This window comes from Cellulosimicrobium sp. So1_17, from assembly GCF_055181235.1.
The window spans coordinates 1314015-1429357 of record NZ_CM143702.1; the positions used below are offsets into that span (position 1 = coordinate 1314015).

General features: G+C 72.0%; 102 protein-coding genes, 4 tRNA genes, 1 other RNA gene and 4 pseudogenes (2 of these 111 cut by a window edge). 43 read left to right on the top strand and 68 right to left on the bottom strand.

Annotation, left to right across the window (positions count from 1 at the left end; genetic code table 11):
• A protein-coding gene (locus ACZCLJ_RS05865) for a CbiQ family ECF transporter T component (RefSeq protein ID WP_463105768.1) crosses the window boundary here: on the top strand, positions 1-296 show its final stretch. 313 nt of this gene lie to the left of the window's left edge; only the last 296 of its 609 coding nucleotides appear in the window; the start codon falls outside the window, past its left edge; it ends in the stop codon at positions 294-296.
• Between the two features lie 100 nt (positions 297-396).
• Here the strand turns inward: ACZCLJ_RS05865 and ACZCLJ_RS05870 are convergent, their stop codons facing one another.
• From ACZCLJ_RS05870 to ACZCLJ_RS05880, 3 genes are read right to left on the bottom strand one after another with little or no spacing between them, the layout of a single operon-like run.
• Positions 397-1701: an MFS transporter gene (locus ACZCLJ_RS05870; protein WP_463105769.1), complete on the bottom strand. Its 1305-nt coding sequence runs from the start codon at positions 1699-1701 to the stop codon at positions 397-399.
• The gene (locus tag ACZCLJ_RS05875; protein WP_463105770.1) at positions 1698-2330 is read right to left on the bottom strand and encodes an ArsR/SmtB family transcription factor; all 633 of its coding nucleotides are present in this window, start codon (positions 2328-2330) and stop codon (positions 1698-1700) included. Before ACZCLJ_RS05875 ends, ACZCLJ_RS05870 begins: the two co-directional genes overlap by 4 nt.
• Positions 2331-2374: 44 nt before the next feature.
• The gene (locus ACZCLJ_RS05880; RefSeq protein ID WP_463105771.1) at positions 2375-3166 is read right to left on the bottom strand and encodes a phosphatase PAP2 family protein; all 792 of its coding nucleotides are present in this window, start codon (positions 3164-3166) and stop codon (positions 2375-2377) included.
• Positions 3167-3390: 224 nt separating this feature from the next.
• Between ACZCLJ_RS05880 and ACZCLJ_RS05885 the strand changes: the two genes are divergently transcribed.
• The 7 genes from ACZCLJ_RS05885 to ACZCLJ_RS05915 all read left to right on the top strand — a co-directional run bounded on the left by ACZCLJ_RS05885 (position 3391) and on the right by ACZCLJ_RS05915 (position 8085).
• Positions 3391-3540 carry a hypothetical protein gene (locus ACZCLJ_RS05885; RefSeq protein WP_251153873.1) on the top strand — a complete coding sequence of 50 codons (150 nt, stop codon included), beginning with the start codon at positions 3391-3393 and terminating at the stop codon, positions 3538-3540.
• A gap of 177 nt (positions 3541-3717) precedes the next feature.
• Positions 3718-4419 (top strand): oligoribonuclease, encoded by a 702-nt coding sequence (gene orn, locus ACZCLJ_RS05890; protein ID WP_463105772.1) that lies wholly within the window; start codon positions 3718-3720, stop codon positions 4417-4419.
• An 85-nt stretch (positions 4420-4504) separates the two neighbouring features.
• Positions 4505-4580, top strand: a tRNA-His gene (locus tag ACZCLJ_RS05895).
• Between the two features lie 312 nt (positions 4581-4892).
• Entirely contained in the window at positions 4893-5714 is an 822-nt protein-coding gene (locus ACZCLJ_RS05900; RefSeq protein ID WP_251153871.1) for an ABC transporter ATP-binding protein, read from the top strand.
• A complete protein-coding gene (locus tag ACZCLJ_RS05905; RefSeq protein WP_251153870.1) occupies positions 5711-6352 on the top strand; it encodes an ABC transporter permease in 642 nt (213 codons plus the stop codon). The genes ACZCLJ_RS05900 and ACZCLJ_RS05905 overlap by 4 nt, the downstream gene beginning before the upstream one ends.
• Positions 6349-7080 carry an ABC transporter permease gene (locus ACZCLJ_RS05910; RefSeq protein WP_463105773.1) on the top strand — a complete coding sequence of 244 codons (732 nt, stop codon included), beginning with the start codon at positions 6349-6351 and terminating at the stop codon, positions 7078-7080. Before ACZCLJ_RS05905 ends, ACZCLJ_RS05910 begins: the two co-directional genes overlap by 4 nt.
• Before the next feature lie 81 nt (positions 7081-7161).
• On the top strand, positions 7162-8085 hold the full coding sequence (locus ACZCLJ_RS05915; RefSeq protein ID WP_463105774.1) for an ABC transporter substrate-binding protein: 924 nt from the start codon (positions 7162-7164) through the stop codon (positions 8083-8085).
• 601 nt (positions 8086-8686) lie between these two features.
• Here ACZCLJ_RS05915 and ACZCLJ_RS05920 read toward each other — a convergent pair.
• From ACZCLJ_RS05920 to ACZCLJ_RS05960, 9 genes are all read right to left on the bottom strand, one after another.
• Positions 8687-9610 (bottom strand): ATP-grasp domain-containing protein, encoded by a 924-nt coding sequence (locus ACZCLJ_RS05920; protein ID WP_463105775.1) that lies wholly within the window; start codon positions 9608-9610, stop codon positions 8687-8689.
• Positions 9611-9666: 56 nt separating this feature from the next.
• Entirely contained in the window at positions 9667-11244 is a 1578-nt protein-coding gene (locus ACZCLJ_RS05925) for a dihydrolipoyl dehydrogenase family protein (protein ID WP_463105776.1), read from the bottom strand.
• Positions 11245-11376: 132 nt separating this feature from the next.
• Entirely contained in the window at positions 11377-13023 is a 1647-nt protein-coding gene (locus ACZCLJ_RS05930) for a solute symporter family protein (RefSeq protein ID WP_251153865.1), read from the bottom strand.
• A complete protein-coding gene (locus ACZCLJ_RS05935; protein WP_251153864.1) occupies positions 13020-13370 on the bottom strand; it encodes a DUF485 domain-containing protein in 351 nt (116 codons plus the stop codon). Before ACZCLJ_RS05935 ends, ACZCLJ_RS05930 begins: the two co-directional genes overlap by 4 nt.
• Positions 13371-13547: 177 nt before the next feature.
• Complete coding sequence (gene trmB, locus ACZCLJ_RS05940) at positions 13548-14315, bottom strand: tRNA (guanosine(46)-N7)-methyltransferase TrmB (RefSeq protein WP_463105777.1); 768 nt, start codon at positions 14313-14315, stop codon at positions 13548-13550.
• 85 nt (positions 14316-14400) lie between these two features.
• A complete protein-coding gene (locus ACZCLJ_RS05945) occupies positions 14401-18210 on the bottom strand; it encodes a metallophosphoesterase family protein (protein ID WP_463105778.1) in 3810 nt (1269 codons plus the stop codon).
• Positions 18211-18522: 312 nt separating this feature from the next.
• Positions 18523-18598 (bottom strand) — tRNA-Lys (locus ACZCLJ_RS05950).
• 58 nt (positions 18599-18656) lie between these two features.
• Positions 18657-18732, bottom strand: a tRNA-Lys gene (locus ACZCLJ_RS05955).
• Positions 18733-18847: 115 nt separating this feature from the next.
• Entirely contained in the window at positions 18848-19144 is a 297-nt protein-coding gene (locus ACZCLJ_RS05960) for a GroES family chaperonin (protein WP_454044601.1), read from the bottom strand.
• Between the two features lie 120 nt (positions 19145-19264).
• On the opposite strand from ACZCLJ_RS05960, the gene bcp reads away from it, so the two are divergent.
• The 3 genes from bcp to ACZCLJ_RS05975 all read left to right on the top strand — a co-directional run bounded on the left by bcp (position 19265) and on the right by ACZCLJ_RS05975 (position 23403).
• Entirely contained in the window at positions 19265-19759 is a 495-nt protein-coding gene (gene bcp, locus ACZCLJ_RS05965; RefSeq protein WP_251153861.1) for a thioredoxin-dependent thiol peroxidase, read from the top strand.
• Positions 19760-19858: 99 nt separating this feature from the next.
• Positions 19859-19940 (top strand) — tRNA-Leu (locus ACZCLJ_RS05970).
• Positions 19941-20253: 313 nt separating this feature from the next.
• On the top strand, positions 20254-23403 hold the full coding sequence (locus ACZCLJ_RS05975) for a glycosyl hydrolase (RefSeq protein WP_463105779.1): 3150 nt from the start codon (positions 20254-20256) through the stop codon (positions 23401-23403).
• Positions 23404-23484: 81 nt separating this feature from the next.
• Here the strand turns inward: ACZCLJ_RS05975 and trxA are convergent, their stop codons facing one another.
• Positions 23485-23868, bottom strand: coding sequence for a thioredoxin (gene trxA / locus ACZCLJ_RS05980; protein ID WP_251153343.1), 384 nt, complete (start codon positions 23866-23868; stop codon positions 23485-23487).
• Between the two features lie 111 nt (positions 23869-23979).
• On the opposite strand from trxA, the gene ACZCLJ_RS05985 reads away from it, so the two are divergent.
• From ACZCLJ_RS05985 to ACZCLJ_RS06005, 5 genes are all read left to right on the top strand, one after another.
• Positions 23980-25458 (top strand): MFS transporter, encoded by a 1479-nt coding sequence (locus ACZCLJ_RS05985; protein WP_463105780.1) that lies wholly within the window; start codon positions 23980-23982, stop codon positions 25456-25458.
• Positions 25455-27122 carry a pyridoxal phosphate-dependent decarboxylase family protein gene (locus ACZCLJ_RS05990; protein ID WP_463105781.1) on the top strand — a complete coding sequence of 556 codons (1668 nt, stop codon included), beginning with the start codon at positions 25455-25457 and terminating at the stop codon, positions 27120-27122. Before ACZCLJ_RS05985 ends, ACZCLJ_RS05990 begins: the two co-directional genes overlap by 4 nt.
• A 46-nt stretch (positions 27123-27168) precedes the next feature.
• Positions 27169-27738, top strand: coding sequence for an NUDIX hydrolase family protein (locus ACZCLJ_RS05995; RefSeq protein ID WP_251153340.1), 570 nt, complete (start codon positions 27169-27171; stop codon positions 27736-27738).
• Positions 27735-28418: a Pr6Pr family membrane protein gene (locus tag ACZCLJ_RS06000; RefSeq protein ID WP_463105782.1), complete on the top strand. Its 684-nt coding sequence runs from the start codon at positions 27735-27737 to the stop codon at positions 28416-28418. The genes ACZCLJ_RS05995 and ACZCLJ_RS06000 overlap by 4 nt, the downstream gene beginning before the upstream one ends.
• 151 nt (positions 28419-28569) lie before the next feature.
• Entirely contained in the window at positions 28570-29109 is a 540-nt protein-coding gene (locus ACZCLJ_RS06005; RefSeq protein WP_463105783.1) for a flavodoxin domain-containing protein, read from the top strand.
• A gap of 37 nt (positions 29110-29146) precedes the next feature.
• Here the strand turns inward: ACZCLJ_RS06005 and ACZCLJ_RS06010 are convergent, their stop codons facing one another.
• The gene (locus tag ACZCLJ_RS06010; protein WP_251153337.1) at positions 29147-30781 is read right to left on the bottom strand and encodes an ABC-F family ATP-binding cassette domain-containing protein; all 1635 of its coding nucleotides are present in this window, start codon (positions 30779-30781) and stop codon (positions 29147-29149) included.
• A 154-nt stretch (positions 30782-30935) separates the two neighbouring features.
• Here ACZCLJ_RS06010 and ACZCLJ_RS06015 point away from each other — a divergent pair, with 154 nt between their 5' ends.
• The gene (locus tag ACZCLJ_RS06015) at positions 30936-31406 is read left to right on the top strand and encodes a DUF3054 domain-containing protein (protein WP_463105784.1); all 471 of its coding nucleotides are present in this window, start codon (positions 30936-30938) and stop codon (positions 31404-31406) included.
• Between the two features lie 58 nt (positions 31407-31464).
• Here ACZCLJ_RS06015 and ACZCLJ_RS06020 read toward each other — a convergent pair whose 3' ends face one another.
• The 6 genes from ACZCLJ_RS06020 to clpS all read right to left on the bottom strand — a co-directional run bounded on the left by ACZCLJ_RS06020 (position 31465) and on the right by clpS (position 35720).
• A complete protein-coding gene (locus ACZCLJ_RS06020) occupies positions 31465-32157 on the bottom strand; it encodes a non-canonical purine NTP pyrophosphatase (RefSeq protein WP_463105785.1) in 693 nt (230 codons plus the stop codon).
• Entirely contained in the window at positions 32154-32918 is a 765-nt protein-coding gene (gene rph, locus ACZCLJ_RS06025; protein ID WP_463105786.1) for a ribonuclease PH, read from the bottom strand. The genes ACZCLJ_RS06020 and rph overlap by 4 nt, the downstream gene beginning before the upstream one ends.
• A 38-nt stretch (positions 32919-32956) precedes the next feature.
• The gene (locus ACZCLJ_RS06030) at positions 32957-33787 is read right to left on the bottom strand and encodes an MBL fold metallo-hydrolase (RefSeq protein WP_463105787.1); all 831 of its coding nucleotides are present in this window, start codon (positions 33785-33787) and stop codon (positions 32957-32959) included.
• Positions 33787-34590 (bottom strand): glutamate racemase, encoded by an 804-nt coding sequence (gene murI / locus ACZCLJ_RS06035; protein ID WP_463105788.1) that lies wholly within the window; start codon positions 34588-34590, stop codon positions 33787-33789. Before murI ends, ACZCLJ_RS06030 begins: the two co-directional genes overlap by 1 nt.
• Positions 34591-34677: 87 nt before the next feature.
• A complete protein-coding gene (locus tag ACZCLJ_RS06040; RefSeq protein WP_463105789.1) occupies positions 34678-35388 on the bottom strand; it encodes a DUF2017 family protein in 711 nt (236 codons plus the stop codon).
• A complete protein-coding gene (clpS, locus tag ACZCLJ_RS06045; RefSeq protein ID WP_463105790.1) occupies positions 35385-35720 on the bottom strand; it encodes an ATP-dependent Clp protease adapter ClpS in 336 nt (111 codons plus the stop codon). The genes ACZCLJ_RS06040 and clpS overlap by 4 nt, the downstream gene beginning before the upstream one ends.
• A 64-nt stretch (positions 35721-35784) precedes the next feature.
• Between clpS and ACZCLJ_RS06050 the strand changes: the two genes are divergently transcribed.
• The gene (locus ACZCLJ_RS06050) at positions 35785-37215 is read left to right on the top strand and encodes a nicotinate phosphoribosyltransferase (RefSeq protein WP_463105791.1); all 1431 of its coding nucleotides are present in this window, start codon (positions 35785-35787) and stop codon (positions 37213-37215) included.
• On the opposite strand, the gene ACZCLJ_RS06055 is transcribed toward ACZCLJ_RS06050, so the two are convergent.
• The 9 genes from ACZCLJ_RS06055 to ACZCLJ_RS06095 all read right to left on the bottom strand — a co-directional run bounded on the left by ACZCLJ_RS06055 (position 37216) and on the right by ACZCLJ_RS06095 (position 47110).
• A complete protein-coding gene (locus tag ACZCLJ_RS06055) occupies positions 37216-39069 on the bottom strand; it encodes a DEAD/DEAH box helicase (protein ID WP_463105792.1) in 1854 nt (617 codons plus the stop codon).
• Positions 39066-39401, bottom strand: a complete 336-nt coding sequence (locus ACZCLJ_RS06060; protein ID WP_251153330.1) for a DUF3039 domain-containing protein — start codon at positions 39399-39401, stop codon at positions 39066-39068. Before ACZCLJ_RS06060 ends, ACZCLJ_RS06055 begins: the two co-directional genes overlap by 4 nt.
• Before the next feature lie 162 nt (positions 39402-39563).
• The gene (gene nagB, locus ACZCLJ_RS06065) at positions 39564-40346 is read right to left on the bottom strand and encodes a glucosamine-6-phosphate deaminase (protein ID WP_463105793.1); all 783 of its coding nucleotides are present in this window, start codon (positions 40344-40346) and stop codon (positions 39564-39566) included.
• Positions 40346-41383, bottom strand: coding sequence for an ROK family protein (locus tag ACZCLJ_RS06070; protein ID WP_463105794.1), 1038 nt, complete (start codon positions 41381-41383; stop codon positions 40346-40348). Before ACZCLJ_RS06070 ends, nagB begins: the two co-directional genes overlap by 1 nt.
• Position 41384: 1 nt before the next feature.
• Positions 41385-42299 carry a carbohydrate ABC transporter permease gene (locus ACZCLJ_RS06075; protein WP_463105795.1) on the bottom strand — a complete coding sequence of 305 codons (915 nt, stop codon included), beginning with the start codon at positions 42297-42299 and terminating at the stop codon, positions 41385-41387.
• Positions 42296-43261, bottom strand: a complete 966-nt coding sequence (locus ACZCLJ_RS06080) for a carbohydrate ABC transporter permease (protein ID WP_463105796.1) — start codon at positions 43259-43261, stop codon at positions 42296-42298. Before ACZCLJ_RS06080 ends, ACZCLJ_RS06075 begins: the two co-directional genes overlap by 4 nt.
• Positions 43262-43352: 91 nt before the next feature.
• The gene (locus ACZCLJ_RS06085) at positions 43353-44684 is read right to left on the bottom strand and encodes an extracellular solute-binding protein (RefSeq protein ID WP_463105797.1); all 1332 of its coding nucleotides are present in this window, start codon (positions 44682-44684) and stop codon (positions 43353-43355) included.
• Between the two features lie 202 nt (positions 44685-44886).
• Complete coding sequence (locus ACZCLJ_RS06090; RefSeq protein ID WP_463105798.1) at positions 44887-46047, bottom strand: ROK family protein; 1161 nt, start codon at positions 46045-46047, stop codon at positions 44887-44889.
• A 145-nt stretch (positions 46048-46192) separates the two neighbouring features.
• Positions 46193-47110 carry a PfkB family carbohydrate kinase gene (locus tag ACZCLJ_RS06095; RefSeq protein ID WP_463105799.1) on the bottom strand — a complete coding sequence of 306 codons (918 nt, stop codon included), beginning with the start codon at positions 47108-47110 and terminating at the stop codon, positions 46193-46195.
• Between the two features lie 115 nt (positions 47111-47225).
• Here ACZCLJ_RS06095 and ACZCLJ_RS06100 point away from each other — a divergent pair, with 115 nt between their 5' ends.
• The 3 genes from ACZCLJ_RS06100 (at position 47226) to ACZCLJ_RS06110 (ending at position 49339) form a co-directional block, all read left to right on the top strand.
• Entirely contained in the window at positions 47226-48236 is a 1011-nt protein-coding gene (locus ACZCLJ_RS06100) for a DUF4349 domain-containing protein (protein WP_463105800.1), read from the top strand.
• Positions 48229-48582, top strand: a complete 354-nt coding sequence (locus ACZCLJ_RS06105; RefSeq protein WP_463105801.1) for a hypothetical protein — start codon at positions 48229-48231, stop codon at positions 48580-48582. Before ACZCLJ_RS06100 ends, ACZCLJ_RS06105 begins: the two co-directional genes overlap by 8 nt.
• A gap of 307 nt (positions 48583-48889) precedes the next feature.
• A complete protein-coding gene (locus ACZCLJ_RS06110; protein ID WP_463105802.1) occupies positions 48890-49339 on the top strand; it encodes a nuclear transport factor 2 family protein in 450 nt (149 codons plus the stop codon).
• A 56-nt stretch (positions 49340-49395) separates the two neighbouring features.
• Here ACZCLJ_RS06110 and ssrA read toward each other — a convergent pair.
• From ssrA to ACZCLJ_RS06190, 16 genes and pseudogenes are all read right to left on the bottom strand, one after another.
• Positions 49396-49762: a transfer-messenger RNA gene (ssrA, locus tag ACZCLJ_RS06115) on the bottom strand.
• Positions 49763-49913: 151 nt separating this feature from the next.
• A complete protein-coding gene (locus ACZCLJ_RS06120; protein WP_251153319.1) occupies positions 49914-50327 on the bottom strand; it encodes a hypothetical protein in 414 nt (137 codons plus the stop codon).
• A gap of 91 nt (positions 50328-50418) precedes the next feature.
• Positions 50419-50889 (bottom strand): SsrA-binding protein SmpB, encoded by a 471-nt coding sequence (smpB, locus tag ACZCLJ_RS06125; RefSeq protein ID WP_251153318.1) that lies wholly within the window; start codon positions 50887-50889, stop codon positions 50419-50421.
• Positions 50890-51054: 165 nt separating this feature from the next.
• Entirely contained in the window at positions 51055-52530 is a 1476-nt protein-coding gene (locus ACZCLJ_RS06130; protein ID WP_463105803.1) for a peptidoglycan DD-metalloendopeptidase family protein, read from the bottom strand.
• A gap of 1 nt (position 52531) precedes the next feature.
• Complete coding sequence (gene ftsX, locus ACZCLJ_RS06135; RefSeq protein ID WP_251153316.1) at positions 52532-53443, bottom strand: permease-like cell division protein FtsX; 912 nt, start codon at positions 53441-53443, stop codon at positions 52532-52534.
• 218 nt (positions 53444-53661) lie between these two features.
• Positions 53662-54342, bottom strand: a pseudogene (gene ftsE / locus ACZCLJ_RS06140) (cell division ATP-binding protein FtsE); the annotation flags it as partial.
• A gap of 150 nt (positions 54343-54492) precedes the next feature.
• On the bottom strand, positions 54493-55617 hold the full coding sequence (gene prfB / locus ACZCLJ_RS06145; RefSeq protein WP_251153314.1) for a peptide chain release factor 2: 1125 nt from the start codon (positions 55615-55617) through the stop codon (positions 54493-54495).
• A gap of 95 nt (positions 55618-55712) precedes the next feature.
• Positions 55713-56939, bottom strand: coding sequence for a hypothetical protein (locus tag ACZCLJ_RS06150; RefSeq protein ID WP_463105804.1), 1227 nt, complete (start codon positions 56937-56939; stop codon positions 55713-55715).
• Positions 56940-57084: 145 nt separating this feature from the next.
• On the bottom strand, positions 57085-57771 hold the full coding sequence (locus ACZCLJ_RS06155; RefSeq protein ID WP_463105805.1) for a hypothetical protein: 687 nt from the start codon (positions 57769-57771) through the stop codon (positions 57085-57087).
• Between the two features lie 141 nt (positions 57772-57912).
• Positions 57913-58401: a pilus assembly protein TadG-related protein gene (locus ACZCLJ_RS06160; protein WP_463105806.1), complete on the bottom strand. Its 489-nt coding sequence runs from the start codon at positions 58399-58401 to the stop codon at positions 57913-57915.
• Between the two features lie 59 nt (positions 58402-58460).
• Positions 58461-59033: a pilus assembly protein gene (locus ACZCLJ_RS06165; RefSeq protein ID WP_463105807.1), complete on the bottom strand. Its 573-nt coding sequence runs from the start codon at positions 59031-59033 to the stop codon at positions 58461-58463.
• Positions 59030-59377: a TadE/TadG family type IV pilus assembly protein gene (locus tag ACZCLJ_RS06170; RefSeq protein ID WP_463105808.1), complete on the bottom strand. Its 348-nt coding sequence runs from the start codon at positions 59375-59377 to the stop codon at positions 59030-59032. Before ACZCLJ_RS06170 ends, ACZCLJ_RS06165 begins: the two co-directional genes overlap by 4 nt.
• Before the next feature lie 50 nt (positions 59378-59427).
• On the bottom strand, positions 59428-59646 hold the full coding sequence (locus ACZCLJ_RS06175; protein ID WP_251153309.1) for a hypothetical protein: 219 nt from the start codon (positions 59644-59646) through the stop codon (positions 59428-59430).
• A 116-nt stretch (positions 59647-59762) separates the two neighbouring features.
• The gene (locus ACZCLJ_RS06180; protein ID WP_463105809.1) at positions 59763-60704 is read right to left on the bottom strand and encodes a type II secretion system F family protein; all 942 of its coding nucleotides are present in this window, start codon (positions 60702-60704) and stop codon (positions 59763-59765) included.
• Positions 60701-61560 (bottom strand): annotated as a pseudogene (locus ACZCLJ_RS06185) (type II secretion system F family protein). The gene ACZCLJ_RS06180 and the pseudogene ACZCLJ_RS06185 overlap by 4 nt, the downstream one beginning before the upstream one ends.
• 1 nt (position 61561) lies before the next feature.
• Positions 61562-61870, bottom strand: a complete 309-nt coding sequence (locus ACZCLJ_RS06190; protein WP_463105810.1) for a hypothetical protein — start codon at positions 61868-61870, stop codon at positions 61562-61564.
• A 111-nt stretch (positions 61871-61981) separates the two neighbouring features.
• On the opposite strand from ACZCLJ_RS06190, the gene ACZCLJ_RS06195 reads away from it, so the two are divergent.
• Positions 61982-63364, top strand: a complete 1383-nt coding sequence (locus tag ACZCLJ_RS06195; protein WP_463105811.1) for a recombinase family protein — start codon at positions 61982-61984, stop codon at positions 63362-63364.
• A gap of 451 nt (positions 63365-63815) precedes the next feature.
• Positions 63816-64190: a hypothetical protein gene (locus ACZCLJ_RS06200; RefSeq protein ID WP_463105812.1), complete on the top strand. Its 375-nt coding sequence runs from the start codon at positions 63816-63818 to the stop codon at positions 64188-64190.
• Positions 64191-64811: 621 nt separating this feature from the next.
• Here the strand turns inward: ACZCLJ_RS06200 and ACZCLJ_RS06205 are convergent.
• Both ACZCLJ_RS06205 and ACZCLJ_RS06210 read right to left on the bottom strand, forming a co-directional pair.
• Positions 64812-65633 (bottom strand): hypothetical protein, encoded by an 822-nt coding sequence (locus ACZCLJ_RS06205; protein ID WP_463105813.1) that lies wholly within the window; start codon positions 65631-65633, stop codon positions 64812-64814.
• Positions 65634-66083: 450 nt separating this feature from the next.
• Positions 66084-66218, bottom strand: a pseudogene (locus ACZCLJ_RS06210) (ATPase, T2SS/T4P/T4SS family); the annotation flags it as partial.
• A gap of 181 nt (positions 66219-66399) precedes the next feature.
• On the opposite strand from ACZCLJ_RS06210, the gene ACZCLJ_RS06215 reads away from it, so the two are divergent.
• The 5 genes and pseudogenes from ACZCLJ_RS06215 (at position 66400) to ACZCLJ_RS06235 (ending at position 76441) form a co-directional block, all read left to right on the top strand.
• Positions 66400-67725: a hypothetical protein gene (locus ACZCLJ_RS06215; protein ID WP_463105814.1), complete on the top strand. Its 1326-nt coding sequence runs from the start codon at positions 66400-66402 to the stop codon at positions 67723-67725.
• Complete coding sequence (locus ACZCLJ_RS06220) at positions 67722-69218, top strand: hypothetical protein (RefSeq protein ID WP_463105815.1); 1497 nt, start codon at positions 67722-67724, stop codon at positions 69216-69218. Before ACZCLJ_RS06215 ends, ACZCLJ_RS06220 begins: the two co-directional genes overlap by 4 nt.
• Before the next feature lie 312 nt (positions 69219-69530).
• Complete coding sequence (locus ACZCLJ_RS06225; RefSeq protein WP_463105816.1) at positions 69531-69782, top strand: hypothetical protein; 252 nt, start codon at positions 69531-69533, stop codon at positions 69780-69782.
• Between the two features lie 153 nt (positions 69783-69935).
• Positions 69936-74966 (top strand): NACHT domain-containing protein, encoded by a 5031-nt coding sequence (locus ACZCLJ_RS06230; RefSeq protein WP_463105817.1) that lies wholly within the window; start codon positions 69936-69938, stop codon positions 74964-74966.
• Between the two features lie 327 nt (positions 74967-75293).
• Positions 75294-76441: pseudogene (locus ACZCLJ_RS06235) on the top strand (IS3 family transposase).
• A gap of 314 nt (positions 76442-76755) precedes the next feature.
• On the opposite strand, the gene ACZCLJ_RS06240 reads toward ACZCLJ_RS06235, so the two are convergent.
• The 6 genes from ACZCLJ_RS06240 to ACZCLJ_RS06265 form a co-directional block, all read right to left on the bottom strand.
• Positions 76756-77550, bottom strand: coding sequence for a GAF domain-containing protein (locus ACZCLJ_RS06240; RefSeq protein ID WP_463105818.1), 795 nt, complete (start codon positions 77548-77550; stop codon positions 76756-76758).
• Positions 77551-77656: 106 nt separating this feature from the next.
• Entirely contained in the window at positions 77657-78010 is a 354-nt protein-coding gene (locus ACZCLJ_RS06245; protein ID WP_463105819.1) for a hypothetical protein, read from the bottom strand.
• A 54-nt stretch (positions 78011-78064) separates the two neighbouring features.
• Entirely contained in the window at positions 78065-78472 is a 408-nt protein-coding gene (locus ACZCLJ_RS06250; RefSeq protein WP_463105820.1) for a hypothetical protein, read from the bottom strand.
• The gene (locus ACZCLJ_RS06255) at positions 78472-78753 is read right to left on the bottom strand and encodes a hypothetical protein (protein WP_463105821.1); all 282 of its coding nucleotides are present in this window, start codon (positions 78751-78753) and stop codon (positions 78472-78474) included. The genes ACZCLJ_RS06250 and ACZCLJ_RS06255 overlap by 1 nt, the downstream gene beginning before the upstream one ends.
• Before the next feature lie 51 nt (positions 78754-78804).
• Complete coding sequence (locus tag ACZCLJ_RS06260) at positions 78805-79218, bottom strand: hypothetical protein (protein ID WP_463105822.1); 414 nt, start codon at positions 79216-79218, stop codon at positions 78805-78807.
• Between the two features lie 31 nt (positions 79219-79249).
• Positions 79250-79795 carry a hypothetical protein gene (locus ACZCLJ_RS06265; protein WP_463105823.1) on the bottom strand — a complete coding sequence of 182 codons (546 nt, stop codon included), beginning with the start codon at positions 79793-79795 and terminating at the stop codon, positions 79250-79252.
• A gap of 358 nt (positions 79796-80153) precedes the next feature.
• On the opposite strand from ACZCLJ_RS06265, the gene ACZCLJ_RS06270 reads away from it, so the two are divergent.
• Positions 80154-81383: a pyridoxal phosphate-dependent aminotransferase gene (locus ACZCLJ_RS06270; protein ID WP_463105824.1), complete on the top strand. Its 1230-nt coding sequence runs from the start codon at positions 80154-80156 to the stop codon at positions 81381-81383.
• 55 nt (positions 81384-81438) lie between these two features.
• On the opposite strand, the gene ACZCLJ_RS06275 is transcribed toward ACZCLJ_RS06270, so the two are convergent.
• From ACZCLJ_RS06275 to ACZCLJ_RS06285, 3 genes are all read right to left on the bottom strand, one after another.
• A complete protein-coding gene (locus ACZCLJ_RS06275; protein ID WP_463105825.1) occupies positions 81439-82758 on the bottom strand; it encodes an LCP family protein in 1320 nt (439 codons plus the stop codon).
• A 133-nt stretch (positions 82759-82891) separates the two neighbouring features.
• Positions 82892-85180 carry an esterase-like activity of phytase family protein gene (locus ACZCLJ_RS06280; protein ID WP_463105826.1) on the bottom strand — a complete coding sequence of 763 codons (2289 nt, stop codon included), beginning with the start codon at positions 85178-85180 and terminating at the stop codon, positions 82892-82894.
• Positions 85181-85266: 86 nt separating this feature from the next.
• A complete protein-coding gene (locus ACZCLJ_RS06285) occupies positions 85267-86502 on the bottom strand; it encodes a multidrug effflux MFS transporter (RefSeq protein ID WP_463105827.1) in 1236 nt (411 codons plus the stop codon).
• A gap of 125 nt (positions 86503-86627) precedes the next feature.
• On the opposite strand from ACZCLJ_RS06285, the gene ACZCLJ_RS06290 reads away from it, so the two are divergent.
• The gene (locus ACZCLJ_RS06290; RefSeq protein ID WP_463105828.1) at positions 86628-87392 is read left to right on the top strand and encodes an SOS response-associated peptidase; all 765 of its coding nucleotides are present in this window, start codon (positions 86628-86630) and stop codon (positions 87390-87392) included.
• 3 nt (positions 87393-87395) lie between these two features.
• Here ACZCLJ_RS06290 and ACZCLJ_RS06295 read toward each other — a convergent pair whose 3' ends face one another.
• Both ACZCLJ_RS06295 and ACZCLJ_RS06300 read right to left on the bottom strand, forming a co-directional pair.
• Positions 87396-88493, bottom strand: a complete 1098-nt coding sequence (locus ACZCLJ_RS06295; protein WP_463105829.1) for an adenylate/guanylate cyclase domain-containing protein — start codon at positions 88491-88493, stop codon at positions 87396-87398.
• A gap of 64 nt (positions 88494-88557) precedes the next feature.
• A complete protein-coding gene (locus ACZCLJ_RS06300; RefSeq protein WP_463105830.1) occupies positions 88558-89538 on the bottom strand; it encodes a biotin--[acetyl-CoA-carboxylase] ligase in 981 nt (326 codons plus the stop codon).
• Positions 89539-89750: 212 nt separating this feature from the next.
• Between ACZCLJ_RS06300 and ACZCLJ_RS06305 the strand changes: the two genes are divergently transcribed.
• The 6 genes from ACZCLJ_RS06305 to ACZCLJ_RS06330 are packed head-to-tail and all read left to right on the top strand — an operon-like array spanning position 89751 to position 95626.
• Positions 89751-91352: an acyl-CoA carboxylase subunit beta gene (locus ACZCLJ_RS06305; protein ID WP_251153369.1), complete on the top strand. Its 1602-nt coding sequence runs from the start codon at positions 89751-89753 to the stop codon at positions 91350-91352.
• A gap of 49 nt (positions 91353-91401) precedes the next feature.
• The gene (locus tag ACZCLJ_RS06310; protein ID WP_251153293.1) at positions 91402-91947 is read left to right on the top strand and encodes a hypothetical protein; all 546 of its coding nucleotides are present in this window, start codon (positions 91402-91404) and stop codon (positions 91945-91947) included.
• Positions 91944-92198 carry an acyl-CoA carboxylase epsilon subunit gene (locus ACZCLJ_RS06315; RefSeq protein ID WP_463105831.1) on the top strand — a complete coding sequence of 85 codons (255 nt, stop codon included), beginning with the start codon at positions 91944-91946 and terminating at the stop codon, positions 92196-92198. Before ACZCLJ_RS06310 ends, ACZCLJ_RS06315 begins: the two co-directional genes overlap by 4 nt.
• Entirely contained in the window at positions 92195-92920 is a 726-nt protein-coding gene (locus ACZCLJ_RS06320) for a hypothetical protein (RefSeq protein ID WP_463105832.1), read from the top strand. The genes ACZCLJ_RS06315 and ACZCLJ_RS06320 overlap by 4 nt, the downstream gene beginning before the upstream one ends.
• Before the next feature lie 42 nt (positions 92921-92962).
• Positions 92963-94702, top strand: a complete 1740-nt coding sequence (locus ACZCLJ_RS06325; RefSeq protein WP_463105833.1) for a DUF885 domain-containing protein — start codon at positions 92963-92965, stop codon at positions 94700-94702.
• 3 nt (positions 94703-94705) lie between these two features.
• Positions 94706-95626 (top strand): AEC family transporter, encoded by a 921-nt coding sequence (locus ACZCLJ_RS06330; RefSeq protein ID WP_463105834.1) that lies wholly within the window; start codon positions 94706-94708, stop codon positions 95624-95626.
• 77 nt (positions 95627-95703) lie between these two features.
• Here ACZCLJ_RS06330 and ACZCLJ_RS06335 read toward each other — a convergent pair whose 3' ends face one another.
• Complete coding sequence (locus ACZCLJ_RS06335) at positions 95704-95898, bottom strand: hypothetical protein (RefSeq protein WP_463105835.1); 195 nt, start codon at positions 95896-95898, stop codon at positions 95704-95706.
• Positions 95899-96290: 392 nt separating this feature from the next.
• Here ACZCLJ_RS06335 and ACZCLJ_RS06340 point away from each other — a divergent pair, with 392 nt between their 5' ends.
• The 3 genes from ACZCLJ_RS06340 (at position 96291) to ACZCLJ_RS06350 (ending at position 100284) form a co-directional block, all read left to right on the top strand.
• Positions 96291-97409, top strand: coding sequence for a hypothetical protein (locus ACZCLJ_RS06340; RefSeq protein WP_463105836.1), 1119 nt, complete (start codon positions 96291-96293; stop codon positions 97407-97409).
• Positions 97410-97625: 216 nt separating this feature from the next.
• A complete protein-coding gene (locus ACZCLJ_RS06345; protein WP_463105837.1) occupies positions 97626-98297 on the top strand; it encodes a Maf family protein in 672 nt (223 codons plus the stop codon).
• A gap of 181 nt (positions 98298-98478) precedes the next feature.
• Positions 98479-100284, top strand: a complete 1806-nt coding sequence (locus ACZCLJ_RS06350; protein WP_463105838.1) for an acetyl/propionyl/methylcrotonyl-CoA carboxylase subunit alpha — start codon at positions 98479-98481, stop codon at positions 100282-100284.
• A 20-nt stretch (positions 100285-100304) separates the two neighbouring features.
• On the opposite strand, the gene ACZCLJ_RS06355 is transcribed toward ACZCLJ_RS06350, so the two are convergent.
• Both ACZCLJ_RS06355 and ACZCLJ_RS06360 read right to left on the bottom strand, forming a co-directional pair.
• Positions 100305-101678, bottom strand: a complete 1374-nt coding sequence (locus tag ACZCLJ_RS06355; RefSeq protein WP_463105839.1) for an MFS transporter — start codon at positions 101676-101678, stop codon at positions 100305-100307.
• A 121-nt stretch (positions 101679-101799) separates the two neighbouring features.
• Entirely contained in the window at positions 101800-103014 is a 1215-nt protein-coding gene (locus ACZCLJ_RS06360; protein ID WP_463106363.1) for an MFS transporter, read from the bottom strand.
• Positions 103015-103168: 154 nt separating this feature from the next.
• Here ACZCLJ_RS06360 and ACZCLJ_RS06365 point away from each other — a divergent pair, with 154 nt between their 5' ends.
• Both ACZCLJ_RS06365 and ACZCLJ_RS06370 read left to right on the top strand, forming a co-directional pair.
• Complete coding sequence (locus ACZCLJ_RS06365; RefSeq protein WP_251153366.1) at positions 103169-103705, top strand: NUDIX hydrolase; 537 nt, start codon at positions 103169-103171, stop codon at positions 103703-103705.
• Positions 103706-103817: 112 nt separating this feature from the next.
• A complete protein-coding gene (locus tag ACZCLJ_RS06370) occupies positions 103818-104162 on the top strand; it encodes an Imm10 family immunity protein (RefSeq protein WP_463105840.1) in 345 nt (114 codons plus the stop codon).
• 71 nt (positions 104163-104233) lie between these two features.
• Here ACZCLJ_RS06370 and ACZCLJ_RS06375 read toward each other — a convergent pair whose 3' ends face one another.
• The 6 genes from ACZCLJ_RS06375 to ACZCLJ_RS06400 all read right to left on the bottom strand — a co-directional run bounded on the left by ACZCLJ_RS06375 (position 104234) and on the right by ACZCLJ_RS06400 (position 111300).
• A complete protein-coding gene (locus ACZCLJ_RS06375; protein WP_463105841.1) occupies positions 104234-104665 on the bottom strand; it encodes a barstar family protein in 432 nt (143 codons plus the stop codon).
• 109 nt (positions 104666-104774) lie between these two features.
• Entirely contained in the window at positions 104775-105842 is a 1068-nt protein-coding gene (locus ACZCLJ_RS06380) for a TIGR03842 family LLM class F420-dependent oxidoreductase (protein WP_463105842.1), read from the bottom strand.
• 59 nt (positions 105843-105901) lie between these two features.
• Complete coding sequence (hydA, locus tag ACZCLJ_RS06385) at positions 105902-107338, bottom strand: dihydropyrimidinase (protein ID WP_251153283.1); 1437 nt, start codon at positions 107336-107338, stop codon at positions 105902-105904.
• Positions 107339-107420: 82 nt separating this feature from the next.
• Complete coding sequence (locus ACZCLJ_RS06390; RefSeq protein WP_251153282.1) at positions 107421-108257, bottom strand: nitrilase-related carbon-nitrogen hydrolase; 837 nt, start codon at positions 108255-108257, stop codon at positions 107421-107423.
• Complete coding sequence (locus ACZCLJ_RS06395) at positions 108254-109675, bottom strand: aminotransferase class III-fold pyridoxal phosphate-dependent enzyme (protein WP_463105843.1); 1422 nt, start codon at positions 109673-109675, stop codon at positions 108254-108256. Before ACZCLJ_RS06395 ends, ACZCLJ_RS06390 begins: the two co-directional genes overlap by 4 nt.
• A 59-nt stretch (positions 109676-109734) precedes the next feature.
• Entirely contained in the window at positions 109735-111300 is a 1566-nt protein-coding gene (locus ACZCLJ_RS06400; protein WP_463106364.1) for a CoA-acylating methylmalonate-semialdehyde dehydrogenase, read from the bottom strand.
• Positions 111301-111538: 238 nt separating this feature from the next.
• Here ACZCLJ_RS06400 and ACZCLJ_RS06405 point away from each other — a divergent pair, with 238 nt between their 5' ends.
• Positions 111539-113746: an endonuclease/exonuclease/phosphatase family protein gene (locus tag ACZCLJ_RS06405; RefSeq protein ID WP_463105844.1), complete on the top strand. Its 2208-nt coding sequence runs from the start codon at positions 111539-111541 to the stop codon at positions 113744-113746.
• Between the two features lie 58 nt (positions 113747-113804).
• Positions 113805-114278 (top strand): hypothetical protein, encoded by a 474-nt coding sequence (locus ACZCLJ_RS06410; RefSeq protein ID WP_463105845.1) that lies wholly within the window; start codon positions 113805-113807, stop codon positions 114276-114278.
• Positions 114279-114318: 40 nt separating this feature from the next.
• Here ACZCLJ_RS06410 and ACZCLJ_RS06415 read toward each other — a convergent pair whose 3' ends face one another.
• A protein-coding gene (locus tag ACZCLJ_RS06415) for an NAD(P)H-quinone dehydrogenase (protein WP_463105846.1) crosses the window boundary here: on the bottom strand, positions 114319-115343 show its 3' portion. Its footprint extends 427 nt past the window's final position; 1025 of the gene's 1452 nt are visible here — the last part of the coding sequence; its start codon lies off the right edge, out of view; the stop codon is at positions 114319-114321.

The window sequence follows — 115343 nt, forward strand, 5'->3', positions numbered from 1 at the left end:
TGGCCGGTCTCGTGCTCGTCACGACACGCTCGTCCGACGTGCTCGCGGCGATCGAGCGCGGCCTGAGGCCGCTCGGTCGGGCGGGCCTCGACGTCGCGCGCGTCGCCCTCGTCCTCTCGCTGGCCGTGCGCGCCGTCCCCGTGGTCGCCGCGCTCGCGGGGCGCGTGGGGGACGCGTGCCGCGCGCGGGGACGCGAGCACGACGTCCGCGCGTATGCCGTCCCGCTCGTCGTCGCCTCGCTGCGCCACGCCGACGCGACGGGGGACGCGCTGCGCGCCCGGGGCCTCGACGACTGAGATGAGCGAGGTAGTACCGCAGTACGCCGAGGTAGTACCGCTGTCGTCGACCGGGGTACTACCTCGCGCCACCGAGGTACTACCTCGCGCTACCGGGGTACTACCTCGCGGAGGCGGGGTCCTTCCTCGGCGGGATGGCGCGGCCGCGGAGCGCGAGGACGGCGGCGGCGAGGATGGTGACGACCGTGACGACGAGCATCGCGCGGTAGTCGACCATCCCGACGAGCGCCGCACCGAGCACCGTCATCGCGAGCTGCGGGACGTTGAGGAGCATGTTCGTCGCCGCGGACACGCGCCCTTGCAGCCCGGCGGGCGTGCGCAGCTGCCGCTCCGTGACGAAGCCGACGATCGCCCACGTCACGCCCAGCCCGACGGCGCCGAGGCCGACCATGATCGCGACGAGGTGCGACCCGAGCGCCGGGACGACGCCGAGGCCCAGCACGACGAGCGCGACCGCCACGAGCCGCTGCGCACCCCAGCGGGCGACGAGCCGTGCCGCGGTGAGCCCGGCGACGATCGCCGTCACGGCCTGCACCGACGAGATCGGTCCCAGGAGCTCGGGCGGGAGACCGAGCCCGTCCTCGATGATCGCGAAGCTCACCGCGTTGAGTAGCCCGACGGCCGCGAAAGCGACGACCAGGGCGACGGTCAGTGCGCCCAGCGGAGGCGTGCGCACGAGGTGCCGGAAGCCCGCGGTGGCCTCCGCGAGCAACGGCTCGCGGTCCGCCGCCGCGGTCGGCGGCGTCTCGACGAGCGTGATCCGCCCGACGACGAGCGCGGCCACCCCGAACGCCCCCGACGCGGCGAGGACGAGCGGGACCGGACCTGCGAGCGCGTAGGCCCCGGCGCCGACGACGGGCATGAGGAGCCGGAACACCTGGTCGATCGTCGTGAGCCGGCCGTTGGCGGGCGCGAGCGCGTCGTCGGGCAGCATGTCGCGGATCAGCCCCGACTGCGCCGCGGCCGTGGCGAAGCCCACGCCCGAGTACACGACGGTGACGGCGAAGACGAGCCACACCTGGCCCGGCCCGCGCACCGCGAGGAGCAGCAGGAGCGTCAGCGCGCCCACGAGGTACGACACGACGAGCATCCGCCGCCGCGACACGCGGTCCGCGACCTGGCCGAGGACGGGCGAGACGAGGGCGGGCAGCCCGAGGGCGGCGAACACGAGCCCGGCGGCACCGTTCGACCCGGTGAGGTCCTTGACCCAGACGGCGAGGATGATCGCGAGGACCGAGTCGGCGAAGTTCGTGAACGCCCAGCCGACGGTGAGGAGCCGGAACGGGCGCGAACGCAAGGCGGTCCGCGCGTCGACGGCGCCGGCCCGGGCGGACGTGCCAGGAGTGCGCGCGGGACCGGCGTCGGCGGTGGGTGCCGACGGCGCCCCTGCGCCCTCGCCGCTCATCGGGCGTCTCCCGCGACGGGGGGCGTGCCGTCGCGGCCCACCGGGACGTCCGCGTTGACGACGCCGAGCAGGCGCGCCGGCCGCGACCCGGCAGGCCGCAGCGACGGGTCGTCCCACCGCCCGGCGAACCGGTCGGTCAGCGCCTCGACCTCGCGTGCGAGGTCGGCGAGCTCGTCGCGCGTGGCCCAGAACGACGCCGTGGTGAGCGTCGAGGCGAGGAGCCACTCCGGCGCCTCGGAACCGGCGCGCGCCAGCCAGTCGCGCACACGGCCGGCCTCCTGGTCGAGGAGCAGCGCGGCCACGGCTCCGGCCGCCGGAAGGGATCCCGGGACGTCCGGGTCGAAGCGGGTCCGGCGGCCCTGACCGACGGCGCGCCACGGCTTCTCCTTGCCGCGCCGCTCGGCTGCCTCCACGAAGCCGTACTTGGCGAGCATCCGCAGGTGGAACGAGCAGCTGGCGACCGACTCCCCCGTCGCCTCGGCACACCGCGTGGCGGTGACCTCGCCCTCGTCGTCGAGAAGGGACAGGATGCGCAGCCGGAGGGGGTGCGCAAGGGCACGCATGCGCTCCGGGTCGGACGTGACGAGGGGTTCACGGCCGGGCTGCGGCGCGGATGGGCTCAGGCTCATACGAGGGACGCTACAACGCTAAAGAACCCTTGCGCAAGACTTCTTTAGCGTTCTCCGGTCGTCGTCCCCGGAGCACTCCCGCGCGCGGCGGAGGCGTCGTGCAGCCGGCTCACGACCACGACGACACCGAGCACGGCCACGGCGAGCGAGATCCCGGCCAGCACGTCGGTGAGGAAGTGGTACCCGAGGTAGAGCCGGCTCCCCGCGACCGCCCCCACCACGACGACCGACGCCAGGGCCCACCCGGCGAGCAGCCGCCCCCTGTGGTGCCGGTGCCACACGAGGTAGCCGCCCACGAGGACGAGCGTCGCCGCACCGATCGTGTGACCCGAGGGGAAGGAGAAGGACCGCTCGACCCCCGCGACGACCATCGACTCGCCCGGAGGGCGCGGACGCGCGATCAACGCCTTGAGCACCGTCGACATGAGCGTGGCCAGCACCATCGCGCCCGCGAGCAGTCCGGGCTCCCACCAGGTCCCGGAGCGTCGCGCCCACACCACGCAGCCGACGGCGACCAGGAGAGGCAGCACGAACGGCCCGAAGAGGTCCGTCACGACCGTGAGCACCGACGTCACCGCCGGGGTCCGGTGCGCGACCAGCCACTCGAGGAGGGGATCGTCGAGCTGCCACAGGTCGTCGCGGTCGCGCACGGCGTCCAGCAGCGCGACGAACCCGAGCACACCGAGCACGACGAGCGCGACCCCGGGCCACACGAGGGCCAGCACCTGGGACGCCGGCCGTCGCTCCTCGCCCTGCGGAGCACGCTCGCGGCCCGCACCCTCCGACGGTCTCCCGCTCCCGCCGACCACCTCGCCCCGCTCCTCCACGCCGCTCATCCCCGGACGCTACGCAGTGCCGCACGTCCTCGCAGGTCGGACCGGTGCGCGTGCCGACGGTCGCCCGGCCGCCGCGGCGTCGACGCCCTGCGCGTAAATCAGGTGCGCCCTCCGTGCCGCGCGTGGTTCTGTGGTCACACACCGCGGTGACGTCCGTCCGGTCCGTACCGGGCGGTGGAGGGTCCGGCCAGGCCCAGCATTCCGACGTCACGAGAGCACGCACCATGCATCCCCTCATCACGTTCGACGTGGCGGCCCTCAGCCGCCGCGAGCAGCTGCAGGAGCAGACCCTGCGCCGTGAGCAGCTGCGCCGCACGACCACCCGCGTCCCGGCACGCACCCGGCAGGCCCGCCTGCCGCGGCGCACCGCGTGACACGTACCGACCGCGCACCGCACGAGGACCCTCCTCGACGGATCGCGGCTCACCCCGAAGGCCCCGGCCATCCGGACCCGTCACGGTCCGCGCAGCCGGGGCCTTCGTCGTCCCCGGGCGCGGTGCGGACCGCGCACCGGGACTCCCTCCGGGTCTCCCGCGACTAGGCTGTCGGGCGTGAGTCCCGTGAACGCCAACGAACGCATCGTCTGGATCGACTGCGAGATGACCGGACTCGACCTGGGCGCGGACGCCCTCGTCGAGGTCGCCGCCGTGGTCACCGACTCCGAGCTCACCGTGCTCGGCGAGGGCGTGGACGTCCTCGTCCGACCGCCCGCAGAGGCGATCGAGCAGATGGGCGACTTCGTGCGTCAGATGCACACGACGTCGGGCCTGCTCGACGAGCTCGAGACCGGGCTCACGCTCGCGGAGGCGGAGCAGCTCGTCCTCGACTACGTCCGCACCTGGGTCCCCGAGCCGGGCAAGGCACCGCTCGCCGGCAACTCCGTGGGCACCGACAAGGGGTTCCTCGACCGCGACATGCCCGCTCTCATGAGCCACCTGCACTACCGGATCATCGACGTGTCCTCCGTCAAGGAGCTCTCCCGCCGCTGGTACCCGCGGGCCTACTTCGCGTCGCCGGAGAAGAACGGCGGCCACCGGGCGCTCGCCGACATCCTCGAGAGCATCGACGAGCTCCGCTACTACCGCGAGGCCGTCTTCGTCCCCCAGCCGGGACCGGACTCGGCGACCGCCCGGCAGATCGCCGCGCGGGTCAAGGCGTCCTCCGTCGCCCGACCCGTCGCTCCGATCCCCGAGGAGCCCGCCGTGGCCACCGTCACAGACCCCGGGACGACCGACGACGCCACGCGGTCCTGAACCCCCTCGCGGACCTAGTACACTTTTCGACGGCCGGTGCTCACGCCCCGGTCGGTGGTCCGCCCCTCCGGGTGGGTCGCACATGGTGGGTATAGCTCAGCTGGTAGAGCACCTGGTTGTGGTCCAGGGGGTCGCGGGTTCAAGTCCCGTTACTCACCCCAGCGCGCAGGGCCCCTCGTTCGCGAGGGGCCCTGCTGCCGTCTCCGGACCGTCACGGCTCCATGCCTCGGCACCCGGGCCACGACGCACCAGGCCCGCGCACTCTCTGCCCAGGACACGCCAGGCCGACAACGCCGGGCCGGCCTCACCGGCTCGACGACGCCATCGGGACGGACCGGTGCGAACGCGACGAACCGCCGAAAGTCATACGGTCGGGTAACGATCCGCGCCGCGCCCCGCGACCGGCTCGCGCACGCCCGCCGACTGTGATCGGCTGGGACGCCGGAACCACCGAGGCTCGGAGGAAGTGCCCCGTGATCGAATTCCGCTCGGTCAGCAAGACCTACCCGGACGGCACCGCCGCGGTCGACGACTTCAGCCTCGTCGTGCCACCGCACCGTACGACGGTGCTCGTCGGGTCGTCGGGCAGCGGCAAGACCACGCTGCTGCGCATGATCAACCGGATGGTCGACCCGACGGCCGGCGTCATCGAGATCGACGGCGAGCCCATAGCGGACAAGGACCCGGTCCGGCTGCGCCGCGGCATCGGCTACGTCCTGCAGAACGGGGGGCTGCTGCCGCACCACACGGTCATGGACAACGTGACGACCGTCCTGCGGCTCGAGAAGACCCCGAAGCGGGTCGCGCGCGACCGCGCGCTCGAGCTCCTCGACACCGTGGGGCTCGACAGGACGCTCGCCGAGCGGTACCCGAGCCAGCTCTCGGGCGGGCAGCAGCAACGCGTCGGCGTCGCACGCGCCCTGGCCGCCGACCCCAACATCCTCCTCATGGACGAGCCCTTCGGCGCCGTCGACCCGATCGTCCGCGCCGAGCTGCAGACCGAGACCCTGCGGCTGCAGCAGGAGCTGCAGAAGACGATCGTGTTCGTCACGCACGACGTCGACGAGGCGTTCCTGCTCGGCGACCAGGTCGTCATCCTCGAGAAGAGCGCGAAGATCGCCCAGGTCGGCTCGCCGAGCGAGATCCTGGAGAACCCCGCGACCGAGTTCGTCGCGAGCTTCATCGGCGTCGAGCGCGGGGCCCGTGCCCTGCACACGAAGCGCACCGCGCGCGGCACGGTCCTCGTGGACACGAACGGCCGCACCCAGGGGGTCCTCGTCGAGGACGGCGCATGACCTGGGTCGCCGACAACCTCGACCTCATCGGACGCCTCACGGTCGAGCACCTGCGCCAGAGCGCCGTCCCCATCCTGCTCGGGTTCCTCGTGTCGATCCCCGCCGGCTGGTTCGCCTACCGGTTCCGGCTCACGCGCGGCCTCGTGCTCACGCTCGTCGGGCTCCTCTACACGATCCCCTCGCTCGCGCTCTTCGCGCTCCTGCCGCCGATCCTCGGCATCAGCTTCCTGTCCGAGGTCAACCTGATCGTCGCGCTGACGATCTACGCGGTGGCCATCATGACGCGCTTCGTCGCGGACGCCCTCGACTCGGTGGACCCGGTCGTGCGGCAGGCCGCCGTGGCCGTCGGGTACGGGCCCTGGCGCCGGTTCTGGCAGGTCGACCTCCCCCTCGCGGGACCCGTCGTGCTCGCCGGGCTGCGTGTCACCGCGGTCTCGACCATCTCCCTCGCCACGGTCGGCATCCTCATCGGGATCGACAACCTCGGCTACCTGTTCACGAACGGCTACCAGCGGCAGATCGTCGCCGAGATCCTCGCCGGCGTGGTCGCGGTGGTCGTCATCGCCCTGCTCGTGGACTGGCTGCTCGTGCTGCTCGGCCGGCTGGTGCTCCCCTGGACCCGGGCGGTGCGCGCATGAACCTCTTCGCCGAAGCCGTCGCCTGGATCTTCTCGCCCGCCCGGGCGGAGGGCGCGCTGCCGCTCTCCGAGGCGATCTGGACCCACCTCGCCTTCACGTTCGTCTCCGTCGTGATCGCCGCCGTCGTCGCCATCCCCGCGGGCTGGCTCATCGGCCACACCGGTCGGGGGCGGGAGATCGCCGTCGCCCTCTCGGGAGCGGCGCGCGCCGTGCCGTCGTTCGGGCTCGTGCTGCTGCTGGTGCTCGTCCTCGGCGTCACGCACAAGGTCGGCGCCTCGATCACGGCGTTCGTGCTCCTCGCCGTCCCGCCGATCCTCGCGGGCGCGTACGCCGGCGTCGAGGCGGTCGAGCGCCGCGTGGTCGACGGCGCGCGCTCCGTGGGCATGACGCCCTGGCAGGTGCTGCACAAGGTGGAGGCGCCCCTCGGCCTGCCCCTGCTCATCGGCGGGCTGCGTTCCGCGACGCTCCAGGTCGTCGCGACCGTGACCCTCGCCGGGTACGTCGGCAACTGGGGCCTCGGGTTCTACATCATCCAGGGCATCCAGATCCGCGACTTCGCGCAGATCCTCGGCGCCGCGCTGCTCGTCGTCGTCCTCGCGCTCGTGCTCGACGCCGTCTTCGCGCTCCTTCAGCGCTTCGTCGTCCCGCGCGGCGTGGCCGCCGGTCGCGCGACCGAGAGCCCGGGCCGCCGTCGACGGCGCACCGCCACCGCCCCGAACCCCGGCTGACCCCACCGGGCACCAAGCCCCCTCCATCGCACCGCAACCCAGACCGCCACCGGGACCCCACCTCAGAAAGGGACTCCACCCATGCGCACCTCACGCCGCACCCTCGCCCTCCTCGCCGGCGCCGCGACCGCAGCCCTCGCGCTCGGCGCCTGCAGCAGCTCCGACCCGCTCGACGAGGACACCGGCGACGGAGGCGGCTCCGCCGGCTCCGCCGGCTCCGACACGATCGTCATCGGCTCCCAGGCCTACTACTCGAACGAGATCATCGCCGAGATCTACGCCCAGGCGCTCGAGGCCGAGGGCTTCGAGGTCGAGCGCAACTTCAGCATCGGCCAGCGCGACGCGTACATGCCGGCTCTGGAGGACGGCGAGGTCACGCTGTTCCCCGAGTACACGGGCAACCTCCTGCAGTTCTTCGACCCGGAGACGACGGCGACCTCGCCCGAGGACGTCTACGCGGAGCTCCAGGAGGCGCTGCCCGAGGGCCTGACGGTCCTCGACCAGTCCGAGGCCAGCGACCAGGACTCGTACAACGTCACGGAGGACTTCGCGTCGCAGTACGACGTGAGCAGCCTCGCCGACCTTTCTGCCCTCGACGTCGACCTCACCCTCGGTGGCCCCGCCGAGCTCGAGCAGCGCCCGTACGGACCCACGGGCCTGCAGGACGTCTACGGCGTCGACGTCTCGTTCGTCGCGACGGGTGACACGACGGTCCAGGACCTCGTCGCGGGCACCGTCAACGTCGCCAACGTCTTCAGCGCCGACCCGCGCATCCAGACCGAGGGCCTCGTCACCCTCGACGACCCGGAGGGTCTGTTCCTCGCGTCGAACGTCGTCCCGCTCGTGAGCACGGACGTCGCCGACGAGATCGCGGACGTCATCAACCCCGTGAGCGCCGCCCTCACGCCGGATGGACTCGTCGACCTCAACGTCCAGTCGACCGTCGACCAGCGCTCGACCGAGGACATCGCCGCCGACTGGCTCGCGGAGAACGACCTGGCCTGAGCCCGTCCCCGGTCGTCCCGGCTCACCCCGGGGCGACCGGCCGGGTCTCGGGTCACGCGCTCGTGGTCGCCCTGGGACGGCCGGCCGGGTCACGCGCTCGTGGTCGCCCTGGGACGGCCGGCCGGGTCGCGGGTCACGCGCTCGTGGTCGCCCTGCGACGGCCGGCCGGGTCGCGGGTCACGCGCTCGTGGTCGCCCTGCGACGGCCGGGGCGGGTCACGTGCTCGGGCTGCCGCGCCGTCACCCTGGTCCGTCGGCTCGCGTTCTAGGAGCGCGGCTCTGACGCCCTTCGCACGTCACCCGCCCCGACCTTCGTGAGGTCGCCTCGCGCCGAGCAGCCGACGCGCGCGACGCCGACCGAGGTGTCAGCGAACGGCCCGACCGCCCGTAGCCCGACGAGACCCGGCCGCCGAGGTCGATGAGTGGCGACGGTCGTGACGTCGTGCGCGTGCGGTGAGACGACGGACGAGGTGGGGGCGGGGGCCGACGACGACGGGTCGTGGCGGGTCTGGCGGGAGCGGCCCGAGGGACGAGGGCCGCGGATGGTAGACCCGTCGTCGTCGGCCCCCGACCCCGCCGGCTCCAGCTCGGAAGCGATCGGCTCAGCGGCGGACGCGGGCCGCGATCGCGTCGGCGAAGCGGTCGAGGGCGCCGGGGGCGAGCGCCATGAAGAGCGACGGCTCCGTGAGCTCGAGCTCGATGACGACCGGCCCGCCGTCGTTGCCGTTCACGAGGTCGACGCGCGCGTAGAGGAAGGACGACGCGTCGCCGTCGGCGACCGCGTCCGCGGCGACTGCGAGGGCGTTCTGCGCGACGGCGACCTGCTCGTCGGTCGCGGTGAACGGGCTCATCTCCTCCTGCTGGTACAGCCCGCGCGTCGGGCGGTGCGGCCCGGTGAGGAGCGCGTTCTTGCGCACGGCGTGCGACAGCTCGCCGTCGACGAAGACCAGGCCGGTCTCCCCCGCGGTGTCGACGCTCGTCACGTAGGGCTGCACCATGACCTCGCGCCCGGAGACGAGGAGGTTCTTCGCGTGCTGGATGGCGAGGCCGCGCGAGTGCGCCTCGCCCGACTGGTAGCGCCCGGTGTCCTTGGCGCCCGCGCTGACCACGGGCTTGATGACGAAGTCGCCCTGGGCGGGGAGCCGTGTGTGGATCGCGCGCGACGAGAGGTTGCGCGCCGGGTCGAGCCAGAGCGTCGGGATGACGGGGACCCCCGCCTCCTCGAGCCCGCGCAGGTAGCCCTTGTCGGTGTTCCAGCGCAGCACGCGCTCGGTGTTGAGGATGCGCGGGACGCGCGCGGCCCAGGCGACGAACTCGTCGCGGCGGGCGGAGTAGTCCCAGGTGGAGCGCACGACGACCGCGTCGAAGGCGTCCCAGTCGACGTCCGGGTCGTCCCAGACCGCGGGTGCCGCGTCGACGCCTCGGGTGCCGAGCGCTCGGACGAGCGGGGCGTCGTCGGCGTCGAGGTCGGGCAGGACGGAGCACGTCGCGAGGGCGACGCGGGGGGCGGAGGTCTCGGTCGTCACGGGTCGAGACTAGGTGACGCGGCGCGGGCGCGGGGAGCGGGGCGCCGAGGGGCGCGTCACAACCCGTACTCCTCGAGGAACCGGAGCCAGACCTCGCTCACCGTCGGGTAGGACGGCACGGCGTGCCACAGGCGGCCCAGGGGCACCTCGCCGACGACCGCGATCGTGGCGGCGTGCAGCATCTCGGCGGCGTCGGGACCGACGAAGGTCGCCCCGACGATCACGTCCCGGGACGTGTCGACGACGATCTGGGCGGTGCCGGCGTAGTCCGTCGCCCGGACCGAGGCACCGGCGACGTTCGCGAGGTCGTACCGGACGACGCGCACGTCGAGGCCGGCGTCGCGCGCGGAGCTCTCGGTGTGCCCGACGGCGGCCACCTCGGGCCGCGTGAACACGACCTGCGGCGACGCGACGTGGTCCGCGGTCGCCGCGTAGCGCGACCAGGGGGCCGGTGCGTCGCCGGCGACCGGCGGCGCGTCCCCGGAGGTCGGGGCGTCCGCCGTGCCGGCGTCGCCGAAGCGCGCGGCGATCACGTCGCCCGCGACCCGCCCCTGGTACTTCCCCTGGTGCGTCGTCGCGACCCGACCGGTCACGTCGCCCGCGGCGTACAGCCAGCCGCCCTCGACGCCCTGGACGAGCATCGAGTCGTCGACCTCGAGCGCCCGCCCCGGCCGCAGGCCGAGCACGTCGACGCCGAGGTCCTGCGTGCGCGGCGCGCGTCCGGTCGCCACGAGCACGCGGGCTGCTTCCACGGGGGTCAGGTCCGGGCCTTCGCCCCCCTGGGGGCCGGTGGCCTCCAGCACGAGGCGCGCCCCGCCGTCGGGCAGGGGTTCGACGGCGCTCGCTCCCACCCCGAGCCGCACGTCGACGCCGGCGGCGCGCAGCGACGCGGCGACGGCCTCCCCCGCGAACGGCTCGGTCCGCCCGAGCAGCCCGCCACGCGAGAGCACGGTGACGCGCGCACCGAGGTCCGTGAGCGCGAAGGCCATCTCGCACGCGACCACGCCGCCGCCGACGATCGCGACGGAACCGGGCACGTCCTCGACGGCAGTCACCTCGCGGCTGGTCCAGGGGCTCACCTCGGCGAGCCCGGGCACGTCCGGCAGGACGGGCACGCTGCCCGTCGCCGCGACGACCGCGTACCGGGCGGTGAGGAGGCGGGACGGAGGAAGGTCGTCGACGTCGGCGTCCCGGTCCTCCGCAACGACCTCGACCTGGCGCTCCCCCACGACGCGCCCGAGCCCGCGCACGAGCGAGATGCCGGCACCCTCGACCCAGCCGACCTGGCCCTCGTCGTCCCAGTCCGACACCATCGAGTCGCGCCAGGCGAGCACCGCGGCGACGTCGAGGTCCCCTGGCGCGGCGACGCCCGGGACGCCCGCCGCCTCGGCGCGCACCGCGCCCGGCCGCAGCAGCGTCTTCGACGGGATGCACGCCCAGTAGGAGCACTCGCCGCCGACGAGCTCCGCCTCGACGAGCGCGACGGAGAGTCCCGTGCGGCCGGCGCGGTCGGCGACGTTCTCGCCGACGGGCCCGCCCCCGATCACGATGACGTCGTAGGTGTCGGTCGGAGCGGTCCCGGTGGTCGGCGTCGCGGTCGTGGGGATGTCGGTCGTGGGGATGTCGGTCGTCATGCGTCCATCCTCACGTCAGCGCCGCTGATCCGCTCCCCGGCACCGCCGTGGCACGCCGAACCCCGGGCTGCGCGCCGCTCACGACCTGGAACGGCGCACGACCCGGGGTTCGGCAGGCGGGGTGCCCGACGGTCAGTGGACCGTCGCCTTCTCGGCGCCGGCGCCCGTGAGGGAGCGGACCTCCATCTCGGCGAACTTCTCCGGGTGCGGCTTCTCCTTGCTCAGGTACGTCCCGACGATCCCGAGGAGGAACGCGAGCGGGATCGACACGATGCCCGGGTTGCTCAGCGGGAAGATCGCGAAGTCGACGTCGGTGTTCTTGATCATCGACAGGCTCGCGCCCGTCACCGGGTCGACCTTGCCCGACACGACGGGTGAGAGCGCGATGAGGACGATGCACGAGATCAGCCCGCCGTACATGCTCCACAGCGCGCCCGACGTGTTGAACCGCTTCCAGAACAGCGAGTACAGGATCGTCGGGAGGTTCGCGCTCGCCGCGACGGCGAACGCCAGCGCGACGAGGAACGCCACGTTCTGGCCCTGCGCGAAGATGCCACCGAGGATCGCGAGGATCCCGATGACGACGACCGTGATGCGCGCGACCCGCACCTCGCCGTCGGGCTTGACCTCGCCCCGCTTGATGACGTTCGCGTAGATGTCGTGCGCGAAGCTCGCCGCGGCCGTGATCGTCAGGCCCGCGACGACCGCGAGGATCGTCGCGAACGCGACGGCCGAGATGAACCCGAGCAGGATCTCGCCACCGAGCGCGAACGCGAGCAGCGGTGCCGCGGAGTTCACACCTCCCGGTGCGGCGGCGATGGTCTCCGGCCCGACGAGCGCGGCCGCGCCGTACCCGAGGACGAGCGTGAACAGGTAGAAGATGCCGATGAGCCAGATCGCCCACACGACGGACCGGCGCGCCTCCTTGGCGGACGGCACCGTGTAGAACCGCATGAGGACGTGCGGCAGGCCCGCTGTCCCGAGCACGAGAGCGAGGGCGAGCGAGAGGAAGTCGAGCTTCGTGGTGCCGCTCGCGCCGTACTGCTTGCCCGGCTCGATGAGCGCCTCGCCGCCGGGGCCGGCCATGTCGATCGCGCCCTGGAACAGGTCCGAGAGGTTGAACCCGAACTTGGCGAGCACCCAGAACGTCATGACCGCGGCGCCCGCGATGAGCAGCACCGCCTTGATGATCTGCACCCACGTGGTGCCCTTCATCCCGCCGACGAGCACGTAGAGGATCATCAGCGCACCGACGACCGCGACGACGACGCTCTGGCCCACGGTCGAGTCGACGCCGAGCAGGAGCGCGACGAGCCCGCCCGCCCCGGCCATCTGGGCGAGCAGGTAGAAGAACACGACGGCGAGCGTCGCGATCGCGGCCGCCATGCGGACCGGTCGCTGCTTGAGGCGGAACGACAGCACGTCGGCCATCGTGAACTTGCCGGTGTTGCGCAGGAGCTCGGCGACGAGCAGCAGCGCGACGAGCCACGCGACGAGGAAGCCGATCGAGTAGAGGAACCCGTCGTAGCCGTTGATCGCGATGGCGCCGCAGATGCCGAGGAAGCTCGCGGCGGACAGGTAGTCGCCGGCGATCGCGGTGCCGTTCTGCGGTCCGGTGAAGTTGCGCCCGCCGGCGTAGTAGTCGGCCGCGGACTTGTTCTGGCGGGACGCGCGCAGCACGATCACGAGCGTCACGGCGACGAAGACGGCGAAGATGGCGACGTTGACGACGGGGTTGCCGACGTCGGTGGCCTCGGCGGCCAGGAGGTGGTGGTTCACAGCTCGTCCTCCTCGATCTCGCGGCGCAGCTCGTCGGCCGCGGCGTCGAAGCGTCGGTTCGCCCAGCGGGCGTAGATCATCGTGATCGCGAAGGTGGACACGAACTGCCCCAGCCCGAAGAGCAGGCCGACCGTGATGTTCCCGGCGACGCGGATGCTCATGAAGTCGTGCGCGTAGCTCGCGAGCAGCACGTAGACGAAGTACCAGACGAGGAACAGAGCGGTCATCGGGAACACGAAGTTCCGGAAGCGTCTGCGCAGGTCCTGGAACTCCGGCGAGCGTTGCACGCGCTGGTAGTCCGTCTCCTCGGCGGGCACCTGTCCGGGTGCGGCCGGTACGTCGGTCATGACGCCTCCGTTGGCTCATGGAGAGCACGACGTGCCGCCGGGTGCTCGACGCCCACGCGACACCGCGTGCTCGGGGCGACGTTCTCGCCCCGAGCACAATGTGCCGTAGATCACTTTGGTCCGCAAGGACCTCTTGCGGCCGGTCCGGTCACCGGATGCCGCACCCGCCCCGCACGGTCAGCGACGCACGTACTCGAGGTCGGTGATGACCCGCCCGACGGCGGTGCCCTTGCGCTCGAAACCCGTGAGCACCCGACCCTCGAAGCGCGGGGCGATGCCGCCCGGGCCGTGGGCGTTGCCGAGGCCGGGTGCGGCGTCGAGCACCTCGACCATCTGGTCCGCGTACCCGTCCCAGTCCGTCGCGAGGCGCAGGACCCCGCCCGGCGCACCGTCGTCCGGCGCGCGCAGCACGCGCTCGACGAGCGTCGCGAACGACGGCGTGACGAGCCGGCGCTTGTGGTGGCGCGACTTGTGCCAGGGGTCGGGGAAGAAGACCCACAGCTCGTCGACGCTGCCCGCGGGCAGCGTCGTGGCGAGGACCTCGACGGCGTTCACCTGGAGGAGCCGCAGGTTCGTCAGGTCGCGCTGCGCCGCGCGCAGGACCGTCTGGGCGAGCCCGGGCGTGTAGACCTCGACCGCGAGGAAGTCCGTCGACGGGTCGGCCGCGGCAGCCGCCACGACGGCCTCGCCCTGGCCCGAGCCGATCTCCACGACGAGGCGGGCCGAGCGCCCGAAGAGCACCACGGGGTCGAGCACGAACGACGGGTCGACCGACGTGCGCGCGACGTCACGCGGTGCCTCGACGAGGTAGCGGTCGCGGTGCTCGTCCCATGCTCGCTGCTGGCGAGTGCCGAGGCGTCCGCTGCGTCGCACGAACGACACCGGCTGGGTGCGGTAGCGAGGGCTCTCCGTCGCGGGGGTCGTCGTGGGGGTCGGTTCGGGCACCGCACCAGGGTACGCGCGCGCCTCGGCCCCTGGACCGGTCCAGTCCGGTCCGGTCCAGGGGCCTGGGCTCACGTCTCGCGGGGCGTCAGCCGCAGGTCACCGCGTCGTGCTCGACGTCCGCGGCGAACGAGCGACCGTCGCCGGTCGCGGTCACCTGGACCGTGCCCGCCTCGACCGAGCCGGAGCGGACGGCGAACGACTGGTACGCCGAGCGCCCGGGCTGGACGTCGGTCACGGTGCGCGAGCCGAACGGCGTCGCGAGCGTGACGTCCATCGGCACGGTGTCGTCGTTCGTCGCCCGGACGGCGACGTACGCCGTCCCGGCGAGGCACTGGGCGCGCGCCGTCGTGCTGACGACGAGTCCCTCGGGCGCGGGCGCCGTCGTGAACGACCGCACCGGCGAGACCGTGGTGCCGCCGCCGGCGCTCGTGGCCGTGACGGACCACGCGTACCGGGTGCCTGCCTCGAGCCCGTCCCACGTCACGGTCGCGACCTCGCCCGACGGCACGGTCGCGGAGCCGATCTCCTCGGCCTCGCCGAACAGCGACACGGCGTCCGTCGACAGGGTCGTCGTGCGGCTCGTGAGGTCGACGGGGACCGTGAAGTCGTCCTCACGGCCGTCGTACCGCTGCTCGTCGTCGTACTCGGTGGCGCCGAAGTCCGACAGCCACGGCGAGTACGTGTCGACGATCATCTCCGAGCGGTCGACGTCGAACTGCAGCAGGCGCAGGAAGCTCGCGCCGAGCCGCAGGCCCTGGTCCGGCGTGTAACCACCCACCTCCGTCAGGCCCGCCTCCTCGGCCGTGACCTCGTAGAACTGGTAGTCGGCGAGGAGCTCGACGACGCCGCTGCCCGAGCCGGTGTCCTGGCGCACGTTGATGCCGACGCCGTGCCGGTGACCGGCGAGCACGAGGAACACGTTCTCGTTCGGCTCGACGACCTTGGCGTGCACGAGGCGGCCGTCCGGCGTCGAGATCTCCGAGCCGCGACCGTCGGGGTTCGGGCTCGGCACGAGGTAGTCGTGCGTGAGGACGATCGCGTTGCGGTCGGCGAACTGCTCGAGCACGCCGTCGGCCCAGGCCGCCTCCTCGTCGGTCACGCCGTACGACAGGTACACGGCGACGAAGTCGAGGCCGCCCGCCGTGAAGAGGTCGTAGTGGTTCTGGTTGTCGCCCTCGCGCCACGGCCCGCCGTAGGACGCGTCCTCCCAGCCCTCGGACAGCGCCGCGTAGCGCTCGGGCCCGTAGAACTCGTTGAACAGCGCTCCCGGGCCGTTGTCCTGACCCGTGAGGTTGTCGTGGTTGCCCGCGAGGACGCCGTTGGGGATGTTCGCGTCGTCGAGGAGCCGCTGCGCGGACGACGAGAACTCGAACTCGCCGCGGACCTGCGCCGCCATGGCCTCGTCGGCCGGCACCCGCGTGTAGTTCTCGTTGACGTCACCGGTGTGGCCCACGTAGGCGATGTCCCGCTCCTCGGCGTTGTCCACGACCCACTGCACGAGGTCCGTGTAGGTCTTCGCCCACACGGCGCGCTCCTCGGGCGTCTCCTGCTCGACGGCGCCCTCCGACAGGTACTGCGTGTCGGTGAAGTGGACCATCGAGAAGTCGTAGGAGTCGCGCGGGGCGAAGTCGGTCTCGTCGCGCGAGCCGCCCGCGGCGATGTCGTCGGCGAACGGGTCGGTGCCGGTGACGAGCACGTGCACGGTCCCGTCGTGGGCGTGTCGCGCGCCGAGGACCGCGGTCAGCTCCGTCGTGCCCTCGACCGCACCGCGCGCGGACCCGAGCGGGGCCCACGCGGTGCCGTCCCACACGTGGAGCGTCGCGAGGCGCTGCGGGTCGACCACGCCCTCCCAGCGCACGACCTGACCCGTCGCGTCCCCCTCGGCAGGGATCTCGAACCGCTGGTAGGCGACGTCACGGCTCTTCGCGGAGTCGAGCGTCGCGTCGTCGCCGGGGACGAGCGCGTCGACCGGTGCGGACTGCTCGCCCTCGACGTGCAGCGTAGTGGGGAGCGACGTCGTCTCGCCCTGGGCCGCCAGCACCGGGGCGCTGGTCTCGGCGCGCGAGAAGGTGGCCGTGACGTCGCCGCCGCCGGGGACGGCGACGCGCGCGCCCAGCTCGACCGAGCCCTCGACGCCGGTCGTCCCGTCCGCGGGCGTCAGGTCGGCGGGGACGTCCGGGATGCCGAGGCTGGTGAACGCGATCTCGTGCGTGCTCTCGTTGCCCAGCACGTCCGTCGCCGTGACGACGAGCGCGTGCTCGCCCGGAGCGAGCCCCGGACCGACGAGGGCGCCCGGCTCGACGGCCTCGCCGTCGAGCGTGACGTGCGGGCCGTCGAGCACGCCCGACGCGTCGGTCAGCTCGACCGCGAGCGTCGACGCCGTCGAGAGCTCCGCGCCCGTCGCCGGGGTGCTCGACGCGACCGCCGGGCCGGTGTTGTCGGTCGTGACCGTACGGGACGCCGTGGCGCCCGCGGCCGTCGCCGACGTGATGACGTGCTCGCCGTCCGCGAGCGTCGCGGTGTCGAGGTCGGCACGCAGGCCCGGGGCCGGGGCGTCCTCGTCGCGGACGACGTCGAAGACGAGGTCGACCTCGCGCGGCTTCGTCGTGCTCGTGCCGCAGTCGCCGTCGCCCAGCGAGTACGACGGGGCGATGCCGACCGGCGTCGCGGTGCCGTGGCTCGGCTCGAGCGCGATGCCCGAGATCGCGAAGTCGTCGCGGTTGTCGCCGCACGCCGTCGGGAACGTGCCCGTGACGAACCGGACCGTGTTGCGGCCGGGCACGAGGTTCGCGTTCGGCACGTCGAGGCGCACCGTCTCGCTCACGTAGTCGCGGTCGACGAGGTCGATGCGCTGGCCGTTGACGAGCAGGTGGTTGGTGTAGCGCGCCTCGATCGAGTTCGACCCGACCGTGAACGCGAAGACGGAGGACCCGGCGCCGAGCGTCTCGGTCGTCGCGAGCGCCGTGCCGTCGACGGCGATGCCGGTGGGCGCGTCACCGCCCTCGGGAGGCGACGCGAGGACGGTCTGCAGGCCGTCGAGCAGCGCGCCGTCGGCGGGCGTGACCGCCGGCGCGCCGGGGGCGGAGTTGTTCACGGTGACCGCGCTCGTCGCGGTGAGGCCCGCGGCGGTCGTCGCCGTGAGCGTGTGGGCGCCGTTCTCGAGCGTCGTGGTGTCGAGCTCGGCGACGAGTCCCGTGGTGGCCGCCGGGTCCTGCGCGAGGTCGAAGGTCAGGTCGGCGCTCTGGACGCGCGCGGTGTTCGTGCCGCACGACCCGTCGCCGAACGCGTAGGAGAAGCTGTTGGCCGAGCCGTCGGCGGCCTCGCCGAGGAGCTCGAGCGACACCTCGGTGACGTCGTAGTCGTCGTAGTTCGTGCCGCACGACGTCTCGACCGTCCCGACGACGAACCGGACGTCGTTGACGCCCTGGACCAGCAGGTCCGTCGGGACGTCGAGCGCCACGCGCTCCGACACCATGTCGCGGTCGAGGTCGATGCGCGCGCCGTTGACGAGCACGTGGTTGCCGTAGCGCCGTTCGATCGAGTTGCTGCCGACGTCGAACAGCAGGCGGGCGGTCGCGGGGGTCGGCGTCGCGACGAGGGGCGTGCCGTCGACCGCGAGCTCGGCGACGGCGTCGCCGGCCATCACCGGCTGGGCCTCGACGGGCACTGTGCCGTCGAGGTAGGTCCCCCTCGTGGGGTGCAGGACCGGCGTCCCGCTGGGCTCCTCCGGGCCGGCGGCCGCGCGGGCGGCGCCGGCGGACGAGGTGGTGGCCGAGCCCGGCGCCGCGGTGGCGGCCGCGGGGACGAGCACCCCCGCGGCCAGGGTCGCTCCCAGCGCGGCGGCGAGCGCGCGTCGTCTTCTCCGGGTCCGGGGCGTGTGCACGAGAGCGTGCATCGGGTGTCCTTTCGTCGTCGACAGGCGAAGGGCACGGCCCGACCGGTGTCCGGAGCGTCCGTCCCCGCACCGGACCCTTCCGGGCAGGGGTGAACTCTCGGACGAGGGCGGACGAACGGGTGGAGAACGACCGGCGAACGGTCCCGCGCCGAAGGGCTGCAGCACGGCGGGCGGCGGGCGGCGGGCGGCGCTCGGGACCGTGGGCGCCGTCGCGCGGGCCGGCCTCCGTCCACCGGGAACGACGCAGGCCGCCGGGAACGACGCAGGCCGCCCACCCGGGGGTGGACGGCCTGCGAGCGGCGGCTGCCGCGGTGGTGCGCCATCAGGGACTCGAACCCCGAACCCGCTGATTAAGAGTCAGCTGCTCTGCCAATTGAGCTAATGGCGCATGCGGGAAGGACACGAGCAGCAGCCCGGGATCCCGGGCGTCGGCCAGTATCGAAGAGTGGTGCGCCATCAGGGACTCGAACCCCGAACCCGCTGATTAAGAGTCAGCTGCTCTGCCAATTGAGCTAATGGCGCGCGAGAGAAAACACTAGCAGCAGCCGGACCAGGGGTGGAAATCGACCCGGGTGCCCGACCTGTGACGTCGGTGACACGGGCCGACCCGGGCCCGTCCCCCCGAGAGGTCGCCCCGCTAGAGGTACAGACCTGTCGAGCCGCCCTCCTCGACCTCCTGGGACACCGCGTGGACGTCGCGTTCGCGCAGGAGCACGAGGTCCTTGCCGCCCAGCTCGACCTCGGCGCGCTCGTCCGGGTCGAACAGCACGCGGTCCCCCACCGCGACCTGGCGCACGTGCTCGCCCACGGCGACCACGACGGCCCACGCGAGCCGCTTCGGCCCCACCGCGGTCGCCGGGATGACGAGGCCGGCCGAGCTCTGCCGCTCGCTCGCGTCGACCTCGGGGTCCACGAGGAGTCGGTCGTGCAGCATGCGGACGGGGAGGTCGGCGGGGCGCGAGGTGGGGGCGGACGTCGTCTTGCTCACAGCCACAACGCTACCCGGGTCACCTACCCTCGGAAGGACACCCGAGTCCCGGACCGAAGGAGATCCATGTCCACCACGTCTGCCCAGTCCCAGCGCCTCGCCGTCGGCGACACCGCCCCCGACTTCAGCCTCCCCGCCGCCGACGGGTCCACCGTCACGCTCTCGGACCTGCGCGGGAAGCACGTCGTCGTGTACTTCTACCCCGCCGCCGGCACGCCCGGCTGCACGACCGAGGCGTGCGACTTCCGCGACAACCTCGCGTCCCTGCAGGGCGCGGGGTACTCCGTCGTCGGCGTCTCCCCCGACCCGGTCGACAAGATCGCGGCGTTCGTCGAGGCCGAGCACCTGACGTTCCCGCTCGTGTCCGACGTGGACAAGACCGTCCTCGAGGCGTACGGCGCGTGGGGCGAGAAGTCGCTCTACGGCAAGACCGTGGTCGGCGTGATCCGCTCGACCGTCGTCGTGGACCCGGAGGGCACCGTCGAGCTCGCGCAGTACAACGTCAAGGCGACGGGCCACGTCGCCAAGCTGCGCCGCGACCTGGGCATCGACCCGAGGTAGTGGGGCACGCGCCGAGCGGTGCACCCGCGGCCGGGCGATGCACGAGGTCGTGCACCCGGCGGCCGTCGGTGCATCGCTCGGCCGTAGACTGACCACCGCGCGCGAGTGGCGTAACTGGCAGCCGCGCCAGGTTTAGGTCCTGGTGTCCTCGGACGTGCGGGTTCGAGTCCCGCCTCGCGCACCCTGCTCCCCCGGACGACCGGTCGGGAACCATCCCCCGCTTGCGCGCGCACCGCACCCTCGTACCGTGGATGTGGGAGCGCTCCCAGGCGGGCGTCCCGGCCCGGCGACGACGCCGGGTGACGAGCGCGGGACGACGAGGTGCCGCGCGTGACCCTCCGAGGTGAGACGTCGTGACCCACGACAGAGCACGAACGACCCCGTCCGAACCCTCCCGCCCCGATCCGACCGGACCGGACCCCGCCGGACGCTCGCGTCCGAGGACCCGCCACGGCCGGTCCGGACGGCGGCTGACCGCGGCGCTGCTCGCCTCCGTGCTCGCTGCGGGCGGGCTCACGGTGACGCAGGCGACGACGGCCGCCGCCGACACCGTCCCGGTCGGCTCGGGCAGCTACACGACGGACCCCGTCGGGCCGACGCCCGAGGGCTGCGCGGCGGTCGAGGCCGACCCCCGCGCGTTCGTCACCGACGACGCCCCGAGCACTCCCCTGCCGACCAACGACTGGTGGACCTCGCTCGCGTACAAGCGGCTCGACTGCGCGTGGAGCGCCCCGCTGCACGCCCACCCGGCGTCTTACCAGCCCGGTCCGCAGGGCCTCGGCATCTCCTACACGACGACGCCCGCGATCTCGGGCTCGGGTGCCGGTGTCTCGGAGTACCACTACCCGTACGTCGAGGACCTGCGCGCCGGGGTCTCGGGCCTCGCGGCGCCGCACGTCGCGGTGGACGACTGGACCGACTGGACCGTCTCCCCGCTCTGGGACGACGGCACCCGCACCCTGCGCGCGACGATCGGCCACGGGCTGCCCTTCGCCTGGTTCGAGGCCACGGGCGGTGACGCCGTCCTCACCGCGAGCGCCGCGCCGGAGGTGTGGCTGTCCGACGGCGCCCGCCTCGGCCTGAGCGTGAACGGCCACGACTACGTGGCCTTCGCACCGCCCGGGGCGTCGTGGACCCGCTCGGGGACGACGTTCTCGGCACCGCTCGGCGGAGACGGCTTCTTCTCGGTCGCCGTGCTGCCCGACGGCGACCCCTCCGCGCGCGCCGACCTCGCCGACACCTACGCGGCCGCCGCGTACGCGCCGGTGACCGGTACGACGGCGGACTACGCGTACGACGAGGCGACGGCGCGCGTCACGACGACGTACGCGCTCGAGACGACGCCGTGGCCCGGCACCCCCGAGGCGTCCGGCACGGTCGCGGCGCTCTACCCGCACCAGGCGGCGCACCTGGCCGGGACGTCGCCGTCGACGGAGCCGCTCGACGCGACGTACACGTCGGCGCGCGGCGACCTGACCGTCCTCGCGGGCGTCGACGCGTTCACGACGCAGGACGCGTTCCGTGGTGTGCTGCCCGAGGTCCCCGCGGTCGCGACGTCGTCCGGCGCGGACCGCGCGCAGCTCGAGGCGTACCTCGACCAGGTCGCGGGCGACCCGCTAGGGCAGCTCGGAGGAGACACGTACTGGACGGGCAAGGCGCTCGGGCGCGCGACGCGCGTGGTCGAGATCGCCGACCAGCTCGGCCGGACGGGACAGCGCGACGCCGCGCTCGACGCGGTGCGCGACGTCCTCACGGACTGGTTCACCGCGACGCCCGGCAAGACCGAGCGCGTCTTCGCGTACGACGACGCGTGGGGCACGCTCATCGGCTACCCGGCGTCGTACGGGTCGGACAAGGAGCTCAACGACCACCACTTCCACTACGGCTACTACGTCGCCGCGGCCGCGACGCTCGCACGCTTCGACCCGCAGTGGGCGCAGGAGTACGGCGGCATGGTGGACCTCCTGGTGCGCGACGCGAACGGCTACGACCGGGACGAGACGCTCTTCCCTTACCTGCGCGACTTCGACGTCTACGCGGGCCACGACTGGGCGTCGGGCCACGGCGCGTTCGCGGCGGGCAACAACCAGGAGTCGTCGTCGGAGGGCATGAACTTCGCCGGGGCCCTGATCCAGTGGGGCGAGGCGACGGGCGACCGCGAGGTCCGCGACGCCGGCGTCTACCTCTACACGACGCAGGCCGCCGCGATCCAGCAGTACTGGCTCGACGCCGACGGCACCACCTTCCCGGAGGGCTTCGACCACGAGACGGTCGGCATGGTCTGGGGCGACGGCGGCGCGTACGCGACGTGGTTCAGCGCCGAGGCCGAGATGATCCAGGGCATCAACACGCTCCCGATCACCGGATCGCACCTGTACCTGGGCTACGCGCCCGAGCGCGTGCGCGAGCTGTACGCCCACCTCGAGACGGTGAACGGTGGCCCGCCGACGGTCTGGCAGGACATCCTGTGGAACTTCCTCGCGCTCGGGGACGGGGACGCCGCGCTGGCGAAGGTCCGCGCCGGCTACCCGACGCCCGAGGAGGGCGAGTCGCGCGCCCACACGTTCCACTGGGTAGCGAACCTCGCTCGTCTCGGCACCGTGGACACGGCCGTCACGGCGGACCACCCGCTCGCCGCGACCTTCGTGCGCGACGGCGCACGCACGTACGTCGCGTCGAACGTCTCCGCCCAGGACCTCACGGTGACGTTCTCGGACGGCACGACGCTCGACGTCGCGGCCGGCACCACGGGGACGACCGGCGCGAGCACGTGGAGCGGCGGGGGCGCCGTCGGCGGGCCGGACCCCGACCCGGACCCCGACCCCGATCCGGATCCCGATCCCGATCCCGATCCGGACCCCGACCCGGGCGAGCTCGCGTCGACGCTGCACGTCTCCGCCGACGGCGCGCTCACGACGTCGCCCGGTGCGGCGGGCACGGTCCAGCTCGCCTCCGCAGGGGGCGAGACCCGGGACGGCACGCCGTACGAGCCCACCACGTTCGTCGCGACGGACGTGACGGCATCGTACGACGGCGGGTCCACCGCGTTCTCCCTGCCCGTCGACGCCGGGACGGCAGTCGGTCTGGCGGTCCAGGCGCGCGTGAGCTACGACCTCACGGGCGACGGCACGTGGGACCGCACGGAGACGTACGCGTACTTCGCGACGGACCCGGTCCCCGGACCGGAGACGTACTCGAGCGCGGGCCGTCAGGTCCGGACCAGCGGGGCCGCCCTCGGCGACCTCGACGGCGGCTCGATACGGCTCGAGGTGTGGAGCGTGCTCGGCACGGGCCGCCCGACGCTCGCCACCGGGCCGACGGCGACGCTCACCGTCCCCCTCGAGGCGGCAGCGACCGAGCCGACGGCCCTGAGGGTGACGACGACCAGCCAGACCCGGTGCGTGGGAGGAAGGGCCTACGTCGCGGTCCGGGCGACCAACGGGGACACCGTGCCCGTCGACGTCGTGCTCGAGACGCCGTACGGCTCACGGACGGTGGCGGGCGTCCAGCCCGGCGGGTCCGCGTACCAGGCGTTCGCGGTGCGTACGGTCCACGTCGACGCGGGCACGGCGCGCGCCGCGGCGAGCGGAGACGGTCGGACCTCCTCGTCGGACGTCTCGTTCGCCGCGCTCGACTGCGCCTGACGGGGCCGACCCCGGAGCGCAGAAGAGGCTCCGTCCGACCGATCGGTCGGGCGGAGCCTCGGCGTCCGGGTGCTCGGAGGGTCAGGCGCCCTGCGCCGACGTCCCGTCGCCCGCGGCGGCGATCTGCTTGCGCACGTCCTCCATGTCGAGGCCCTTCACGGCGTCGACGACCTGCTTGAGCGCCGGCGCGGGGAGCGCGCCGGGCTGCGAGAAGACGAGGATGCCCTCGCGGAACGCCATGAGCGTCGGGATGGACGTGATGTTGGCGGCCGCGGCGAGCGCGCGCTCGGCCTCGGTGTCGATCTTGCCGTGCACGACGTCGGGGTTCTCCTCCGACGACGCCTCGAACACGGGCGCGAACATCTTGCACGGTCCGCACCAGTCCGCCCAGAAGTCGACCAGGACGATGTCGTTGTCCGTGATCGTCTGCTCGAAGGTCGACTCGGTGAGGGTCTGCGTGGCCATGGCTGTCCTCCAGGAGGTCTCGGGGTCCAGAGGGTGCAGCAACCGCACGGACGTGGGTATTCCCCGGCGCCGCGCCACCTGGTCCGTCGCGGCACCCCCTACGCTGACGCTGTGACGAACGCCACCACGCCTCCCGCTCCGCGCGACGTCGCCGCCGGGAGCCCGTCCCGCCGGACGATCGCCGGATACGCCGCCGGGTCGGTCGGCACCGGCGGGTTCGGGACGCTGCCAGGTCTCGTGCTGCTCGTGTACCTGACGGACGCCCTGGCCGTGCCGGCCGCCGTCGCCGGGCTGATCGTCACCGGGGCGAAGGTGTGGGACGTCGTCGTCGACCCCTTCATCGGGTACGGCTCGGACCGCGACCTCGCGCGGACGGGCTCGCGCCGGCGGTTCATGACGATCGGCGCACTGACGCTCCCGGTGCTCTTCGCGCTGACGTTCGCGGTCCCGGCGTCCGCGGGCCCCACGGCCGCCGCGCTCTGGGTCCTCGTGGCGTTCCTCCTGTCGGCGACCGCGTTCAGCCTGTTCCAGATCCCGTACATCGCGCTGCCCGCCGAGCTCGGGCTGTCGTACGACGGGCGCACGCGGCTGCTCGCGTGGCGCGTCGCGGCGCTCGCGCTCGCGATCCTGCTGTTCGGTGCGGGCGGCCCGATCCTGCGCGGCGACGGCGAGTCCCTCTCGGGCTACCTCCTCATGGGTGTGGTCGCGGGAGTCGTCATCGGGGCGGGCATGCTCGTCGCCTCCCGGACGGCACCCCGCACGGCACCTCGCACGGCTCCTCGCACGGCGGGGTCCGGCGCTCCCTCCTCCTCGACGTCGACCGCAGGCCGCGCCGGCACCGAGGTCGGCACGCAGGCCCGGCCCCTGACGGCCCGGGCCGCCTGGCTCGTCGCGGTGCGGGAGGCGGCCGGCGCGCTGCGCCGGTCCCGCCCGTTCCGCACGCTCCTGGCCACGTTCTTCCTCCAGGCCGTCGCGACAGGGCTCATGCTCGCCGGCGCGGCGTACGTCGCGCGCTACGTCCTGCGCGACGAGGCCGCGGTGAGCCTGCTGTTCGCGGCCCTCATCGCCCCCGCGCTCGCGTGCATGCCGCTGTGGACGCGCCTCGCGCGCCGCGACGGCAAGGAGCGCGCGTTCGTCGTCGCCACCGTCCTGTTCGCGGTCGCCACGCTCGGCATGGTGCCGCTCGCGTGGGCCCCGGGGCCGTGGGTGTACGTCCCGACAGCCGTCGCGGGCATCGCGTACGCGGGGATGCAGGCCCTGCCGCTCGCGATGCTGCCCGACGTCATCGACCACGACGCGCGGGAGCAGCAGGGTGCCGGGAGGGGCGGGACGTTCAGCGGCGTCTGGACGGCCGGCGAGACGACGGGGATGGCGCTCGGCCCGGCCGTGCTGTCCTCCGTCCTGGCCCTGACCGGCTACGTCTCGACCCGGGCGGGCGAGACGGTCGCCCAGCCGACCGCGGCCGTCGACGGCATCGCGCTGTCGTTCTCGCTCGTCCCGGCCGTCCTGGTGCTGGTGAGCCTCGTCCCGCTCCTGCGGTACGGTCTGCGCCAGGGGGACATCGACGACCGCACCGGAGCTGCCGCGTGACCACCCTGCCGAGCGACGACCCGACCGACCCGCGCCCTCGACGCGCCGACGCGACGGACGTCCCCGTCCGGACCGACGGCATCCTCGAGCGTCTAGCCGCGCTGCGCGCGGCGGACGCCCCGACGCACGGGGGCCGGGTCCTGTCCTACGTCTACGACCCCGGCCTGGCGGAGCTCGACGAGCTCGCGGCCGCCGCCGCACGGGCGGTGCAGCCCGTCAACGGGCTCGACCCGACGACGTTCACGTCGGTCGCGGTCATGGAGCGTGAGCTCGTCGGGTTCGCCCGGCGCATGCTCCACGGACCCGACGACGGTCCGGGAACGGTCGTGGGCTCCGTGACGTCCGGAGGCACGGAGAGCTGCCTCCTCGCGGTGAAGATCGCGCGCGACGCGTTCGCCGCCGAGCACCCGGGCGTGCGCCCGCGCATCGTCGTCCCCACGAGCGTCCACGCCGCGTTCCGCAAGGCGGCGCACTACCTCGACGTGGGGCTCACCGCCCTGCCCGTCGACCCGGCGACGGGCAGGGCGGACGTCGCCCGGACCCTCGCGGAGCTGCGCTCCGGCCCGGACGGCGGGCCGGGCGACGTCGCGCTCGTGGCCGTCTCCGCGCCGTCGTACCCGCACGGCGTCGTGGACCCCGTGGCCGAGATCGCGCGCGCGGCCCACGATCTCGGGGTGCCGGTGCACGTCGACGCGTGCGTGGGCGGCTGGGTCCTGCCGTTCTGGGAGGCCGCCGGCGGCGACACCCTGCCCACGTTCGACTTCGCCGTCCCCGGGGTCACGAGCATCTCCGCGGACGTCCACAAGTACGGCTACGCGCCCAAGGGCGCGTCGGTCCTGCTCGTGCGCGGCCGTGACCGGCAGCGGCGGCAGTTCTTCGCGACGACCGCGTGGCCGGGCTACCCGGTGGTCAACGCGACGATGTCGGGCTCGCGGTCGGCCGCCCCGCTCGCCGCGGCGTGGGCCGTCAGCCAGGCGCTGGGCACCGAGGGCTACACCGCGCTCACGGCCCGCTGCGTCCGCGCGACGCGGGCGCTCACGGCCGCGGTGGGCGAGATCGACGGGCTGCGGGTGGTCGGGACCCCGAGCGGCCCGCTGATCGCCGTCGCGGCCGACGACGCCGTCCGCCCCGACCGGCGCGTCGACCCGCACGTCTGGGCGGACGCCGTCCGCACGCGCGGCTGGGTGCTGCAGCCGCAGCCCGGCCTCGTGCAGGACGACGGCACCCGCCTCCCGCACACCACGCACCTCACGGTCACCCCCGTCACGGAGTCCGTGGTGGACGACCTGGTCGACGCGCTGCGCGCGGGGGCCGACGCGGTGCGCGGCGTCGCCCGGCCCGCGGCCGACGTCGTGCTCGGTGGCATCGCCGCCGGCCTCGGCACCTCGCCCGAGGACGCGGTCGAGCACCTGGCGGCGGCGGGGGCCGACGAGATCTGGGCCGTCCTGCGCGCCGCGCTGCTCGACGGCCCGGGTCCCGGCGAGACCGGCTCCGCCGGGCACGACGTCGACGGGCCGGAGGCCGCCGGGCGGGGAGATCTCGCGCTGCCCGGGAGCCTCGCCCCGCTGCTCGCCGTCATGGAGGCGCTGCCCGGACCGGTCGCGGAACGGCTGCTCGTCGAGCTCGTCGCACGCTTCAGCGAGCCCGTCGTACCGGGCTGTTGACGCCGACGGACTCGCTCCGACCCGCCGCGCGGGGTAGAACAGTCGCGTGACCGACACCGCCGACTTCCCGCCCGACGACTTCTCGAACGACAACCCGCAGCCTGCGGGGTGGCTGACGCCCGAGGAGATCGCCGTCGTGCGCTCGCAGCTCCCTCTCGTCTACGTCGACGCGGTCCCGGTGCGCGTCGACGACTCGGGGGACGTCGTCGCGGTCGGGCTGCTGCTGCGCGTCGCCCCCGACGGGATGATGACGCGGGCCCTCGTGTCGGGCCGCGTCATGTTCCACGAGCGCATCCGCGACGCGCTGCTGCGGCACATCGAGAAGGACCTCGGGCCGGTCGCCCTCCCCCAGGTCCCGGCCTCGCCGCAGCCGTTCACCGTCGCCGAGTACTTCCCGACGCCCGGCATCACGTCGTACCACGACCCACGCCAGCACGCGGTCTCGCTCGCGTACGTCGTGCCGGTGTCCGGCGACTGCCGCCCGCAGCAGAACGCGCTCGAGCTCGCCTGGCTCACGCCCGAGCAGGCGTGCAGCGACGAGGTCCAGCTCGAGATGCGCGGGGGCCAGGGGGTGCTGCTCCGGCAGGCGATGGCCCACGTGGGCCGCCTCCCGTGACCCACGCCGCCGGGCCGGTCGGTCGCGACGTCGCGCCGCCCGGTCGTCGGTCCGGCACGGGTGTCGCGCGCAGCCTGCACGCGCTCGTCGCGCTCGTCGCGCTCACCGGCGTCGCGATGGAGCTGGTCATCGCGCTCACCGGCGGGGCGGGGACCGCGCCGAGCCACGCGGAGCGCATCGTCCGGCTCTTCAGCTACTTCACGATCCAGTCCAACCTCCTCGTCGGCGTCGTGTCGCTGCTCCTCGCGCTCGACCCGCGCCGCGACGGCCGCGTCTTCCGCGTCGCGCGGCTCGACGCCCTGCTGTGCATCGCCGTGACGGGGATCGTCTACACCACGGTGCTGCGCGGCCTGCAGGACCTGTCCGCCGCCGGCCAGGTGTCCAACCTGCTGCTCCACCTGCTCTCTCCGCTCCTGGCGGTGGCGGCATGGGGGCTGGTGGGACCGCGGCCGGGCGTCACCTCCGAGACGGTCTGGTGGTCCGTCGCGTACCCGCTGGCGTGGATCGCGTACACCTTCGTGCGCGGCGCGGTCGTGGGCTGGTACCCGTACCCGTTCCTCGACGTGGGCCGGCTCGGCTACGGGCCCGCCCTCGTGAACACCGCGGTGGTCGCCGCGGTCTTCCTCGGCCTCGCGTGGCTCGTGAAGGTCGTGGACTCGCGCCTGCGTCCCGCGCCCTGACAGCCGTTCCGCGCGTGGGCCGGTCGCGACGGACGGGCTCGGGACCGAGGTCCCGGCCGGACGTGACCGGCGCCCCTGCCGCGCCCCGCACCGGCGCACGAGCATAGGAGGAGGGCGCCCGTACGTCGGGCACCGGGACGAGGGAGCGGTCATGGACGCGGTCGTGGTGTACGAGTCGATGTACGGCAACAGCGAGCGGGTCGCCCGCGCCGTGGCGCAGGGTCTCGGGGAACGGGTCCGCGTCCTGGTCCTCGACGTCGACGACGCGGCCGCCGCGCCCGACGTGCTGCCCGAGGCCGACCTGCTCGTCGCGGGCGGTCCGACGCACGCGTTCGGCATGACGCGTCCGGCGACCCGTGCGGACGCCGTCCAGCGCGCGACCGGGGACGTCTCGCGCCGCACCCGCGGTCTGCGCGAGTGGGTCGAGTCGATACCGCGCACGGCCGACGCGCGCCTCGCCGCGACGTTCGACACGCGCGTCACCAAGGTCAAGCCGCTCCCGGGCTCGGCGGCACGCGGGGCCGCCAAGGTGCTGCGGCGCGCCGGCTACCGCCTGCTCACGGCCCCGGCGTCGTTCTACGTCGGCGACGTCGAGGGCCCGCTGGACGAGGGCGAGCTCGAGCGAGCCCGCACGTGGGGACGCGCCCTCGCCGACGCCCTGGTCCCGGCCACGGTACCGCCCCGCGTCTGAGCGTCTGCTCCCCGAGGGGTGTCGCGCGGCTCGTCGGTCAGCCCGCGAGCTCGAGCCGGGGCCAGTCCTCGAAGTCCTCGCGCATGCGTCGGTCGTGCGTCGCGACGACGACGGCCGCGGGCGTCACGCGCAGCGCCTGCGTGAGCTCGTCGACGAGGTCGATCGACAGGTGGTTGGTCGGCTCGTCGAGGACCAGCACGTGCGGCGCGGCGAGCAGGGCGCGCGCGAGGTCGAAGCGGCGACGCTGGCCGGCGGACAGCTCGCGCAGCGGCCGGTCGAGGTCCTCCTCGGTGAGCAGACCCAGGAACGCGACGGGCACGAGGTGCTCGGTGTCGAGGCGCCCGGCGTCGAGCAGCTCGAGCGCCTCCCGGCCGTACTCGTCGAAGCCCGTGCGTTCCTCCGCCCCGGCCGGCAGATCGGGGCCCTCCTGCGCGACGACGCCGAGCCGCACGCCGTCGACCGCAGACCGCGCGCCCCGGTCGAGAGCGACGCGGCCCGCGAGCGCCGCGAGGAACGTCGACTTCCCGCTGCCGTTGGGTCCGGTGACGAGGAGCCGCCCCGACGGCGGGATCGCGACCCGTGTGCCCGGCAGGTCGAGGCGAGGACCGTCGTCGGCCCCGACGCGCGGGCTGCGCAGCTCCAGCACGGGGTCGGCGGGGTTCCAGCCCGGGGACATCGCGGGCAGCTCGGGGAACGCGAGCTGCAGCGGTGGCACCGGGACCTCGACCGACTCGGCCTCGAGCCTCTGGATCATCCGGTCCGCGGCCTTGACGTGGATGCGGGCGCGCGTGGCGCGGCGGTGCTTCTGGCTGCCCTTGGGCGGACGCCACTCGTCGGAGAGCCCCTCGTACGACGCGTCGAGCACCTCGGCGAGCTTCTCCGCGCGCTTGCGCTCGGCGCGGTAGCGCTGGCGCCAGCGGTGCAGGGCCTGGTTCTTCGCGAACCGGTACGAGAGGTAGCCGGGCTGGCCGTAGAGGACCGGCTTGCCGTCCATCGACGGGTCGAGGTCGAGGATCTCGGTCGCGACGTCGTCGAGGAGCTGCCGGTCGTGCGTGACCATGACCACCCCGCCGCGCCACGCGACGAGCTCGCCCGTGAGGAAGTCGATCCCGCTCGTGTCCAGGTGGTTCGTCGGCTCGTCGAGGAGCAGGAGCTCGGCGCGCTCGGCGAGTCGGCACGCGAGCCGCACCCGGTAGCGCTCACCGACGGACAGCGTCGCGAGCTCGCGGTCGCGGTCGCGGCACGCGGCCAGGCGGGACAGCGCGACGTCGACGCGACGATCCGCGTCCCACACCGCGAGGTGCTCCGCACGGGCGAGGATCGCGGTGAGCTCCGCGAGGTCCCCGGTGTCGTGGTCGAACTCCCGTGCGGCGGCGTCGAGCGCCGCGGCGACGGCACGCAGCTCCGCGAGCGTCGCGTGCACCAGGTCGCCGACGGTCTGTCCCGGGGCCACGGCGAGCTCCTGCTCGACGACGGCCAGGTCGCCCGCGCGTCGCACCTCGCCCCTGCTCGGCACGAGGTCGCCCGACAGGACGTGGAGCAGCGTCGACTTCCCCGTCCCGTTCTCCCCCACCACGCCCAGCCGGGTCCCCTCCGCGACGCGCACGCTCACGCCGTCGAGCACGGGACGACCCGGGTAGGAGAAGGCGAGGTCGTCGGCGGCGAGGTGCACGGCTCAACCCTAGGCGGCGCGGGCCCCGACGCCCGCATCCCCCGGGACACGACGGGGTCGTACCGGTCACGAGGTCGACCCGGGCGTCGTGAGGTCGATCTCCTGAAGGTCGATCTCGCGCCCGACGGGTCGATCTCGCGGGTACGGTCGACCCATGAGCACGCCGACCGACCGCCCACCCGGTCTCGCGGAGTCGTCGTCCGTGCCTGGCGCGGCCCGACCCCGCGCCGGTCTCGTCGTCCTCGCCGCGCTGGCCGATGTCGCGTGCGTGCTCGCGCTCGCGTCCGGCGGTCTCGCGGCGCACACTCCCGGCGAGGGAGCCGTGCGGCTGCTGTACGTCGCGTGGCCCTTCGCGGCGGGGGCGCTGGTCGGGTGGCTCGTCACGCGGGCGTGGCGCAGGCCGTGGCGGCTGGTGCCCACCGGCGTCGTCGTCTGGGCCTGCGCGTGGGCCCTCGGGGTGCTGCTGCGCGTGCTCACGGGCCAGGGCGTGGCGCCGGCGTTCCAGCTCGTGTCGCTCAGCGTGCTCGGCGTGACGATGCTGGGCTGGCGCGGCGTCGTCGCGCTCGTCGACGTCCTGCGCCCCGCGGACCGACGTCGCCGCGAACGCGAGCTCTCCGGGCGCTGACGCTCCCGGGCCGGGACACCACCTCGTGCGACTGCGGTACCAGCGCGCGACCGGTGTGCTACCTCGGCGCGAGGGCGGCGACGATCTCCGGGGCGAGCGCACGGAACGCGGTGCCGCGGTGGCTGATCGCGTTCTTCTCGGTCGGGCTCAGCTCGGCGGCCGAGCGGCGCGCCGAGCCCGCGCCGGACGACGGGGCGCCCGGCTGGTCGGTCGGCTCGAGGATCGGGTCGTACCCGAACCCGTTCTCGCCCCGCGGCGCGTCGAGGAGTACGCCGCGCATCTCCCCCGTGCGCACGACCTCGTAACCGTCCGGCGTGACGAGCGCCGCCGCGCACACGAACCCCGCACCGCGGTGCTCGGGGCGCACGTCGCGCAGCTGCGCGAGCAGGAGCTCGAGGTTCGCGACGTCGTCGCCGTGCCGCCCCGCCCACCGGGCGCTGAAGATGCCTGGCGCGCCGCCCAGGACGTCGACGGCGAGACCCGAGTCGTCCGCGACGGCCGGCAGGCCCGTGGCCGCCGCGAGCGCGCGCGCCTTGACGAGAGCGTTCTCGGCGAACGTCACGCCGTCCTCGACGGGCTCGGGCGCGCCGACGTCGCCGGCGCTGACGACGTGCTCGGGCGCGAGCGCGAGCCCCGGGTGCGCGTCGAGCTCGGCCGCGAGGATCGCGCGCAGCTCGGCGAGCTTGCCCCGGTTGTGCGTCGCGAGGACGAGGCGCGCGCCGTCGGGCACCTGGACGGTCGACCCGCTCACGCGCCCGCCTCGAGCGCCGCGCGCTGGATCGCGGTGAGCTGCGCGGTCCCGGCGACCGCGAGGTCGAGGAGCGCGTCGAGCTCGGCGCGGTCGAACGGCGCGTGCTCGGCCGTCCCCTGCACCTCGACGAAGGTCCCTGCGCCCGTGGTGACGACGTTCATGTCCGTCTCGGCACGCACGTCCTCGACGTACGGGAGGTCGAGCATCGGCACGCCGTCGACGATCCCGACGCTCACGGCGGCCACCGAGTCCGTGAGGACGGCCTTGCCCCCGGACTTCACGTGCCCGTGGCGCTGGCCCCACGCGACCGCGTCGGCGAGCGCGACGTAGGCGCCGGTGATCGCGGCGGTGCGTGTCCCGCCGTCGGCCTGGAGCACGTCGCAGTCGAGGACGATCGTGTTCTCGCCGAGCGCGGAGACGTCGATGACCGCGCGCAGCGAGCGGCCGATCAGCCGCGAGATCTCGTGCGTGCGGCCGCCGATCTTGCCCTTGACAGACTCGCGCTGGCTCCGCTCGTTCGTCGCGCGCGGCAGCATCGCGTACTCGGCCGTGACCCAGCCCTCGCCCGAGCCCTTGCGCCAGCGCGGGACGCCCTCGGTGAACGACGCGGCGCACAGCACGCGCGTGCGCCCGAACTCGACGAGGACGCTGCCCTCGGCCTGGTCGAGCCAGTTCCGCGTGATGGTGACGGGACGGAGCTGGTCAGGCGCGCGGCCGTCGACGCGCAGCACGGAGCCGCCGGAGGTCTGGGGGGAGGTCATGCGCCCACCCTACCGACCGGACCCCGTCCGCTGAGCGGCTAGAGGAGGAACTCGGCGCCCGTCGTCGCGACGTCGACCGGACCGGCGTAGACCTCGCGCGCCTCGTCGCGAGAACGGTCGGGGTCGTTCCAGGCCGGGAGGTGCGTGAGCACGAGCCTGCGTGCGCCCGCCGCGGTCGCGACCTCCCCCGCCCGCCTCCCGGTGAGGTGGATGCCCCGCTCGACGGCGTCGTCGCGACCTTCGTGGAACGCCGCCTCGGACAGCAGCAGGTCGGCGTCGCGCGCGAGCTCGACGACACCGTCGCACGCGTCGGTGTCACCCGTGTACGCGAGCACGGCCCGCTCCCCGGGCCGGAGCGTCGACGGTCCCGTGACGCGCACGCCGTACGCCTCGACGGGGTGGAACACGCGGAACGGCTCGAGCGTCAGCGGTCCCACGGTGACCGCGGTCCCGGGCTCCCAGGTCCGCACGTCGAGCTCGTGGGCGAGCCCGTCGCCGGGCTCCGCCCCGTAGGCGGCGTCGAGGCGCGCCACCGTGTCCGACGGCCCGAGCACGGGCAGCCGCGACGGCACCCCCGTCCGGGCGGAGCCCCGTGCCGGGTGGTACCGCAGGTACACGTACAGGCCGCACACGTCGACGAAGTGGTCGGGGTGCAGGTGCGAGAGCGCGACGGCGTCGAGGTCGAGCGGGTCGACGAACCGCTGCAGCGCGCCCAGCGAGCCGTTCCCGAGGTCGAGCACGACGCTCCAGTCGCGCTCCTCGTGACCCGCGGCAGCGGCCTCGGCGGCCGGCACCTGGACCAGGTACGACGACGCGGGCGAGGCCGGGCCCGCGAACGACCCGGAGCAGCCGACCGTGACGAGGCGCATCAGGCGGCCTCCACGGTGAGGACCTCGGGCCCGAGGAACCGGCGCGCGAGGTGCTCGAACGGCTCGGCGCTGCCCGTCGCCAGGAAGCGGTGCAGCGGCGGCCCGGCGTCGCGCGAGCGCTCGAGGTCGTGCGCGACGAGCGTGCGGTAGACGTCCTTCGCGGTCTCCTCGGCGCTCGACACGAGCGTGACGTCCTCCCCCATGACGTAGGAGATCGCGCCCGTGAGGAGCGGGTAGTGCGTGCAGCCGAGGACCAGCGTGTCCACCCCGGCCGCCTTGACCGGGTCGAGGTACTCGTGCGCGACCGCCATCACCTCGGGGCCCGACGTCACGCCCTCCTCGATGAGCGGGACGAACGCGGGGCACGCCCGCGTCGTGATCTGCAGCCCCGGCGCGACGGCGAACGCGTCGTCGTACGCCTTGGAGTCGACCGTCGCCTTGGTGCCGATGACCCCGATGTGCCCCGAGCGCGTGGCGAGCACCGCCCGGCGTGCCGCGGGCAGGACGACCTCGACCACGGGGATGCCGCGCCGCACGGTGTACCGCTCCCGGGCGTCGGGCAGCACGACCGCCGACGCCGAGTTGCACGCGATGACGAGCATCTTCACGCCGTCGTCGACGAGCCGGTCCATGACGGCGAGCGCCATCGCGCGCACCGCCGCGAGGGGCTTCGGGCCGTACGGGCCGTTGGCGGTGTCCCCCATGTAGAGGAGCGACTCGTTCGGCAGCTGGTCGAGGATCGAGCGGGCCACCGTGAGCCCGCCCACGCCCGAGTCGAAGATGCCGATGGGAGCGTCGTTCACGCGCCCGAGCCTAGTGCGACCGGCGCCGGACGACCCCCCGTGCGCGCGCCGTCGGGCTGTGGCAGCGCCCACAGCCCGACGCGGCCGTCAGTCCCCGTCGCGTCCGCGCCGCGCCCTCAGGTCGGCGAGCATACCGTCGACGAGCGACTCCTGCAGCAGGCCCGTGAGGAGGAACACGCTCACGAGGAACCGTCGCGCCGCGAGCCCGTCGACGTCGGAGGCGTCGTCCGGGCCGTCGTCGCCCTCCGCGTCGAGCTCGTCGTACAGGCCCTCGACCTGCTCGTCGGTCCGCAGGTCGAGGCGCTCGGCGAGCACGAGGCGCACGTCCGTCAGGGCGCCCGCGACCCGCTTGGCGGTGTCGCGCGGCACGACGAAGGGCGCGGCGTGCGCCGGCTCCCCGTCCACGAGCATCTGGCCGAGCAGCACGAGCCGGCCGATCTTCTCCCCCGCCAGGTCGTCCTGCGTGAACCGGCGGAACTCGGCCGCGACCGCGGCGTCGTCGGACGCCGCCGGGAGCAGACGGCGCACCGCCGGGTCGAGCGGCGCCCTGCGGTCGGACCGCGGCGTGCCGGACCCGGTCGCGCGGGGGGCGGGACCCGTCCACCCGGGCGGCGCCCAGGCCTCGCCGTCCTCGGACCCGTCCCCCGCGCCCCCGAGGTCCCGGGCCCCGGGCGCGTCGACCGGCGCGTGCTCCTGCAGCATCTGCGCGACGTCGCCCGCGAGCTGCGCCAGCACGATGCGCTCGGACGGCTCGAGCTCGGCGACGTACCCCAGCTCGTCGGTGCGGAACGGCCTCATGCCTCGTCGCTCCGCTGCATCGTGGCCCAGAGACCGAAGCCGTGCATGGCCTGCACGTCCACCTCCATGCGCTCGCGCGTCCCGGTCGAGACGGCCGCGCGGCCCTCGTGGTGCACCTGGAGCATGAGCTCGTTCGCCCGCGACGTGGGGTACCCGAAGTACGACTCGAACACGTAGGCGACGTAGCTCATGAGGTTCACCGGGTCGTTCCACACGAGGGTCACCCACGGGCTGTCGGCGGCCACGTCGAGGTCGGTGCGGGTCGCCTCGTCGGGGACCGCGACGGAGGCCCGGGGCGCGGCGGCGCGGGTGAAGATCGGGGGGAGGTTCACCCCACCACTGTATTCGCGGGCCCGTCACCGCCCGTGACGGGGTCGTCTGCCCTACGGTGTCCGCATGAGCCTGAACGACCGGGGCACCGCCGCCCTCCGGGCCGCCCTCGCGCCCGGACTCGACGCCGCCCTCGGCGCGACCGCACCCGTGGGCAACGGCCCCAGCACGTCGACCGCCCTCCTCACGGACCGCTACGAGCTGACGATGCTCCAGGCGGCGCTCGCCGACGGCACCGCGCACCGCCACTGCCTGTTCGAGGTGTTCACCCGGCGCCTCCCGGCCGGACGGCGCTACGGGGTGCTCGCGGGGACGGGTCGTGTGCTCGAGGCGCTCGCCGCGTTCCGCTTCTCGCCGCACGAGCTCGACTGGCTGCATGCGCACTCCGTCGTGGACGACCGCACGCTCGACTACCTCGCGGGCTACCGCTTCACGGGCTCGATCAACGGGTATGCCGAGGGCGAGGTGTTCTTCCCCCACTCCCCGGTGATGGTCGTGGAGGGCACGTTCGCCGAGGCGGTCGTGCTCGAGACCCTCGTGCTGTCGATCCTCAACTACGACTCCGCGATCGCGTCCGCCGCGTCCCGCATGACGAGCGCGGCCGTCGACCGCCCGTGCCTCGAGATGGGTGCGCGCCGCGCCAACGAGCAGGCGGCGGTCGCCGCGGCACGCGCCGCCGTGGTCGCGGGCTTCGCCGGGACGTCCAACCTCGAGGCGGGGCGCCGCTACGGCCTGGAGACCATCGGCACCGCGGCCCACGCCTTCACGCTCCTGCACGACGACGAGGAGTCGGCCTTCGCGTCCCAGGTCGCCTCCCTGGGACCCGGGACCACGCTGCTCGTCGACACCTACGACGTGCACCGCGGCGTCGCGAACGCCGTCCGCGCCGCGGGGACCGGGCTCGGGGCGGTGCGGCTCGACTCGGGCGACCTCGGCGTCCTCGCCGTCGAGGTCCGCCGACAGCTCGACTCGCTCGGCGCATGCGACACGAGGATCACGGTGACGTCCGACCTCGACGAGTACGCGATCGCGGCGCTGGCGGCGGCACCGGTCGACTCGTACGGCGTCGGCACGTCGCTCGTCACCGGCTCCGGGGCGCCGACGTGCGGCATGGTCTACAAGCTCGTCGCCCGCGAGGACGCGTCGGGCGTGCTGCAGCCGGTCGCCAAGGCCTCGACGGCCAAGACGAGCACCGGCGGCCGGAAGGTCGCCGCCCGCCGCTACGGGGACGACGGTCGCGCCGTCGAGGAGCTCGTGGTCACGGGCGCCGACCTCGCCGTCCGGGACTGGGACCCGGACGCCGAGGAGGGCGACGTGCGCCCCCTGCACGTCCCGCTCGTGGTCGACGGCGCCGTGGACTCGCGCTGGGTCGGGTCGTACGGCGTGCAGAACGCGGCGGACCGGCACCGCGAGTCGCGCGCCGAGCTGCCCCGCGGCGCACGCCGGCTCTCGGCGGGCGACCCGGCGATCCCCACGGTCGTCCGCACGCTCGACTGACTACTTCTTGCCGACGAACCAGCCCCGGACGAGGCTGACGCGCGCGTCGAGCTGCTCCACGGTCGCGAGCGGGACCTCCGGGCCGCCGCAGCGACGGCGCAGCTCGTTGTGCACCGTCCCGTGGGGCTGCCCGCTGCGCCGCGCCCACGCGGACACCAGCTGCTGGAGCTCCTTGCGCAGGTCGGCCGCCCGCCGGTGCTCCAGCTCGGAGCGCGCGCGCTCGGCCGCGACACCGTTCTTGGACCGTGCGCTGATCTGGTCGGCCTGCCGCTGACGCAGGAGGCTCGTCACCTGGTCCGCGTCGAGCAGCCCCGGCAGGCCGAGGAAGTCGAGCTCCTCGTCCGAGCCGACGTCCGCGCCCGTGCCGAACTCGCCGCCGTCGAACAGGACGCGGTCGAACGACGCCTGGGCCTCGAGCGCCTCGAAGCTGCCCTGGACGAGCTCCCCCGAGGCCTTGTCCTCCCGGTTGGCCGCGGCGAGCTCCGCCGCCTCCGGGTCGAACCCCTCGCCCTGCTCCTCCGCCGTGAGCGGGCGGTCGAGCGCGTGGTCCCGCTCGACCTCGAGCCCGTTCGCGAGCTCGAGCAGCGGCGCGACGCTCGGGAGGAACACCGACGCCGTCTCGCCCCGCCGCCGCGCGCGCACGAAGCGCCCGACGGCCTGCGCGAAGAACAGCGGCGTCGAGGTCGAGGTCGCGTACACGCCCACGGCCAGGCGCGGGACGTCCACTCCCTCGGACACCATCCGCACCGCGACCATCCAGCGCTGGTCGCCGTCGGAGAACTCCTCGATGCGCCCGCTCGCGCCCTCGTCGTCGGAGAGCACGACCGTCGGCGACTTCCCCGTGAGCCGCGCGAGGTGGCCCGCGTAGGCGCGCGCGTCCGTCTGGTCCGTCGCGATGACGAGACCCCCCGCGTCCGGGATCGCGCGCCGGACCTCGGAGAGGCGCTTGTCCGCCGCCGCGAGGACGGACGGGATCCACTCGCCGTTCGGGTCGAGCGCCGTGCGCCACGCCTGCCCGGTCATGTCCTTCGTGAGCGGCTCCCCGAGGCGTGCGCTCACCTCGTCGCCCGCCTTCGTGCGCCAGCGCATCTGGCCGGAGTACGTGAGGAAGAGCACCGGCCGCACGACGTGGTCGCGCAGCGCCTCGCCGTACCCGTACGTGTAGTCGGCCTTCGAGCGGCGGATCCCGTCGGGGCCGCGCTCGTACTCGACGAACGGGATCGCGGCCGTGTCGGACCGGAACGGAGTACCCGTGAGGCTCAGGCGCCGCGTGGCGTCCTCGAACGCCTCGCGCACCGCCTCGCCCCAGGACAGGGCGTCCCCGCCGTGGTGGACCTCGTCGAGGATGACGAGCGTGCGCTCGGCGGTCGTGCGCGCGGCGTGCAGCGCGGGCTTCGCCGCGACCTGCGCGTACGTCAGCGCGACGCCGTCGTAGTGCGACCCGTGCCGCCCCTGGCTGTTGCGGAAGTTGGGGTCGATGCGGATGCCGACGCGCGCGGCGGCGTCGGCCCACTGGTGCTTGAGGTGCTCCGTCGGGGCGACGACCGTGACGCGACGCACGACGCCCTGCTCGAGGAGCTCCGTCGCGACGCGCAGCGCGAACGTCGTCTTGCCGGCGCCGGGCGTGGCGACGGCGAGGAAGTCACGCGGCGCGCGGCCGCGGTAGAGCTCGAGGGCCTCCGCCTGCCACGCGCGCAGCCTGGACGCCGAGCCCCACGGGGCGCGACGCGGGAACGCCGGGGAGAGGTGCGAGGCCGCCGCGGACGACGGGCTCTGCGGTGCGGCCGGAGGGGCGCCGGAGGTGGCGCGAGGAGAGTTAGGGGAGGTGGACGACGAGTGGGGCGTGCCGCTCACTTGCCGGAGTCACCCTCGCCGTCCTGCGGCTCCCGCAGACCGTCGTAGATCTCCTTGCACGTGGGGCACACGGGGAACTTGTTCGGGTCGCGGCCCGGTACCCAGACCTTGCCGCAGAGCGCGATCACCGGCTTGCCGGACATCGCCGACTCCATGATCTTCTCCTTGCGCACGTAGTGCGCGAAGCGCTCGTGGTCGCCCGGCTCGGCCTGCTCGTGGGTCTCCTCGCGCTCGAGGACGCCTGTCGACGTGCCCGTGGTCGGCTCGGTCGCAGGGCTCCGGAACGGGTCCTCGGGACCGCCGGGGGGCGTGCTCGCGCGGAGTTCGGTCATGGCCAGCAGTCTACGTCGCCGCGCCGACAGCGCGTCCGCCGGTCCCGGGCGCAGATGAGCCCGCCGGCACCGGTCAGGGGCGTGACCGGCGCCGGCGGGCGGCCAGCGGGAGGACTGGCGCTCGCGGCCCGGGTACGCCGGGGCGCGTGCGCTCGTGCATGCTCAGAGCCCCTGCCACTCCGGCTTCGAGGCGTAGGTCTGGCGGTAGTAGTCCGCGAGCTGCAGGCGCGAGGCCGCGGCGTCGTCCACGAGCACGGTCGCGTGCGGGTGCATCTGCATGATCGTCGCGGGCCACAGGGCGCTGATCGGGCCCTCCACGAGCTGGTGCACGGCCTCGGCCTTGCCCTTGCCCGTCGCGAGCAGCACGAGGTGCCGGGCGGACATGATCGTCGCCAGACCCTGCGTCAGGCAGTGTCGCGGCACCCGGTCCACGTCGTCGCCGAAGAACCGCGCGTTGTCCTCGCGCGTCTGGGCCGTGAGCGTCTTGATCCGCGTGCGCGACGCCAGCGAGGACCCCGGCTCGTTGAACGCGATGTGCCCGTCGGTGCCGATCCCCAGGATCTGCAGGTCCACCCCGCCGGCGTCGGAGATCGCGGCCTCGTACGCGGCGCACGCCGCGGGCAGGTCCTCGGCGTTCCCGTCCGGCCCCTGCACGGCCCCGGGGGCGAGGTCCACGCGGGACGCGATCTCCGTCTCGATGACGTTGCGGTACCGCTCCGGGTGCTCGGCGGGCAGGCCGACGTACTCGTCGAGCATGAAGGCCCGTGCCTGCGCGAACGACAACCCCTCCTGCTCGTGCCGACGCGCCAGCTCGTCGTACACCTTCAGCGGGCTGGACCCCGTGGCGAGACCCAGCACGGCGTCGGGCCGCGCGCGCACGAGCGCGTCGACCGCGTCGGCGGCCAGCTCGGCGAGCCTCGTGGCGGGAGCGATCACGACTTCCATCAGGACACCTCTCGACGGCCGACGAGGGCGGCACCCACGGCGGCGACGGGGACGTCGTCGGGCGCGAGGGACACACGGTCCGCGAGCCGCAACGACGACAGGAACGGGGACGAGCGCGACTGGTCCTCGAGGGCGGCGCGGACGGCGTCGAGCAGCGGCTCGCCGAGCGCGGAGACCCCGCCTCCCAGGACGACGTGGCGCACGTCGACGGTCAGCTCGAGGATGCGCACGGCGCTCGCGACCGCGGACGCGAACTCCGCCTTGATGCGCACCGCCTCCGCGTCGCCCGCCGCCGCGGCCTCGAACAGCTCGGCCGGCGCGGGACGCCCGTGGCGCGACGGCCAGCGCGCGCTGAGCGCGGAGCCCGAGGCGTACACCTCGACGCAGCCCCGCTGACCGCACGCGCACACCGGACCCCGTGGGTCGATCGGGATGTGCCCGATCTCCCCCGCGGCCCCGCTCACACCGCGGCGGAGCTCGCCGCCCAGGACGATGCCTGCGGCGAGCCCGGTGCCGAGCGCGAGGAACGCGAGGTCGCCCCCGTCCGGACCCCGGAGGTGCGAGGCCCCGAGGGCCGCGACGTTGAGGTCGTTGTCCGTGCGCACGGGCGTCCCGCCCAGCTCGTCGGACAGCGCGCGCGACAACGGGAAGCGGACACCCTCGATGCCGAGGTTGACCGCATGGGTCACGGACCCGTCGTCGGGGTCCACGAGGCCCGGTACCCCCACGCCGACGCCGTCGAGCACGGCCAGGTCGACCCCGGCCCTGCTCGCGACCTCGCGCACGGCGCGCGCGGCGCTGGCCACGACGCCCTGCGGGCCCCGGACCGTGGGGACCCGCACGGCCTCGTGCGCGACGCCGTCGGGCCCGAGGACGGTCGCGAGCACCTTCGTCCCGCCGATGTCGAGCCCCGCCGTCCACCCGGGCCCGGGGCGCTCCAGGGTCTCGGTCGCAGGTCTCGGCCGTGGCGTCGCGCCGAGGGCGCTCGGGGCGGCCGCCTCGCCGGAGAGCGAGGCGGCCGTGGTCAGGTCGCTCACGTCAGCCCTTCACCGCGCCCGAGACCAGGCCGCCGGTCATCCGGCCCTGGACGATGAGGAAGAAGATGATGACGGGGACCGCGATGAGCGTCGACGCCGCCATCACCTCGCCCCAGTTGACCCCCTGGCTGACGCTCGAGTTGAGGAACCCGCGCAGCCAGAGCGGGAGCGTCTGCGCCTGGTTGGACGGCAGCGCGACGAGAGCGACCGTGAACTCGTTCCAGGCCTGCAGGAACGCGTACACGCCGGCGGCGACGAGGCCGGGGGCGAGGAGCGGGAAGGTGATGCGGATGAACGCCCCCGTCCTGCTCAGGCCGTCGACCATCGCCGCCTCCTCGAGCTCGGCCGGCACTCCGGCGACGAACCCGCGCAGCATCCACACCGTGAAGGGCACGACGGCGGCCGTGTAGAGCACGGTGAGCCCGACCGCCGAGTTGAGCAGGTTCGCGCTCGACAGCATGCGGTACTGCGCGATGAACAGGCCCTCGGCCGGCAACATCTGGATGAAGAGCATCGCGATGATGAACGACTTGCGCCCGCGGAACCGGAAGCGGCTGATCGCGAGCGCCGCGAGGAACGCGAAGACCAGCACGAACAGCACCGTCGAGAGCGTGACGACCACGCTCATGCGCAGGGCGTTGAGGAACGAGTCCCCGTCGAGCACGCGCGCGTAGTTGAAGATCCCTGCGTCGGCGCTGAAGAACGTGGGGGTGCGCGACTGCACCTGCGTCCGCGGCAGGAGCGAGGTGTTGATCATCCAGTAGACGGGGAAGACCCACAGCAGCGCGACGGCGACGGCGAGGACCCCCGCCCCCACCTTGCCCGGGCGGAACGTGCGGGCGGGACGGCCCGAGGCGCCACCGGGCGCCCGGTGGCGGACGGGTGCGGCGTCGGTCGAGGTCGTGACGGCACTCATGCCTCGTCCTCCTTCAGCAGGCTGCGGACATAGGGCCAGCTCAGCGCGATGGTGAGCGCTAGCACGAAGATGGACACGGCGGCCGCGCTCGCGAAGTCCTGACGCCCGACGCCGAGCTCGTAGATGTAGTTCCCGAGCAGGTTGGTCTCGGAGATGGGTGCGCCGCCGTCCTGCAGGAGACGGATCTGGGCGAACACGCGCAGGTCCCAGATGATCTGGAGCAGCAGCACGATCGCCAGCACCGGACGGATCATCGGGACGACGATGTGCCAGAACTTGCCCCAGCCGCTCGCGCCGTCGAGCGACGCGGCCTCCATGACCTCGTCGGAGACCTGCGTCAGCGCGGCGTAGACCGACAGCGCGACGAACGGCACCGACATCCAGACGATGACGAGGGTGGCCACGAAGAAGAACGTCAGCGGCTGCGCGAGCCACTCGTACCCCTGGAACTGGTCGAGCCCGAGCTGGACGAGGAGCCAGTTGACGACGCCCGAGCGGTAGTTGAACAGCCACTTGAAGACGGTCACCGCGGCGACCATGGGCATGGCCCAGGCGAGGAGCATCGCGACCTGCAGGAGGATGCGCGGCACGCTCCCGGCGGCCTTCATGAGGAGGGCGATCAGCGTGCCGAGCACGACCGTCAGCGCGGCGTTGACGAGGCAGAAGAGGATCGAGCGGAAGACGACGGCCCACATCGTGCTGTCCGTGAAGATGCGCGCGTAGTTGTCGAGGCCGACGAACGTCGGCGGCTGCCCGAACTGCTGGGCGAGCCCGTACTCCTGCAACGAGGTGATGACCTGCCAGTAGACGGGGTACCCCATGCCGAGCAGGATCACGAGGAGCGCTGGGACGAGGAGGGCGTAGGGGGCCCGGGGCCGGCGGCGGGTCCGCCGGGGTGCCGGCCCCGCGCCGTCGCCGAGGGGCGCGACCGCTGCGACGGGCGGTGAGACGGTGGTGTTCATGCGGGGGCTCCTCCCGGCCCGCGCCGGTCCGGACAGGTTTCGTCCGGACCGGCGCAGGTGCAGGATTCTCGAGGTCCGATCAGGCCTGGCGTCAGCCGTTGTTGAGCATCGGCGTGATCTTCTCGTCGTACTCCGCCGCGAGCTCCGTGACGTCCCCGCCCTCGGCGATGGCCTGGAACAGCTCCTCGTACACGAGGGCGCCCTCGACGGCGGCCCAGCCCGGGGCGGGCGGGGTGAGCTTGGAGTCGGCGGCGGTCGCGATCATCGTCGAGGCGAACTTGTCGTCGCCGAGCGCCGAGACGTACTCGCTGTTGGCCGGCCCGAGGCCGTTCTCGCCGAGCATGCTCTGGTACGTCGAGGAGAAGATGATCCGCAGCAGGTTCTCGGAGAGCTCGGGGTGCTCGGACTTCGCCGAGACCGCGATGTTCGATCCACCGGCGAAGACGGGTGCCACGCCACCGTCGACGCCCGGGAGCGCGAAGATGTCGTACTTGGCCTCGTCGACCATGCCGTCGCGGACCTCCTCGCCGTCGTCGTTCGTGGTGAGGTCACCGATCGACCAGCGAGCCCAGCCCGGAGCCATGATCGTCGCGGCCTCGGGGGCCTCGCCCTCCGGGCCGTCGTTGAGGAACTCCCAGTACGCGACGTCCTTGGCGGTCGCCGGGACGTTGGAGGCGCCCTCGAAGATCTCCTGCCACTGCTCGAGGCCCTTGATCGTGTTCGGGTCGCTCAGCGTGGACGTCCACTGGCCGTCCTCCTCGACGGCGAGCTCGCCGTCGTTCGCGAAGACCCAGGAGATGCCGTTGCGCCAGTCCTGGCCGCCCATCGCGAAGCCGGACTGGGCGTCCGTGCGCAGCGACTTGACCGAGTCGGTGAACTCGGCGAGCGTCTCGGGGACCGCGAGGCCCGCGGCGCTCCAGACGTCGCTGCGGTAGAACATGTAGCGCGAGCCGAAGTAGTACGGGAGCGCGAAGTTCTGGTCGCCGACCTTGCCCGCCTCGACGAACGACGGCAGCAGGTTGTCGCCGCCGAGCTCCTCGTACAGGGGCGTGAGGTCGTGGAACGCGCCGACCGTGCTGAAGGTCGAGGACTGCGTGTTGCCGATCTCGGTGACGTCGGGCGTGTTCGCCGCGTCGGGCAGGGCCGTGGTGAGCGACGTGACGAGGTCCGGCCACTCCTTCTGCTCGATGGTGAGGGTCGAGCCCGGGTTCTCGGTCTCGAACGTCTCGACGAGGTAGTCGCGGAGCTCCTGGGGCGTGTCGGGTCCCGCGAGCCAGAGCGTGATGTCACCGGGCTCGGGAGTCGCGTCCCCGCTGCTGGTGGCGTCGTCGCCCGTGGTGCCGCCGGAGCTGCAGGCGGTCAGCGCGAGCGCCAGGGTGATCGTCGACGCCACGGACGTGGCGACGAGGCGGTTCCTCTTCACTGGGTGCTTCCTCTCGGTGCTTGTGCGGTGTCGTCGATGACGGCGCACGAGATGTGGCAGGGGTCCTGCGTTATTCAGGGTGTGCGGTGCCCCGCGTCCGGAGGGTGCAGCACTGGGGTCTCCGGGGCGCCGGGCGAGCGGGGGGACGGGTCTCGTGGTCGACCCGCCCCGGTCGGGCAGGAAGGTCAGGTGGGCGTGGCGCTCACGAGACCCCCAGCTGTCCGGACAGGACGAGGACGGCGGCCCCTGCGAGGACGACGTCTTCGTCGAGCGTGGCCATCCGCACCTGGAGCCCGCTGCCGATGACGGGCATCGTGCGGCCACGGATGGTCTCGAGCGCGGCCTCCCGCAACGGTCCGTCGAGCAGGTCCGCCGGACCGCTGATCAGGACCTCCGCGAGGTTCAGCGCGCTGACGACAGGCGCGAGGGCGATGCCCAGCGTCCTGCCGACCGACGCCAGGGCGGCGTCGGACGTCTCGGTGTCGAGCCCGTCGACCGCACGCCGCAGCGCCGGGACGGACAGGACGGTCTCCAGGCACCCGCGGCGGCCGCAGGCGCACAGGTCGCCGTCGTCGACGACGGTCACGTGGCCCAGCTCGCCGGCCGCGTCGCCGTGACCACGCACGCGCGCGCCGTCGACCATGATGCCGGCGCCCACGCCCTCGCCCACGGTGAGGACGAGCAGGCCGTCCCCCGCGGCGCCGCCGAACGTGAACTCGCCGAGCGCGGCGATGTTCGCGTCGTTCGCGACGTGCACGGCGAGGCCGAGCTGCTCCGTGAGCTGTGCCGCGAGCGGCACGTCGTACCAGCGACGGTTCGGCGCCTCGACGACGCGGCCGACGGCGTCGACCACCCCCGGGGAGCCGATGCCCACGCCGATCACGGGCTGGGTGGCCGACGCGATGAGCCCGCGGCAGAAGCGCGTCAGCAGGTCCACGAGCTCGGAACCGGTCCGGCCGTCGACGGCGAGGCTCTGCCGCACCACGAAGTCGCCGGTGAGGGTGAGGACGGCGCCGCGCAGGACCTCGTCGTCGGTGAGGTCGACCGAGACGATCTGATAGGCGCTCGTCCGCATCCCGACGAGGATCGCCGGCTTGCCGACCCGCTGGCCGGGCCGCACGCCGAGCTCCTCGACGAGCCCCTCGGCGATGAGCACGGAGACGAGGTCGGAGATCGTGACGCGGGTCAGCGACGTCGCCCGGGCGAGGTCGGCGCGCGAGGTGGGGCCCTCGTGGAAGAGGTGCTGCAGCACGAGGGAGCGGTTGTGGGCCCGAGCGTGCTCGGGGAGCACCTTGGAGGTGGGCCTGAGCCCGGAGCTCAGCCTCCTCCGCGGTGCGCCGGTCCCGGTGACTGCCGTTGTCATGTTTGTTAGTAGACCGCCTTTACTAAGTGCGTGTCAACCCGCTCGAGGCTCCGTGACCGAACCGTTGTCGAGCGGCAACGCGGGCGACACGTCGCGATCCGGAGGCGGACGAGCCGGCCGCTTTCCGGGGGCTCAGGTCCTCCGGTCAGCCGACGGCCCCCGCCTCGATCCAGCCGCGCGCGCCCGGATGCTCGACCGAGCGCGTCGCGACGACGACCGCTCGCGCGAGCGCGGCGGCGAAGGGCTCGCCCGCGCAGAGCGCGGCCGCGAACGCCCCGTGGACGACGTCGCCCGCCCCCAGCGTGTCGACGACGCGGCGCGGCGACGGCACGGCGGTCTGCGACCGGCGCCCGTCGTGCAGCACCTCGACCGGCCGCCCACCGCGCGTCCGCGCGACGAAGCGCGGTCCGCGCCGTGCGACGTCCGTCAGGATCGCGTCCGACCCCCGCCCCGACGCGTCCTCGTCGTCGACCGGCACGCCGGGGACGCGGAAGTCCGCCGACAGGACGACGGCGTCGCAGAGCGCGAGCAGCTCCGGCGCGTCCGGCTTCCAGGAGCCGCCGTCGAGCACGACGACGCACCCGGCCTCCCGGGCGCGCCGCGCCAGCGCGAGCGCGAGCGGGGCGAGGTGACCGTCGAGCAGCAGGACGTCTCCCGGTCCTACCGGACCGAGCAGGGCGTCGACGTCGTCCACGCCGCCCGGCGGCACGAGGTCGCCGAGCGTCGTGGCGTTGGTGCTCACCACGGCGCGCTCCCCCGACCCCGCCGTGACGAGGACGGTGGAGAGCGCGGGCTGCACCGCGTCCCGGCGCCGCGCCGGGACCGCGTCGACGAGCTCGACGCCGGCCGCGACGACGTCGGCGCGGACCGCGTCCGCCACCGGACCGGTACCGACCGCAGCGACCAGACGGGCAGGCACCCCGAGGGCGACCGCCGTCGCCGCCGCGTTGGCGGCCGGCCCCCCGAACGTCGCGTCGAGAGAGTGGGCCACGACCTTCTCGTCGGGACCGGGCAGGTGGTCGACGACCTGGACCACGTCGAGCGTCAGGAGTCCGCAGCACACGAGCACCCACCCATCCTGCCGTCGTGTGGCGGTCAGGTCACGACCAGTTCACAACACGGTCACGATGTCCGGTCGCGTGTCCGGTTCGCACGCTTGGCCCCCTACGCTCGCAAGCATGCGTCTCAGCACCCGTCGGCTCCCCGCCCTCGCCGTCGCACTCGTCCTCGGCGGGGCTCTCCTCGCGGGGTGCTCCGGCGGCTCAGCCGACTCCGAGTCCGGAGCGGCGCCCGTCTCGGCCGAGGACCGCGCGGTGGAGGGCGACGGCGGCGGCGAGGCCGCCCAGGGGGGCGCCGACGACGCCGTGTCGGGCATCGCGGCGGGCGACGAGGCCGCCCAGGCGGAGGCCGCGCGGGAGATCGTCACGACCGGGTGGGTCACGGTCGTGACCGCGGACCCGGTCGCGGGCGCGGCGGAGGTCGCGGACCTCGCGGAGAGCGCCGGCGGGCGGGTCGAGACCCGCAACCAGTCGGGTGACGCCGAAGACGGGACCGCGCACGCCGAGCTGACGATCCGGGTCCCCGCCGACCGGACCACGGCCACGCTCGACGCGCTCGAGCAGATCGGCGAGGTGGACGACCTGTCGGTCGAGGCGGTCGACGTCACCGGCACCGCGCGCGACCTCGACGCCCGGGTCGAGGCGCTCACCACGTCCGTGGACCGTCTGCGCGACCTCATGGGCTCGGCCGGCAGCACGGAGGACCTGCTCGCCGCCGAGCAGGAGCTCACCACCCGGCAGGCGGAGCTCGAGTCCCTCCAGTCGCAGCGGGCGGCGCTCACCGACCAGGTCGCGATGTCGACCGTGACCGTCTCGCTCGTCCAGGTAGCACCCGTCGAGCAGCTCTCCCCCGGCGGCTTCCTCGGCGGGCTGGAGAACGGCTGGAACGCCCTGCTCGCGACCCTCAACGGCCTCGTCGTGGTCGTCGGGGCGCTGCTGCCGTGGCTCGTGGTGGGCGGAGCCGTCGCGCTCGTCGTGCGGTGGGTGCTGCGTCGCCGTCGGCGCGCCGGCGCGGGCGGGACGCCGCCCTCGGCGGGCGACCCGGCGGAGCCCGACGGCGGACCCGGCGCAGCGCCCGGCGAGGGCGCCGGGGTCGGCGCCGAGCCGCTCGTCGGGGCGACGCGTGACTGACGGCCCCACGGACCCGGCCGGTCCCCGCGGCGAGGTGGGGCGGCTCTGGGACGGGGACCCGGACGCTCCGGACGGCCACGCCGTCGGCTACCTGGTGACGCGCGAGTGCACCCACTGGGACACCATCGGTCCGCACGCGTTTCCGCGTCACGTGAACCCCGAGCCGCGCCTGCAGTGGCGGGCCCACTTCGACGACCCGGTGCGCGACGACGTGTACTGCGACGACCCGGACGCCCCGTGCGTCGGGCGCCAGGACGACACCCTGACGATCTCGGGCGACGTCCTGCACGTCCGATGGCTCAAGGGCGCCGACGCGGAGACCGCCTGGGCGAACCACGGCTGGTGATCCCACCGGTCGGGCAGTCGTCGCCCCTCCTCCAGACCGCCGGTGGGCGGATACTGAGGTGGGCGCAGACCGAGCCCGGCGCGGCGCGACACCCACAGCGGGACGGGAGGGGGTCCACATGTCCAGGCACCGTCGTGGGCCGTCGCGACCGGACACCGTCACCGTGGACCTCGTCGGCGGACCGGATCCTGAGCCCGGTATCGCACCGCACGACGGTGGAGCTCGTCCTGGCTCGCGGACCGGACGGACGGCGACGGTGGCCGCGCTCGTCGGACTCGCGCTGGGGTGCGTAGGCACGGTCGTGGTGGTGCGTCTCACCGAACCGTCCCCGCCCGCCGTCGTCGAGGGAGCAGTGGTCGAGGAGCTGCGACGCATCCAGGATCAGCGGCTCGCCGCTCTCGTCGACGCCGACGCCGACGTCCTCGAGCGGCTCCACGCACCCGGTTTCGAGCTGGTCCCCCCGACGGGCGACGTGCTGTCCCGGGACTCCTATCTGGACGACGTCATCGCCGGCGTGTGGGACTTCACGACCTTCGAGGCCACCGGTCCTGTGGACGTCAGGGTCCGCGGCGACTCCGCGCAGGTCCGCCACCGGTCGTCGACCACGATCACGATCGCCGACACGGGGACGTTCGGTACGCCGACGCTCAGCACCGTCCTCTACGAGATGCACGACGGGTCATGGGTCGCCGTGCGGGAGCACACGGCCCCGCTGGGCGACCTGGAGCCCGAGACGCCGGACCCCGGGATCCCGTGAGCCAGGGGTGTGACGACGGACGGCCCGCACCGAGAGGTGCGGGCCGTCCGTCGCAGGGGTGGAGGTGCGGGGAATCGAACCCCGGTCCGGTGACGCCGATCGAGGACTTCTCCGGGCGCAGTCTGCTGCAGATTTTCTCGGCCCCCGCACTCACGCAGACAAGGTGCGGACGGGCTCAGTCACCAAGGTGTCCCCGCAGCCCCGGTGACGAGGACTGCGAGCAGTGGCTCTCTAGATGACGCCAGGATCCGAGTCGAGAGCTAGCTCGGGCTGACGGACTTCAGGACTCGCTCAGGCGGCGAGTGCGAAGTCGGTGCGCTTGTTATCGGCACCTGTAGTTTGCAGACATCGTTTACGAGATAAGCCTGCATCCTCGGCCCGCTTCTCCTCGAAGCACGACCACCGTCGAAACCGATCACCCCCTGTGCAGTTGTCAACCACTGCCCCTGCCCGGGACGAGCCCGTGCGCGGTGCAGCAGGTACAGCCTACGGGATCAACACCGGCGGCCGCCCGCGTATTTCCGTCCGGCCCGTCGCTCCCCGGGGTGCGTGGGGGCGGTGGTCCGCTCGACGCCTACTTCTTGCGGCTCAGGACGTCCGCGAGGAGGCCGCCGGCGATGCCGAGCAGGAACACGTCCTTCGCGAGCCCGATGCCCTGGTCGCTCGGACGGATCCCGTCCTCACGCGTCATGCCGGGAGTCTTGAGGTACATGCCCACGAGGCCGGCGGCGAAGGCGCCGAGCGCGGGTGCGACGAGCGCCGTCGGGACGAACGGCGTGACGAGCGCGGTACCGAGCGCGATCTCGGCGGTCGACAGCGTCTTGGCGAACTGCTTCGGCTCGATCTCACCGAGGAACGGGTACGTCCCCGCGGCCATGCCGTGATAGCCCTGCGCCGCCTCGTCGTCGGCGTCGCGCTTGCTCAGCCCGGAGTTGAGGATGAACGCCCCTGCCGCGAGACGCGGGATGTACTGGCGCAGCTTGACCATGGGTCCTCCTGTCGACGTGACCTGTCGCCGCCCGTTGCCGGCGACCGGTCTCGACCGTACGACGCCGCGAGCGTGCCCACCAGCCCCGGCGTCAGCGCATCTCGCGCTGACGCATCGCGCGCAGCGCCTCGCGGTTGTCCTGCTTCTCCCGCAGCGCCTGGCGCTTGTCGTACTCCTTCTTGCCGCGCGCGAGCGCGATCTCGACCTTGGCGCGGCCGTCGAGGAAGTAGAGCTGGAGCGGGACCACCGTGTGGCCCTTCTCGCGGGTCTTCGCCTCGAGCCGCAGGATCTCCTCCTTGTGCAGGAGGAGCTTGCGCTTGCGTCGCGGCGCGTGGTTGTTCCACGTGCCCTCGGTGTACTCGGGGATGTGCACGTTCTCGAGCCACGCCTCGCCCCGGTCGACGTCGACGTATCCGTCGACGAGCGACGCCCGCCCCATGCGCAGCGCCTTGACCTCGGTGCCGCTCAGGACGATCCCCGCCTCGAGCACGTCCTCGATGACGTAGTCGTGCCGTGCCTTGCGGTTGCTGGCGACGACCTTGCGGCCGTTGTCCTTCGCCATGTCGTCCTACCGTCCTCGTGGGTCTGATGATGCTCGTCGAGCCAGCGCGTGCGCGCGAGCCCGCGGGGTGCGCGACGCCCGCTGCGCCGGGTTCCCCGGTGCGCGCCGGCTCGTCAGGCTACGGGTGTGCGACGCCGCCCGGTACCGATTATCCCGCAGGTGCGGCTACAGCCGGCTCATCGGGTCGACGGTGTTCCCGTCGACGTAGACCTCGAAGTGGAGGTGGCACGCGCTCGAGGTCCCGGTGTTGCCCGAGTACCCGACGATCGTGCCCTTGTCGACCCACTGCCCGGACGAGACCGCGAACCGTGAGAGGTGGTTGTAGCTCGTCATGACGCTCTGCCCACCCATGATGCCGTGGTTGACGAGGACCTGGTTGCCCAGGCCGCCGTAGCGCCGGGCGAAGAGCACCGTGCCGGACGCCGACGCGATGATCGGGGTGCCGCAGTAGGCCCGGAAGTCCGTCCCGGCGTGCAGGCGCCAGATCCCGAGCGTCGGGTGCAGGCGCATGCCGTAGCCCGACGTGATGTGCGGGACGGCCGTCGGGTAGGACAGCCCGCTCGACGTCGGGGGCGGCGGGGCCGGCGCGACGCTGCCGCCTCCTCCGCCGCCACCGCCACCTCCACCTCCACCGCCCTGGTTCTGCTGGTTCTGCTGCTCCTGCCGGCGTCGCTCCTCCTCCTGGCGACGACGCTCGGCTTCCTCGGCGATCCGGCGGTCCCGCTCCGCCTGCTCGGCGATGATGCCCTTGAGCTCGCTCTGCAGCGCCGCCTGGTCCTTCTCGTTCTGCTCGACCTGCGCGAGGGCGGCCGCCTTGCGGTCCTCGATCGTCGCCTTCTTGGCCTGCTGCTCGACGATGAGCTGCTCGACCTCGGCCTTGCGGTCGGCGGCGGCCTTGCGCGCGGCCTCTGCCTCGACCACGTTCTGGTCGGCCTGCGCCTTGAGGTCGGTGATCGTCTCCCGGACGGCCTCGAGCCGGGCCTCGCGGTTGCGCCCGACCGCCTCGGCCTCCTGGAGGTCCTGGAGGGTCCGGGACTGGCTGCGGGCCGCGGTCGACGAGGCGGCGTACTCCTCGATGAACTCCTCGGTGCTCTCGGCCCCGGTGACGATGCCGAGGCTCGACACGTCGCCCTGGCCCCGGTACGCACTGCGCGCCATCTCGGCGATGCTCGACCGCGCGTCGGCGACCTGCGTCGCGCTCTGCGCGATCTCCTGCGCGATCGACGCCTCCTGGGCGAGCGCGTCCTCGAGGCGCTGCGCGAGCAGCTCCGCCTCGCGCTGCGTGCGCTCGACCTCGGCCTGGGCCGCCTCGAGCTCCGCCTGGGCGACGGGCAGCCGCGCCTCGATCTCCTGGAGGTCGAGCACGGCCTGCTGCAGCTCGGCGTCGGTGCCCTCGAGCTCCGCCGCGAGCTGCTCGCGGTTGCCGAGGATCTCCTGCTGCCGCCGCTCGGCCGCCGCTCTCCGGTCGTCGATGTCGTCGGCGCTCGCACCCGTGACGACACCGGTGACGAGGACCACCGTGGCGAGGACCGCGGCGAGGACGCGGCGCGGCGAACGGAGGCCACGTGGCGAGCGGGTGGTCCGTGCCGGGCGGGCGGCGCGGCCCGCAGCGCCGTGTGCGGGCTTGTTCGTCGGGGTCATCTCACACCCTCGTGTGCCGGTTGAGCGTGACGACCGAGGAGATGGCCGCCAGCAGGAACGCGATGCCGACGAGGACCGGCGCGATCGCCAGGACGTCCGACTCGTCGACGTAGGCCACCCACGTGACGGACTGCGAGAGCCAGTCGGTCACGAGGTACTTCACCCCCACCCACAGCCCCCCGACGGCGAGCAGCGCGCCCACGACGGCCGCGATCGCCCCCTCGAGCAGGAACGGGAGCTGGATGAAGAGGTTGGACGCGCCGACGAGGCGCATGATGCCCGTCTCGCGCCGTCGACTGAGCGCGGAGAGCCGGATCGTCGTCGTGATGAGCAGGACCGCGGCGAGCAGCATGACCGCCGCGAGACCGGCCGAGAGCAGCGACGCCCGGTTGAGCGCGAGGAACAGCGAGTCGAAGATGCGACGCTGGTCCTCGACCACCTCGACGCCCGGCCGCCCGGTGACGACGTCGTTGACGACCTCGTAGTTCTCGGGGTTGGTCAGCTTGAGCCGGAACGAGGCCTGCATGTCCTCGACCGTGAGCTCCGTGCCGAGGTAGCCGTCGGGATAGCGCTCGGTGAACGCCTCGAACGCGTCGTCCTTGGACTCGAAGTACACGGTCTGGATCTCGTCGCCGAGCTCGGACTCGAACACGTCCTCGAGAGCCGCGATCTGCTCAGGTGAGGCCTCGCCGGCGGCGCACGTCGGCTCCGGCGAGCCGACGGGGCAGAGGAAGACGGAGACCTCGACCTTGTCGTACCAGTCGTCCTTCAGCTTGTCGATCTGCGTCTGCAGCAGCATGGACGCACCGACGAACGTCAGGGACACGAAGGTCACGAGCACGACCGACACCGTCATGGACAGGTTGCGGCGCAGGCCCTGGCCGATCTCGGTGAGGATGAACTGGAGGCGCACGACGCTCACTCCCCCGCCGCGGCCTCGGCGTGCCGCCGGGCCTTGAGGGCGCTCTCGCGGCGGACGACGACGCTCGTCGGGGCGGACGCGGGCGCGGCCCCCGGCTGGGTGCCGGTCGCCCCGGTGACGGGGTCCGGGTCGCCGAGCGGTGGCTCGGGGACCCCTTCGGGCGCGTCCTGCGCGGGCGGGACGGTGGGGTCGGGGATCACCTGGCCGCGTGCGCCGTACGCCCCGTGCGCCTGGTCGCGCACGAGGGATCCCGTGTCGAGCTCGAGCACGCGCTTGCGCATCTGGTTGACGATCTCCTCGTCGTGCGTCGCCATGACGACGGTGGTGCCGGTGCGGTTGATCCGGTCCAGCAGGCGCATGATCCCGAGCGACGTCGTGGGGTCGAGGTTCCCGGTCGGCTCGTCGGCGAGGAGGATGGGCGGCCGGTTGACCATCGCGCGGGCGATGGCGACGCGCTGCTGCTCGCCGCCGGACAGCTCGTGCGGGCGCCGCTTCTCCTTGCCCTTGAGCCCGACCATCTCGAGCGTCTCGGGCACAGTGATCGCGATGGTGTGCCGCGGTGTCCCGATGACCTGGAGCGCGAACGCGACGTTCTCGAAGACGGTCTTGTTGGGCAGGAGCCGGAAGTCCTGGAAGACGACGCCGATCTGACGCCGCAGGTGCGGCACCTTCCAGCTCGACAGCCGGCCGAGGTCGCGGCCGGCGACGAAGACCTTGCCCTTCGTGGGCCGCTCCTCGCGCAGGATGAGGTGCAGGCACGTCGACTTCCCGGAACCCGACGCCCCGACGAGGAACACGAACTCGCCGCGCCGGACCTCCAGGGACACGTCGTCGACCGCGGGTCGCGCGCCGCGCGCGTAGACCTTGGAGACGTTCTCGAAGCGGATCACGGCAGGCACAACTCTCGGGTCAGGGAGCGAACCAGGTTCGCCGGACGATCGAGAGTAGGCACGGCCGTGCGGCCCGCCGCGGCGGACACGCCGCGGTCATGCGCATCTGATCGTTGCCCGAGTCACCCGCTCGGCGGGTGCGTGCGGAGGTCAGGCCTCGATCTGCGCACCGCGACGCCAGCGGATCCCGGCCTCGATGAAGCCGTCGATGTCGCCGTCGAACACCCCGGAGGTGTTGCCCACCTCGTGCTCCGTCCGCAGGTCCTTGACCATCTGGTACGGGTGCAGCACGTACGACCGCATCTGGTCGCCCCAGCTCGCCTTGATGTCGCCCGCGAGCTCCTTCTTCTTCGCGCTCTCCTCCTCCTGGCGCACGAGCAGCAGGCGGGACTGGAGCACGCGCAGGGCGGCGGCGCGGTTCTGGATCTGCGACTTCTCGTTCTGCATCGACACGACGATGCCCGTCGGGATGTGCGTCATGCGCACCGCCGAGTCGGTCGTGTTGACGGACTGACCACCCGGGCCCGACGAGCGGAACACGTCGACCTTGATCTCCGACTCGGGGATCTCGATCGAGTCCGTCTGCTCGATGAGCGGGATGACCTCGACCGCGGCGAAGGACGTCTGGCGGCGGCCCTGGTTGTCGAACGGCGAGATGCGCACGAGGCGGTGCGTGCCGGCCTCGACCGACAGGTGCCCGAACGCGTAGGGCGCCTTGACCTCGAAGGTCGCGGACTTCAGGCCCGCCTCCTCCGCGTAGGAGGTGTCGAGCACGGTCGTCGGGTACCCGTGGCGCTCGGCCCAGCGCAGGTACATGCGCAGGAGCATCTCGGCGAAGTCGGCGGCGTCCACGCCCCCGGCGCCCGAGCGGATCGTCACGACCGCCTCGCGGGCGTCGTACTCGCCCGCGAGGAGCGTCCGGACCTCGAGCAGGTCGAGGTCCTTGCGGATCGCGGCGATCTCCCCCTCCGCCTCCTCGAGCGCTGCGGCGAGGTCCGGGTCGTCGCCCGCCTCCTGACCCATCTCGACGAGGGTCTCGACGTCGTCGATGCGCTGACCGAGCTTCTTCACCCGGTCCAGCTCCGACTGCGCGGCCGAGAGCGCGGAGGTCACCTTCTGCGCCGCGTCCGGGTCGTCCCACAGGTCGGGCGCCGACGCCTTCTCGGAGAGGTCGGCGATCTTCGCGCGCAGCACCTCCGGGTCGCTCACGCTCTCGATGGACTCGAGCGTGCTGCGCAGCGCCTTGATCTCGGCGGGAAAGTCGATGGTGGCCACGAGGTTCAAGGTTACGCGACCTCACGGGCGCGGGTCGCCGCCGGGTGCCGGGTGCCGGTGGGTGGACCGGCGGCTGCCCGACGGCGACGCGCGGCTCAGGCCGTCGTGTCGCCCTTCGCGGCGCCACCCGTGCCGGTGCTCTCGCCGGACGCCGCACCGGCCGTCGTCGCGGAGCCCCCGTCGCCCCGCTCCCGCTCAGCAGCGGCCCGACGACCCTCGTCGCGCGCCTTCGCGAGCATGTCCTCGAGGCGCTTGCGGCGGCGACGGCGCTCGTCGCGGACACCGAGGAAGAGGACCAGCAGGATCGCGAGGAGCAGGAGCTGCGGGAGCGGGATGGCCCACGTGGTCACCGTCGTGGTGACCGGCTCGAGCTGGGCGGCGTCGATCTCGTCCTCCGCGACCGGGACGGGCGTGACGGTGACCGTGGTGGTCACCGGGCCGAGCGGCCAGACCTGGTCGATCTCGACCGTGCGGGTCAGCGAGCCGCCCGGCAGGATCTCGGCCATCGGCTCCGCCGCGGCGTCCCGCGTCGCGAGCCCGAAGAGCGCGGACGTCTCGACGGTGCTGTCGGCACCGAGGCGGATGTTGCCGTCGTTCGCGACGTCGTAGGAGACGCGCACCTCGCCCGGCGCGAACGGGTTCCACGACGGCGTGTAGGAGGCACTGACGTCGGGAACCGTCAGCGTGGGCTGCACCTCGCCCGTCACCCGCGTCATGACGCGGAAGCCGACGCGGCTCGTGACTCCGACGCTGTTGCCGCCCGCGTCGGTCCCGGTGCTGCTGACCGAGGCCGCGATGCCCGCGGGGTGGTCGCCGGGGGTCGCGTTGTCGGGGACGGCGACGGTGTACGGCACGACGACGGTCTCTCCCGGGCCGACCTCGACGTCCTCCTGGATCGTGATCCAGGTGCCTGCGTCGACGGACTCCCGGTCGGCAGGGAGCATGTTGAAACGGCCCCTGTCCGTCAGGTACCCGTCGGCCGCGATCAGGGCGAACGTCGCCGGGACGTCGCCGAAGTTCGTCACGGCGAGGTGCTCGTCGACCGTCTCGCCGGGGTCCACCGTCTGCTCGACCCAGCGCCGCCCGTCGAGCCCGTCCGCATCAGCGGGGGCCACGCTCCAGGTGATGGTGTCGTCGACGTCGCGCGGCATCGTCGTGCCCGCGTCCGCCGACGGGTTCGCGAGCGCCGGCGCGGCGGGGAGGAGAGTCACGACGAGCGCGGCGAGGGCCGCTGCGGCACGACGGCGGATGGTCGCGCCGCGCGCGACGACGCGGTCTCGTTCGGGAGCGGGTCGTGCGGGGACGGTTCGTGCAGTGCTCACGGGGAAGTGCCTTCTCGGTGCTGGGGTCATGCGAACGGCGGGCCGGATGCTCCGTTCGGCACGTGGCCGACAGGAGACCCGACCCGCCGTCGCTCAGGCGGTGCGTGCCCGGTCAGCGACCGGGCGGTCGGTGGTCAGCCGACGCTCACTCGAAGAGGGAGAGCGTGACGGTCGACGTGTAGTCGCCGCCCTCGACGTCCTCGACGGTGCGCAGCGTGAGGTCCGCGTTCGCGCTCCACGAGCCCTCGGGGTTGACCTCGGCGGAGTCGAAGGTCGAGACGAGGAGCTCCTGGTTCTCGAGCCCGACGTTGTTGAAGTCGTCGTCGTCGCCCTCGAGCGCCGGGTCGACCGGCTCGCCGGCCTCGACCAGACCGGTCTCGCCGCCGTCCTCCAGCACCGGCGTCCAGCCGAGGTTCTCGGCGCCGATGGCCTCCTGGCCCTCGGTGCCCGTGAAGTCGGATGCCTGGCCCAGGACGGCCCAGGCGGCACCCTCGGGGACCTCCTCGGCCGTGCGGGTGTCGGTCACCGTGACGGTGGGGAGGGTGCCCGTGAACTCGCGGGTCCCTTCGACCGTCGAGTCGACCTCGCTCAGCGACGTCGAGTCGGCGGCCACGCTGAACGCGAGGTTGCCCGGCTCGACGGTCGACTCGATCGAGACGGAGACCTCGACGTCGGTGGTGTCGCCCGGGTCGGCCGTGGCGGCGGACGACAGAGCGACCGTGCCGATGAGCATCGCACCGAGGGCACCCCCGGCGACGAGCTGCTTCCTTGCTCGTGCATTCATGTTGTTGATCTCCATCGTTGGAGTGGTGTTGTCGGACCGGATCACCATAACGGTGAACCACGCGGATGCACAGAGAAGAACGTGGGTGGTCGACCAAGGTTAAGGAAGTGAACGGACGGGTGGGCGATCGCTCGCGCACCCTTGCGCACTGTCCTCTCCCTGATCGTTCGTCGTCGAACGGGTCGACGGCTACCACGCCCTTGCGCGTGACTCCGCACGCACGATGATGCCATCTGACCAGAGCTGAGTCACCCAGGTGACCATCGCGGGTCGCGCGACGGCGACGAGCGAGACCTCCGCGGTCCGCCCGTCCGGGGTCGATGCGCCCACCACGCGCACGCCGTGGAGACCCGCGACGGCGTCGGGGTGACGGCCCAGGTACTCCTGGACATCCGTCCTGATCTGGGCGTCCGAGAGCGTGAGGACGGCACCCTGTTCCGGCCGGTCCGCGTCGCCGCGGTAGAACGTCTCGTGCGTCATCGAGTCCGCCGCGGTCAGAGCGAGCGCGTCGGCGAGGTCGAACAGGCGCTTGCGCTCGAGGTGCACCTGCGTCGCGCTCACGACGACACTCACGAGCAGCAGCGCGAACGCGACGAACGCCGACGTGAGGAGCATGATCTGGCCACTCTCCCGGCCGTCGGGTGCGTCGCCCGTCGGCGCGCCGCCGTCCGGAACCATCGGGGGGTCTGCCCGCGTCGGCGTAGCCGCCCGTCGCCACCCGCGCTCGGCGTGGCCCGTCACGGTCGCCTCGCTGCGTACTCGTCCACCGCGGCCACGTAGCGCGCCTCGACCGGTACGGCGAGCGGAACGGCGTCCCGGACGAACGCCGGGACGAGAGGCAGCGGGACCTCGACCCGGACGTGGGCCGCGACCTCGCTCCCGGGCAGGAGACACGGCTGCGCGGAGCACGTCACCGAGAGCGCCGCCGCAGGGTCGACCTCCGTGAAGCCCTGGTCGCCGAGGGCGATCCCGACGGCCGCGACGGCCCTCGACGCGCCGTCCGTGCTCGACGGCGCGGTGACGAACGCGCGCGCCGCCTCCCGGGCCGAACCCTCCACGGCGAACGTCGCCGCCTGCACCCGGCCCAGCGTGAGCACGAGATACAGGACGGGCACGAGCAGCACGAGCGCGACACCGAGGAACTCCACGACGGCGTTGCCGCGCTCCGCGAGAGCGTCGGCAGCGCGGCGCCGGCCGACCGAGCGGCCGACCACGGCGCACGCCGCGCGACGGACCCCGCGCACCGCTCCACGGACCGGTGCGCCGGTCGTCGACAGCGGCGAGCGCATCGACCGTGCCGACCGCCTCACGAGCCCTCCTCGAGCGCGTGCCCCTCGACCGTGATCGCTCCCGACGGACCGAGCAGCCCGACCACCGGCAGCGGTGCCGAGACGGTCACCTCGACGACCGGCAGCCCGTCGAGCGTGGTCGCCCGCGCCGTCACGTCCTGCGCGTAGCGCTCCGACAACGACGCCGCGACGAGCTCCCTCGTCCGGGCCACACCGTCGGCGACGCCGCGGTCGGCACGTCCAGCGACCCTCGCCCCCTCGGCGGCGCAGTCGACCAGCGTCGAGCGCACGTGCACCGCGAGCGCCACCTGGACCACGCCCAGGAAGAGGACGAGCACGAGGATCGAGAAGAGGGTGAAGTCCACGACGGCCGACCCGCGGTCGCCGGGCGGTGCGGGCGCGAACGGCTCCACGGTCAGGGGCCGCTGACGCTGCTGATCGCCTCGCTGAACGCCGCCGTCAGCGCCGGTCCGGCGACCGCCCAGAGCGCGATGACGAGGCCCGCCGTCATGAGCGTGATGAGCACCCATCCCGGGACGTCGCCGCGCTCGACGTCGCTCCCCGCCACGCGGCGCAACCCTCGCCGCGCCAACGTGGACGTGGCACCTGCGATCCTGCCGACCAGCCCCTGCATCTCGTGTCCCTTCGTCGCGGCGGCCGTCTCTCAGCCGTCCGTTGGTCCCACCGACGTCGTCCGTGCGACGCCCTCCGCCTGGCGTCCGGTTCGCCCGGTCCGCCGTCCCGTGCTCGTCAGAAGCCGATCCGCAACGTCGCGATGGACGGGAAGACGGCGAACACGACCGTCACCGGCAGGATCAGGAACACGACCGGGACCATCATGAGCACCTCCTTGCGCCCCCCGGACTCCATGAGCGCCCGGCGACCGGTCTCCCTGACGTCCTGCGCCTGGGCGCGCAGGACCTCCGCGAGCGGCGTCCCGCGCTCCACGGCCACCGCGACTCCTTCGGCGAAGCGCGTGAGGCTGGCGAGCGACGTCCTGTCGGCCAGCTCCTCGAGCGCACGGGTGAGCGGGGTCCCGGCGCGGACCGACGCGAGGGTCGTCGCCAGCTCGCCCGAGAGCTCGCCGCGCGCCGTCGTCGCGACCCGCTCGAGCGCAGCCACCGGGCCCTCACCCGCGCTCACCGCGAGGGCGAGGAGCTCGGCCACCGTGGGGAACTCCGCGAGCATGCGCTCCTCGCGACGGCGGACCGCTCGAGCGAGGTGCTGGTCGCACGCCAGCAGCCCACCGACGCCGCACAGCAGGGCGACGAGGAGGAGCGCGACGACGGAGGAGCCGCGCGTCGCCGCCAGGAGCACCGCGAGCAGCGTGCCGGCCGCCAGCCCGAGGACGCCCCAGACGAGCTGGCGCGCACGGAACTGGTCGACGCTCTCGGAGCGACCGGCCCGGTCGAGCCGGCGCCGTGTCTCCGCTCTCGTGGACCCGAACCTGTCGAGCGCCCGTCCGGCGTCCGCGAGCCAGGGTGCGACGAGTCGCTCGAGCGTCGGGAACGGCGTGTGCACCGGCTGGTCCCGCAGCAGGGCCGACGTCGCGTCGTGCGTGCGCAGGTACGGTGCGAGCCGCTCGTCGAGCCGGATCGCGCGTCCACGCAGTCCGGAGACGACGAGCAGGATCCCGAGACCGCCGAGCGCTCCGACGGCGGCCCCGACCCAGGAGAGCTCGACCCCGGTCATCGCAGGACCCTCTCTTCCTCCGGCAGCCGACCGATCCGCAGCATGAGCTGGTAGGCGACGACGGTGCACGCCGCGCCACCGGCGAGGACGAGCGCGCCGGTCACGGAGTTGTACGCCGCGGCGGTCTCGGGGCGGGTCGCGAGGAAGGCGAGGACCACCCACGGTCCCGTCACGGCGAGGCGCGCGCCGTTGATCGTCCACGACTGGCGCGCCTCGAGCTCGCCGCGCGTCCGCGCGTCCTCCCGGAGGAACGCCGACAGCGTGCGCAGCAGCCGCCCGAGATCCGTCCCGCCGACGTCGCGCGTCAGGCGCAGCGCCTCGACGATGCGGTCGGCCACGGGGTCCGCCAGGCGGCCCTTGAGCGCGTCCAGGCAGTCGCCGAACCGCCCGCTCGCGCGGTAGTCCTGCGCGAAGAGGAGGAACGGTGCGCGGAGCTCGACCGGTCCGCGGTCGCCGAGCTGCCCGACGGCCTCCGGCAGCGACAGTCCTGCCCGGACGCCCGAGGCGAGATGGTCCACGACCTCGGGCCATACGTCACGCAGCCGCGCGCGGCGCCGGCGGGCGCGGGACCGGACGAGCATGGCAGGCGCCGACGCGGCGATGAGGCGAAGCACGCCGCGATGGTCAGCGACCGCGTCAGGACGCCGGCCACGAGCACGACGACCAGCCCGATCCCGACGCTGCTCGCGACGAGCGCACCCGGCGTGACCGACGGCGCACCGGCCTGCACGAGGAGATCCTGTGCCCGGGCGTACCAGCCGTCGTCGCGGCGCGGACGTCGGGGCGACGGTTCCCAGAACGACCACCACACGCTGAAGAGCCCGGCACCGAGCAGCAGACCCACGACGACACCCACGTCAGCGCACCGCCGACCACGCGACGTCGGACAGGGTGCCTGGCTCGTCGGCACCTGAGTGCCGCAGCACCGCGCCGAGGTCGATCCCCGCCCGGGCGAACCTGTCCGCTGCGGGCGGGTACCCGTCCGCGCGCACGAGCCGGTCACTGGAGCGCACGAAGAGTTCGGACGTCTCGGAGACGCGCTCCTCGACCCGGCCAGGGACACCGAGGATCTCGCGGACCTGCCGCCGGCCGTCCACGTCGACGCCGAGATGGACGACCAGGTCGATCGCCGACGCGACCGTCGGCACGACGAACCGGTCGGACACGTTCTCGCCCGCGAGCGAGCAGCGTGCACATCTTCGCCAGCGCCTCGCGCGCGCCGAGGGGCGGATGGTGCACGCGCCAGGAAGGGTCGATATGCGGGATACGCTATCCATATGGACGCAGCGATCTACGTACGCATCAGCCAGGACCGCAACGGCGAGGGCCTGGGCGTTGCCCGCCAAGAGGAGGACTGCCGGGCGCTAGCCGAACGCCTCGGCTGGACCGTCACCGAGCTCTACACCGACAACGACATGAGCGCGTTCTCGGGCAAGCCCCGTCCCGCCTACCGCCGCCTCCTTGCCGACATCGACTCCGGCAAGGTGGGCGGCGTCATCGTTTGGCACACCGACCGGCTCCACCGTTCGCCCACCGAGCTCGAGGAGTACGTGACTATCTGCGAGAAGCGTCAGGTCGTCACCCAGACCGTCCACGCAGGACGGCTCGACCTCGCCACCCCGACAGGGCGCATGGTGGCCCGTATTCTCGGGTCGGTGGCGCGCCAGGAGGTTGAGCACAAGGCCGAGCGCACCAGGCGTGCGCAGCAGCAGGCTGCCAAGGCAGGCAAGTGGCTCGGTGGAGCTCGCCCCTTCGGCTGGGAGACCAAGCCGATTTCCCACAACGAGATCGAGGCTCAGCTCATCCGCGAGGCGTGCGCGCACATCCTGGCGGGCGGGTCGCTGAGCTCGGTGGCGGCGTCGTGGAACGAGCTGGGCGTGACCTCGACGTTAGGCAAGCCGTGGCTCGCGACGACGGTGAGGCAGACGCTGATTCGGGCGCGGAACGCGGGCCTGTCTACCTGGAAGGGTGAGGTGGTCGGTCCCTCGCTGTTCCCCGCCATCGTGGACGAGGACACCTGGCGCGGCGTCGTCGCCGTGCTCACCGACCCAAGCCGCAAGCGCAAGTCGTCCGTCGAGGCGAAGTACCTGCTCGCCGGGATCGGACACTGCGAGTGCGGAGCCCTGCTGCGGTCCAACTACATCAAGAACCGAGACGGCAGCAGCCGTGTGATCTACAGGTGCAGGAACACCGGCTCGGGCCACGTGTACATAAACACAGTAGAGACGGACGCCTTCGTGGTGGATGTCGTGGCAGGCATCCTCGAGCGCGAGGAGCTTCCGACCACCGAGACGGGTAGCGATGACCCAGGCGCGAAGGCGTCTGCGCTGCAGGCACGGCTCGCAGAGTTGGCCGACTCCTACGCCGACGGCGAGATCACGCGGGATCAGCTCGCACGCGCCACGTCCCGCGTCCTGGACTCTCTAGCGGACGCCCACGCCCGTCTAGCCCAACGGGCAAAGGAAGGCGCGTTGGCCGCGTTCGCGGGGCGGGACGGGGCCGAGCGGTGGCGGTCGGCCACCATCGACACGAAGCGGACGGTCCTCCGGCAGATCGCAGACGTAACAGTCATGCGGTCTGGGCGCGGTCCTCGCGTGTTCGATCCGGCACGGGTGCAGGTGGAAGCAGTCGGGACACGCTGGCCCGCTGCCGGGCGCTAAGCCTCGGGAACGGCTCCACCGCACGACGCACAGCCCTATCACGCGAAAGCGAGGTGGGGCTGTTGTCGGTGGTCATAGGTCGATGTTGGGGTCTGCTTCGCAGACCTGTCCAGCATTCCGCACTATCGGATAGAAAATCGCATCAGAACGATCGTTCTAACGCAGAGAACGCCGATCCGTAGTGCTACGCACTAGCGATCGCACAGGTTAGAGCGATCGTTCTGATCGAAACTCCCTACGTGAAAACGTGTCAGGAGCGATGGTCGCGGACCACCCACCGTTGACCGTGTGGCCATCCCCGTTCGGTCAATTCAATCGGAAGGGATACACCAATGCCCCTCACCATTCTGCTGAGCATCACCATCGGATCAGTTCTCGGATTCGCTACGTCTGCATTCATGAACCGCATGCCCGTTCGCACCGTGCTGAGCGCGATGAAGCGAGGCATGGAATGAGCAAGCTGCTCACGAATCGCCAAGATGCGGAAATGCTCGGGATCACCGAAGCAGCGGTTCAGGTGCGAAGGATTCAGGACCCGCACCTCGCCCCGAAGATGACCGTAGACACAGACGGCAAGCGGAGGTTCCGCATCGAGGATGTTCTGGACTTCATCCAGAACCGTCGCGTGGTCTCGACCTGGGGGCTCACCCGAAAAGAGGCAGCCGCCTACCTCGGATTCAGGGACACACGACGTGTGGACGAGTACTCCCGCCGCTACAAGGTTCGTCCGGTTCGACACCGAGCTGGCACGCGCCTCCACTACTTCACGCACGACCTCGACGCCTGGGCAAAGGCGATCGAAGGCGCACGAACGGAGAAGAGCTGATGGCCGTTCTCAACAACCTTGAGCGGTCGTTCGCAGTGATGGCTTTATCCGGTCCGCACATTTGCGCCTGGTGCGAGCTGCCCGTCCTCCAGGTTCAGGACGAGTGGAACTGGCAGCTTGGCGGACCGGTCGGGAAGCTCCGGATGCACACGGACTGCGCGCTCGACTGGATCATCAGACTCGCACCGGATATCAACCCCTGGCGGAAACCACATCTCCCCTGCTGTACAGCCGGCGGGGTCTAACAGTGCGAAGATGGTCTCGGTGCAAGACGTTTCGAGTGTTCACTACCTCCAGGCTCAGGCACTCGTCCTCGCGGCAGGGAACTACCTCAGACTTCCCGGCCTCTTGTGGGTGATGAACTCATAAACATCACGCCACTGTCCCACCTCGAAGTCGTCGCCACCGTGGGCGGGGTTGAACACGTCGTCCCGTCGTCGTGCTCGTGACAATCTCGAAAGCCACCTACACGCCGTTCGATCCGTCCCTCGGGATCGAACGCGTGACCTACGTCGTCCAGCGTGCCGACGTTCCGCATCCCGAGTTGCTGGACGACCTGGTGGTTGCGCTAGCACCGTCCGGCCTCATCGTGCGGCGAGCGAAGCAAGTAGACCGTCGCCCTCAGACGCCACCCGGCAACGAAGGCGCTATCCCCGAAACCGGGAGCGTCGCCGAATTGGGATCGCTTGTGACGGACGGGACTGGGTCGACGATGCTCGGATCAGCACCGAGCTCGTTTCGAATAAGTTCGATCATTTCACGGTAGGCCTTGGCCATCCTCCGCCTGTGCTTCTTCCCAACCTTCGGCGATTTGTACGCGTCGCCATGCTTCCGCGTCGCTGGCATGACACACCCGATGAGATCGTTACTTTCATTCGACACGCGTTCGGCAAGCTTTGCAATACGGGGATCACCGACGGCTCGAACTTCAGCAGTCATGCGCTGAGTTTGACTGTGCGCTTCGTTCCACTCTTGAACGGAACTCACCGCACTTTCAATATTGGTGGGATTATATGTCTCGGAAGGCTCGAGGTTGCCATCAAGGTCCCTGGACGGTCGCATAAACCACGCCGACTGACGTGCGGCTCCGATTTGAATTGTCGTTGACGCAATGATTCCAAAGTAGGCTTTGGCCTTTGCGCCTCGAACCCAGGCGATCTCTGCCTGTCGAAGTGCGTTTTCGTGCCGCAAGTTCTCAGCGCGAATCGTCGCGTCGGATCGCACCTTCTCAGCGTCGAGCGCGTTCTGGTGGCGCACACCTTCTGCGACTAACGCATTGGCATGCCGCATATTTTCCGCCTTGATGGCGTTCCGCCCGTTCCACCAGTTTGAAATGAGGACGCCAACGAGAGCTAAGAGGGGTGCGACGATCGCGACAACGATCGTTGGAGTTGTCCAAGAGATCGTTGTCGGGGTGGCATCCTCGACGGCAGCTAGAAGCATGACGGGATTGTACTGGGACCTGACACGCCGGGAGCCGTCGTCCGCGGGTGAAACGAACGACGGCTCCCCACGGCTCACCAGTGGCTGGGCAGCGAATCGACGTTGTTGCCTTGTTGCTGTCGCGAGCGGTCCTAAGGTACGGCCCGTTCTCGTCGTCGACGACGATCACCTCGACCGAGTCCTGGTCCTTCCAGGGCACGTAGAACCTGCCACCAGATGCGGACCGCAACTGGCGGATCGCGTACCCCGACGACATCCGCCAGGTACCCCGCGTACCGATGAAGGTGATGTTTCCGTCGTCGTCCTTCTGCACATGCCGAACCGCGTGTCGAGCCACTAGCCAGTCCTCCGTCATTCGAACGGGCAGCCCGATGCGTCCCGCTTCCAGAAGCCTTCCAGAGCTCTCTGACACGCCCCCGCCTACCGATACACCCCGGATGGTGCGCCGCGCATACTCGGGACTCCTGCATTTAACGCGGTGGGCGGGTCGAAGCTCTCCGCCTCGCGGACCTCGCCGATGACGATCCGGTCGGGGCGCATGCCCAGCGCCTCCTTGACGAGCCGCCGCAGCGCGATCTCCCCCGTCTGGTGGAAGCACCATGTCGGCGGAGGCAGTGTTCTCCGATTAGGTGACTTCTGCATGGAGTCTCGGACACCGCTCAGACGCGCGCGTTCCGGAAGGTACAGTCGTCGGGCGCGCAACGCCGAGCGCCGACGCCCGGACTCGATCCGCCCGAGACAGGTGTGTACGTGGCAACATGCGTCGGTGGCGACGACGCCGAGAGCCCAAGGCGCGGACGGAGACGTAAAGATGGACAGCTTCGATGAGGGCCTGCGGTGCCAGGATGTCCACTCCGGCCTCCGCAACCTCGATCCGCACTCACCCCTGCTCGCTCCGCTGAGCGACACCCGAGTGGTCGGCATGGCCGCGACAGTGGCAGGACTGATCCGCGGGCGGGACGTAGTAACGGACGCGCAAGCGCTGACCCAGGTAGCGGCCTACCAACTCGACGTTGATCCGTTGGCATTCGGTGGAGTGATCGCGCTGCTAGAGGATGCCGGCTACGTCCAAGGCGTCCAGCGCAGCGGGGGCAAGGTAACCACCTTCACGGAGACGGTGCCCTACTACGATGACCTCTACAGCACCCTCGGGGAAGCATGGCGGGATCGAGCGCCGACGGAAGTAGAGCAGCAACTGCTCCGCGTCGTCGACGGACTTTCCAAGGCACCGGTGCCGCTGGAGGACGTGGAGAGTGCCTTCGGACTTGACCACTCCGCAGTTCCGGAACTCATCGAGGTCGGCACTTCGTCTGGTCTCGTTAGGACCCTGCGCACGATCGACGGCGACATCGCATACTCGCCCTTCTTTGGGTTCGAGAACCCTGAACTCCTCGCGTCGCTCGCGGGGACCCACGGCTCTGACCAGTTGATCGAAGAGCTCTCAGCAGTTCGGAGTCAGCAGGGCCTCGAACTGATCCCCGGCACCTACCCCGTGCTCACCGAGGCCGTCGCGGGTGGCCTCGTTATGGCCCCGGCAGTCACGCTGCCTGACGGATCCTCCCGTGCTTTCGCGGCTCTTCCGTACGTGTCAGACAAGACCCTGCTTGTCACGAGGAAGCCTGTGCTCGAGAAGTCACTGGCTGTGCTCGCATGTTTGCGGAGCGCCGAGAGGTACGGGGAGTACAACACTCTCTCCGCTGCCGGACTGGTGAACGTAATTGACAAGCTCCTCGACCCGAACCGTGGATTCTTGAACCCCAATAGCGCCCATCAACGGCAGTACGCCCTGATGAGAAACGCTGGCCTGATCCGTTTCGGCCCCGACACCATGCCAGGCGGCAACTGGGTGGTGCCCACGTTCATTGACACCGAGGACAACCGCGCAGCACTGGGCATCGCGCGCGATCTCATCACACGAGGCGAGTCAGTCGCGCACCGCGTCGAAGACTCAGTCGCTCGCAGTGCGCTGGATGCTGGCAAGGCATACCGCGCTCCGATGCAGACAACGCAACGGATGCGCCGATCGGTAGAGCCCTCGGTCGAGCACTTCGCGCGAATCTTCGAGACGGCGATGGGAAGGAGTGCGCTGTGAGTGAGCTTGACCTCGGGCTGAAGGTGGGCGTACGGCGTCTGCTCTGGAGCATGGGCTACAGCACTCGTCTCGACGTCGAACTCCGAGGTGAAGGGCACACGCCCCGTGGCCGTGGGGACAGCAAGCCTTCGGGCGGACCGGAGACGTTCACTGACCTCGACGTACTCGGCATGTTCATAGCGCCGGGCTTTCAACTGACGTCGACTATCGCGGATTGCAAGTCAGGGAAGCGCGACAGGCCGACAGCGCGCATGTTCTGGGCACGTGGAGTGGGCGACCTCTTCGGCGCCGACCACGTGATGCTCGTGCGCGAGCACGACGTTAACGACGCGACGCGTCAGTTGTCGAACCGTCTTGGCATCACCGTTCTGCCTTCGGCCGACCTGACCACCATGCAACAGCTGTACGGCAACCCGCTGGATGATCGTGCGGGGCCGCTCGGCGTCCTCTTTGATCGGGATGCAGTCGCGCAGAATCTGGCAGCCTTTACCGGACTGGATCGCCGCCTCAAGCCTCTACTTGAGTACCGCGAGTTCGACTACTGGGTGTACGAGCACCACCGCAATCCTGTTCAGCTCGTGGCTCACCTCCACGATGCAGCGAGGCACCTCAGCCCTCGCAACCGGATACACCTCGCACTCTTCGTCGATCTGGCCTGGCAGTACATCGTCACGCTCGTGCGCGCGTGTGCACACATCCAGAGCGCCTATCTGAGGGACCAGGATCGCGGGTTGCAGGAGTATCTCTTTGGCGGCGCTACAAACTTGCGGGAGAAACTCGAGGTCGCCACCTTGCTGCGAAGCGTCGCGCCCGCGGGCGTACAACGTCTCGATCACCTCCCGCCGTACTACTCACAGATGCGGGAACTTGTCACCCGCCTCATGCGGCGACCCGCCGAAGTTCAAACTGCCTTGCGCTACGCCGAAGCCGTCTCGGCAATGATGGCTGCGGGCACGCGCGTGAAACTTCAAGACGCCTTCGGTGCTGACTTCCACCCAGTGGCGGCCAAACTGGTCGCAGATGTCTGCGGCTTCCTCGTTGCGGCGGCCGGCCTCGACCCCGAGTTCCGACTGCAAGCGCGAGCTTGGCTGCTGGGTGAACCGATCGCGACAGCAACGCAGCCGAGACGCTCCCTCGACCCAGGCGCGCCTGTATTGCGGACCGAACCAAGCGACCTGGGCGGCTCTATTGACTCTGGACGCGCGGCCGAACGCCCAAGCGAGGGAGCGCCCCCGCGAACCGAGGCCTTGCTAACCTCGCAATCCGCAGAGTCTTCGCGCTCATCCTCTGGAATTCCTGATGGGGCAAGTGGTCGAGATGTCGAAGAGAGGTCATCTTCAGTTGCCTCGGGAGTGGTCAGCGAAGACTCTCCACTGGACGAAGCTCAGTCGAAGCCTATCCAAGGCGAACTCCAGGTACATCCTCTGCTATCGGACAAGGCGGATGACGAGAACCTCGGGGGCAGTGCCAGTACCACCGTCGAGCCGGGCTAGTTTTAACGCCGGACAATGGTCGCCGCCACCATCAAACTGAGTTGCGGCAGCAGACGGTTGCGATGCTCATCGAGAGCCTCTGCGCGGAGTCTCAGGCGCGGGTACCGTCCGGTCGGCGGTTCAGAACCGTAGAACTCTGCGCACGACACTGCCACCGCGCCCGACTGCAAGCTACTGGCTACACCGCCTGCGATGCCTGAGGCAATCCGCGCCGACGACCGTTCGGGTCCTACTGGGCTCGAAGTATGTGCTCATCGCAGCCGTAGCGTACTCAGGGTCGGTGCCAGCGTCCGTAGCATGCGGCCAACGAACGTGACGATCAGCGTTGTGGCGAGCCAGCCTATGCGCCTCAGGGTCAGGATCGGGGACGCCGGGTCGTCCCGTCGCGAGCAGTTCATCGCGCTCGGGTGCGTGAGCGACGGCTACCACGCTCGTCGCATGCGCGTACTGGGTGTCCTCTCGTCAGGTGAAGCAGAGGCCGACACCGTGCTCGTGCAGCGTTTCGGCAGCAGCGCTGAACTGCTGTACCCGTGCGTGATGCGCTCCACCGGGCGTACTGGCTGACGGCACACCGCGAGCAAGCGGGTACCTGTCGGTTGCGAACGGCAAGATGGCAGCGTGACGACGAGACAACTCGAGCTGCCGGCGACGTTGTGGTCTGTACCGGACGGGCCCTGGCCAGCCCCGCCCGTCCAGACTCGGCAAGCGCTGCTGCCCGTGGGTGACTTGACCCCGGAGAATGCGGAGCGACTGTTCACACGGCTTCTGGAAACCGAAGCACACATCGAGCAGGCGACCCTGTACGGGCTGCCCGGGCAAACCCAGGCAGGAATCGATGTGTATGCGCGAGCAGCACCCTCGCTCGACGCCGCCGAGGCGGGAAGAAGCTACGTGGCACTACAGTCACGCCGGGTGAAGCGCCTCACCGCCGCGTCGATCACTTCTGCGGTCACCGACTTCCTCGGCGGCGAGTGGGCAGGTCGGTGTTCTCGGTTCTACTACGCCACGAGTTCGTCGCTTCGCGATACCAAGCTGGATGCCGCAGTCCGGTCCGCGCGAGAAACCCTCACGGAGAACGGCGTCGAGTTTGAACCGTGGGGAGCGGAAGAGATCGCCTCCCGGCTCCATGATCACCCTCTGCTGGTGGATGACTTCTTCGGACGGGCGTGGGTGGCCGCGTTCTGCGGAGAGGACCGCGCTGCGGAGCTTGCCCGGCGGATCACCCCCGAGCAGGCACGCGCAGCCCGCGCCGCCCTCGGAGGCCTCTACCGGGCCGCGTTCCGGTCGCAGGGTGCCTCGCCGACAGTCACCGGCACTCACACACGCGGTCTGTCGTATCTGATCCTTGATACACAACCGGTGTCGGAGAGTGCACTGTCACGAGTCCCTGCAGTAGAGCCAGAGCAGACGGAGCCACTGGTGGCGGACCAGCCACTTGAAGAGTTCGCGCGAACGCCCCTGACGATGCGCCGCCGCATCCGCCGACCTGCGCGACGAGAACCGGTCCGATCGGCGGATGCGGACCGGCCACGCACTCCTGTCGACGAATGGGCCGAGTCGGAGCGCCTCCGGCTGCTCATCGGCGCGCCCGGTTCGGGTAAGTCCAGTTTCCTGATGTTTGCCGCCGCGGATATCCTCGCCGCCGAACCGCAGTCCGCGGCGCTGCAGCGGGCACACGGCGGCAAATTGCCGTTATGGCTGCCGTTCGGGTTCCTATGTCGTCACCTCGACGGATCCACCACAAACTCGGTCGTCTCGGCGATTCAGGCCTGGGTCACCCAGCAAGGTGGACCGTCAGCTTGGGATCTCACGCAGCCGGCACTCGACGACGAACGGGCGATCCTGCTCGTCGATGGCGTCGACGAGTGGAACGACCCCGCATCCGCGGAGTATGCGCTCGGGCTGATCGAGTCGTTCGTGTCTCAGCGACAAATCGGCGCGATCCTCACTGCTCGCCCGTACGCGGTGGACCGGCTGAACTGGGTGGAGCCGTGGACGAAAGCGGTCCTGGCACCGCTCACCCACGCTCAGCAGGTCGATCTGGTCACCCGGGTGCTAGCCGAGTCCGACACGATCGGTGCCGACGGTCTATCCACCCCGCACGCAGAGTCGTTCCTGGCCGAACTGGCCCAGATTCCGGCGTTGAGCCCCCTTTTGGGTACACCTCTGTTTCTCGGACTGCTGGCGAAGTCATGGCGGGGAGAGTCGCTGCCGCCGCAACGGTTCCACCTGTTCTCCGCGCTGGTCCAGCTTCTTGTGGACAAGCACCCCCAAATGCGCCGCCGTGCGTCCTACGCGGCGGGATCGGAGTTCTCCACCAGCGACATGCTCACGGTGCTCCGTGGTGTCGCCTACCAGACCCGAAAGGAAGGCGGTTCGGCGATCCGACCCCGACAGGAGATGGAACGACGGTTCCGGGAGGAGCTTCGCCGTGACGATGGTCTGGCCTATCCCGCGGCCGACGCGGCCCGGGTCGCGGCAGCGGTGCTGTCACAGGCGGAGGACGAGTATGGCCTACTCGTCCCGCAAGGCGTCGGCATGGTCGGGTTCCTCCATCGGGTTCTCCTCGATCAGCTGGCAGGCGAGCACCTGGCGACGCTCCCGCCCGCGGAGCAGGAGAGCGTCGTGACCACCCGGGCAGGCGACGCCACGTGGCGGGATGTACTCATCGCCGGGCTCGCCACCCAAGTCAACGCACACGTCAACGCATCCCTGCTGACCCGGCTAAGCGAGCACTCCGATGTGGACCCTGTTGACAAATACGAACTGATTGCCCACGCTATCGCCGCTGACGTCGCGATCACTACGCATAGGCAAGCAGAGTGGGTGGCGGAGATTATCAAACGGGTCAATGAGCACGCCGACACCGCCCACCGCGCCACGCTGATCGCGTCGCTGGTATCAATGACGAAACACGCATCGCTGCGACCGCTACTGCTCACCACCTTCACACGCTGGCTCAACGCCGCGCACCCCGAGCCGACTTCACCGCTGTGGATGCTCCGAGACACCGTGGTCGTAGAGAAAGGGGTTCTTCCCACGTTGCTCTGGGGTCTGCGGCACGAGCACGAGACTGTGCAGCTGAACGCCGCCCACGCGATAGCGATCCGCTACGCCGGCGACGTGACGATCGGCGCTCGAATCGAGACGAGCGTCCGCGACGGGGCGAGCGCCATCGACCAGGCGTTCGCGCTGCTGTGTTTGGGAACAGGTTGGCCGGACTGGCCGCAGCTGCCCGCCCTACTCGAATGGGCGCGATCGCAGATCACCCCGGAGCTGCGGGTCTGCGCTTTGCACTTGCTGCGGGAAGCCGCAGGAGGAGAGTTCGATTACCTCTCTGCCGAGGAGCGGCAATGGTTCGGAGGACTTCTGCGGCATGAAGGGCTGCGGCCGCGAGAGCACTGGGCGAACCTCGCCATCCCGTTCGTGCAGCATGCGCTGGCTGGGCAGCCGGACGCGGCGCGGTTCGTGCTAGAGACCCTTTCCGACAATGGCATGAATGGCGGCAACCGGTCGATGGCCTGGCTGCTGGCCTGCACCACGTTCAGCGACGACGACGCGATCAAGAACTGGGTGGCCGATGAGTTGGAACATCCCGACCGCAACGGACTCTTGCTGTACAACCTTGCGCTCATCCCACAGCCGTGGCGCGCGGACGCAAGTTTCGCGCGAAGGGCCGCGGCGACCATCCGGGAAGACGTCTCAAAGCCGCGGTTTAACGATGGCGTTATCACCCTCGCTGAATCGTTGCCCGACGACGAGGCACTCGAAGCGCTCCTGCCGGCACTGGACTCGTGGCGTCCCGTCCCTATCGGTTCAGCGCTGCTGCAACGGTTCCGGGACCGGCCCGAGGTGCGCGCGGCATTCAACGAGCGCCTGCACGGACCCCTGGAGTCAGCCGCACCACTCGCACCGCTGGCGCTGGATGCGCTCGGTGTCACGGAAGGGTTTCGGGTGCTCGTCGCCTTGCTCAGGTCTTCGGCCGACGAAGGTGACGGGGAAGCGCGGGTCATCATTGCGATGGCTGTCGCCGATGCCTGGGCCCGGGTCGCCAGCACCCCGAAGGACTCCGAGTCCGCCGCGGTCCTGCGCGAGCACGATCCGGACGAACTCGCGACACGCTGCACTGCGGTCGGGACGAGCCAACTCACCTGGCATGTCGACGCAATCATCACCGCGTGGCCAGCGCATGAGAGGGTCGTCGCGTTCGCGTTGCAGGCCTTGCAGCATCCCCGGTACGTCACTAGCGGCATTCACGACCCGGCACCTTCGGCGATTGTGCGCGCCTACGGCGCCCGCACCGACACCACCGCAAACACGATGATGGATGCGGTTCTCGACCAGCTCGCCTACTTGCCACCGCAATTGCGGGAGGTGCTCGTCGATGCTCTGACCCGCTCTGACCTAACCCCGGCTACCCTGCGCGACGTGCTCGAGGACTGGGGTGAGGACCCCGACGTCTGGGTACAGCGCACCGCACTGACCGGCCTGATCCGGCGTGTCGAGCGGTACCGGATTTCACCAAATGCTGAGCACGAACAGACTGAGTTGGCCGCCGATTGGCTGCGCACACAGGTGCAAGCCGAACTCTGCGGGTACGGCCCGGATCTGGACTACCGGCGGCAGACCGGATGGGTAGGGATGCTGTTGCTCGGCGAACTCAGGCTGCATGAGGGTCTCCTGGAGACCATCGGGGAACCCACGCCACCGGGCGTGCAACTCCGACACCTGTTTGGAGGCATCGATCGGGAACTGGTCGACCTACTCAACGCCAACTGGGACGAAGTGTCGACTCACTTTGGCGACGATCTGTTCATACTGCTTTCCGCCTCAAACGCCAGGGACGTGCGCGAGAACGCTCGAGCAACCGTGCTCGGCCAGCTCAGCCTCAGCTCGTCTCCGCACCCGTCGATCAATGAGCTCATTCGTTTGGAGGCAGACGCAAACCCTCAGTTCCGCAGCAGTGCCGAGTACCTTCTCTGGTCGCATCGCGGTGGACGCCGCGATATCGACCTCTTCGTCGCTTGTCTGACAAGCGTGAACTCCTCCATCTCGGTTTGGCGAGAGACGAACGAGATCTACGACCTGATGGTCGACCCGGACTTCTGGCGGGTCCCCGCCGACACGCTCCGCGACGCGCTGACGCAGCAGCCCGGCTTTGACATCACCCCGCAACTGCGGGCGTTGTACTGCGAGCTGTTCCCGACCGAAGAGCGCAGCCGCACCATGTTCGCCGACCTTGAGGCCTGGTTCCGCGCGGGCAAACCTCGAGAACGTCGCGAATGGATCGACTCGCTCGCCGTCGCCGTCCGATCTTCACCGCCCAGCGCATTGCCCGTGATCGTCGAACGGGCGCACCACCAGATCATGGTCCAGGACGCCGCCTACCTGTTCCCACTGCTGACAGGCCCGCTCGTGCGCAGACTGCGCCACGACGCGCACGCGGTCACCGCACTTCGATCCACAATCCAGGATCCCGCCGCCGCAGACGCCAGCACCCCGATCTGGGCGCAGACACACGAGGTCGGGGAGACCCGCAAACCAGCGATCAGCACTCAGCGGTCCTATCTAATGGCAAAGGTCCTTGACCACGCAGGGCTACTCGACGAGAGCACCGCGACGATAGCGCGGGAAATGTTCACCGTCACTAACCCAGATGTGGTGGTCCATGATCCATTCACTGAAGCTGAACGTCCAGCCCGTGCGGCAGCAGTCACACTGACTCAACGCCCCCCGATGCGAAACTGACCCATATCCCGTCCGCGTGCTTCACCGTGGGTGCGCACCCCTGCCCCCGACGATGACTCCGATCCGACGCGAGTGGTCATCCGTGGGGAGTCTGCACAGACGATCGGGTTGCTCGCGTGTTCACTCTCAGGCCCTCGTGTCCGTGCTCGGTGGGTCGAATCTAATGGTCGGTTAAGAGTTCCACGATCGCGCGGCAATCTGGGCCCACCGATTTGCTGCCCGCGGGCTGATGAACCGCCCTGAGTTTCTTGGAGTCTGGTGTGTCCCGCGTTCCGTGGAGTCGGATTACTGGATTCTTGTGCCACCTGACCCTGTAGGAGGGGCCTCGTGGGACGTCGTGGGTATCCGCCGGAGTTCCGGCGCAAGGTGTTGGACCTGCTCGAGTCGGGCCGCAAGGTCGCGGACGTCGCTCGCGATCTCGAGATCAGTGACCAGACGATCTACGCCTGGCGGCGGCAGGACCGCATCGACAAGGGTCTCGAGCCGGGCCTGACCAGCGGTGAGAAGGCAGAACTGGTTGCGGCCAGGAAGCGGATCGCCGAGCTTGAGACCGAGCTGGCGGTCCACCGGCGCGCGAGCGAGCTGCTGGGGACGGTGGTGCCCCCAAAAGGCGGTTCGAAGCGATCGCGGTGATGGCCAGTGAAGGGCTGCCGGTTCAGCCGGCAGTACGGGCCCTCGGCTGCTCGGAGTCCGGCTACTACGCCTCGCTGGTGCGGGCCCCCTCGGTCCGACACGTGCGACACGCCCTGCTGACCGAGACCATCCGCACCATCCACACCGCCTCGCGCGGCGTCTACGGCGCCCGGCGGGTCCACGCCGAGCTCACCCAGGGCCACGGCATCCAGGTCTGGCACGGCACGGTGGAGATGCTCATGGCCCGTGCTGGCCTCAAGGGCCTCGGGGGACGTCCGAAGTGGCGTCGCGCCCGGCCCGACCTGATCTCCACCGACCTCGTCGATCGGCAATTCGCCCGCGATGGCGTGAACGAGTTGTGGGTCACGGACATCACCGAGCACCCCACCCGTGAGGGCAAGGTGTACTGCACCGTCGTGCTCGACGTCTGCTCGCGGCGCGTGGTCGGCTGGTCGATCGACTCAGCGCCGACCGCAGCCTTGGTCACTAACGCGCTCGGCATGGCCATCGAGAACCGCCGGCCACCGGCCGGGACGATCATCCACTCCGACCACGGAGTCCAGTTCGGATCCTGGGCCTTCACCACGCGAGCGAAGGCATCTGGCCTCGTGCCCTCTATGGGATCGATCGGCGACTGCTACGACAACGCCGTCATCGAGAGCTTCTGGTCGCGCATGCAGGTCGAGCTCCTGGACCGGCGTCGATGGCGCACCCGCCTGGAACTAGCGAACGCGATCTTCGAGTACCTCGAGATCTTCCACCACCGCCAGCGCCGCCACTCCGCGCTCGGATGGCTGACGCCCGTAGAGTTCGAGAACGCAGCAACGATCACCGTGGCCTAGATTCCAGCAATCCGACTCCACGGAAGCCGGGGCACACCAGAGCCTCCATCAGACCCAGGGCGGTTCACGAGGGTTGTTTGGGGAGGGGTTCCGCTCCCCAGAAGGAAGCAGGCCGCATCCCCCGCTCCTTCGTGGTTCAACCAGCCGTGTTGCGACGCACGGACTTCGCCGTACCTCGCACGTTCACGAACCGACCGCTGATCGCCGACCTTGACTTCTGACCCTTCCGCGCTTCCTTGCGCGCCTCCTCGACGTACCGTGTGGGGTTGCGCCGCATCTCGGCGATGAGGCGGTCCATGTCCGCCGACCACTCGTCAGTGCCCATCGTCGTCCCCTCCCTCCAGGGTCTTCGTACCAGCATCTACCCACATTCCATCGCACAGTGCGACCGCCACGCCTGAAATGCGCGCAAGGACCTGAATCACACCCTTGTCCTCCTCCGTCAGGTCGCCGGGGTTCGGTGCGTTGACCGTCAGGAGCCCCGTGACCACGCCGTCTACCATCACCGGAGCGGTCAGGAACGTCCTATATGAGCGATCACGCTGGAGGTCCATACCCTCCGGCGGGGTAGCCCGGATGTCCTCACAGAAGTTTGGAAACCCCGTTTCTGCCATGGCCCAGACGGCCTTGCCCTCTCCCTCGTCTCGGAAAAAGCGAGAGATCGGCTCGTCTCCACGGCCGTGTGAGAGAGATGGGTGCGGAACCAGGCAATCACGACCATCAACCTTCAGACGGTAGAAGAAGGATGCCCTTGACTCCTCCTCGCGAGTCAGAATCAGCGCGGAAACTAGCACCATCCAGAGGACGTTCGGCAACTCCTGCAGGCGTCGCTTCGGCGTTGTCTTCGCTACAAGAACAACGAGGGTGCGCGCTAGCGGATTGAGTCCGCGGTAGAGGAGCGCCTTGGAATCGCCCACTTGCCCGACCAAAGATCTCTTGGCGAACACTTCGAGAACTGTTCCGACGATCGCGATCACCGCGAGCGGCAGGACCCGCCACTCGAGAACACCCACGAGGAGGCCGGCAACGCCGAAGGCGATCACGGAGATCGGCGATAGCCATCTCCACCGCCCCGCGGCCAGCATCAGCGCCAGCCATGCCGCCTTCATGCCTCGCGACCTTACCTTCAGCCCAGCCGTCTGCCGTCTAGCGCGCTTCCTCTGGCGACAAATTCACCCGGACTCTCACCTGGCGCCCGGCGATCGTGTCGGCAGCCTATCCCCGCCTACGTGGGATCGTCCGGTACACGTCCTCGACTCGAAGCCACGCGATGAGCTCGTGCTGGTTCGACGGTCCTGATGTCGCCTTGACGACGACCATGACATGCGAGCCGGTCCACCGGATCGCACGCGCAGGCATGAGTTCCTCGTGGGTGTCCCAGAGCAGGCGGACGATCACCGGCAGGTCGCCTTGGGGTCGTGTCGGGACATGCTCGGGCTTCTCGTGGTTGAGAGGTCGGCGCTGCGACCAGGGACGGCCGTCGAGTTCAGCAGGGCGAGGAGCGCGCTGTGCGAGCGAAGGGCGGTCGTCACGCTCGCGTCGCACCAGCGATCCGTCGTCCTGTCCCACGGCACGAGGGTAACGCCGATTCGAACGCCCGTTCGACACGAGCGTCCCGTTCAGTCAATCCTGTTCCGGCACGTCGGCCTGTCGTACGACACGGATGGGCAGGTCCGCCGCGCTTCGCACTCGCAGCCGCAGCTCGAACTGGTGAGTGATCGCTCGGAGCACCTCGTAGGGGTCGACGTCATGGATGAGAAACTCGGTGACGGGGACCTCGCCACCGTTCGCTTCGGCGATCCTGGAAAAGACGTCTCCGCCGTCGGGCATGTCGTCGGCCGCTACCGCCACCACTCGCAGCTCGTGGGCTCGCTCTCCACCACCGATGTCGAGCCCGATCACCGTCCACTGCTCAGGGTTCAGGCCCACTGCTCGCTCGACGGGTGGCGCTGTCTTTCGCTCGTCGAGTTGCGCTGTGCCGACGAGGTCCGGGTAGGTGACCCGTGCGTCGCCCCAGATGAAGTCGGCCACTAGTGCTCCTCCCGACGAGGCAGGATCGTCTGCCAGTGGAATACGTTCAACGCCTCTTCAGGCGACGCGCCTCCATTGCCGTGCTGACTCTTCTCGCCCGTCTTCAAGTTCTCTACCTCCACGAGATAGGAGTACTCGGCCGGCACGTCGTGCTGCAGCATGATGCGCACTTCGAACTCGGTTCCGCTGGTGAACACGCGGTAGGTGTCCACAACGCGGTAGACGTTTGAGTCGTCGATCTGAGATTCGAGGTATCCGATGAGACTTCCGTTTGATGTCATACGGGAAGCCTTATTGGTTCGACAACTCGTGTCACTAGCGCCGACCGAACTTCACCCGAAGCGACACTGCTTGCATCGTCGCCGGCCGTCCGAGGGATACACGATCGTGTTCTCGGGCGTGTACTCGTGCCCCTGCGGACAGTGGGTCTTGGCGAGCTGGTGCGCGCCCGAGCCGACGCCATCGACGTGGCCGGTGCGGTGCCATCGGTTGTAGTGGAGGCGACACCATCCGCGGCCGACTGACGGGCGATCACAGTCAACAACCTCGCACACTCCCCCGCTTCGCTCACGCACCGGCCGCGTCATCTCAAAGTGCGCCCGAGCACGCGTAGAGAGCTCTTCATCGATCAGCCACGGGCCAGTCTCGCCGCGCTTTCCGTTGGCTCGCAGCCAGCGGCGAATGGCGGACGCGGAGACGCCCAGCTCGGCCGCGAGGTCGTTCGGCGTCATGGCCCTGGCTTCCACCGGCCGACCGTATCGCGAGCGACGCAACGCCTCATGCCTCGGCGCCTTCCCGCACGACTTCATCCTCACCGAGCCGTGTGAGCCCGCCGATGTCGACTGGCTCAGCCTCCTCCAGCTTCCCGTCGGAACCGCGTCGCCACCAGACGCCGTTGTCATCCTCGAATACGAGGACGGCCGACACGTCCTCGGATGGGCGTGCTCGGATCACCTCTTCGTGATCCCCTGGGCCACTGAGCCCCCATCTTGCTGCGAGGCGGGGGCCTTCGGAGTTCCGGTAGATGAGCGCTGCGGCGCGGATCGGTGTCTCGGACGCGTTCGAGAGGATCGCCAGATAAGAGCCACGGGGCCAGAAACTCTGCGCGCTGGTGTCTGGCTTGCGGAATCCGAACCGGTAGCTGATGCGTCTTGCCTGTATCTGGCGCGCTCGGGCCGATTCCTGAGCGCGAAGCTCTTTGCTCTCCGCCTGGGCCGCGATACGCTCGCGCCTCTCGACCAGGTAGAGCACGAGCGGCACGCCAGCTCCGATGATGGCGCCTGCGCCGCCGACCCACTCCCCTACGGTTCCCCACTCGATCACGCGCTGTAGTGTGCCGCCGCCCACCCACAGCCTCTAGCACGCCGGTGCTAGGCACTTCCCTTGCAGGTCGCGATGCGAACTCCCCGGTGGCGGTGTTCTCCGAGATGACCTCACCGTCGACCGTGATGCGGCAGGTGATTGACCGACCGTCCTCGCTCTGGGCCGAGATGTACACGAACGACCCGGGATCGAACTCGTGAGTGACGAGGCCCCCTGTCGTGAGCCGGAGCGGAAGGTCCGGCGAGGCCTGCGTGGTACCCGTCGGGGTTTCGGCGGTCATGTCGAAGTAGCGGCCGTCACCGCCTCCACATCGCGCGTCCCACATCCTGGGCGCGGGGCCGCCCAGTAGGGTCGGCGCATGACTCCTCCGACCGGTTCCCTCCCGCCCGGCCGCTGGCAGGACGCCGCCCGCGCGACGGGGCTCCTGCGCGCCGACGGCACGGTCGCGTCGACGATCTTCGCCGAGATGACCGAGCTCGCACGGCGCACGGGCGCGATCAACCTGGGGCAGGGCTTCCCCGACGTCGACGGCCCCTCGACGGTCAAGCACGCGGCACAGCGTGCGATCGAGGAGGGGCACAACCAGTACCCGCCGGGACCCGGGATCCTCGAGCTGCGCAACGCGATCGCGGCTCACCAGTACCGCCACTACGGGCTCGACCCGGACCCGGACACCGAGGTCCTCGTGACCACGGGCGCGACCGAGGCGATCGCCGCGACGGTCCTCGCGCTCGCGGGCCCGGGCGACGACGTCGTGACGCTCGAGCCGTTCTACGACTCCCACGCCGCGTGCATCGCGCTCGCGGGAGCACGGCACGTCACGGTGCCGCTGCTGCCGGGCACCGACCGGTTCCGCCTCGACACGGAGGCCCTGCGCGCTGCCGTCACCGACCGCACGCGCCTGATCCTCGTCAACACCCCGCACAACCCGACGGGCACGGTGCTGGACCTCGACGAGCTCGACGCGATCGCCGCCGTCGCGCGCCGTCACGACGCCGTCGTCGTCACGGACGAGGTCTACGAGCACCTGACGTTCGACGACACGGAGCACGTGCCGATCGCGACGCTCCCCGGCATGCGGGACCGCACGATCACCATCTCGTCCGCGGGCAAGACGTTCTCGTTCACCGGCTGGAAGATCGGCTGGCTGCACGGCCCGGCACCGCTCGTCACGGCGGTCCGGACGGTCAAGCAGTTCCTCACCTACACGTCCGGCGCGCCGTTCCAGCCCGCGATCGCCGACGCGCTGTCCGACGACGAGACGCCCCGCGCCCTCGCCGACTCCCTCGCCGCGCGCCGCGACCTGCTGTGCTCGGGGCTCGTCTCCGCGGGGTTCGAGGTCGTCGTGCCGCAGGGGACGTACTTCGTCGTGGCCGACGGCGCGCCCCTGGGCTTCGACGACGGCATCGCCCTGTGCCGGGAGCTGCCGGCGCTCGCGGGCGTCGTCGCCGTCCCGGTGAGCGCGTTCTGCACCCCCGGTTCGACGACGGCGCGCGCCCTCGCCTCGCGCGTCCGGTTCACGTTCGTCAAGCGCGAGGACGTGCTGCGCGAGGCGGTGGACCGGCTGCGGCGGGCGAGACGCCCCTGACGCCTCTGACACCCCTGACGACGGTGTCGGCGGCGGCCGTGCCGGAGCGCGGTCGTCAGGAGGGCGGGCACACGCCGGGGAGCAGCGTCTCCTCGGGGGCGGGCTCCGTGGGGGCCGCGCCCGGGTCGGTCGCGCCGCCGTCGGCCGGGGGCTGACCGGCGTCCGCCGGAGGCTGACCCGCGTCCGCGGGGGGCGCCGGGTCGGTGCCGGGCTCCTGGGTCCCGTCACCGGTCGTCGCGTCGTCGCGCGGGTCGGCGGGCGCCTCGTGACCCGGCGGCGGCTGGTCGGCGACGATGCGCTGCCAGATCTCGTCGGCGGCGGAGGTCCACTCGACGCGGTTGGCGTCGCTGCTGGCCGTGACCACCGGGAGCTCGGTGAACACGACCTCGGACGGGTCGATGTTCCGCAGGCTGAACGCGAGGCCGGCGAGCGCCGTCGGGTCCGCGATGGTCTGGTCGGCGCTGATCGAGCTGAGCACGGCCTGGATCATGCCGTAGAGCTGCGGGGAGTTGGTGATGAGGTCCTTCGACAGGATCTCGCGCACGGCGGAGTCGATGAACGCCTGCTGGCGCTGGATCCGGGCGAGGTCGCTGCCCATCTCGAGACCCATGCCCTGCCCCTTGCGCGCACGGAGGAACTCGATCGACGTCCTTCCGTCGAGGTCGCGCTGACCGGCGGGGATGTTGAGGGCGGGCGAGTGGACACCGCCTACGACGTCCTCGGGGAAGCACATCGTCACGCCGCCGATGGCGTCGACGACGCCGATGACGCCCGACATCTTCACGACGACGTGGTTCGTGACGGGGATGCCGGTGAGCTCCTGCACGGCCGTGATGGTGCACGCCGCGGCGTGGTCGAGGTCGTCGACCCCGCCGGACCCGATCTCGAAAGCGGAGTTGAACATGCCGTACTGCGGCGAGGACATCGACCCGTCGGGCAGGGTGCAGGAGGGGATCTCGACGAGCGAGTCGCGCGGGATCGAGACGACCTCCATGCGCGTGCGGTCGCCGGACACGTGCGCGATGAAGGTCGTGTCGGAACGCATGCCCTCCTCCTCGCCGGCGAGGGCGGCGTTCTCCTCGTCGCGGTAGTCGGTGCCCATGACCAGGATGTTGAGGGCGCGCCCGGCGAAGGGGTCGTCGGGGTCCTTCGGCGGCTCGACGGCCGGTCCGCCGACCACGAGGTCGGAGACGTCGCTCACCGTGATCTTCGACTTGAGGTCGAGATAGACGGCCCCGGCGCCGACGGCGGCGAAGCTCAGGGCGCCGGTGAGGACGAGGCCGACGGTCCGCGCGACGCGGTGGGAGGCGAGCCTGCGGGCGTGGTGCGGGCCACCCGACGCGCGGGGCGCGGACGGCTCGGAAGACTTGGGCACCCCCTGAGGGTAGGGCCAGCACGGGGAGGCATGCGCGCGACGTCTCGCCGAACCGGTGAAGGTGACGCGAAGACCACGCCGCGGGACGCCGTCGGGCGGGTGCCCGACGACGCCCCGCGGAGGCCCTGACCTGTCAGCGTGCCGCGGCCACGCCGAGGTCGGGCTGGTCGGTGAAGAACCCGTCCATGCCCGCGTCGAGGAACCGCTGGATCTCCCCCGCCAGGTCTCCGTGCGCGGCAGGGTCGGTGCTCGAGCGGAACTCGGCGGGGAGGAACTGGTTCTCGGCGCGGAACGTCCAGCCGTGGACCTCGAGCCCGGCGCGGTGCGCGTCGCGGATCACGCTCGTGGGCTCGCCCAGGGTGCCGTCGGCGCGGCGCGGGATCATGACGTTCTTCTCGAGGCCCACGCCGTCGGCGTAGCGCGCGATCTCCCGCAGCCCGGAGCGGGTGACGAGGTCGGCGTACGTGCGGGGGTCGCCGGCCGCGACGAGGTCGTACGGTGCGCCGGAGCTGCTCACGAGCTGGGCGATGTCGACCTTCGTCATGCGGTCGAGCTCGCGCAGGTTGCCGGTCTCGAAGGACTGGAGGATCACCGGGGCCTTCGACGAGTCGAGACCCGCCTCGCGCAGCGCCGCGACGAGCGGCTCCTCGAGCGAGAGCCCGATCGAGTCGAAGTACGTCGGGTGCTTGGTCTCCGGGTAGACCCCGACCTGCTCGCCGTCGCACGTCTCGGAGTGGCGCGCGAGGTCGAGGACCTCGGCGAGCGTCGGCACGGGGTACAGGCCGTCGAACGCGGTGTTGCCGGGGCGGACCGCGGGGATGCGCTCCTTCGCGCGCAGCGTGCGGAGCTCGGCGAGCGTGAAGTCCTCCGTGAACCAGCCGGTGAGGCTCGCGCCGTCGATCACCTTGGTCGTGCGGCGGTCGGCGAACTCGGCACGGGTGCCGACGTCCGTCGTGCCGCCGATCTCGTTCTCGTGCCGGGCGACGAGCACGCCGTCCTTCGTGGGGACGACGTCGGGCTCGATGTAGTCGGCGCACTGCTGGATGGCGAGCTCGTACGCGGCGAGCGTGTGCTCCGGGCGGTAGCCGCTCGCGCCGCGGTGCGCGACGACCGTGACGTCGTCGGTCGCGACCTTCTCGCGGCGCAGCTCGACGACCGCCAGCTCCGTGTCGTCGGGGGTGCCGGGCACGCGCGCGTCGTTGCCCGGGTAGTTGTTGTCGTTGCCGATGAGCAGGCGCCCGTCGCGGAGCTGGACCACGGTCTCGAACGACTGCACGGGCAGGGAGAACGGGTCGCCCGTGCCGTAGCCGTCGCCGTCACCGATGCCGTGCGGGTTGGCGATCTTCAGCGCGTCGAGCACGAGCTCCTTCTCGAGGTTCCCGGACCGGTCGCGCTCGCTCAGGTCGACGCGGTACACGCGCTTGATGACGGACTGCTCGCCCTCGAAGTCGTCGCGCTCGACGAGGAGCAGCTCGTCCTTGCCGACCAGGAACGCGTCGCCCACGACGTTCGCGTCGGTGTCGACGCGGTAGGTCCAGGTCCGGTCGGTGTAGCGGCCGGCGCGCGTGTCGAACTGGCGCACGACGCGGTCGCGCGGGTCGTCGCCGACGAGCGCGCCCTCGAGCACCGGGTAGAGGTAGCGGCCGTCGCGCGAGCCGGCGAGCGCCTCGAAGCCCCGGCTCGACCCGACGCGCGGCGTCTCGCCCGGAGCGAGGTACGGGTTGGCGGGCGACTTGCCGTCGGGGGACGGGACGGGCGCGGACAGGACCTTGCCGGTCGCGTCGACGTGCACGAGGAACGGCCCGAACTCCTCGCCGATCCAGAAGCTGCCGTCCTTCGCGCGCACGACGGACTCGATGTCGAGGTCGGCCCCGGTGAGGAGCCGCTCGTCGGTGTCCTCGTGGACGATCGGGAAGTCGAACCGGTGGTCGGGGTCGCGCAGGGAGATGTGCTCGCCGACCTCGATCTCCCCGGACCCGCCCCGCGGCGTCTCCCAGTGGGGCGTCACCTTGTACAGGCGCAGGAGGAAGTCCGCCGAGTTGCCCTTGGCGCCGAACCCGTTGTCCGGCTGCGCCCAGAAGGTGCCGTCGCCGTTGTCGATCATCGCCGAGAAGCCGGGGACGACCTGCCCGGCGAACGGCCCCTGCCGCCCGTTGGCGGGCGTCACGAGGGCGCCCGACGGCGGCCCCTCCTCGAGGTGGTCCGCCGACAGGGTGGCGCGGGCGACCAGGGTGGGGACGGTCGTCCAGGTGCGGCCGGAGCCGTGCCCGCCGTTGTGCCCGCCGACCTGCTCGGCGGAGCCGTGGCCCTGCGCTGCGTCGGAGGGGGCGCCGGGAACCGGCGCGGCGCTGGCGGTCACGGGGAGGAGGAGCGTCGCGGCGACCGCGGCGGCGACGACCTTGAGCACGGCTGTGGGTCTCATGAGAACAGCAGAACGCCGCCGGGCGTCGCCCGCATGTCCGGTGGGCGTCGCGCCGACGACGACTCGGTGGCCGCCGGGTGACGACGTCAGACCGGCGTGTGCCAGCCGCCCTTGCGGAAGGCGGGCGTGGCGAGCCCGAGGACGAGCAGGGATGCGACGACCGCGCCCAGCATGACGGTCGACATGGCGACGGCGTCGCCCCCGAGGACGCCGACGAGCGGGCTCACGAGGCCCGCCACGCCCGACTGGAACGCGCCGATGACCGCGGCCGCGGTCCCGGCGATCTCGCCGTGGCGCGAGAGTGCGAGCGCGGACGCGTTCGCCGGGATGAGCCCCTGGAGGGAGAGCACGAGGAAGAGCGCCACGAGGATCCCGCCGAGACCGCCCGCACCGGAGACGGCGACGACGACGAGCCCGACCGCGAAGACTCCCTGCACGACGAGCGCCGTCCGCAGGAGGCGGATCGGCGCGACGCGACGGACGAGAGACGCGTTGAGCTGCGCGGACAGCACGAGGCCGATGCCGTTGACCGCGAAGAGGGCGGCGAACTGCCCGTGGCTGAGCCCGTAGCCCTCCTGGAGCACGAAGGGCGACCCGACGACGTAGCTCATGAGCACCGCCTGCCCGAGGCCGGGCAGGACCGCGAGCGCGACGAAGTGCCGGTCGCGCAGCAGGCTCCGGTAGCCGCGCAGCACGGTCCGGGCTCCCGCGGGGCGGCGGCGCTCGAGCGGCAGGGACTCCGGCATCCAGAGCGCGACGATCGCGGCGAGCACGATCCCGCCCAGCGCGAGCACCCAGAACACGGCCCGCCACGACGCGTGCGCCCCGATGAAGGAGCCGATCGACGGCGCGAGGAGCGGCGCGAGACCGATGACGAGCATCAGCCGCGACAGCACGCGCGCGGCGTCGGACCCGGTGAACCGGTCCCGGATGGCGGCGATCGCGACGACCGACGCGGAGGCGTTGAAGAAGCCCTGGAGGACGCGCAGCGCGATGAGCATGCCGATGTTGGGCGCGAGCGCGCACAGCAGCGACGTGACGACGTGGAGGGTCAGGCCGACCATCACGGGCAGCCGGCGGCCGTAGCGGTCCGAGAGCGGTCCGATGACGAGCTGCCCCACCGCGCCGCCGACGAGCATGCCCGAGAGCGTGAGCTGCGCGAGCGAGTCCGGGGCCCCGAGCTCGGCGCCGACCTCGGGCAGGAGCGGCAGGTACATGTCGACGGTCAGTGCGGGGAGCGTCGCGAGCGCACCGAGCAGCAGGACCCAGCGTGCGGAGGACCTCGGTCGGGGCATGACGGACTCGGCCGAGGAGGAGGGCATGGGGGATATCGTATCGATTCGATCACGAAATGATCGCCCCGGGCGACGTGATTCGCCTCTCCCTGCCGAGCGGCCGAGCGGCCGCGGCCGTGCCGGGTGTGGGCGCCGTGCGGCACCCTGGAAGCATGTGCGGACGCTACGCCTCCTTCCGGGATGCCCAGGACCTCGCCGACGAGTTCGCCGTCGCCGACCTGGCCGACGACGCCCGGCTCCTGCCCCCGTCGTGGAACCTCGCCCCGACGGATCCCGTGCGGATCGTCGTCGAGCGCGCCGCCAAGGACACGGGCGAGGTGCGGCGCTCGCTGCGCGTCGCCCGCTGGGGGCTCGTGCCGTCGTGGTCGAAGAGCCCCACGGGCGGCGCGCGAATGATCAACGCGCGGGCCGAGACGATCCTCGACAAGCCCGCGTTCGCGAAGCCCTTCGGCGTCCGCCGCTGCCTCGTCCCCGCCGACGGCTACTACGAGTGGCGTCTCCTGCCCGACGGCGCGTCCCCGGCGGGCGACGAGGCCCGCCCGCGGCGCGGGAAGACCCCGAAGCAGCCGTACTACATCGAGCCCGGCGAGGGTCGCGGCGCGGCGTTCGCCGGCCTGTACGAGTTCTGGCGCGACCGGACCAAGGCGGACGACGACCCGGACCGCTGGCTCGTGTCGACGACCATCGTGACGACCGACGCCGCGCCGTACCTCGCCGAGATCCACGACCGGATGCCGCTCGTCCTGCCCCCGGACGCCTGGGACGCGTGGCTCGACCCGGCGGTCGACGCGAAGGGCGCCGCCGACCTGCTCGGCCTCGGCGGTCCGCACGACGACGTCCCGATGGTGGCGCGCGAGGTGCCGACCCTGGTCAACACCGTCGCGAACGACGGCCCCGGGCTGCTCGCCCCGGTCTGAGCCTCAGCCCCGGTACGCCCACTGGAGCCGGACGGGCTCGATCGTGCCGAGTCCCTGGACCTCGCGCTCGGGCTGCGCGGTGAGTGCGAACCGCTGGTCGCGCGCGAGCATGCCCGCGGTGTCCCGGTCGACGAGCACCGTCGTCGGGTCGGCGATGTCCACGAGACGGGCCGCGAGGTTCACGCTCGGCCCGAACACGTCGCCGAAGCGCGACAGCACGCGCCCCCACACGAGGCTCACACGGACCGGCGGCACGTCGACGTCCTCCTCGCGCCCTCCCGCCGCCGCCAGGCCGAGCGCGACCCGCGCACCCGTGGCCACGTCGTCGGCGACGTAGAGGACCGCGTCGCCGATCGTCTTGACGACCCGGCCGCCGGCGGCCGTGATGACGTCGCGCGCGCTGGTCTCGAAGAGCTGGACGAACTCGGCGAGCTCGCTCGACCCGAGGCCGCGCGTGCGCTGCGTGAACGACACGATGTCCGCGAACCCGACGGCGCGCGGCAGCGGGAGCGCGTGCTCGTCGACGGCCGTGTCGCGTGCCTGCGAGAACTCGACCGCGAACCGCCCCGCGACCGCGGCGAGCTGGCGCCGCCACGCGTGCAGGAGCTGCTCCTCCAGGACCGGGGCGAGGTCGGGCAGGCGGTCGAGGACGAGCAGCCGCGCGCTCGTGTCGTCGAGGTCGAACCGGCGCGTCAGGTGCTCGACGAGGGCCTCGACCTGCCACAGCACGAGGCGTTCGGTCGTGTGCCCGGTGGAGCGGATGAGGGTCGTCAGCGCGCGGTCGTCGAGCTGCTCGGACCCGGAGAACGCGAAGACGTCCGCGAGCGCCTGCGCGTCCAGCTCGGTGAAGGCGCGTTCCTCGCCCTCCGTGATCGGCAGTCCGAGGGCTTGCCAGTAGGCACGCACCCGGGTCTCGTCGACGCCGGCACGCTGTGCGAGACGCTCGAGCGTGAGGGTGCGGGGACCGCCGAGCAGCGCCTCGTCGAGGACGGCCTCCGTCGCCGCGCCCCCGCCGTCGGCGACGTCGGCGTCGGCAGTGGCGGTCGCATAGTCGGCGGTCGTCTCGTCGTTCCGGGCTGCGGCGTCGTTCTCCTCGGGCACCCCGCGATCCTACGACCGGGCAGTCCCGGCGGTGGTCAGACCTGCGGCCGCAGGTCACGGCCGGTCAGGCCTGTGGGCGCAGGTGGTGGACGTCGCCGCTGTGCTGGACGCTCGTGGTGCCGTCGTCGTGCCGGACGACGAGTCCGCCGTCGGGAGCGAGCCCGGTCGCGGTCCCGACGGACTCGTCCCCGCCGACGCGCTCGACGCGGACGCGCGTGCCGATCGTGGCGCAGACCCGGAGGAGATCGGCGTCGAGGCCCGCCGCGGCCGCGTCCCCGCCGGCGTCCTGCCAGCGGACCACGACCTCGTGGAACGCCTCCTCGAGCGCGACGAGGAGCACCTCGCGGTCGGTCGTCGCGGCGCCGGCGAGAGCGAGCGACGTCGCCGTCGGCACGGGCAGCTCGTCGCGCGCCTGGGTCACGTTGAGGCCGACGCCGACGACGACGCCCCCGTCGGGCAGGACCTCGGCGAGGATCCCGGCGACCTTGAGCAACGGCCGCGGCGTGTCAGGGCGGGACGACACCGGGGTGACCTGCGGCCCTGACACGCCACCGAGGTCCGCCGTGGTGTCAGGGCGGGACGACACCGGGGTGACCTGCGGCCCTGACACGGCGCCGGGGTCCGGGACGAGCACGTCGTTGGGCCACTTCACGACGGCGTCGACGCCGGCCGTCGCGCGCAGCGCCCGGACCGTCGCCAGCCCGGCGAGCAGCGGCAGCCAGCTCAGCGCCTCGCGCGGCAAGTCGGGGCGCAGGAGCAGCGAGCCGAGGAGCGCCGCTCGGGGCGGCGTCGTCCACGACCGCCCGAGCCGGCCCCGGCCGACGCCCTGGTGCTCCGCGACGAGCAGCGCCGGCGCCGGCCATGCGCCCGGGTCCGCGGCGACGGCTTTCGCGAGCTCGGCGTTCGTCGACGTCGACTCCTCGACGACCTCGAGCCGTGCGAGCGGGCCCGCGGGCCGGACGAGCAGCTCGCGCAGGAACTCCGCCCGCAGCGCGGGGCGGACCGCGTCGTCCTGCCGGGACTCGCCGTCGGGCACGCTCACCATCCCGCCATCCTCCCTCACCAGCCGCTGCGGGCACGTCGACGGCCCTGAGGGCGAGCCGACGGACGAGGTCGGGGTGGGCGGGACCCGACCGTCCCGCTTGTCGAGACCCACCAACGCCCGCCCCCACCGCGCTGGTGACGACCGCATCGAGGTGGTCGGACCCACCAACTAGGCTCGACGTCGTGACCGAACCTGCCACGACCGACGCGCACGTGACGACCGACGGCGACGCCTCGCACCTCACCGGGACGGCGGCGAAGCTCGCCGACCTGGACCGCCGCCGCGCCGAGGCGACGACAGTCCCCGAGGAGGCGGCGCGGGAGAAGCAGCACGCGCGCGGCAAGAAGACGGCGCGCGAGCGCATCGACGCGCTGCTCGACGAGGGGAGCTTCGTCGAGCTGGACGCGTTCGCGAAGCACCGCTCCGTCAACTTCGGCCTGGAGAAGAAGCGGCTCGCAGGCGACGGCGTCGTCGTCGGGCACGGGACGATCGACGGCCGCCAGGTGTGCGTCTACAGCCAGGACTTCACGGTGTTCGGCGGGAGCCTCGGCGAGGTGCACGGCCAGAAGATCACGAAGGTGCAGGACCTTGCGCTGCGGACGGGCGTCCCCCTGATCGGCATCAGCGACGGCGGCGGCGCGCGCATCCAGGAGGGCGTCGCGGCGCTCACGCAGTTCGCGGAGATCTTCCGGCGCAACGTCGCGTCGTCGGGCGTGATCCCGCAGATCTCGCTCATCCTCGGCCCGAGCGCGGGGGGTGCCGTCTACTCCCCCGCCCTGACGGACTTCATCGTCATGGCGGACAAGACGTCGAACATGTTCATCACGGGCCCCGACGTGATCCGGGCCGTGACGGGCGAGGACGTGGGCTTCGAGGAGCTCGGCGGCGCGCTGACGCACAACTCGACGTCCGGCGTCGCGCACTACCTGGGGGCCGACGAGGACGACGCGATCGACTACGTGCGCCACCTCGTCTCGTACCTGCCGCAGAACAACCTGTCGGACGCGCCGTCGTTCCCGCCGGAGGACACCGAGCTGGAGGTCACCGACGAGGACCTCGAGCTCGACGCCCTGGTCCCCGACTCGGACTCCCAGCCGTACGACATGCGCACGGTGATCGAGCACGTGCTCGACGAGGGTGCGTTCCTCGAGGTGCAGCCGCTGTTCGCGAAGAACGTCGTCGTCGGGTTCGGGCACGTCGAGGGCCAGTCGGTGGGCGTGGTCGCGAACCAGCCGCTGTCGATGGCCGGGACGCTCGACATCGACGCCGCGGAGAAGGCGGCGCGGTTCGTCCGGACGTGCGACGCGTTCAACATCCCGGTGCTCACGCTCGTCGACGTCCCCGGGTTCCTCCCGGGCGTCGACCAGGAGCACCAGGGCATCATCCGCCGCGGCGCGAAGCTCATCTACGCGTACGCCGAGGCCACCGTCCCGCTCGTCACGGTCATCACGCGCAAGGCGTACGGCGGCGCGTACATCGTCATGGGCTCCAAGCAGCTGGGCGCGGACGTCAACCTCGCGTGGCCGACGGCGCAGGTCGCCGTCATGGGCGCCGGCGGCGCGGTGAACATCCTCCAGCGTGCGGCGCTCAAGCGGGCGGCCGACGCCGGCGAGGACGTGGACGCCGAGCGCGCGCGCCTCGTCGCGGAGTACGAGGACGCGATCGTCAACCCGTGGGACGCCGCGGAGCGCGGCTACGTCGACGCGGTGATCCGGCCGTCGGAGACGCGCGTGCAGGTCGTGCGCGCGCTGCGGGCGCTGCGCACGAAGCGCGCGAGCCTGCCCCCGAAGAAGCACGGGAACATCCCGCTGTGAGCGCCGCCGGGAACCTGGACGACGGACGCACGACGCGGAGGGAGCACGCATGAGCCACGAGGACGCGACGCACGGACCGGCCCCGCTGGGTTCGGTCGACCCGGCGCCGATGCATGCGGCGGTCGACGCCCTCGCGGCGGCGCTGCACGAGTACGTCGGGGCAGCGGTCGGTGTGCGCGCGGAGTTCGGCGCGCACGAGGCCGACGAGGACCCGCGCATCCTCGCGCTCGAGGAGCGGGTCGGGACGCTCAACGCGCGCCTGTTCGACGCGCTGCACGGGTCGCTCGGCATGCACCCCGACCTCACGTCGTCGGTGTGGGAGCCCGAGGAGGGCGAGGAGGACGCCGCGCCGCGGGACGAGACGTCGCGCGACGAGGTGGCGGAGGAGTTCTACCTCGGGTTCGTCGTCGCACCGCCGGCGGGGACGACGGACGTCGGTCTCGACGACGTGGTCGGCCTCCTCGACGACGCCGGCTCCGCCGTGGTCGCGCGGCTCGTGGACTCGGGCTTCGACGTCGTGGAGTGGACGGCGTCGCGCGGCGACGCGCTCGACGACCTGGACGACGAGGACGACGGGACGGAGGGCGGCCGGTGACCGAGGAGCGCGGTGCCAGCGTGCGCGTCGTGCGCGGCACGCCTGACGAGGTCGAGGTCGCGGCGCTGGTCGCGGGCCTCGCGGCCGCTGCCGCGGCGTCGGACCTGCCCGACGACGTCGCACCCGTCGCGGAGTGGACCAACCGCGTCCGCGGGCTGCGCGGCACCGGGGCCGGGGCGACGGCGAAGAGCTTCGGCGGCCGGTCGGGCCGTCACAACGCGGACGCGTGGCGCTGGAGCCTGCACTCGTGAGCGCCGGCGCGCGCGTCCGCCGGCTGCCCGTGCGCTCGGTCTTGGTCGAGCTCCCGGCGTCCCCGGACGCGGTGGAGACCGACCCGACGTCGCTCCCCACGTCCGACCGGGTCGCCGCCTGGCGGCGCTGGGGCTGGGCGGTCGCGTTCGTCCCGACGGTCGCCCTCATCGTCTACCAGCGCCTCGCGGCCGGCCGCGACTGGCCCGTGCCCGAGGCCGTCGTCGTCGCCGCGACGATCGGGCTGGCCGTGACCGCGCTCCTCGCGCTCGTGCGCTACCTGGACGACCGCGGCGCGGCCGCGGTCGGACGGGGACGTCGGGCGCTGCTCGACGCACCGGTCCGCGTGACGGGCACGTTCACGCCCACGGGCTCGGTGCCGGGCAGAGGCACGGACGCTCGACGCGACGCCGAGCCGTCGCCCTCGGCACGACCGACGGCCGCTCCGGTCGCCGGTCTTCTCACCGTGACCCCCGCGTCGGGCGACACCTTCTCCCGGCCGGTGCGCGTCGTCGTGCCGGCGGGGGTCGTCGGCCCGCGCGCAGGCGACCCGCTCGCCGTCTGGCACGCTCGGGACGACGAGGACGCCACGGGCGTCCTGCTCGTGCGCTACCACCGGGACTGGGCGGACGACCTCCTCGCCGCGCTGGGGACGCCCGACGGGGACGACGACGCGCACACGGCCGGGCACGAGGCGCCGCCGGACCAGGGCCCCGGCGCCTGACCACCTGCAGGCGGCCGGGCCGGCGCGAGTAGGCTCTGCGGCGTGACCGACACCACCCCTTCCGGTAACCCTGCCGCCGCTCCCGCCGTGACCCGCGAGCCGACCCCGATCGACGCCGTCGCCGAGGCCTACACGACACGTCTCGCGGAGCTCGACCCGTTCCAGGCGACGGCGATGGGCCTCACCGGGTACGACCACCTCGTGACCGACCTGTCCCCCGCCGGCCACGAGGCCCGCGCCGAGGCCGACCGCGCGGTGCTGCGCGAGCTCGGCGGCCTCGAGCCGGTCGACGACGTCGACCGCGTGACCCTGGCCGCGATGCGCGAGCGCGTCGGTCTCCAGCTCGAGCTGCACGACGCCGGCGAGACGCTCGCGAGCCTCAACAACATCGCGTCGCCCGTGCAGGAGCTGCGCGACGTGTTCGACCTCATGCCGACGGGCACGGTCGAGGCGTGGGAGAACGTCGCGGCGCGCCTCAACGGGCTGCCCGGCGCGGTGGACGGGTACATGGCGTCGCTGGCGGAGGCCGCGTCCCGTGGCAACGTCGCCGCGATCCGCCAGGTGCGGATCGGCGTGCAGCAGTCGCGCGAGCTCGCCGACCCGCAGACCTCGTTCTTCACGACCTTCGTCCAGGGCGAGGAGGCCGCGGCCGTCCTCGACGACTCCTCGGCGTGCTCGCTCGTGCGCGCCGAGCTCGAGCGCGGCGCCACCGCGGCGCGCGAGGCCTACGGGCGGCTCGCCGACTTCCTCGAGACGACGCTCGCCCCGCAGGCGCGCACCGAGGACGCCGTCGGGCGCGAGCGGTACGCGCTCCTCTCGCGCACGTTCCTCGGCGCCGAGGTCGACCTCGACGAGACGTACGCGTGGGGGCTCGAGGAGCTCGCGCGCGTCGTCGCGGAGCAGGAGGAGATCGCCCAGCGCATCGCGGGTCCGGGCGCGAGCGTCGAGGACGCCGTCGCCGCGCTCGACGCCGACCCCGCCCGGACGCTGCGCGGGACGGACGCCCTCCGGTCGTGGATGCAGGAGACGTCGGACGCCGCCATCACGGCGCTGAACGGCACGCACTTCGACATCCCCGCTCCGGTCCTCGACCTCGAGTGCATGATCGCGCCCACCCAGACCGGCGGGATCTACTACACCCCGCCGAGCGACGACTTCTCGCGCCCGGGCCGCATGTGGTGGTCGGTGCCCGCCGACGTCACGGAGTTCAACACGTGGCGCGAGAAGACCACCGTCTTCCACGAGGGCGTCCCCGGACACCACCTCCAGTGCGGTCAGGCGGTGTACGCGCGCGCCACGCTCAACACGTGGCGCCGCCTCGCGTGCTGGGTCTCCGGCCACGGCGAGGGCTGGGCCCTGTACGCGGAGCGCCTCATGGCCGACCTCGGCTTCCTCGAGGACGACGGCGACCGGCTCGGCATGCTCGACGCCCAGCGCATGCGCGCGGCGCGCGTCGTGCTCGACATCGGGGTCCACCTCGGTCTGCCGGCGCCCGAGGAGTGGGGTGGCGGGATCTGGGACGCGGACAAGGCGTGGACGTTCCTCCGGGCCAACGTCAACATGCCCGAGTCGTTCGTCCGCTTCGAGCTCGACCGCTACCTCGGGTGGGCGGGCCAGGCGCCGTCGTACAAGGTCGGTCAGCGCCTGTGGGAGCAGACCCGCGACGCCGCCCGCGCGGCCGCCGAGGCGCGCGGCGAGACGTTCGACGTCAAGGCGTTCCACGAGCGGGCGCTCAACCTCGGCTCCGTCGGTCTGGACGTGCTGCGCGGCGCGCTGGCCTGACGCGTGACGGACGTCCTGGTCGGCTTCGCGATCATCGCCGTGGTCGTCGCGGCCGGGTACCTGTGCGCGCGGCTGCGCATCGGGGGCCCGGACGCGAGGACCGCGCTCAACCAGGTGGGGTTCTTCGTCGCGAGCCCGGCCCTGCTGTTCACGGTGCTCGCGCGGGCCGACGTCGCGGCGCTCGTCCAGGCGCCGCTGGCGGTCGCGGCGGTGGGCGCCGTCGTGGCCGCCGGCGTGTTCGTCCTCGTGAACCGCCTGTGGCTGCGCCTGCCCGCGCCGGAGGCGACGGTCGGTGCCGTCGGCGCCGGCTACGTGAACGCGAACAACATCGGCCTGCCCGTCGCGGTCTACGTGCTCGGCGACGCGACGGCCGTCGTGCCGGTCATCCTGCTGCAGCTGCTCGTCCTCGCGCCCGTGGCCCTGCTCGTGCTCGACGCGACGACGAGCGGCCGGATGTCGTGGCGGTTCGTCCTCGCGCAGCCGGTGCGCAACCCGATCATCCTCGGGTCGGCCGCGGGCGCCGTCGTCTCGCTGACGGGCTGGACCCCACCGGTCGCCGTCATGGCACCGCTCGACATCCTCGGCGGCGCGGCCATCCCGATGATCCTGCTCGCGTTCGGCATGTCGCTGCACGGGACGCGGCCGCTGCGGCGCGGCGAGGCGCGCGCGGCGGTCTGGGTCGCGAGCGGCGTGAAGCTGCTCGTCATGCCGCTCGTCGTGTTCGTCGTCGCGCGGTTCACGTTCGGGTTCGACGACGCCGCGGTCGCCGCGGCCGTGACGCTCGCCGCGCTGCCGTCGGCCCAGAACGTCTACAACTACGCGGCGCGGTTCGGCCGCGGCGAGATCCTCGCGCGCGACACGATCCTCGTCACGACCCTCGCGTCACCGGTCGTCCTCGTCGTCGCGGCGGTGCTGTTGTCCTGAGGAACGCTCACGGTCACGAGCGTGACTAGTGCCCGCAGTCACCTCCCACAGACGTACAGCCCGACGGCTCCGTCCGCTCACCCGAGAAAGTTGCAGTCCTGACCTTGCTCGGCCGCCTCGGCGGCCCGCCGGATCGCTGCGCGGTAGCCCCACACCAGGTAGTGGGTCCCGATCGGTGCGCCCGGCCCACGCGGCGGTGCTGAGTCCTCGGCGACCGGCGCCCAACCCGTCACGGCCAGACCGGCCTTAGTGAACAAGTCGACGTGGGTCATCCCGTGCTCAGTCGGTACCAACCCTGCGACGTCCGCTCCAGACGGTGGGCTGGATCCCCGCCACAGCAGCGGACTAACAATCAATGAGGACGCGGAACCCGGCCCTGAGCGCAGCAAGTCCGTCACTTGCAAGCAAGCCCACTCACCATCTTCCAACGGCACTCCGATGAGGTCACCGACTCGCAGACTGCGGGTCGAACGCGGTGAGACCGGAAACGAACGATCGATGACTGTCACAGCCTGAAGCATGGCCCATGGTGGCCGTCCCGAAGTAGGAGCCAGCGGACACGAGCGTGACCAGTCCCTGTGGTCACCCCATTTCATCCTCGCCCTCCCCTCATAGGTGAGTACCGTCCCGGCATGCATGTGAGCGCGAAGACATGGTGTCTGCGATGAGACGAGACGCGAGGGTTCTCAAGTCGAAGGCGATCACGTCACTCCGGTCTGCGGTGGCCGCGTTCAACGACCCGGACGACAGCGGCCGGCATACTCGGGTGTTGCTCGCGCTCCAGCACGCGTTCGAGATGCTGCTCAAGGCCGCCCTTGTCCACAAGCAACGTCCTGGCGACTCCGTGTTCGACAAGAGCACTGGCCGCTCGATCGGCTTTGAGCGCTGCGGGACGCTTGCGACCGACCGACTGGGTATCAAGCTGACGACGTTCGAGCAGGGTGTTCTCCGTGCCGTCGACGCGATGCGTGACGACGAACAGCACTGGTACAACGGTGTCAACGAACAGATCCTCTACCTGCAGTCACGCCTCGCGATCACCGCCTTCGACGACATCCTCCGAAGAGTCTTCGGCGAGGCGCTCGCGGATCACCTCCCGGTGCGGGTGCTTCCGCTCTCGCTCGATCCACCACAGTCGTTCGACACTCTCCTCGACTCCGAGTACGAGACGATCGGCAAGTTGCTGCGTCCCGGCAAGCGCATGACTCACGAGGCACGCGCACGGATTCGGACGCTGCTGGCTCTCGAGTCCTATGCCGGCGAGGAGGCGAAGGTCTCCCAGAAGGATGTCGACCGTGTCCAGGAGGGCATCCGGGCACGTCGACCGATCGACCAGGTCTTCCCGAAGCTGGTGATGCTCGAGACCAGTACGTCTGGAGCCGGCACGAACCTGGTTGTGCGGATCACCAAGAAGGAGGGGGCTCCCGTTCGCTACGTCAGTGATGAGTCGGCTCCCGCCGCGGCCATCCGCGAAGTCGACCTGCAGAACAAGTTCCACATCAGCCCGGTGGAGCTGGCCGACAAGCTGAGCCTGACGCTGCCGAGGAGCGCCCCTCTTCGGAGGCGCGTCGGGATCGACAGCAATCCCAAGGTGGCACACGTCTTCAAGTTTCAGTCGCAGACCCACCCCCGCTACTCCGACCACGCCGTCACGCTGATGCGTGAGGCGATGGCTGAGGTCGACATGGGTGCAATCTGGTCAGCGCACGGGCGCAAGGCTGGCGCGCGGGAACGCTGCACGCAGCCGCGCTGCGCGCTCGTCGACGGGAGCAACGAGCACTGAACGGACATCCGCCGCGACGAGCATGACTGGTGCATATGTCCGATCCTCGTCTGCGCATTGCGCTGACTGCAGTGATACGCCTCATCGACTGAGGACGAGGACATGCTTCCCGGTGTTCCTCCACGGCTCACCCCGCTCTGCCTCGGCGACTGGGCACCGACCGCTGACACGGCTGTCGGCAGCTCGTGGCACCGGCGCGGCGGGTAGTCTGCGCGGGTGCTCCGACTCGTGCTCGCCTCGCGCTCCCCTGCCCGCCTGACGACCCTGCGCTCCGCCGGGGTGGACCCGGCGGTCCGCGTGTCCGACGTCGACGAGGACGCCGTCCTGCGGGACGCGGCGGAGCGCTACGGCGACCTCGCCCCCGTCGATGCCGTGCTCGTGCTGGCGCGCGCCAAGGCCGAGGAGGTCGCACGCGCGCTCGACGCCGAGGCCGACGCGGACGAGCCGGTGGACGACGGCACGGATGCCGACCTGCTGGTCGGCTGCGACTCGATGCTCGAGCTCGACGGCGACATCCTGGGCAAGCCGCGGGACGCCGACGACGCGCGCGAGCGGTGGCGAGCGATGCGCGGACGCGCGGGCGTGTTGCACACCGGCCACTGGCTGATCGACCTGCGCCACCACGACGACGGCGGCACCGGCGCGACGCTCGGCGCGACCGCCTCGACGACCGTCCACTTCGCCGACCTCTCCGACGCGGAGATCGACGCCTACGTCGCGACGGGCGAGCCGCTGCACGTCGCCGGGGCCTTCACCGTCGACGGGCTCGGCGGTCCGTACGTCGAGCGCATCGAGGGCGACCACCACAACGTCGTCGGCATCAGCCTGCCGCTCGTGCGCGAGCTGCTCGACGAGGTCGGCGTGGCCTGGCACGAGCTCCGCGGTTGAGCCCGACGGCACGCAGAGTTGTCGGAGCCGGACAACCCCGTGTCGCGCGAGCCTCCCGGAGAGGACTCGCTATGGAGGTTTCCTCCAACCACCCCGGACGCGCCTTGGCTGCATCTCCAATCTTGTCCGGTACCGGGCGTCGGAGCGTGATCGGCGGTCCGGGCACGCGTTACCGTGAGCCGTGCCCGCGAACCCCTCACGCCCCCTGAGCAAGGTCCTCATCGCGAACCGCGGCGAGATCGCCGTCCGGATCGCCCGCGCGTGCGCCGACGCCGGCGTCGCGTCGGTCGCGGTCTACGCGGACCCGGACCGCCAGGCCCTGCACGTCCGCGTCGCCGACGAGGCCTTCGCGCTGGGCGGTGCGCGCGCGGCCGAGACCTACCTCGACGTCGACAAGCTGCTCGACGTCGCCCGCCGCTCCGGCGCCGACGCGGTGCACCCGGGGTACGGCTTCCTCGCGGAGAACGCCGGCTTTGCGCAGGCCGTGATCGACGCCGGGCTGGTGTGGATCGGGCCGCCGCCTGCCGCGATCGACGCGCTCGGCGACAAGGTGAGCGCGCGCCACATCGCGCAGCGCGCCGGCGCGCCGCTCGTCCCGGGCACGTCCGACCCCGTCGCCGACGCGAGCGAGGTGCACGCCTTCGCGGCCGAGCATGGCCTGCCGATCGCGATCAAGGCTGCGTTCGGGGGCGGCGGCCGGGGCCTCAAGGTCGCGCGGGTCGCCGAGGAGATCGACGAGCTCTACGAGTCCGCGGTCCGCGAGGCCGTGGCAGCGTTCGGGCGGGGCGAATGCTTCGTCGAGCGCTACCTCGACACCCCGCGCCACGTCGAGACCCAGTGCCTCGCCGACGAGCACGGCACCGTCGTCGTGGTCTCCACGCGCGACTGCTCGCTCCAGCGGCGGCACCAGAAGCTCGTCGAGGAGGCACCCGCACCCTTCCTCACGCCCGAGCAGGAGGCCGAGCTCTACAAGGCGTCCGAGGCGATCCTGCGGGAGGCCGGGTACGTCGGCGCAGGCACGTGCGAGTTCCTCGTGGGCGCCGACGGGACCATCTCGTTCCTCGAGGTCAACACGCGCCTGCAGGTCGAGCACCCCGTCTCCGAGGAGATCAGCGGCATCGACCTCGTGCGCGAACAGCTCCGCATCGCCGCGGGAGAGCCGCTCGGCTACTCGTCCGTCGCCACGCGCGGGCACTCCATCGAGTTCCGCATCAACGGCGAGGACCCGGCCGCGAACTTCCTGCCCGCGCCGGGTCGCATCTCGACCCTGCGCTTCCCGTCCGGACCGGGCGTGCGCGTCGACTCGGGCGTCGTGGAGGGCGACACGATCTCCGGCGCGTTCGACTCGATGATCGCCAAGGTCATCGTCACGGGCGCCACGCGGCAGCAGGCCGTCGAGCGGTCACGCCGCGCGCTGCGCGAGCTCGAGATCGAGGGCATCCCGACCGTCGTGCCGTTCCACCGCGCCGTGCTCGACGCCGAGGCGTTCGTGCCCGCGGGCGACGAGCCGTTCCGGGTGCACACGCGGTGGATCGAGACCGAGTTCGCGGACACGCTCGCCACTCTGGCCCGCACGTCCGGGTCGGCGCCCACGGACGACGACGCGGACGAGCCCGTCGCGACGGAGCGCGTGGTCGTCGAGGTCGGCGGCAAGCGTCTCGAGGTCGTCCTCCCCGCCGGGCTCGGCATGGCTGCGGGCCGCGCACGCACGGCGAACGCCGCACGCCGACCTGCCCGTCGCACTGCGGCTCGCACCAACGGCGGCACGTCCGGCACCACGCTCGCCTCCCCGATGCAGGGCACGATCGTCAAGGTCGCCGTCGAGGACGGGGCGCAGGTCGCCGAGGGCGACCTCGTCGTCGTGCTCGAGGCGATGAAGATGGAGCAGCCGCTGCTCGCGCACCGCGCCGGCACCGTGCGCTCGCTGGCCGCGAGCGCGGGCGCGAGCGTCAGCGCGGGGACCTCGATCTGCGAGATCGTCGACTGACCGTCCCCGCCTGACGCCTGTCAGGCGCCGTCACCGGACCGTGCACGCACCTCGGCCACCGGTTCGGCCGAGTTCCCGTGCTGCGCCGCCGCGCGCATCGCCCGACGCCCCGACGGGAGCGCGACGGCGATGCCGATGACGGCGAACATGAGCACGCCCGACACCACGAGCAGCGACTCGACGGTGAAACGGTCGGCGAGCGGGCCGAAGACGACCATGCCGAGCGGCATCGACACCGCCATGACGATCCCGACGAACCCGAAGACGCGCCCCTGCCGCTCCGGCTCGACCGTCTCCTGCAGGATCGTCATGGACGTCGTCGAGAACGGCGGGACCGCCAGGCCGAGCAGGAACATGAAGGTGAAGAACACCCACATGTTGGTCGACAGGCCCATCGCGACGGACAGGATCCCGAAGACGAACGTCGCGCCGACCATCATCGCGATGCGGTTCTTCAGCCCGCCCCACGTGGCGAGAAGCACGCCGCCGAGCAGCATGCCGACGGAGAACGCGACCTCGTTGACGGTCAGCTTCCACACCTCCTCGCCGAACGACCGCGCGACCATGAGGGGCGTGAGGTACGACGGCGCGACGATGAGCAGGAAGATCGCCGCGTACAGGCCGAGCACCCACCGGACGAACGCGTGCGAGCCGAGGTACCGGAACCCCTCCACGAGGTCGTCGAAGTACCCGGCGCGGTCCGCCGTCGCGCGGGCGTGCGCGAGCGTCGGCACGGGGACGAGCAGGAGCAGGCCGATGCCGATCGCGGCGGTGACGACGTCCACGAAGAACACCGCGACGAGCGACGCGCTCGCGTAGACCGCGGCCGCCACGGCCGGGGCGAGGAGCATCATGGCGGACTGGATCGACTGGTTGATGCCGTTGACGCGCAGGAGCTTGCTCGTCGGCACGATCTGCGGCAGGAGCGCGGCGACGGCGGGCGTCTGGATGCCCGCGCCGGTCGAGCGGATCGCCAGCGCCGCGTAGATGAGCCACAGGTCGTCGGCGCCCCCGAGCATGAGCAGCGCGAGCGCGAGGGTCGTGAGGGCGATCGTCGCGTCCGCCGCGACGATGAGCACCTTGCGGTTGACGCGGTCGGCCCACACACCGCCGAAGATCGACACGACGGCCTGCGGCAGGAAGCCGAAGACCGTGCTCAGCGCGAGCACGGACCCCGACTTGGTCTCGATCGTCAGGTGCCACAGGACCGCGTACTGCACGAGCATCGACCCGAACAGCGAGACGGTCTGACCGGAGAGGAAGATCGTGGCGTCGCGCCGCCACCGCGGCAGGGCGGCGACGTCGTCCGGTGCCCCGTCGGCGGCGTGCGACGAGGGTCCGTCGGTCTGGACCTCGTCGGTCGGGGCGTCGTTCTCGTACGGCGTATGACTCACCCCCACATCCTCACCCGAGCCACCGACACCGGTCCACGACTTTCCCGGAGCCAGGCACCGGGCCGGCCGACCACGCCTTTCCGACCGCCGACCGGATGGTCGTCGCGCGGTCGGTCGACGGTCACGCGGCCGGTGGGGGTGTGGGGTCGACCTCGCCCGCGTGGGCGACGTTCGCGAGCTGGCGCCACACGAGCGCCAGGGTCAGGCCGGCGCCCGCGAACGCGAACCAGAACGGCGCGGTGACCCCCCAGGCCTCGGCGAGGATCCCGCCGAGGAGCTGCCCGACCACGATGCCGCCGTAGACGCAGACCATGTAGGCGGCCGAGACGCGGCCCTGCAGCTCGGTCGGCACGGCACGCTGGCGCACGGTGCTCGACACCGTCCCCCACACGAACGCGTAGAGCCCGAAGACGCCCATGAGGACGATCGCGACCGCGCCGGACGTGGTGAGCGCGAGCGCCGCGTGCATGAGCACTTCGAGCGTGAGGCATGCACGCATGAGCGTCGCGAGGCGCACGTGCCGCTCGAGCCACCCGTAGCACCCGATCGCGACGGCCCCGCCGACGGCCGACGCCGTCGTGAGCAGCCCGAACCCCACCTCGCCCATGTCGAGGTGGTCGATCGCGTACTTGACGAGGACCGCCCAGGGCGCGGCCCACGTGATGTTGAAGGCGAGGATGACGAGCGCGAGGGTGCGCACCGGGGCGTTGCCGAGGATCCAGCGCACGCCCTCGGCGATGTCCTGGCGCACGTGCGTGCGCCCTGCGCGCGCCGGGACCGGCGTCGTCGTGATGCGTGCCACGAGCAGGACGGCGAGCAGGATGCTCACCGCCTGGACGACGAACGGCCAGACCATGCCGGCCGCGAAGAGGAACGCGCCGACCGGCGGACCGACGAGCTGGTTGCCCACGAGGTAGCCCGCCTGCAGGCGCGCGTTGCCGGTGCCGAGGTCTCTTCGATCGACGAGCATCGGCAGCAGCGTGCTCGCCGTCGTGTCGACGAAGACCTCGGCGACGCCGAGGCAGAACAGCGCGGCGAGCACGACGCCGATGCTCACGTGCCCCGTGGCGACGAACGCGCACAGCACGCCGACGACCCCTGCCCGCACGAGGTTCGCGCCGACGACGAGGAGGCGGCGGTCGACCCGGTCGGCGATCGCGCCGGCCCAGAGCCCGAACAGGAGCCACGGCAGGCGCTGGACGAGCGCGGCGAGCGCGACGAGGAACGCGGAGTCCGTCTGGGACTGCACGAGGAGCGGACCGGCGGCCAGCGCGATCCCGTCGCCGACGTTGCTCGTCCACGACGACCCGACGAGCCAGCGGAAGCTCGCCCCCATGCGCCGGGGGAACACGACCTCCACGACCCTGCCCGCGCCACGCCCTTCGCTCACAAGGGGGAGATCCTACGTGTCCCGGACGACGCCGCGGCACGCCGCGGGGTGACGCGCGTGCCTCCTGCCCGCCCCCGCCTGGCAGCATGGCCCCGTGACGATCCCCACCGCTCCTCGCGACCCGGGCGACCCCGCGCCGCGCCTCCCCCGCCACCTGCAGCCCGGCGACGGGTGGGTCGAGTGCGCGTGCGGCCGGCGCCACTGGGGTCTGTTCGGGGCCGCCGGGCTGCTCCTCGCACGGCGCGGCGACGACGGCCGGGCGACCCACGTCGTCCTGCAGCACCGCGCCCCGTGGAGCGACCAGGGCGGGACGTGGGGCGTGCCGGGCGGCGCCGTCGGGCCCGACGAGACGCCCGAGCAGGGCGCGCTGCGCGAGGCCCACGAGGAGGCGGGGATCGACCCGGCGACCGTGCGGGTCCTCGGGGAGCGCGTGCTCGACCACGGGCCGTGGCGCTACACGACGGTCGTGGCGGAGGTGGCCGACGGGGTCGACCTCGCGCCGACCGCGACCGACGCGGAGAGCGTCGAGGTGCGGTGGGTCCCGGTCGACGACGTCGCCGGGCTCCCCCTGCTCCCCGCCTTCGCCGACGCCTGGCCGACGCTGCACGATCTACTCGACGGCGCTCCGTCCACCTGACCGGCGCCGCCGGGCCGGCGTGCACGACCCTTCCGTCAGATCGGTCTAGGGCGTTGTCTCTCAACTCGGGCGACCGCGTCGCATGCTCTCTGGGTGGGGCAGAATCTCGGCTGTGATCAGGGTTGGCTTCACACGCAGCATCGAGGACAACTATGAGGCGATCGTGGTGTTGGACGTGAAGTCGGGAGACACGATCGCGTTTCAGCGTGCGCTGAACCACGACCCGCAGAACGTGGCCCTGGGCCAGAACACCTACGCGATCGTGCGTGGTGGTGCCGCCGTGCACTACGGCGGCCTCGTGCGGGTGGACGTGCAGGACGGCGTCCTTGCGCTCGAGCTGGAACCTGAAGCAGCAGCGGTGCTCGAATTGCCCGCCGTGGTCGAGCTCGTCTTGGACAATGCAGCAGCCGGGATCATCGAGCAGCATCTGCCTCGGATCGTGGCGCCGACCGGATGATCACGCTCTCGCAGCGGTCATGCTCTGGCCTCACTGACTAGCTCGTACCTGGACACGGCCTCGAGGTTCTGTCACAGTCCAGCAGCACCGGAAGAGCCCATCGAGTTGCCGCCGAGCTCACGGTCGTCGCTGTGTAGGAGCAACGCCAACGTGGCGCCAGCCTCGGCCGCGCCGCGCGCATGGGTGACAAGGATGTCCACCAAGGCGGGAGCGACGTCAGGCAGCGCCGCGGCAAAGCGGTCGAACCCGAGGAACACCAGCGCCAGGCCCGCGGCCGACGGCTGCCAGCCGTACTCCCGTGCGACAACGTCTGACAGGCAGTCGTCCAGTGCATCGAGATTCCAGCCGTAGTAGTCGGGAAAGTCCAACGACCCTGCGAGACCGCGATGCATTTCCGCGCCGTTCGACCAAGAACCAGCGTCGAGAACCACGACCTGAAACCCTCGGGCAGTGAGCTCATCCACGAACCCATCGAGCACCGAGCGTTGCGAGAACACCGTCACCGGGAGACTCGTCAACCGTTCGCGAGCATGATCTCCCGATGGGACCGCTCCAGACGAGGAGGTGCTCACCCACGAGATGCTACGCAAACGGCTTCTTGGGAGACACGCCCTACTCCCGGGTAGGAGCCAGGTCGCGGACGGCCGGGCCGATCGTCTCGCCGTACGCGCGCAGGGTCTCGTCCTTCGCGTCGTGCTGGAGGTAGACCGCGAACTGGTCGACGCCGAGCGCGGCGAGCTCGCGCAGGCGCTCGACGTGACGCTCCGCCGGACCGACGAGACAGAACCGGTCGACGATCTCGTCCGTGACGAACGCGGTGTGCGTGTTCCCGGCGCGCCCGTGCTCGTTGTAGTCGTAGCCCTCGCGGCCCGCGACGAACGCCGTCAGCGCCTCGGGGATCGACACGCCCGCGGACTCCTCCGTGCCGCCGGGCCCGTAGCGCGCGACGATCTCGGCGACGTGGTTCCCCACCATCCCCCCGAACCACCGGCACTGGTCGTACGCGTGGGCGAGCGAACGACGCCCGGCCCGGCTCGACGCCGCGCCGTCGGTCACGTAGGCGGGCGCTGCGACGCAGATGCTCACGGCGTCGGGGTCGCGGCCCGCGCGCTCGGCCGCGGCGCGGACGGCCGCGACGGACCACGCGACGACGTCGGGGTCCGCGAGCTGGAGGATGAAGCCGTCCCCGACCTCGCCGGTCAGCGCGAGCATCCGCGGCCCGTAGGCCGCGACCCACACGGGCAGGCGCGACCCCGGGTTCCACGGCAGGCGGAGCGTCGAGCCGCGGTACTCGACGGCCTCGCCCGACGCGAGGCCGCGGATCACGTGGATCGCGTCGCGCAGCTCGGCGACCGTCACGGGCCGCCCGTTGATGACGCGCACCGCGGAGTCGCCGCGCCCGATGCCGCAGACCGTCCGGTTGCCGAACATCTCGTTGAGGGTCGCGAAGAGCGACGCGGTGACGGTGACGTCGCGCGTCGCGGGGTTGGTGACCATCGGCCCGACGGTGACGCGGTGCGTGGCCGAGAGGATCTGGGAGTAGACGACGAACGGCTCCTCCCACAGCAGGTGCGAGTCGAACGTCCACACGTGGCTGAACCCGTAGGTCTCCGCCTGCCGCGCGAGGTCGACGACCCGCCACGCGGGCGGGTCGTTCTGCAGCACCACTCCCAGGTCCACGAGCCCTCCCCGATCGGTCCGATGCGGCTGCGCCCGGCGGACGACGCCCGGCTCCGCCCTCAGCGCAGGTACGCCGACAGCCCGCGCTTCAGGAACTGCCCGTGACCGGGGCTCCCGTGGTACGCGCCGTCCTCGACGAGCACGCGCCCGCGCGACATGACGAGGTCGACGTGTCCGTCCACCTCGAAGCCCTCCCACGCGGAGTGGTCCAGGTTCATGTGGTGCGTCCGCTCGTACCCGATCGAGGTGTGCCCGGCGGGGTCGTAGACGACGACGTCGGCGTCGGCGCCCGGCGCGAGCACGCCCTTGCGGCCGTCGAGCCCGAACATGCGGGCCGGCGTCGTGCAGCACAGCTCGACCCAGCGCTCGCGCGAGATCCTCCCGTCGACGACGCCCTGGTACAGCAGGTCGAGCCGGTGCTCGACCCCGCCGATGCCGTTGGGGATCTTCGAGAAGTCGCCCCGGCCGAGCTCCTTCTGCTCCTTCATGCAGAACGGGCAGTGGTCGGTGCTCACGACCGACAGGTCCCCCGTGCGCAGGTAGCGCCAGAGCTCGTCCTGGTGGCCCTCGGCGCGCGACCGCAGCGGCGTCGAGCACACCCACTTCGCGCCCTCGAGGTCGCCCCACTGCTCGCTGCGCGCCGCGAGCTGCTCCTCGAGCGACAGGTAGAGGTACTGCGGGCAGGTCTCGCCGAACACCGTGTGGCCCTCGTCGCGGGCTCGTGCCAGCGTCTCGACGGCCTGCTTCGCCGACATGTGCACGACGTACAGCGGCGCGCCCGTGAGCCGCGCGAGCATGATCGCGCGGTGGGTCGCCTCCTCCTCCGTCTCCCACGGTCGCGTCGTGCCGTGGAAGAACGGGCCGGTGTCGCCGCGGTCGAGGGCCTGCCGCACGAGCACGTCGATCGCGATGCCGTTCTCGGCGTGCATCATGACCACCGACCCGTTGTCGCGGGCCTTCTGCATCGCGCGCAGGATCTGGCCGTCGTCGCTGTAGAACACGCCCGGGTAGGCCATGAAGAGCTTGAAGCTCGTGATCCCCTCGCCGACGAGCTCGTCCATCGCCTTGAGCGCGTCGTCGTCGACGCCGCCGAGGATCTGGTGGAAGCCGTAGTCGATCGCGCACCGCCCGGCGGCCTTCTCGTGCCACGCCGCGAGCCCGTCCTGGACGCGCTCGCCGGTGCGCTGCACCGCGAAGTCGACGATCGTCGTCGTGCCGCCCCAGGCCGCGGCGCGCGTCCCGGTCTCGAACGTGTCGGACGCGTGGGTGCCGCCGAACGGCAGCTCCATGTGCGTGTGGCAGTCCACCGCCCCCGGGATCACGTACTTCCCCGTCGCGTCGACCACGCGCTCGGCGTTCGCGGCGAGGTCCGCGCCGAGGCTCGTGTCGCCCGGCCGCAGCAGCGCGGCGACCTGCTCGCCGTCGACGAGCACGTCGGCGAGCGTCGAGCCCGTCGGCCCGACGACGGTCCCTCCGCGGATCAGCGTGTGCGGCATCTCGTGGTCCTCCCTGCTGGAGCGAGCGGTGTCCGGGTGGGTGTGCGGGTAGCCGTGCGGTATCGCCGGCGGGAGGAGCGGCTCAGGGCCGGGTGAGGTCCTCGTAGGCGTCCGGGCGGCGGTCCCGGTAGAACTGCCACCGGTCGCGCACGACGCGCAGCAGGTCGAGGTCCAGGTCGCGCACGACGAGCTCCTCCTCGTGGTCGTCCGCCGGGTCCCCGACGAACGCCCCTTCGGGGTCGACGAAGTACGACGTGCCGTAGAAGTCGTCGTCCCCGAGGTCCTCGACGCCCACCCGGTTGATCGCGCCGACGTAGTACTCGTTCGCGACGGCGGCGGCCGGCTGCTCGAGCCGCCACAGGTAGTTCGACAGGCCACGGCTCGTCGCGCTGGGGTTGAGGACGATCTCCGCGCCGTTGAGCCCGAGCGCCCGCCACCCCTCGGGGAAGTGCCGGTCGTAGCAGATGTAGACGCCGACGCGCCCGACCGCGGTGTCGAACACCGGGTAGCCGAGGTTGCCCGGGCGGAAGTAGAACTTCTCCCAGAACCCGCGCACGTGCGGGATGTGGGTCTTGCGGTACTTGCCGAGGTAGCGCCCGTCGGCGTCGATCACGGCTGCCGTGTTGTAGAGGACGCCGGGCTGCTCCTCCTCGTACACGGGCAGCACGACGACGGTCCCGAGCTCGGCCGCGAGCGCCGAGAACCGCTCGACGGTCGGCCCGGGGACGGACTCGGCGTACGCGTAGTACGCGGCGTCCTGCACCTGGCAGAAGTACGGGCCGTAGAACAGCTCCTGGAAGCACACGAGCCGCGCGCCCTGGTCGGCGGCGTCGCGCAGGTGCTTCTCGTGGACGTCGATCATCGACTCCTTGTCGCCGGTCCAGCGGACCTGCGTGAGTGCGGCGCGCACGGTGGTCATGACCCCTCCTTCGTCCTGGGCTTCCCGATGTGGTCGTCGGCGACGTCGAGCGCGGCGTCGATCGCGGCGAGGCCGTGCTCGAGGTCGTCGGCGGACGTGACGAGCGGCGGCGCGACGTGCAGGCGGTTGAAGTGGACGAACGGCCAGACGCCGCGCTCCTTCACCGCGGCGACGACCGCCGCCATGGGGGCGGCGGCCGGTCCGCTCGCGTTGAACGGGACGAACGGCTCGCGCGTCTCCCTGTCGCGCACGAGCTCGACCGCCCAGAAGAAGCCGAGCCCGCGCACCTCGCCGACGCTCGGGTGGCGGGCGGCGATCTCGCGCAGGCGGGGGCCGATCAGCTCGTCGCCGACCCGACGGACCCGCTCGAGGATCCGGTCGTCCTCGAACGTGCGGATCGACTCGACCGCGACGGCGCAGGCCAGCGGGTGACCGGAGTAGGTGAGCCCGCCGGGGAACACGCGGTCGTCGAAGGTCTGCGCGACGTGCTCCGCGATGACGACACCACCGAGCGGCACGTACCCGGAGTTCACGCCCTTGGCGAAGGTCACGAGGTCGGGCACGACGCCCCACCGGTCGATCGCGAACCACTCCCCGACCCGGCCGAACCCGACCATGACCTCGTCGACGACCAGCAGGATCCCGTGCTCGTCGCACAGCGCGCGCACGCCCGCGAGGTAGCCGTCGGGCGGGACGAGCACGCCGTTCGTCCCGACGATCGTCTCGAGCAGGATCGCCGCGATCGTCCCCGGCCCTTCGAGGCTCACGACCTCCCGCAGGTGCGCGAGCGCGCGCTCGCCCTCCTCGGCGTCGTCGCGCGCGCCGAACGCCGAGCGGTACGTGTACGGCCCGAGGAAGTGGCGCACCTGCGGGTCGGGCGCGACCTCGTTCGGCCAGCGCCGCGGGTCGCCGGTGAGGGTGATCGCCGTGGCGGTGTTCCCGTGGTACGACCGGTACGCGGAGAGCACCTTGGCCCGGCCGGTGTGCAGGCGCGCGAGCCGCACCGCGTTCTCGACGGCGTCCGCCCCGCCGTTCGTGAAGAACACGCGCCACCGCCGGTCGTGCGACGCGTCGCCGGCCGTCGCGCCCGGCGCACGCTCGACGATCAGGCGCGCGAGCTCGCCCCGCACGTCGTTCGCGAACGTCGGACCGACGGTCGCGAGCCGCGCCGCCTGCGCCTGGACGGCCGCGACCAGGCGCGGGTGCTGGTGACCCAGGTTGAGGTTGACGAGCTGGGACGCGAAGTCGAGGTAGCGGTTGCCGTCCTCGTCCCAGAACCAGGCGCCCTCACCGCCGGCGACGGGGAGCGGCGAGATCGCGCCCTGCGCGGACCACGAGTGGAAGACGTACCGGTCGTCGGCACGCGTGCGCGAGTCGGGCCGTGTCGCTGCCCCCCGCGTGAGGTCCTCCGTCGTCACGCGTCCTCCTCTCGTCCGGGCTCGGTGAGCGTCGGTCAGGGTCGTGCGGGCCGGTCCCCTCACCTCGTCCGGGGGAAGCCGAGGTCCACGGCGGACGTCGCGGGGTCGGGCCAGCGGGTCGTGACGACCTTGGTGCGCGTGTAGAACTGCACGCTCTCGGGGCCGTAGACGTGCAGGTCGCCGAACAGCGAGCTCTTCCACCCGCCGAACGAGTAGTAGCCGACGGGCACCGGGATGGGGACGTTCACGCCGATCATGCCCGCGCGCGCGTCGACCTCGAACGCGCGCGCCGCGCCACCGTCGCGCGTGAAGATCGCCGCGCCGTTGCCGTACGGGTTGTCGTTGACGAGGCCGACCGCCTCGTCGTACGTGTCGGCGCGGACCACGGACAGCACGGGCCCGAAGATCTCCTCGCGGTACACCGTGTGCTCGGGCCGCACATGGTCGACGAGCGTGGGGTGCAGGAAGAAGCCTGCCCCCAGGTCGGCGGCGCCCGAGCCGTCGCCTGCCCCGCGGTCCGGTGTCGTGCGACCGTCGACGACGAGCGTCGCGCCCTCCGCCTCGGCCGTCGCCACGCGCGCGGCGACGCGGTCACGGTGCTCCGCGGTGATGAGCGGACCCATCTGCGAGGCCGGGTCGTCACCCGGCCCGACGACGAGGCGCGCCACGCGCTCCCGGATCGCCTCGACCAGGGGGGCGGCGACCGCACCCACGGCGACGAGCACGGACACCGCCATGCACCGCTCGCCCGCCGACCCGTACGCCGCCGAGACCGCCGCGTCGGCGGCGACGTCCACGTCGGCGTCGGGCAGCACGACCATGTGGTTCTTGGCGCCGCCGAGGGCCTGGACCCGCTTGCCGTGCCGGGTGGCGGTCTCGTACACGTGGCGCGCGACGGGCGTGGACCCGACGAAGCTCACGGCCTCGACGTCGGGGTGCTCGAGCAGCCGCTCGACGGCGACGCGGTCGCCCTGCACGACGTTCACCACGCCGTCGGGCAGTCCCGCCTCCTGGAGCAGCCGCGCCACGACGAGCGACGCCGACGGGTCGCGCTCGCTCGGCTTGAGCACGACCGTGTTCCCGCAGGCGATCGCGTTGGGGACCATCCACAGCGGCACCATGGCGGGGAAGTTGAACGGCGTGATGCACGCGACGACCCCGAGGGGCTGCTTCACCTCGTGCACGTCGACGCCCGCGGACGCCTGCTCGGTGTACCCGCCCTTGAGGAGCTGCCCGATGCCGCACGCGAACTCGACGCACTCGAGCGCGCGGGCCACCTCGCCCGCGGCGTCGGAGAGCACCTTCCCGTGCTCGGCGCTCACGACGGCCGCGATCTCGTCCCGGTGCTCCACGAGGAGCTGGTGGAACGCGAAGAGGATCTCGACGCGGCGCGAGACGCTCGTCCCCCGCCAGGCACCGAACGCCTCGCGGGCTGCCGCGACCGCGGCGTCGACGTCCTCGGCGGACGCGAGGGCCACCCGGCCCGAGACGGTGCCCCGGGCGGGATCGTGGACCGGGGCGTGCCGCACGGCGTCCGTGCGCAGCGCGCCGCCGACCCAGTGCCCGACGACGCGCGGCTGCCGGGGAGCGCCCGCGGGCCGGGTACCGGTCTCGTCGCTGTCCACGACGGTGCTGTCGGGTGCCGCGGGGATCCTCACGCCGCGCGGGGCGCTCGTGGTGCCCAGGGTCCGGGTCGTCCGATCCACGTCTCCTCCTCGCGCGCCGAGGTGGTGGCGCGCCGTCGCCGCCGATCCCCCAGTGTGGCACGGATCACACCTCCGCACCGGGCGGCGCGGGCGCCACGGACGGCACGCACTGGCACGGACGTCGCGGGCCCGCCGGGCGCCCGGTACCTTCGGTCCCGTGAGCGCGACGCCGCAGGCTCCCCCTTCCCCGACCGGCGACACCTCGGGCACGACGGCGCCACCTGGCCGGCCGGACCGGGACCCGGGTCGGGCCGCCCTCGTCCTGCTCGTGCTGGTCACGGCACTCGTCGTCGAGCTGGTCCGGTCGAGCGGGCCGCTCCTCGACCACGCGTTCGCCGCGGGGATCACGACCGTCGCGCTCACGGCGCTCGCGACCTACGCCGCCCCCGGCGTCCTCGTCGTGATGATCGCCGCGCGGCTCGAGATCACGGGCAAGGTCGTGCTCCTCGCGGTCTGCTCCCTCGTCGTCGCGCGGCTCGTGCTCCAGGGCCTCGGCACCGCGATCGCCGCCGGCGCGGACCTGGGGCTCGTGCGCTACGGCGTGGGGCTCGCGACGGTCGCGCTGGGGATCGCCACGCTCGTGATCGTCGCCGCGTTCGCGAGCGGCTCGCGCTCCCGGCCCACCGACGCCGTGGCCGGGACGACGGGCGCGGCACCCCGTCCCGCGGGCCCCCACCCGGGCGACGCTCGGCCGGCCGGCCGCGCGCGCGGCGGTCTCGTCGCCCTCGGCGTGACCTTCGGCGCCCTGCTCGCCGCGGCGCTGAGCGCGCTCCTCGGCACGTGGGACGCCTACTGGCGCGACGGGCCCCTCGCCTGGTCTCTCACGGTCGCGGTCGGGCTCGGGGCGCTCGCGTGCGCGTGGGTCGTCCGAGGGCGCGCCGCGTGGCCCGGTGCCCGGGGGCTCTGGCTGCTCGGCCCGTTCCTCGCGCTCGTCGTGCAGGCGCTCGCGAACCCGGCGTTCGTCGCGTCGCAGTCCGGGGTCGCGCTCGCCCCGCCGGTCGCGGCGCTCGCCGCTGCCGCGCTCCTGACCGCCTGGGCGGTGCCGTGGGTCGCGCGCGCTGCCCGGAGCGTCCGTGGCGCCGGGAGGCTCGTCGCCGTCTGGGGGCCACCGGTGCTGCTCGTCGGAGGCGTCGCGGTCGCCTTCCTCGCCGTCCCGCGCCTCGACGGGCCCGGCACGGCCGGCGGCTGGGCGCTCGTCGTGCTCCTCACGCTCCTCGTGCCCGCCGCCGCGGCGACGCTCTCCCTGGGCCTCGACCGCCCCGCGCGCGACGTCACCTGGCTGCGGCTCGCGGGCGCGGCGACGCTCGCCGGGCTCGGCACGGTGCTCCCGGTCCTCGGCTACCAGATCGACTACGACGTGCCGCTCCCGTTCCGCAACGGGTGGGTGCCCGTCGGTGCCGCCGCGGTCCTCGCGGTCGTCGCCGTCGCCACCGCGTACCGCACGGCACGCGCCGCGAGCGCCGCCTCCGCCTGGTCCGCCGACCCTGCCGGCGGCGGCATGCCCCTCGCAGGCGCGCAGGCGGACGGCGTCGAGAGCGGCGGCCTGCGGACCGGACTGCTTGTCGCCGTCGCGGGAGCTGTCACCGTGCTGGCGCTCGTCGGGACGACACAGGTCCACACGCCCGCGTCCGGCGCGACGGCCGACCGCGAGCCCGGTCTCCTGCGCGTGCTCGACTGGAACCTGCACTACGGCGTGAGCGCCGACCCCTCGGTCCGGCTGGACGAGGTCGCGGCGACGATCGAGACCTCGGGCGCGGACGTCGTCGCGCTGCAGGAGGTCTCGCGCGGCTGGGTCCTCGGCGGCGGCACCGACATGGCGTCCTACCTCGCGCGCGAGACGGGCATGCGGTTCGTCGCCGCGCCGGCGGCCGACCGCCAGTTCGTCAACGTCCTCCTCTGGGACCCCGCCCTGGGCGACCTCGCCGACGTCGAGCGCCACGCGCTGCCGTTCGGCGCGGGCCCGCAGCAGCGCTCCGCGGTGTCCGCGACCGTCGATGCGGGCGGCGTGCCCGTGCGCGTCACGTCGGTCCACCTCCAGCACCGCGAGGAGAGCACGCCCACGCGTCTCGACCAGCTCGACGCGCTGCTCGCCGCCGAACCGGTCGAGGGTGCGTACGTCCTCGCCGGCGACCTCAACGCCGAGCCCGGGTGGGACGAGATCGCGCTCCTCGAGGACCAGGGCCTGGAGAGCGGCCAGGACGCCGCGGGCGACCCCGACGCGCTCACGTCACCGGCGGTCGCCCCGGCGCACCGCATCGACTGGGTCCTCGGCTCCGCACCGGTGACGTTCCGGTCGTTCGAGGTGCTCGACGACACGGCGTCCGACCACCGTCCGCTGCTCACCGAGGTCCGCGCCACGGACTGAGCGCGGCCGACGCCGGCCCCCGCCCGCGAGCGCGGTGAGCCCGGGTTAAGGTCGGCCGGTGCGTATCGAGCTGACCGTGACCGAGGCCGTCGAGCTCGCGCGTGCGTCCGGGGCGCTGCCCCCGTTCGTGCGCTCGGTGACCGGCGAGGGCGACGACGTGCGCGTGGTCCTCGACCTGCGCGAGGTGCCCGACCCGCCGTCGGCCCTGCGGCTCGCGGCGCGGCTCGTCCCCGTCGTCCGCGGGACGCTGCGCGTCGAGTCGTTCGTCGCGGGGACGGCGGTCGTCGCCGTCGAGGCGAGCGCCGCCGGGCTCCCCGCGCACAAGCTGCTCGGGATGGCCGAGGGCCCGCTCCAGGGTGCGCTGCGGTCGAAGGGCCTGCCGGCGGACGCGGTCCGCGTGCTGCCCGACGCGCGGCTCGCCCTCGACGTGCAGGCGCTCCTCGCCGCCGGGCTGGCCGGGACCCTGCCGGGCCTCGAGATCACCGACCTCGCCTACGCCGACGGGACCCTGCGGGCCGAGGCGAGGCTGTAGCGCGCTCCCTCCGGCGTGGCACGGCCCGTCGCCCGGGTGCTCAGTCCTCGCGGTGGTGCAGCATGCGCGCGACCTCGGCGATCGACCCCGAGAGCGACGGGTACACCGTGAACGCGGACGCGACGTCGTCCACCGTGAGGCGGTGCGACACGGCGAGCGTGATGGGGAAGATCAGCTCGCTCGCTCTCGGCGCGACGACGACGCCGCCCAGCACGACCCCCGCCTCCGGGTGCGCGAAGAGCTTGACGAAGCCGTCGCGCATGCCGAGCATCTTCGCCCGCGGGTTGCGCGCGAGCGGGAGCGTCGTCGTGACGTACTTGCTGCTCTGGGCCTTGAGCTGCTCCTCGCTGTACCCGACGGTCGCGATCTCGGGAGCGGTGAAGATGTTCGCCGCGACCGTGCGGAGCTTGATCGGCGCGACGGCGTCGCCGAGCGCGTGCGACATCGCGACGCGGCCCTGCATCGCCGCGACGGACGCGAGGGGCAGGATGCCGGTGCAGTCCCCTGCCGCGTAGACCCCTCGCGCCGACGTGCGCGACACCTTGTCGACCTCGACGTGCCCGCTCGGCGCGAGGCGCACCCCGGCCTCCTCCAGACCGATGCCGTGCGTCGAGGGGATCGACCCGACCGCGAGCAGCACGTGCGAGCCGGTGATCACGCGGCCGTCGGAGAGCGTCACCTCGACGCCGTCGGCCGTGCGGACCGCGGACTCGGCCCGCGAGCGCGACATGACGGTCATGCCGCGCGACCGGAAGACGCCCTCGAGGAGCTCGGCGGCGTCGGCGTCCTCGCCGGGGAGCACGCGGTCGCGGCTCGACACGAGCACGACGTCCGAGCCGAGCGCGTTGTACGCGCCCGCGAACTCGGCGCCGGTGACGCCCGAACCGACGACGATCAGGCGCTCGGGCAGCTCGGTGAGGTGGTAGAGCTGCGTCCACGTGAGGATGCGCTCGCCGTCGGGCTGCGCGGTGGGCAGCGTGCGCGGCGTGGAGCCCAGCGCGAGGAGGATCACGTCGGCGTCGAGCGTGACGTCGGCGCCCGCACCGCCACCGCCCTCGACCACGA

Excerpts from the sequence above, each read along its gene's own strand:
- ACZCLJ_RS05870 (WP_463105769.1), bottom strand. The coding sequence starts at position 1,701 with ATGAGCGGCGAGGGCGCAGGGGCGCCGTCGGCACCCACCGCCGACGCC.
- ACZCLJ_RS05875 (WP_463105770.1), bottom strand. The coding sequence starts at position 2,330 with ATGAGCCTGAGCCCATCCGCGCCGCAGCCCGGCCGTGAACCCCTCGTC.
- ACZCLJ_RS05880 (WP_463105771.1), bottom strand. The coding sequence starts at position 3,166 with ATGAGCGGCGTGGAGGAGCGGGGCGAGGTGGTCGGCGGGAGCGGGAGA.
- ACZCLJ_RS05885 (WP_251153873.1), top strand. The coding sequence starts at position 3,391 with ATGCATCCCCTCATCACGTTCGACGTGGCGGCCCTCAGCCGCCGCGAG.
- ACZCLJ_RS05905 (WP_251153870.1), top strand. The coding sequence starts at position 5,711 with ATGACCTGGGTCGCCGACAACCTCGACCTCATCGGACGCCTCACGGTC.
- ACZCLJ_RS05910 (WP_463105773.1), top strand. The coding sequence starts at position 6,349 with ATGAACCTCTTCGCCGAAGCCGTCGCCTGGATCTTCTCGCCCGCCCGG.
- ACZCLJ_RS05915 (WP_463105774.1), top strand. The coding sequence starts at position 7,162 with ATGCGCACCTCACGCCGCACCCTCGCCCTCCTCGCCGGCGCCGCGACC.
- ACZCLJ_RS05925 (WP_463105776.1), bottom strand. The coding sequence starts at position 11,244 with ATGACGACCGACATCCCCACGACCGACATCCCCACGACCGCGACGCCG.
- ACZCLJ_RS05935 (WP_251153864.1), bottom strand. The coding sequence starts at position 13,370 with ATGACCGACGTACCGGCCGCACCCGGACAGGTGCCCGCCGAGGAGACG.
- ACZCLJ_RS05945 (WP_463105778.1), bottom strand. The coding sequence starts at position 18,210 with ATGCACGCTCTCGTGCACACGCCCCGGACCCGGAGAAGACGACGCGCG.
- ACZCLJ_RS05960 (WP_454044601.1), bottom strand. The coding sequence starts at position 19,144 with ATGCTGCACGACCGACTCCTCGTGGACCCCGAGGTCGACGCGAGCGAG.
- bcp (WP_251153861.1), top strand. The coding sequence starts at position 19,265 with ATGTCCACCACGTCTGCCCAGTCCCAGCGCCTCGCCGTCGGCGACACC.
- trxA (WP_251153343.1), bottom strand. The coding sequence starts at position 23,868 with ATGGCCACGCAGACCCTCACCGAGTCGACCTTCGAGCAGACGATCACG.
- ACZCLJ_RS06005 (WP_463105783.1), top strand. The coding sequence starts at position 28,570 with ATGGACGCGGTCGTGGTGTACGAGTCGATGTACGGCAACAGCGAGCGG.
- ACZCLJ_RS06015 (WP_463105784.1), top strand. The coding sequence starts at position 30,936 with ATGAGCACGCCGACCGACCGCCCACCCGGTCTCGCGGAGTCGTCGTCC.
- rph (WP_463105786.1), bottom strand. The coding sequence starts at position 32,918 with ATGACCTCCCCCCAGACCTCCGGCGGCTCCGTGCTGCGCGTCGACGGC.
- ACZCLJ_RS06030 (WP_463105787.1), bottom strand. The coding sequence starts at position 33,787 with ATGCGCCTCGTCACGGTCGGCTGCTCCGGGTCGTTCGCGGGCCCGGCC.
- ACZCLJ_RS06040 (WP_463105789.1), bottom strand. The coding sequence starts at position 35,388 with ATGAGGCCGTTCCGCACCGACGAGCTGGGGTACGTCGCCGAGCTCGAG.
- ACZCLJ_RS06050 (WP_463105791.1), top strand. The coding sequence starts at position 35,785 with ATGAGCCTGAACGACCGGGGCACCGCCGCCCTCCGGGCCGCCCTCGCG.
- ACZCLJ_RS06060 (WP_251153330.1), bottom strand. The coding sequence starts at position 39,401 with ATGACCGAACTCCGCGCGAGCACGCCCCCCGGCGGTCCCGAGGACCCG.
- nagB (WP_463105793.1), bottom strand. The coding sequence starts at position 40,346 with ATGGAAGTCGTGATCGCTCCCGCCACGAGGCTCGCCGAGCTGGCCGCC.
- ACZCLJ_RS06075 (WP_463105795.1), bottom strand. The coding sequence starts at position 42,299 with ATGAGTGCCGTCACGACCTCGACCGACGCCGCACCCGTCCGCCACCGG.
- ACZCLJ_RS06080 (WP_463105796.1), bottom strand. The coding sequence starts at position 43,261 with ATGAACACCACCGTCTCACCGCCCGTCGCAGCGGTCGCGCCCCTCGGC.
- ACZCLJ_RS06090 (WP_463105798.1), bottom strand. The coding sequence starts at position 46,047 with ATGACAACGGCAGTCACCGGGACCGGCGCACCGCGGAGGAGGCTGAGC.
- ACZCLJ_RS06100 (WP_463105800.1), top strand. The coding sequence starts at position 47,226 with ATGCGTCTCAGCACCCGTCGGCTCCCCGCCCTCGCCGTCGCACTCGTC.
- ACZCLJ_RS06120 (WP_251153319.1), bottom strand. The coding sequence starts at position 50,327 with ATGGTCAAGCTGCGCCAGTACATCCCGCGTCTCGCGGCAGGGGCGTTC.
- smpB (WP_251153318.1), bottom strand. The coding sequence starts at position 50,889 with ATGGCGAAGGACAACGGCCGCAAGGTCGTCGCCAGCAACCGCAAGGCA.
- ACZCLJ_RS06130 (WP_463105803.1), bottom strand. The coding sequence starts at position 52,530 with ATGACCCCGACGAACAAGCCCGCACACGGCGCTGCGGGCCGCGCCGCC.
- ACZCLJ_RS06155 (WP_463105805.1), bottom strand. The coding sequence starts at position 57,771 with ATGGTGATCCGGTCCGACAACACCACTCCAACGATGGAGATCAACAAC.
- ACZCLJ_RS06160 (WP_463105806.1), bottom strand. The coding sequence starts at position 58,401 with ATGGTTCCGGACGGCGGCGCGCCGACGGGCGACGCACCCGACGGCCGG.
- ACZCLJ_RS06175 (WP_251153309.1), bottom strand. The coding sequence starts at position 59,646 with ATGCAGGGGCTGGTCGGCAGGATCGCAGGTGCCACGTCCACGTTGGCG.
- ACZCLJ_RS06180 (WP_463105809.1), bottom strand. The coding sequence starts at position 60,704 with ATGACCGGGGTCGAGCTCTCCTGGGTCGGGGCCGCCGTCGGAGCGCTC.
- ACZCLJ_RS06195 (WP_463105811.1), top strand. The coding sequence starts at position 61,982 with ATGGACGCAGCGATCTACGTACGCATCAGCCAGGACCGCAACGGCGAG.
- ACZCLJ_RS06200 (WP_463105812.1), top strand. The coding sequence starts at position 63,816 with ATGAGCAAGCTGCTCACGAATCGCCAAGATGCGGAAATGCTCGGGATC.
- ACZCLJ_RS06205 (WP_463105813.1), bottom strand. The coding sequence starts at position 65,633 with ATGCTTCTAGCTGCCGTCGAGGATGCCACCCCGACAACGATCTCTTGG.
- ACZCLJ_RS06240 (WP_463105818.1), bottom strand. The coding sequence starts at position 77,550 with ATGAAGGCGGCATGGCTGGCGCTGATGCTGGCCGCGGGGCGGTGGAGA.
- ACZCLJ_RS06255 (WP_463105821.1), bottom strand. The coding sequence starts at position 78,753 with ATGACATCAAACGGAAGTCTCATCGGATACCTCGAATCTCAGATCGAC.
- ACZCLJ_RS06270 (WP_463105824.1), top strand. The coding sequence starts at position 80,154 with ATGACTCCTCCGACCGGTTCCCTCCCGCCCGGCCGCTGGCAGGACGCC.
- ACZCLJ_RS06280 (WP_463105826.1), bottom strand. The coding sequence starts at position 85,180 with ATGAGACCCACAGCCGTGCTCAAGGTCGTCGCCGCCGCGGTCGCCGCG.
- ACZCLJ_RS06285 (WP_463105827.1), bottom strand. The coding sequence starts at position 86,502 with ATGCCCTCCTCCTCGGCCGAGTCCGTCATGCCCCGACCGAGGTCCTCC.
- ACZCLJ_RS06290 (WP_463105828.1), top strand. The coding sequence starts at position 86,628 with ATGTGCGGACGCTACGCCTCCTTCCGGGATGCCCAGGACCTCGCCGAC.
- ACZCLJ_RS06300 (WP_463105830.1), bottom strand. The coding sequence starts at position 89,538 with ATGGTGAGCGTGCCCGACGGCGAGTCCCGGCAGGACGACGCGGTCCGC.
- ACZCLJ_RS06310 (WP_251153293.1), top strand. The coding sequence starts at position 91,402 with ATGAGCCACGAGGACGCGACGCACGGACCGGCCCCGCTGGGTTCGGTC.
- ACZCLJ_RS06335 (WP_463105835.1), bottom strand. The coding sequence starts at position 95,898 with ATGACCCACGTCGACTTGTTCACTAAGGCCGGTCTGGCCGTGACGGGT.
- ACZCLJ_RS06340 (WP_463105836.1), top strand. The coding sequence starts at position 96,291 with ATGAGACGAGACGCGAGGGTTCTCAAGTCGAAGGCGATCACGTCACTC.
- ACZCLJ_RS06360 (WP_463106363.1), bottom strand. The coding sequence starts at position 103,014 with ATGGGGGCGAGCTTCCGCTGGCTCGTCGGGTCGTCGTGGACGAGCAAC.
- hydA (WP_251153283.1), bottom strand. The coding sequence starts at position 107,338 with ATGCCGCACACGCTGATCCGCGGAGGGACCGTCGTCGGGCCGACGGGC.
- ACZCLJ_RS06390 (WP_251153282.1), bottom strand. The coding sequence starts at position 108,257 with ATGACCACCGTGCGCGCCGCACTCACGCAGGTCCGCTGGACCGGCGAC.